109 protein-coding genes and 2 tRNA genes (2 of these 111 cut by a window edge) are annotated in these 112,838 nt (G+C 61.9%); 33 read left to right on the top strand and 78 right to left on the bottom strand.

The features are described from left to right. From ACMGFL_RS04220 to ACMGFL_RS04195, 6 genes are all read right to left on the bottom strand, one after another. Positions 1 to 257, bottom strand: the beginning of a protein-coding gene (locus tag ACMGFL_RS04220) for an NADH-quinone oxidoreductase subunit D (RefSeq protein ID WP_436934286.1). 1,423 nt of this gene lie to the left of the window's left edge; only the first 257 of its 1,680 coding nucleotides appear in the window; the start codon lies at positions 255 to 257; its stop codon lies beyond the left edge, outside the window. Beyond that, positions 254 to 949: an NADH-quinone oxidoreductase subunit B gene (locus tag ACMGFL_RS04215; protein ID WP_436934285.1), complete on the bottom strand. Its 696-nt coding sequence runs from the start codon at positions 947 to 949 to the stop codon at positions 254 to 256. Before ACMGFL_RS04215 ends, ACMGFL_RS04220 begins: the two co-directional genes overlap by 4 nt. Further along, entirely contained in the window at positions 946 to 1,356 is a 411-nt protein-coding gene (locus tag ACMGFL_RS04210) for an NADH-quinone oxidoreductase subunit A (RefSeq protein ID WP_436934284.1), read from the bottom strand. Before ACMGFL_RS04210 ends, ACMGFL_RS04215 begins: the two co-directional genes overlap by 4 nt. A gap of 238 nt (positions 1,357 to 1,594) precedes the next feature. Then, positions 1,595 to 1,665 (bottom strand) — tRNA-Gly (locus ACMGFL_RS04205). A gap of 145 nt (positions 1,666 to 1,810) precedes the next feature. Then, entirely contained in the window at positions 1,811 to 2,455 is a 645-nt protein-coding gene (locus ACMGFL_RS04200) for a class I SAM-dependent methyltransferase (protein WP_436936415.1), read from the bottom strand. Positions 2,456 to 2,527: 72 nt separating this feature from the next. Continuing rightward, on the bottom strand, positions 2,528 to 3,568 hold the full coding sequence (locus ACMGFL_RS04195; protein WP_436934283.1) for a tyrosine--tRNA ligase: 1,041 nt from the start codon (positions 3,566 to 3,568) through the stop codon (positions 2,528 to 2,530). Between the two features lie 347 nt (positions 3,569 to 3,915). Between ACMGFL_RS04195 and ACMGFL_RS04190 the strand changes: the two genes are divergently transcribed. After that, positions 3,916 to 5,124, top strand: a complete 1,209-nt coding sequence (locus tag ACMGFL_RS04190; RefSeq protein ID WP_436934282.1) for an RNA-guided endonuclease InsQ/TnpB family protein — start codon at positions 3,916 to 3,918, stop codon at positions 5,122 to 5,124. A gap of 86 nt (positions 5,125 to 5,210) precedes the next feature. On the opposite strand, the gene ACMGFL_RS04185 is transcribed toward ACMGFL_RS04190, so the two are convergent. The 10 genes from ACMGFL_RS04185 to mvaD form a co-directional block, all read right to left on the bottom strand. Continuing rightward, entirely contained in the window at positions 5,211 to 7,112 is a 1,902-nt protein-coding gene (locus ACMGFL_RS04185; RefSeq protein WP_436934281.1) for a DUF7289 family protein, read from the bottom strand. Positions 7,113 to 7,199: 87 nt separating this feature from the next. Continuing rightward, positions 7,200 to 8,132, bottom strand: a complete 933-nt coding sequence (locus ACMGFL_RS04180; protein ID WP_436936414.1) for a DUF7289 family protein — start codon at positions 8,130 to 8,132, stop codon at positions 7,200 to 7,202. Between the two features lie 30 nt (positions 8,133 to 8,162). After that, positions 8,163 to 8,828 (bottom strand): DUF7266 family protein, encoded by a 666-nt coding sequence (locus ACMGFL_RS04175; RefSeq protein ID WP_436934280.1) that lies wholly within the window; start codon positions 8,826 to 8,828, stop codon positions 8,163 to 8,165. Then, positions 8,825 to 9,880 carry a hypothetical protein gene (locus ACMGFL_RS04170; protein ID WP_436934279.1) on the bottom strand — a complete coding sequence of 352 codons (1,056 nt, stop codon included), beginning with the start codon at positions 9,878 to 9,880 and terminating at the stop codon, positions 8,825 to 8,827. The genes ACMGFL_RS04175 and ACMGFL_RS04170 overlap by 4 nt, the downstream gene beginning before the upstream one ends. After that, complete coding sequence (locus ACMGFL_RS04165) at positions 9,877 to 10,521, bottom strand: DUF7288 family protein (protein ID WP_436934278.1); 645 nt, start codon at positions 10,519 to 10,521, stop codon at positions 9,877 to 9,879. Before ACMGFL_RS04165 ends, ACMGFL_RS04170 begins: the two co-directional genes overlap by 4 nt. A gap of 1 nt (position 10,522) precedes the next feature. Then, positions 10,523 to 10,999 carry a DUF7287 family protein gene (locus ACMGFL_RS04160; protein ID WP_436934277.1) on the bottom strand — a complete coding sequence of 159 codons (477 nt, stop codon included), beginning with the start codon at positions 10,997 to 10,999 and terminating at the stop codon, positions 10,523 to 10,525. A gap of 31 nt (positions 11,000 to 11,030) precedes the next feature. Continuing rightward, the gene (locus tag ACMGFL_RS04155; RefSeq protein ID WP_436934276.1) at positions 11,031 to 13,202 is read right to left on the bottom strand and encodes a type II secretion system F family protein; all 2,172 of its coding nucleotides are present in this window, start codon (positions 13,200 to 13,202) and stop codon (positions 11,031 to 11,033) included. Then, complete coding sequence (locus ACMGFL_RS04150) at positions 13,199 to 15,709, bottom strand: type II/IV secretion system ATPase subunit (RefSeq protein ID WP_436934275.1); 2,511 nt, start codon at positions 15,707 to 15,709, stop codon at positions 13,199 to 13,201. The genes ACMGFL_RS04155 and ACMGFL_RS04150 overlap by 4 nt, the downstream gene beginning before the upstream one ends. Before the next feature lie 247 nt (positions 15,710 to 15,956). Next, on the bottom strand, positions 15,957 to 16,172 hold the full coding sequence (locus tag ACMGFL_RS04145) for a DUF6199 family natural product biosynthesis protein (protein WP_436934274.1): 216 nt from the start codon (positions 16,170 to 16,172) through the stop codon (positions 15,957 to 15,959). Positions 16,173 to 16,223: 51 nt separating this feature from the next. After that, a complete protein-coding gene (mvaD, locus tag ACMGFL_RS04140) occupies positions 16,224 to 17,204 on the bottom strand; it encodes a phosphomevalonate decarboxylase MvaD (RefSeq protein WP_436934273.1) in 981 nt (326 codons plus the stop codon). Between the two features lie 139 nt (positions 17,205 to 17,343). On the opposite strand from mvaD, the gene ACMGFL_RS04135 reads away from it, so the two are divergent. Beyond that, complete coding sequence (locus tag ACMGFL_RS04135) at positions 17,344 to 17,499, top strand: hypothetical protein (protein ID WP_436934272.1); 156 nt, start codon at positions 17,344 to 17,346, stop codon at positions 17,497 to 17,499. 57 nt (positions 17,500 to 17,556) lie between these two features. Here ACMGFL_RS04135 and ACMGFL_RS04130 read toward each other — a convergent pair whose 3' ends face one another. The 6 genes from ACMGFL_RS04130 to ACMGFL_RS04105 are packed head-to-tail and all read right to left on the bottom strand — an operon-like array spanning position 17,557 to position 23,516. Continuing rightward, positions 17,557 to 19,059 (bottom strand): NADH-quinone oxidoreductase subunit N, encoded by a 1,503-nt coding sequence (locus ACMGFL_RS04130; protein WP_436934271.1) that lies wholly within the window; start codon positions 19,057 to 19,059, stop codon positions 17,557 to 17,559. Beyond that, positions 19,056 to 20,612: a complex I subunit 4 family protein gene (locus ACMGFL_RS04125; RefSeq protein WP_436934270.1), complete on the bottom strand. Its 1,557-nt coding sequence runs from the start codon at positions 20,610 to 20,612 to the stop codon at positions 19,056 to 19,058. Before ACMGFL_RS04125 ends, ACMGFL_RS04130 begins: the two co-directional genes overlap by 4 nt. Beyond that, positions 20,613 to 22,649, bottom strand: a complete 2,037-nt coding sequence (gene nuoL / locus ACMGFL_RS04120; protein ID WP_436934269.1) for an NADH-quinone oxidoreductase subunit L — start codon at positions 22,647 to 22,649, stop codon at positions 20,613 to 20,615. A 1-nt stretch (position 22,650) separates the two neighbouring features. After that, positions 22,651 to 22,956, bottom strand: a complete 306-nt coding sequence (nuoK, locus tag ACMGFL_RS04115; RefSeq protein WP_436934268.1) for an NADH-quinone oxidoreductase subunit NuoK — start codon at positions 22,954 to 22,956, stop codon at positions 22,651 to 22,653. Beyond that, a complete protein-coding gene (locus tag ACMGFL_RS04110; protein WP_436934267.1) occupies positions 22,957 to 23,253 on the bottom strand; it encodes a proton-conducting membrane transporter in 297 nt (98 codons plus the stop codon). Further along, positions 23,250 to 23,516, bottom strand: coding sequence for an NADH-quinone oxidoreductase subunit J (locus tag ACMGFL_RS04105; RefSeq protein WP_436934266.1), 267 nt, complete (start codon positions 23,514 to 23,516; stop codon positions 23,250 to 23,252). The genes ACMGFL_RS04110 and ACMGFL_RS04105 overlap by 4 nt, the downstream gene beginning before the upstream one ends. Positions 23,517 to 23,646: 130 nt before the next feature. On the opposite strand from ACMGFL_RS04105, the gene ACMGFL_RS04100 reads away from it, so the two are divergent. Next, positions 23,647 to 24,729 (top strand): geranylgeranyl reductase family protein, encoded by a 1,083-nt coding sequence (locus ACMGFL_RS04100; protein ID WP_436934265.1) that lies wholly within the window; start codon positions 23,647 to 23,649, stop codon positions 24,727 to 24,729. Positions 24,730 to 24,806: 77 nt separating this feature from the next. Here the strand turns inward: ACMGFL_RS04100 and ACMGFL_RS04095 are convergent, their stop codons facing one another. The 10 genes from ACMGFL_RS04095 to dapA all read right to left on the bottom strand — a co-directional run bounded on the left by ACMGFL_RS04095 (position 24,807) and on the right by dapA (position 32,663). After that, a complete protein-coding gene (locus ACMGFL_RS04095) occupies positions 24,807 to 26,078 on the bottom strand; it encodes a hemolysin family protein (protein ID WP_436934264.1) in 1,272 nt (423 codons plus the stop codon). 101 nt (positions 26,079 to 26,179) lie between these two features. Next, a tRNA-Pro gene (locus tag ACMGFL_RS04090) sits at positions 26,180 to 26,252 on the bottom strand. Positions 26,253 to 26,335: 83 nt separating this feature from the next. Continuing rightward, positions 26,336 to 26,920 carry a tRNA (pseudouridine(54)-N(1))-methyltransferase TrmY gene (gene trmY, locus ACMGFL_RS04085; RefSeq protein ID WP_436934263.1) on the bottom strand — a complete coding sequence of 195 codons (585 nt, stop codon included), beginning with the start codon at positions 26,918 to 26,920 and terminating at the stop codon, positions 26,336 to 26,338. 108 nt (positions 26,921 to 27,028) lie between these two features. Continuing rightward, positions 27,029 to 28,318 (bottom strand): UDP-glucose 6-dehydrogenase AglM, encoded by a 1,290-nt coding sequence (aglM, locus tag ACMGFL_RS04080; RefSeq protein ID WP_436934262.1) that lies wholly within the window; start codon positions 28,316 to 28,318, stop codon positions 27,029 to 27,031. Between the two features lie 48 nt (positions 28,319 to 28,366). Beyond that, positions 28,367 to 29,764 carry a carotenoid oxygenase family protein gene (locus ACMGFL_RS04075; RefSeq protein ID WP_436934261.1) on the bottom strand — a complete coding sequence of 466 codons (1,398 nt, stop codon included), beginning with the start codon at positions 29,762 to 29,764 and terminating at the stop codon, positions 28,367 to 28,369. 81 nt (positions 29,765 to 29,845) lie between these two features. After that, positions 29,846 to 30,280, bottom strand: a complete 435-nt coding sequence (locus tag ACMGFL_RS04070; protein WP_436934260.1) for a DUF7346 family protein — start codon at positions 30,278 to 30,280, stop codon at positions 29,846 to 29,848. After that, on the bottom strand, positions 30,277 to 30,678 hold the full coding sequence (locus ACMGFL_RS04065) for a DUF7322 domain-containing protein (RefSeq protein ID WP_436934259.1): 402 nt from the start codon (positions 30,676 to 30,678) through the stop codon (positions 30,277 to 30,279). Before ACMGFL_RS04065 ends, ACMGFL_RS04070 begins: the two co-directional genes overlap by 4 nt. A 39-nt stretch (positions 30,679 to 30,717) precedes the next feature. After that, entirely contained in the window at positions 30,718 to 30,891 is a 174-nt protein-coding gene (locus ACMGFL_RS04060; RefSeq protein ID WP_436934258.1) for a DUF7331 family protein, read from the bottom strand. A gap of 123 nt (positions 30,892 to 31,014) precedes the next feature. After that, on the bottom strand, positions 31,015 to 31,773 hold the full coding sequence (gene dapB / locus ACMGFL_RS04055) for a 4-hydroxy-tetrahydrodipicolinate reductase (protein ID WP_436934257.1): 759 nt from the start codon (positions 31,771 to 31,773) through the stop codon (positions 31,015 to 31,017). Next, positions 31,773 to 32,663 (bottom strand): 4-hydroxy-tetrahydrodipicolinate synthase, encoded by an 891-nt coding sequence (dapA, locus tag ACMGFL_RS04050; protein ID WP_436934256.1) that lies wholly within the window; start codon positions 32,661 to 32,663, stop codon positions 31,773 to 31,775. Before dapA ends, dapB begins: the two co-directional genes overlap by 1 nt. A gap of 316 nt (positions 32,664 to 32,979) precedes the next feature. Between dapA and ACMGFL_RS04045 the strand changes: the two genes are divergently transcribed. From ACMGFL_RS04045 to ACMGFL_RS04025, 5 genes are all read left to right on the top strand, one after another. Further along, positions 32,980 to 33,834: a M48 family metallopeptidase gene (locus tag ACMGFL_RS04045; RefSeq protein WP_436934255.1), complete on the top strand. Its 855-nt coding sequence runs from the start codon at positions 32,980 to 32,982 to the stop codon at positions 33,832 to 33,834. A gap of 80 nt (positions 33,835 to 33,914) precedes the next feature. After that, positions 33,915 to 34,412 (top strand): LabA-like NYN domain-containing protein, encoded by a 498-nt coding sequence (locus tag ACMGFL_RS04040; RefSeq protein WP_436934254.1) that lies wholly within the window; start codon positions 33,915 to 33,917, stop codon positions 34,410 to 34,412. Between the two features lie 45 nt (positions 34,413 to 34,457). Beyond that, a complete protein-coding gene (locus tag ACMGFL_RS04035) occupies positions 34,458 to 34,640 on the top strand; it encodes a hypothetical protein (RefSeq protein ID WP_436934253.1) in 183 nt (60 codons plus the stop codon). Between the two features lie 91 nt (positions 34,641 to 34,731). After that, the gene (locus ACMGFL_RS04030; protein WP_436934252.1) at positions 34,732 to 36,474 is read left to right on the top strand and encodes a Rieske (2Fe-2S) protein; all 1,743 of its coding nucleotides are present in this window, start codon (positions 34,732 to 34,734) and stop codon (positions 36,472 to 36,474) included. Positions 36,475 to 36,536: 62 nt separating this feature from the next. Continuing rightward, positions 36,537 to 36,992: a PUA domain-containing protein gene (locus ACMGFL_RS04025; RefSeq protein WP_436934251.1), complete on the top strand. Its 456-nt coding sequence runs from the start codon at positions 36,537 to 36,539 to the stop codon at positions 36,990 to 36,992. 210 nt (positions 36,993 to 37,202) lie between these two features. Here ACMGFL_RS04025 and ACMGFL_RS04020 read toward each other — a convergent pair whose 3' ends face one another. From ACMGFL_RS04020 to ACMGFL_RS04005, 4 genes are all read right to left on the bottom strand, one after another. Further along, positions 37,203 to 39,251 (bottom strand): glycosyl hydrolase family 18 protein, encoded by a 2,049-nt coding sequence (locus ACMGFL_RS04020; protein WP_436934250.1) that lies wholly within the window; start codon positions 39,249 to 39,251, stop codon positions 37,203 to 37,205. Between the two features lie 109 nt (positions 39,252 to 39,360). Continuing rightward, positions 39,361 to 41,394: a glycosyl hydrolase family 18 protein gene (locus ACMGFL_RS04015; protein ID WP_436934249.1), complete on the bottom strand. Its 2,034-nt coding sequence runs from the start codon at positions 41,392 to 41,394 to the stop codon at positions 39,361 to 39,363. A gap of 248 nt (positions 41,395 to 41,642) precedes the next feature. Then, positions 41,643 to 43,652, bottom strand: a complete 2,010-nt coding sequence (locus tag ACMGFL_RS04010; protein WP_436934248.1) for a PKD domain-containing protein — start codon at positions 43,650 to 43,652, stop codon at positions 41,643 to 41,645. Positions 43,653 to 43,685: 33 nt separating this feature from the next. Beyond that, on the bottom strand, positions 43,686 to 45,563 hold the full coding sequence (locus ACMGFL_RS04005) for a S8 family serine peptidase (RefSeq protein WP_436934247.1): 1,878 nt from the start codon (positions 45,561 to 45,563) through the stop codon (positions 43,686 to 43,688). A gap of 476 nt (positions 45,564 to 46,039) precedes the next feature. Between ACMGFL_RS04005 and ACMGFL_RS04000 the strand changes: the two genes are divergently transcribed. Together ACMGFL_RS04000 and ACMGFL_RS03995 are read left to right on the top strand one after the other, a co-directional pair. After that, on the top strand, positions 46,040 to 46,834 hold the full coding sequence (locus ACMGFL_RS04000) for a class I fructose-bisphosphate aldolase (RefSeq protein ID WP_436934246.1): 795 nt from the start codon (positions 46,040 to 46,042) through the stop codon (positions 46,832 to 46,834). 3 nt (positions 46,835 to 46,837) lie between these two features. Next, positions 46,838 to 47,680, top strand: a complete 843-nt coding sequence (locus ACMGFL_RS03995; RefSeq protein ID WP_436934245.1) for a class 1 fructose-bisphosphatase — start codon at positions 46,838 to 46,840, stop codon at positions 47,678 to 47,680. A 69-nt stretch (positions 47,681 to 47,749) separates the two neighbouring features. On the opposite strand, the gene ACMGFL_RS03990 is transcribed toward ACMGFL_RS03995, so the two are convergent. The 4 genes from ACMGFL_RS03990 to ACMGFL_RS03975 all read right to left on the bottom strand — a co-directional run bounded on the left by ACMGFL_RS03990 (position 47,750) and on the right by ACMGFL_RS03975 (position 52,932). Further along, complete coding sequence (locus tag ACMGFL_RS03990; RefSeq protein ID WP_436934244.1) at positions 47,750 to 49,801, bottom strand: PKD domain-containing protein; 2,052 nt, start codon at positions 49,799 to 49,801, stop codon at positions 47,750 to 47,752. 100 nt (positions 49,802 to 49,901) lie between these two features. Beyond that, positions 49,902 to 50,684, bottom strand: a complete 783-nt coding sequence (locus ACMGFL_RS03985) for a dolichyl-phosphate hexose transferase (RefSeq protein WP_495849327.1) — start codon at positions 50,682 to 50,684, stop codon at positions 49,902 to 49,904. Between the two features lie 74 nt (positions 50,685 to 50,758). Then, on the bottom strand, positions 50,759 to 52,384 hold the full coding sequence (locus tag ACMGFL_RS03980; RefSeq protein ID WP_436934243.1) for a GMC family oxidoreductase: 1,626 nt from the start codon (positions 52,382 to 52,384) through the stop codon (positions 50,759 to 50,761). Then, entirely contained in the window at positions 52,381 to 52,932 is a 552-nt protein-coding gene (locus tag ACMGFL_RS03975; RefSeq protein ID WP_436934242.1) for a gluconate 2-dehydrogenase subunit 3 family protein, read from the bottom strand. Before ACMGFL_RS03975 ends, ACMGFL_RS03980 begins: the two co-directional genes overlap by 4 nt. Positions 52,933 to 53,015: 83 nt before the next feature. On the opposite strand from ACMGFL_RS03975, the gene ACMGFL_RS03970 reads away from it, so the two are divergent. Then, a complete protein-coding gene (locus tag ACMGFL_RS03970; RefSeq protein ID WP_436934241.1) occupies positions 53,016 to 54,632 on the top strand; it encodes an ABC transporter permease in 1,617 nt (538 codons plus the stop codon). A gap of 25 nt (positions 54,633 to 54,657) precedes the next feature. Here the strand turns inward: ACMGFL_RS03970 and ACMGFL_RS03965 are convergent, their stop codons facing one another. Next, positions 54,658 to 55,266, bottom strand: a complete 609-nt coding sequence (locus tag ACMGFL_RS03965) for an MBL fold metallo-hydrolase (RefSeq protein ID WP_436934240.1) — start codon at positions 55,264 to 55,266, stop codon at positions 54,658 to 54,660. Between the two features lie 101 nt (positions 55,267 to 55,367). On the opposite strand from ACMGFL_RS03965, the gene ACMGFL_RS03960 reads away from it, so the two are divergent. The 5 genes from ACMGFL_RS03960 (at position 55,368) to ACMGFL_RS03940 (ending at position 59,044) form a co-directional block, all read left to right on the top strand. After that, entirely contained in the window at positions 55,368 to 55,541 is a 174-nt protein-coding gene (locus tag ACMGFL_RS03960; protein WP_436934239.1) for a DUF5786 family protein, read from the top strand. Then, positions 55,538 to 56,092 carry an endonuclease dU gene (locus ACMGFL_RS03955; protein ID WP_436934238.1) on the top strand — a complete coding sequence of 185 codons (555 nt, stop codon included), beginning with the start codon at positions 55,538 to 55,540 and terminating at the stop codon, positions 56,090 to 56,092. The genes ACMGFL_RS03960 and ACMGFL_RS03955 overlap by 4 nt, the downstream gene beginning before the upstream one ends. 67 nt (positions 56,093 to 56,159) lie before the next feature. Further along, on the top strand, positions 56,160 to 56,765 hold the full coding sequence (locus ACMGFL_RS03950; RefSeq protein WP_436934237.1) for a uracil-DNA glycosylase: 606 nt from the start codon (positions 56,160 to 56,162) through the stop codon (positions 56,763 to 56,765). 445 nt (positions 56,766 to 57,210) lie between these two features. Further along, entirely contained in the window at positions 57,211 to 57,864 is a 654-nt protein-coding gene (hisH, locus tag ACMGFL_RS03945; RefSeq protein ID WP_436934236.1) for an imidazole glycerol phosphate synthase subunit HisH, read from the top strand. A 94-nt stretch (positions 57,865 to 57,958) separates the two neighbouring features. Then, a complete protein-coding gene (locus tag ACMGFL_RS03940; RefSeq protein ID WP_436934235.1) occupies positions 57,959 to 59,044 on the top strand; it encodes an alpha/beta fold hydrolase in 1,086 nt (361 codons plus the stop codon). 51 nt (positions 59,045 to 59,095) lie between these two features. On the opposite strand, the gene ACMGFL_RS03935 is transcribed toward ACMGFL_RS03940, so the two are convergent. From ACMGFL_RS03935 to hemB, 4 genes are all read right to left on the bottom strand, one after another. Next, positions 59,096 to 59,965 (bottom strand): HVO_0234 family beta-propeller protein, encoded by an 870-nt coding sequence (locus ACMGFL_RS03935; RefSeq protein WP_436934234.1) that lies wholly within the window; start codon positions 59,963 to 59,965, stop codon positions 59,096 to 59,098. Then, positions 59,962 to 61,296, bottom strand: a complete 1,335-nt coding sequence (gene hemL / locus ACMGFL_RS03930) for a glutamate-1-semialdehyde 2,1-aminomutase (RefSeq protein WP_436934233.1) — start codon at positions 61,294 to 61,296, stop codon at positions 59,962 to 59,964. Before hemL ends, ACMGFL_RS03935 begins: the two co-directional genes overlap by 4 nt. A 118-nt stretch (positions 61,297 to 61,414) precedes the next feature. After that, positions 61,415 to 63,076, bottom strand: a complete 1,662-nt coding sequence (locus tag ACMGFL_RS03925) for an ammonium transporter (protein ID WP_436934232.1) — start codon at positions 63,074 to 63,076, stop codon at positions 61,415 to 61,417. 388 nt (positions 63,077 to 63,464) lie between these two features. Beyond that, positions 63,465 to 64,445 carry a porphobilinogen synthase gene (gene hemB, locus ACMGFL_RS03920; RefSeq protein ID WP_436934231.1) on the bottom strand — a complete coding sequence of 327 codons (981 nt, stop codon included), beginning with the start codon at positions 64,443 to 64,445 and terminating at the stop codon, positions 63,465 to 63,467. A 112-nt stretch (positions 64,446 to 64,557) separates the two neighbouring features. Between hemB and ACMGFL_RS03915 the strand changes: the two genes are divergently transcribed. From ACMGFL_RS03915 to ACMGFL_RS03905, 3 genes are all read left to right on the top strand, one after another. Then, complete coding sequence (locus ACMGFL_RS03915; RefSeq protein WP_436934230.1) at positions 64,558 to 65,430, top strand: EamA family transporter; 873 nt, start codon at positions 64,558 to 64,560, stop codon at positions 65,428 to 65,430. A 75-nt stretch (positions 65,431 to 65,505) separates the two neighbouring features. Further along, positions 65,506 to 66,348 carry an aldo/keto reductase gene (locus tag ACMGFL_RS03910; protein WP_436934229.1) on the top strand — a complete coding sequence of 281 codons (843 nt, stop codon included), beginning with the start codon at positions 65,506 to 65,508 and terminating at the stop codon, positions 66,346 to 66,348. 151 nt (positions 66,349 to 66,499) lie between these two features. Continuing rightward, positions 66,500 to 67,360, top strand: a complete 861-nt coding sequence (locus tag ACMGFL_RS03905; RefSeq protein ID WP_436934228.1) for a phosphatase PAP2 family protein — start codon at positions 66,500 to 66,502, stop codon at positions 67,358 to 67,360. Between the two features lie 16 nt (positions 67,361 to 67,376). Here the strand turns inward: ACMGFL_RS03905 and ACMGFL_RS03900 are convergent, their stop codons facing one another. The 22 genes from ACMGFL_RS03900 to ACMGFL_RS03795 form a co-directional block, all read right to left on the bottom strand. Further along, on the bottom strand, positions 67,377 to 67,796 hold the full coding sequence (locus ACMGFL_RS03900) for a DUF5807 family protein (protein WP_436934227.1): 420 nt from the start codon (positions 67,794 to 67,796) through the stop codon (positions 67,377 to 67,379). Between the two features lie 64 nt (positions 67,797 to 67,860). Further along, positions 67,861 to 69,165 carry an MFS transporter gene (locus ACMGFL_RS03895; RefSeq protein ID WP_436934226.1) on the bottom strand — a complete coding sequence of 435 codons (1,305 nt, stop codon included), beginning with the start codon at positions 69,163 to 69,165 and terminating at the stop codon, positions 67,861 to 67,863. A gap of 81 nt (positions 69,166 to 69,246) precedes the next feature. Continuing rightward, complete coding sequence (gene arlJ / locus ACMGFL_RS03890) at positions 69,247 to 70,995, bottom strand: archaellar assembly protein ArlJ/FlaJ (protein ID WP_436934225.1); 1,749 nt, start codon at positions 70,993 to 70,995, stop codon at positions 69,247 to 69,249. Further along, positions 70,995 to 72,668 (bottom strand): archaellum flagellar ATPase motor FlaI, encoded by a 1,674-nt coding sequence (flaI, locus tag ACMGFL_RS03885; protein ID WP_436934224.1) that lies wholly within the window; start codon positions 72,666 to 72,668, stop codon positions 70,995 to 70,997. The genes arlJ and flaI overlap by 1 nt, the downstream gene beginning before the upstream one ends. A gap of 2 nt (positions 72,669 to 72,670) precedes the next feature. Then, the gene (gene arlH / locus ACMGFL_RS03880; RefSeq protein WP_436934223.1) at positions 72,671 to 73,438 is read right to left on the bottom strand and encodes an archaellum protein ArlH; all 768 of its coding nucleotides are present in this window, start codon (positions 73,436 to 73,438) and stop codon (positions 72,671 to 72,673) included. Continuing rightward, the gene (gene arlG / locus ACMGFL_RS03875; RefSeq protein WP_436934222.1) at positions 73,438 to 73,917 is read right to left on the bottom strand and encodes an archaellum stator protein ArlG; all 480 of its coding nucleotides are present in this window, start codon (positions 73,915 to 73,917) and stop codon (positions 73,438 to 73,440) included. Before arlG ends, arlH begins: the two co-directional genes overlap by 1 nt. Continuing rightward, positions 73,917 to 74,363 (bottom strand): archaellum stator protein ArlF, encoded by a 447-nt coding sequence (gene arlF / locus ACMGFL_RS03870; RefSeq protein WP_436934221.1) that lies wholly within the window; start codon positions 74,361 to 74,363, stop codon positions 73,917 to 73,919. Before arlF (ACMGFL_RS03870) ends, arlG begins: the two co-directional genes overlap by 1 nt. 30 nt (positions 74,364 to 74,393) lie before the next feature. Next, positions 74,394 to 74,837 (bottom strand): archaellum stator protein ArlF, encoded by a 444-nt coding sequence (gene arlF / locus ACMGFL_RS03865; protein WP_436934220.1) that lies wholly within the window; start codon positions 74,835 to 74,837, stop codon positions 74,394 to 74,396. Beyond that, entirely contained in the window at positions 74,821 to 76,419 is a 1,599-nt protein-coding gene (locus tag ACMGFL_RS03860) for a FlaD/FlaE family flagellar protein (RefSeq protein ID WP_436934219.1), read from the bottom strand. The genes arlF (ACMGFL_RS03865) and ACMGFL_RS03860 overlap by 17 nt, the downstream gene beginning before the upstream one ends. 260 nt (positions 76,420 to 76,679) lie before the next feature. Beyond that, on the bottom strand, positions 76,680 to 77,198 hold the full coding sequence (locus ACMGFL_RS03855) for a chemotaxis protein CheD (RefSeq protein ID WP_436934218.1): 519 nt from the start codon (positions 77,196 to 77,198) through the stop codon (positions 76,680 to 76,682). Between the two features lie 31 nt (positions 77,199 to 77,229). After that, positions 77,230 to 78,444: a chemotaxis protein CheC gene (locus tag ACMGFL_RS03850; protein ID WP_436934217.1), complete on the bottom strand. Its 1,215-nt coding sequence runs from the start codon at positions 78,442 to 78,444 to the stop codon at positions 77,230 to 77,232. 2 nt (positions 78,445 to 78,446) lie between these two features. Further along, positions 78,447 to 78,806 carry a chemotaxis protein CheY gene (gene cheY / locus ACMGFL_RS03845; RefSeq protein WP_436934216.1) on the bottom strand — a complete coding sequence of 120 codons (360 nt, stop codon included), beginning with the start codon at positions 78,804 to 78,806 and terminating at the stop codon, positions 78,447 to 78,449. Between the two features lie 94 nt (positions 78,807 to 78,900). After that, the gene (locus ACMGFL_RS03840) at positions 78,901 to 80,829 is read right to left on the bottom strand and encodes a glycosyltransferase family protein (RefSeq protein WP_436934215.1); all 1,929 of its coding nucleotides are present in this window, start codon (positions 80,827 to 80,829) and stop codon (positions 78,901 to 78,903) included. Further along, entirely contained in the window at positions 80,826 to 81,284 is a 459-nt protein-coding gene (locus ACMGFL_RS03835) for a hypothetical protein (protein WP_436934214.1), read from the bottom strand. Before ACMGFL_RS03835 ends, ACMGFL_RS03840 begins: the two co-directional genes overlap by 4 nt. Positions 81,285 to 81,406: 122 nt before the next feature. Next, positions 81,407 to 82,060 carry a DUF7500 family protein gene (locus ACMGFL_RS03830; RefSeq protein WP_436934213.1) on the bottom strand — a complete coding sequence of 218 codons (654 nt, stop codon included), beginning with the start codon at positions 82,058 to 82,060 and terminating at the stop codon, positions 81,407 to 81,409. 166 nt (positions 82,061 to 82,226) lie between these two features. Beyond that, complete coding sequence (locus ACMGFL_RS03825; protein WP_436934212.1) at positions 82,227 to 82,904, bottom strand: flagellin; 678 nt, start codon at positions 82,902 to 82,904, stop codon at positions 82,227 to 82,229. A 247-nt stretch (positions 82,905 to 83,151) separates the two neighbouring features. Next, on the bottom strand, positions 83,152 to 83,829 hold the full coding sequence (locus ACMGFL_RS03820) for a flagellin (RefSeq protein WP_436934211.1): 678 nt from the start codon (positions 83,827 to 83,829) through the stop codon (positions 83,152 to 83,154). 240 nt (positions 83,830 to 84,069) lie between these two features. Further along, positions 84,070 to 84,756: a flagellin gene (locus ACMGFL_RS03815; protein ID WP_436934210.1), complete on the bottom strand. Its 687-nt coding sequence runs from the start codon at positions 84,754 to 84,756 to the stop codon at positions 84,070 to 84,072. Positions 84,757 to 85,007: 251 nt separating this feature from the next. Further along, the gene (locus tag ACMGFL_RS03810) at positions 85,008 to 85,292 is read right to left on the bottom strand and encodes a DUF7521 family protein (RefSeq protein ID WP_436934209.1); all 285 of its coding nucleotides are present in this window, start codon (positions 85,290 to 85,292) and stop codon (positions 85,008 to 85,010) included. A 153-nt stretch (positions 85,293 to 85,445) separates the two neighbouring features. Continuing rightward, positions 85,446 to 85,781 carry a helix-turn-helix domain-containing protein gene (locus ACMGFL_RS03805; RefSeq protein WP_436934208.1) on the bottom strand — a complete coding sequence of 112 codons (336 nt, stop codon included), beginning with the start codon at positions 85,779 to 85,781 and terminating at the stop codon, positions 85,446 to 85,448. A gap of 166 nt (positions 85,782 to 85,947) precedes the next feature. Continuing rightward, positions 85,948 to 86,673, bottom strand: a complete 726-nt coding sequence (locus ACMGFL_RS03800; protein WP_436934207.1) for an RAD55 family ATPase — start codon at positions 86,671 to 86,673, stop codon at positions 85,948 to 85,950. A gap of 118 nt (positions 86,674 to 86,791) precedes the next feature. Further along, a complete protein-coding gene (locus ACMGFL_RS03795) occupies positions 86,792 to 87,217 on the bottom strand; it encodes a chemotaxis protein CheW (protein ID WP_436934206.1) in 426 nt (141 codons plus the stop codon). A 237-nt stretch (positions 87,218 to 87,454) separates the two neighbouring features. On the opposite strand from ACMGFL_RS03795, the gene ACMGFL_RS03790 reads away from it, so the two are divergent. The 5 genes from ACMGFL_RS03790 (at position 87,455) to ACMGFL_RS03770 (ending at position 93,050) form a co-directional block, all read left to right on the top strand. Next, complete coding sequence (locus ACMGFL_RS03790; RefSeq protein ID WP_436934205.1) at positions 87,455 to 88,525, top strand: protein-glutamate methylesterase/protein-glutamine glutaminase; 1,071 nt, start codon at positions 87,455 to 87,457, stop codon at positions 88,523 to 88,525. A gap of 15 nt (positions 88,526 to 88,540) precedes the next feature. Next, positions 88,541 to 90,484 carry a chemotaxis protein CheA gene (gene cheA / locus ACMGFL_RS03785; RefSeq protein ID WP_436934204.1) on the top strand — a complete coding sequence of 648 codons (1,944 nt, stop codon included), beginning with the start codon at positions 88,541 to 88,543 and terminating at the stop codon, positions 90,482 to 90,484. Then, the gene (locus ACMGFL_RS03780) at positions 90,481 to 91,290 is read left to right on the top strand and encodes a CheR family methyltransferase (RefSeq protein WP_436934203.1); all 810 of its coding nucleotides are present in this window, start codon (positions 90,481 to 90,483) and stop codon (positions 91,288 to 91,290) included. The genes cheA and ACMGFL_RS03780 overlap by 4 nt, the downstream gene beginning before the upstream one ends. Then, complete coding sequence (locus ACMGFL_RS03775) at positions 91,290 to 92,516, top strand: HEAT repeat domain-containing protein (RefSeq protein WP_436934202.1); 1,227 nt, start codon at positions 91,290 to 91,292, stop codon at positions 92,514 to 92,516. Before ACMGFL_RS03780 ends, ACMGFL_RS03775 begins: the two co-directional genes overlap by 1 nt. 90 nt (positions 92,517 to 92,606) lie before the next feature. Next, complete coding sequence (locus ACMGFL_RS03770; protein ID WP_436934201.1) at positions 92,607 to 93,050, top strand: hypothetical protein; 444 nt, start codon at positions 92,607 to 92,609, stop codon at positions 93,048 to 93,050. Positions 93,051 to 93,397: 347 nt separating this feature from the next. On the opposite strand, the gene ACMGFL_RS03765 is transcribed toward ACMGFL_RS03770, so the two are convergent. Next, positions 93,398 to 93,808, bottom strand: coding sequence for a hypothetical protein (locus tag ACMGFL_RS03765; RefSeq protein WP_436934200.1), 411 nt, complete (start codon positions 93,806 to 93,808; stop codon positions 93,398 to 93,400). Between the two features lie 158 nt (positions 93,809 to 93,966). Further along, entirely contained in the window at positions 93,967 to 94,512 is a 546-nt protein-coding gene (locus ACMGFL_RS03760; protein WP_436934199.1) for a helix-turn-helix transcriptional regulator, read from the bottom strand. A gap of 147 nt (positions 94,513 to 94,659) precedes the next feature. Between ACMGFL_RS03760 and ACMGFL_RS03755 the strand changes: the two genes are divergently transcribed. Continuing rightward, positions 94,660 to 95,295, top strand: coding sequence for a hypothetical protein (locus tag ACMGFL_RS03755; protein WP_436934198.1), 636 nt, complete (start codon positions 94,660 to 94,662; stop codon positions 95,293 to 95,295). Between the two features lie 509 nt (positions 95,296 to 95,804). Then, entirely contained in the window at positions 95,805 to 97,232 is a 1,428-nt protein-coding gene (locus tag ACMGFL_RS03750; protein ID WP_436934197.1) for a phosphohexomutase domain-containing protein, read from the top strand. Positions 97,233 to 97,249: 17 nt separating this feature from the next. Here ACMGFL_RS03750 and ACMGFL_RS03745 read toward each other — a convergent pair whose 3' ends face one another. The 3 genes from ACMGFL_RS03745 to ACMGFL_RS03735 form a co-directional block, all read right to left on the bottom strand. Then, entirely contained in the window at positions 97,250 to 98,101 is an 852-nt protein-coding gene (locus tag ACMGFL_RS03745) for a CPBP family intramembrane glutamic endopeptidase (protein ID WP_436934196.1), read from the bottom strand. 155 nt (positions 98,102 to 98,256) lie between these two features. Further along, positions 98,257 to 99,102: an ABC transporter permease subunit gene (locus tag ACMGFL_RS03740; protein WP_436934195.1), complete on the bottom strand. Its 846-nt coding sequence runs from the start codon at positions 99,100 to 99,102 to the stop codon at positions 98,257 to 98,259. Continuing rightward, complete coding sequence (locus tag ACMGFL_RS03735; protein ID WP_436934194.1) at positions 99,099 to 100,019, bottom strand: ABC transporter ATP-binding protein; 921 nt, start codon at positions 100,017 to 100,019, stop codon at positions 99,099 to 99,101. Before ACMGFL_RS03735 ends, ACMGFL_RS03740 begins: the two co-directional genes overlap by 4 nt. Before the next feature lie 117 nt (positions 100,020 to 100,136). On the opposite strand from ACMGFL_RS03735, the gene ACMGFL_RS03730 reads away from it, so the two are divergent. Continuing rightward, a complete protein-coding gene (locus tag ACMGFL_RS03730; protein ID WP_436934193.1) occupies positions 100,137 to 101,165 on the top strand; it encodes a saccharopine dehydrogenase family protein in 1,029 nt (342 codons plus the stop codon). A gap of 3 nt (positions 101,166 to 101,168) precedes the next feature. Here ACMGFL_RS03730 and ACMGFL_RS03725 read toward each other — a convergent pair whose 3' ends face one another. Further along, a complete protein-coding gene (locus ACMGFL_RS03725) occupies positions 101,169 to 102,863 on the bottom strand; it encodes an inositol monophosphatase family protein (protein WP_436934192.1) in 1,695 nt (564 codons plus the stop codon). A 116-nt stretch (positions 102,864 to 102,979) separates the two neighbouring features. Between ACMGFL_RS03725 and ACMGFL_RS03720 the strand changes: the two genes are divergently transcribed. Both ACMGFL_RS03720 and ACMGFL_RS03715 read left to right on the top strand, forming a co-directional pair. Further along, the gene (locus tag ACMGFL_RS03720; protein WP_436934191.1) at positions 102,980 to 103,162 is read left to right on the top strand and encodes a hypothetical protein; all 183 of its coding nucleotides are present in this window, start codon (positions 102,980 to 102,982) and stop codon (positions 103,160 to 103,162) included. Then, on the top strand, positions 103,159 to 106,053 hold the full coding sequence (locus ACMGFL_RS03715; protein WP_436934190.1) for a bacterio-opsin activator domain-containing protein: 2,895 nt from the start codon (positions 103,159 to 103,161) through the stop codon (positions 106,051 to 106,053). The genes ACMGFL_RS03720 and ACMGFL_RS03715 overlap by 4 nt, the downstream gene beginning before the upstream one ends. Before the next feature lie 5 nt (positions 106,054 to 106,058). Here the strand turns inward: ACMGFL_RS03715 and ACMGFL_RS03710 are convergent, their stop codons facing one another. After that, entirely contained in the window at positions 106,059 to 106,841 is a 783-nt protein-coding gene (locus ACMGFL_RS03710; RefSeq protein ID WP_436934189.1) for a TrmB family transcriptional regulator, read from the bottom strand. Positions 106,842 to 107,142: 301 nt separating this feature from the next. Between ACMGFL_RS03710 and ACMGFL_RS03705 the strand changes: the two genes are divergently transcribed. From ACMGFL_RS03705 to ACMGFL_RS03690, 4 genes are all read left to right on the top strand, one after another. Further along, positions 107,143 to 108,642 (top strand): globin-coupled sensor protein, encoded by a 1,500-nt coding sequence (locus tag ACMGFL_RS03705; protein WP_436934188.1) that lies wholly within the window; start codon positions 107,143 to 107,145, stop codon positions 108,640 to 108,642. Further along, positions 108,642 to 109,706: a PAS domain S-box protein gene (locus ACMGFL_RS03700; protein WP_436934187.1), complete on the top strand. Its 1,065-nt coding sequence runs from the start codon at positions 108,642 to 108,644 to the stop codon at positions 109,704 to 109,706. The genes ACMGFL_RS03705 and ACMGFL_RS03700 overlap by 1 nt, the downstream gene beginning before the upstream one ends. Positions 109,707 to 109,831: 125 nt before the next feature. Continuing rightward, on the top strand, positions 109,832 to 110,206 hold the full coding sequence (locus ACMGFL_RS03695) for a hypothetical protein (protein WP_436934186.1): 375 nt from the start codon (positions 109,832 to 109,834) through the stop codon (positions 110,204 to 110,206). Then, complete coding sequence (locus ACMGFL_RS03690) at positions 110,203 to 110,466, top strand: HalOD1 output domain-containing protein (RefSeq protein WP_436934185.1); 264 nt, start codon at positions 110,203 to 110,205, stop codon at positions 110,464 to 110,466. The genes ACMGFL_RS03695 and ACMGFL_RS03690 overlap by 4 nt, the downstream gene beginning before the upstream one ends. 63 nt (positions 110,467 to 110,529) lie before the next feature. On the opposite strand, the gene ACMGFL_RS03685 is transcribed toward ACMGFL_RS03690, so the two are convergent. The 4 genes from ACMGFL_RS03685 to gcvH all read right to left on the bottom strand — a co-directional run. Continuing rightward, a complete protein-coding gene (locus ACMGFL_RS03685; RefSeq protein ID WP_436934184.1) occupies positions 110,530 to 111,312 on the bottom strand; it encodes a hypothetical protein in 783 nt (260 codons plus the stop codon). A 274-nt stretch (positions 111,313 to 111,586) separates the two neighbouring features. Continuing rightward, positions 111,587 to 111,880, bottom strand: a complete 294-nt coding sequence (locus ACMGFL_RS03680; protein WP_436934183.1) for a hypothetical protein — start codon at positions 111,878 to 111,880, stop codon at positions 111,587 to 111,589. Positions 111,881 to 112,147: 267 nt separating this feature from the next. Further along, positions 112,148 to 112,507 carry a hypothetical protein gene (locus ACMGFL_RS03675; protein ID WP_436934182.1) on the bottom strand — a complete coding sequence of 120 codons (360 nt, stop codon included), beginning with the start codon at positions 112,505 to 112,507 and terminating at the stop codon, positions 112,148 to 112,150. A 290-nt stretch (positions 112,508 to 112,797) separates the two neighbouring features. Further along, a protein-coding gene (gcvH, locus tag ACMGFL_RS03670) for a glycine cleavage system protein GcvH (protein ID WP_436934181.1) crosses the window boundary here: on the bottom strand, positions 112,798 to 112,838 show its final stretch. Its footprint extends 343 nt past the window's final position; the window shows 41 of its 384 coding nt (coding positions 344-384); the start codon falls outside the window, past its right edge; it ends in the stop codon at positions 112,798 to 112,800.

Below are 112,838 nucleotides of genomic sequence, written 5' to 3'. Positions count from 1 at the left end.
AGATGATAGATCGACTCGTAGCGGTCCTGGTACTCCTGGCCGGTCACACAGGAGCAGTGGTCGAATCCGGCCTGCTCTTTCAGCGTCTGGAGAACGCTTTCGACTTCGTCTGGCCGGATGACGAATCCTTCGGCGTTGATATGCTGTTCCCGGTCGAGTACGGACTCGCCCAGCAGGTCCGCCAGTTCGTCGTAGTCGACGGTGCCGTCCGGTTGTTCGCCGACGTCGAGATCCGGTGTGGGTTGTTCGAGGCTCATGCTGACTCGGCCCAGTTGTACCGCATTACGAGGTCGTCCTCGTCGATTTCGCTTGCGAGTTTCTGTACCAGTTCGTCACCCTCCAGGTCACCGAACTCTTGCAGTTCGTAGGGCTTGACCGTCACCGGTGCGCTCTCGCCGTGACGGATCTGCTCTTGAAGCTTCAAGACGCCGTAGACTAGCGCCTCCGGCCGTGGTGGACAGCCCGGAACGTGGATATCGACGGGTATGATCTGCTCGACGCCCTTGATCACGTTGTACCCCTCCTGGAACGGCCCGCCGGAGATCGTACACGACCCCATCGAGACGACGAACTTGGGTTCGGGCATCTGGTCGTAGACGCGCTTCATCCGCGGCCCGAACTTCGAGACGATTGTTCCGGGGACGATGATGACGTCGGCCTGGCGCGGCGAGGCGCGAGGGACGCCCGCCCCGAAGCGGTCGAGGTCGTGTTTCGTCGCGTAGGTGTGCATCATCTCGATGCTGCAACAGGCGATCCCAAACAGGAGCATAAACATCGAGTTCCCGCGAACCCAGTTCATGAACTTGTCGAACTTGGTGAGAATGAAGGGCGTGTTCCCGAACGCCTCCCGGAGCTTCGAGTTGAGGCGCTCGTCGACGCCCTCCCCCATTCGTGCCTCCTGTGTCGACTGTGCCTGTTCGAGCGTGTCGTGTAACTGGTCGTTGCTCATGATCGGTCAACTCGGTTTGCTGTCGCCCGTGGACTCCGCACCCACTCGACTGCCCCGTTGCGCCACGCCCATCCCAGCCCGACGATCAGGATGAGAATGAATGCCAGCATGGGCGCGAGCGCCTCGAAGAGTCCGACTTCGGAGACGGCATCGCGGTAGATGACAGTCCACGGCAGGATGAGCACTGTCTCTACGTCGAACACGACGAAAAGCAGCGCAACCATGTAATACTGGATGTTGAACTTGATGTTGCGACTGCTTCCCGTCGGGATCTCACCACTCTCGTACGTGGCACGTTTCCCTTGCTCGGGCACGCTCGGCCGGATCAGCCACGATACGAACATCATGCTCAGCGGGATGAGTATCGCGACAGTGGCAAGCGCCCCGACGGCGATCCATTCGCTCATTTGGCTCGTCTGGACGGTTAGATTCGGTGGTACATAAGGATTGATTGTTGCGGCGGGTGCTCGCGCTGCGCTTTCGCAATTCTGCGGTGGCAGCAGTGGGCATCCGCGCCGCAGGCGCGGTTCACTCGGCGCGAACGACGTGAGCGCCGAGCCCGTTTTTCCCCAAGTTTTTGCGAGGAGTGGTTCCCGCAGCGAGCCGCAGGCTCGCGAGGAAACCCGACGAAGTAAAAAGTGGTAGTGCGCCGGCCGGGATTTGAACCCGGGCCATGAGCTTGGAAGGCTCAGGTCCTACCACTAGACCACCGGCGCTCACTCACTGCGTTCGTTCACGCCGAAGTTCGACGAACTGCGTTCGTCTCACCACCGGCGCACACTCGCATCCACACCGAGGCTCGCAGTTCCGTCGGAACTGCTCACCACCGGCGCGCGTACCCTCCACTAACAGCAGGGGTAATTAAGGCGTTTCCCTTTCGGGGCTGACCTCCGCATAACAGTTCCCGCTCGACTGATACGACCGCTCTATCGTGAGCGCACTCGCCGCGATATCGCGCTCGAAGTCGTCCGGCGCGTAGATGTGGTAGAACCGCGGCACCGTCTCACCGCCCGGCAGCGTCCAGTCGACGGTCGTATCGAAGCTCTCCGAGTGCCCGAAGCGGTCGTGCGTCGTACTCCACGCGCTCACCAGCGCCCGCCCGTCCGATGTGAGCACGCGAGCGAGTTCGTCAAGGCTCCCGATGCGTGATTCACGGTCCGGCAAGTGATGCAACGTGGCGACGTAGAGCGCGATATCGACGGCATCCGTTTTCACGGGAAGGGAACCGGCCTCGCCCTGAATGAGGCCTGCGTGCCAGCCGTCCTCGCGCTGGCGCTCGCGGGCAGTCTCCAGCAGTTCGTGACTCACGTCCACCCCGAGCGTCCGTTCACACTGCCGCGAGAGGACATCGGTGTGTCGGCCGTTTCCACAGCCAACGTCGAGGCCGACCGGGGCGTTGTCCGAATCGGGAGAGCGAGCGTCGTCGAGGAAGGACTCGACTTCGGGCCACGGATTCTGCCGAGTCTTCGAGAAGTGCGTGGCGATGCGGTCGTACACCGCCCGCATCCGGTTGCGGGAGCGAGCGTCCGCGAGCGTCTCGGGCGACGCGTCCGGAGAGTCAGCGCGCTCGTCAGTCACTCAGTCGTCACCGTAGGAGTCGGGATAGGCCGCGGCGAGTAACTCGGGATTGTCGTGCAATCGCTCCCGGACGGGGTCGATGACAGCCGAGATGGCGGCGGCGGCAGCGGGCTTCAGGTCGGCCGGGTGCAGTTCCTCGTCGAGGAAGTCCGCCTCCAGTTCGTCGTAGGTCTCGTAAGTCAGGTCGCCGCCGTACTCCTCGGGTCGTTCGACGACGAAGTCCTCACCGCGTTCGTCGAGGATCGGAAAGACGAGGTATTCGAGATACTCCAGCACGCCGTTGTCCTCGCGTTCGCCCATCGGACAGTACGCACCCTCTAGTTTGGTCTCGATTTCCGCGGGCGAGTCCGTGAGATTGACCTTCGAGCCAGCTTCGGATGCGCTCATCTTCCCGCCGGAAAGCCCCGACAGAAGCGGCGCAAAGACACAGACCGGCGCGTGCCAGTCGTGGTCTTCGAGAATCTCTCTGGCGAGCATGTAGATCCCGCGCTGGTCGATCCCGCCGTAGGCGATGTCGGCTTCGAGCGCGCGCACGTCGAGCGCCTGCATGAGTGGGTAGAGCAACCCGCCCAATTTCGGGCTCTCGCTTTCCCTGACGACCTCGCTTGCCGCGCGCTGGGCCCGCGAGAGCGTCGTCTCGGCGGCCATCCGGTAGAGCTCGAAGGTGTACTCCGAATCGAGTTGGAACTCCCGGCCGCGAACGAATGTGATCTCCTCGGGGTCAGCGCCAGCGGCCTCGATCATCCCCTCGATTGCGGTCTCGTAGTAGGCCGAGCGGGCATCGAGCAACTCCACCGGGCTTTTCTCGTCGTCGAGATGCGCGTGAAGATCCGCGATCAGCACCGTCACGTCGATATCCGCCGCAAGAAAGTCAGCGAGCTTTCGCATCGTCGTGAAGTGACCGATGTGCATCTCGCCGGTCGGTGCGTAGCCGATGTACGCCGTCGGCGACTCCTCGGCGAGGCACTCCCCGAGTTCCTCCTCCGTCACGACCTCCTCAGTGTATCTGCTCGCAAGACGTGTCCGCTCCGAGATATCCATACCTTGAGTCCCGCACACACCCGAATAAATCCTTCACTTCCGGTCGGTCAGACGAATCAGCGGTTCACCTAATTCGAGGTGGAGGCCCCACCCTCAAGGAGTCGTTCGAGAATCAAAGATTCTCGTGATCCCGAAAATCAGAGATTTTCGGACGACGCCGGGCTTCCGGTCCCGGCGGAAGCACAAGCGAGTAGGGTGGGGAGGACAGCGCGGAACGAAGTTCCGCGGGCCGTGCGAACGAGCCTACGACCCGTGAGCAGAAACCGACCCGGTACTAATCAGCTGCCAGACTGGTGCCTGCTAACCCCCAATCAGTAAGTAACTATAACCGGATATGTGAAAATATCGTGGAATACCGTCGAACCGCCATTATCAAGCTCGACACACCCGATGCCGCAGATGCACACCTGCGGGAGACCGTCGAGCAATTCAAATACTGTGCCAACACCGCGAGCGAATGGTGCTGGCACGGCGAGGACGGCTACCACGTCACATCCAAGGCGAAGGCCGAAGCTGCGCTGTACGACCAGCTCCGCGAGGACACGGAGTTGACCGCGAATCTCGTCCAGAAAGGGATTCGCCAAGCTGTCGAAGCCATCAAAAGCGGCGTCGAGCGGCTCACAAACGACCAAGGGACATCCCGTCCGACGTTCACGGCGGATACCGCCGTCTACGACAAGCGAAGCGCCACGTTCCATCGTGACCGCGTTTCGCTGTCAACACCGGACGGACGAATCGAGTGTGACTACGTTCTGCCCGACGACGCCGACACACCGCCGACGAAGTACGTCGCCAATGAGGACTACGAGTTTCGGCGTGCAACACTCCATCGGCGCGACGGCAACTGGTATCTCCATGCGTCGATGCTCAAAGAGGACGACGACACCGACACCACGACCGAGCACAGAACAGTCCTCGGTGTGGACCTCGGTGTGAACCAACTCGCGGTCGCGTCGACCGGGCGGTTCTGGTCGGCAGACGAGTTCACCCACTGGAAGCGAGAGTACGAGAAGCGGCGTGGCGATCTCCAACAGTGCGGAACGCGAGCGGCACACGACGCGATAGCAGGCGTCGAGCGCAAAGAGGACGGGCGCTTCGAGATGTTCCTGCATCGGATCGCCAACGAAATCGTCGCCGAAGCCGTCGAACACGACTGTTCGCATATCGTGTTCGAGGATCTGACGGACATTCGTGAGAACGTGCCACAGGCGTCGTGGCACCATCTGTGGGCGTTCCGTCGCCTCTCCGAGTACGTCGCCTACAAAGCCAGGGAACAGGGCGTCGAAGCCGTCCACGTAGACCCCCGGAACACCTCGAAGCGGTGTTCGACGTGTGGGTTTACCCACGACGACAACCGCCATGGTGAGGACTTCGAGTGTCTGGATTGTGGCTACCAGAACCATGCTGACTACAACGCGGCGAAGAACATCGGCCTGCAGTATCTCCGGCGTCGGCAAAACGCAGACGACGGAGGCGCACCCGTAGACGTGCGCTTGAATCGCGGGACGCTGAACGTGAGTGGAGAGTACGACCTTCCCGCCGCTGATGCGGCGTAGAACGGGAGTCCACGCGAAAGCCCTCCCCTCAACGAGCGAGCGGGGCTATTGCCCCCGAGCGAAGTAGGGGAGGGTAGTTTACCCAGTCAGTCGTGTATCTGCACCGTGTCGACCGACACGGAAATTGGGTTCTGGTACAGCCGCATCTCGGGGTCGGGGAGCGGTTCGGGATCGACCAGAATCGCCTGTGATTCCGTGTCGTCGTCGGTCGAGACGGTGAGTTCGGCCGTTCGTGAGACGCCACGCAGTTCGGCGTCGAGCGTTATCGACCTCGTCGGGTTCGGGCCAGCAGTCCCGGACAGCGTCACCGTTTTCAGATCGACTGTCGACCCGTCGAGTTTGAGAGCGACGGTCTGGGTATCCTGATCGCTGCCCTGGTTTTCCAGGTCGATATCCACGGAGACACTCTCTCCGTACTCTGGAACCGATGACGGGAAATCGATATCTAGCGCAAAGTCACTGTTGAGGGAGTGTGTCCTACTCGGCTTGGTGCTTGTGACTGCGTCGGTTTCGGTCTCGATCCGGATCGTGCCCAAGCCGGTAAGTTCAGAGTTCGGCGGTGCGGCTCCATCGTTCCACGAGAGACTGACCTGTTTTGTGTCACCGACATCGAGTTGGAGGGGCTGTCCTGCGGCGCTGTTGCTGTAATCGACGACGGCACCGGAGTTGACATCCACCAGAGTCACGTACTGCTCGTCGTCGATATACCCCTCGTTCGTGATATCGGCTGTCACCGTCTTTGTCGACGTATCCACGTTCACGTTGGAGATCACGAAGTCGCTGGTCGGGTCGAGCGATCCGGGATCGGACACGCCGAGCATCTGCTCGACGCAGTCCCCATCGTCGATTGCGTCCTCCATATCACCGGTGTCGCCGTTGACGACACAGATGGGCAAGTCGTCCGCGTACGTCCCGATATCGTTGTTGTTGTAATCGAAATCGGACAACTGTGAGGACTTGATATTGCCACCACCGGGCGCGGGATAGTACTTCCAGTTGTTGCCGCTCTCGTGAATCGCCCATGGCCCCTCGACACCCGGGCCACTTGGATTGTCGTACACAGCAACAGTGTCGCCGCGGTCGATCCTGAGTTTCTGGTCGCCTTCGTCGTCGATGTCGTTGTGTAGTTTGGCGTACTGGGCGTGACCCGAGTACACGACGCTGTTGAAGTTGTTGATCTCCGTGATCAAATTCGAGTTCTTCCCCACGTTATCGAACTTCATCGTGAACGTATTTTGATTCTGGTCGACACTGGTTGTGGTCGGTGAATCAGTCATGTAGTTGCTCGCGTACGCCTTCCAGCCCCGGTAGTACTCGGTCTCGAATGTCACCGTGATATCGACTGGTTCGACACCGTACTGTGTGCCGTCGCTCGTGATTTCCCAGACGGAGGCGAGATCTGTGCGGATATCCTCGCTGAGTTCCCGTGACTCCGCGGCCAGTCGCTCGGCCGTTATCTGCTCGCGCTCTCTAAGTTGATCAGTACTGTCTATCTGCATCAGCGAGAGGTCGAGTTGGCCATCGGCAAAGTCAAACGACGGCTCCGAAATCAGCCGAGCAGACCCCGGAGCGGACTGCACGAAAAGTGCTCCACCCTGGAAGATCAGCGTTCGCCCGTCGCTTGTCTCGTGTGTTATCGTGCCCAGATCGAACTGCGTCTGGGCTGTATCACCTGCGGCGTTCTCGACTTCGACTCTGACGACGCCTTCGTCGGGGTCCATCTGAACGTCATCGCCGGTGCGACCGGGAAACTCGAACGTCGTCGACGACTCGAAGGAGTGCTCCGACAGACCGGACAGCCGCTGTTGCATCTCCTCGATCGACTGCTGGCCGACACTGTCCGTCGAGTGGTCGGTCACCCCCTGGATCGTGACCGTCCCGAGCGCGATGACCGCGAGCGCACTCAGAAGCGACAGCGAAATCACGAACGTCGTTCCGAGTATCTCGGATACCCCTCTCTTGTCGCCCCGCTGAATCGCCCCCACCATTCGATCCAAAGGAATCGATCTATCCATATAAATATGTCGCGGAGACGCGAGCGAACGCAGACGGTACTGTCGGGACGTGTGCCCAAATCAGAAGCCTGGCGTCGACAGTTCGACTGTGACAACCCGAAGCAAGGCCCGGCCAGCCTCGCAGGAGAACTCGGAACTGTTCGGCCCCTGCCGGTCCCAGCCCGCAGCCACACGAAGATAGCGAATCCACTGGTCAGGATACGCCGTCTCCGCGACATCGACAGTGATCTCGCCAGTGGTAGAGAACTCCCTGACGACTCGGTCCGTATCGAGGAGTTGCGCATCGATCTGCAGCGACCGACTCAGGTCAGGGCCTGCTCCCCCCGACGAGATGTCAGTCGGATCGATAGAAATACCATCGCGGTACCCGGACGCAACGTCGATCGAGTCACCACTTGTCAGCTTCACGACCGAGACGACTGCGACAGTGTCACCACCTGCACCCGTGGTACAGCGCATCGCTGGCTCGTACCGTTCGATCCCGGCGTCCGATCGGAACGCCCCGCCTGCTTCGTAGGCGAACGTGATGGGTTCGGGATTGCGGTCGAACCGGTGTTCGAGCGAGTTGACATCGATCGGGTTCTCGAACGGCGTCCCCGTCAGAGAGATGTCAGGAGAATCGACAGAAAGCGTCGTCTGATTCAGCCAGATGCTCCCAGTTCCGAGCGGAAGCCGTACCGACCGGGCCGGGTCACTCTGCTGGTGGATCTTATCGAGCGTCGCCGCAGTGGCCTCCATCGAGCGCTCGGCTGTATTGATCGTCTCGCGGTCGTTGAGCGCGGTCAACTGGTTGACGCCAGCGACAGCGACTGTCGTGGTAGCCAGAACAATAATAGAAAACATCAGAATGAATGCAGGAACGTCAGAGACCCCTCGACGCGTCTGTGTGGCTGGCTGGGATGAACACCGCGTGGATGGGCGCTGTGCGTGTATTTCTCGTGTGGATGGGCGCTGTGCGTGTATTTCTCGTGTGGATGGGCGCTGTGCGTGCATTTCCTGCGTGGGTGGTCGCTGCGCTCGCATCTATGGACACCTCCCGAGTGTGATCTCCTGTGGGTTCGTGCAGAGACGGAGAACTGGCTGTGCGCCCCGGACGGTTGACCCGATGTTCAGGTCCGTCTGTGTCGTCACTGGATACGCCCGAGGGCCGTCGGTAAACCGCGAATCGATCGTGACGACGACATCCACGTTCGGGGCGTTCCTGTATCTCGACGTGCTGTCGGCATCCGCGAGACCAATCGTGTAGGGCGCTTCGTCGAACACCAGCTCGGGGTAGTTCGGCTCGATGGTCGCCTGCACCTGTTCGCCGGTCCTGTTGAGTTGGTCGAGCGCGTGAATCTGTGCGACCATGTCGTTGCCAACCTCGTCGAGCTGTGTCAACGCGGCGCGGTCTTCCTGTGTGTCCAGATACTGCCCGGCCGAAAAGAGCAACCCAATAATCAACACCGCCGTGATCCCGAGCGTCAGCGCGTGCGTGAGTGCAACTGAAACGCCCCTTGTGTCAGTCGCCAGCCCTGAACTGCGTCGGAACCTCGGCTGTGGCCGCGAGCGACTCGAACTCCCCTCTCCGGGCCGTGAGTCATCTTCGGCGTTCCTGGACGACACCCTCGATGCAGTGTCGCGTCCACGGGCACTCTCGGTCGCTGGGTCTCTGCGATCACAGCCATCTGGGGGTTGGTTCACACTCATCGTCCTGTCCTGTTGTAGAGTCCGTAGGCGCTCTGATAGGTGAGATCAGGGTCGTCGTAGGTCACCACGAAGGTGGGGTTGACGACGATATCGTCCCCGTTCGACGAAGCGTCAGCCGGGCCGCGGTAGTTCGGCTCGTCCGACGTCGGCCAGTCGACGTTCGGGTCGTAGCTGTTCACGTCGGCAGCGTCGTCGAACGTGGCATCGCCGCTCCCCGAGATAACGTACGTTCCCTCTGCGTTGTGTCCATTCTCGAATTCGATGGAATAACCCGACGAGAGCCCTCGTCCGAGAGTGAACTGCTCACAGCCGTCAGTTGCCCCTCGCACCTCGCCGGACCCGCGATGGAAGTCGACGACGATCGGCGGTTCGAGGCCAGAACACGTCCGCGCGACAGTTCCGCCGTCCAGCCGGGTGACGGTGTATCCCGAGCCGGTGTTTTCGACCCGGAGTTGAGCAGAGATACCGCTGACGGAGATATTGAACGAAGACGACGGGGAGACGCGTTCGATATCTGCAGACAGCGTCGGGACCGAGTTGACGTCCGTGAGAACTCTCCAGGTGTCGTCGCCGTCGGCTGCCTCGAACGTTCCGCGTTCAGTCTGAAAGACGATGCCGCCGGTGACCGTGTCCTGCTCGTCGTACGAGATGGTCGTCATCCCGGCGGTGTTCGCGCTTTTGATGCCCAGATACCGGTCGTGAAACGCCTCGACGTCCGATTCGAGGTCGAGACTGTACGGGAGCTTTGCGTCTGCCTCCGCGAGGGACGTGCTCGTCTCGAAAAGCGTTTCGAGCCCGTGCTGGATCTCCTGGTTCGTCTGTGCTGCGTCGGTGACACTCTGTGACTGCTGGTTCGTTCGAAGCTCTGTCGCAGATTGTGCCGTGTTGAGCAGCAAGACGGAGCTAACGACCAACACCGCGAGCAAGATTGCCGCAATAAGGATGAGCTGTCCCCGGTCAGATCGTCCGCGCGGGTCTGCCGAGTTTGCCGCAGTCACTGGGCTGTCACTCTCGTCAGTTGTCTCTCCCAGAACCGCTCGTGGATCGCTCACCATGCGACCACCCGAACCCGAACGAGTGCGTAGATATCGTCGTTCGATCCGACCTGTTCGTCGATGTAGAAGTTCAGGTCACTCCGATCGGTCGCAGCCAGCGTGTTCGGCGTTCGCTGGGCAACCTGACACGTCTCATCAGTTCCAGCTGGCTGTCGTGTGTAGAGCCGGTCGCCTTCACTCAACAGAATTGTCCGAGTGCTACTGACGGCTCCGTCCCCTGGAGTCTGCGGGTCGTCTGGATACACCTGCTCAGTAGTGATCTGGTCCCCCGAGGCATCGAGCCACTCGAAAACGAGGGTGTACTCGTACCCGGGCTGGACGAGTGAGCGGTTCAATATCCTGTTGAATTCCGTGGCGTTGCTCGACGGGGCCCCAACAGCCGGATCGCGGTCACCCTCGACGCTGTTTGTCACACAGGTTATCGCCGTTCGAAGCCCGTCTTCGCCCGCGGCGTCGAGTACGTCCTCGACCTGAGTGCGCAGGTCTTCTGCCTGCTGCTCGGCCCCGTTGGTTGCCCACGGAGACGGCTCAGCGGCCTGCAACCCGATCACGAGCGCGCTCACGATGATGATTGCGCCGATGATCCCTTCCAATGAATACGCCTGCCCCCGGTCGCGTGCGGTTGCATTAACACGCATCTTACCACACCCTCACGATAAGTCGACAGGTTGGCGTACAGACAGTCGTCTCGTGTGTCTTGACGACCCGAACGGTCGTCGCCGCAGGGTCGTCTCTGAACGTACTGCCGCCGGATGCCTGTATCTCCCCACCCGATTCCAGCGTAACGTTCACGAACTTGTTCGACGGGATGCCGACGCGTTCAGTGAGCGTGGCGAAAGACGACCCCGACTGGAGTGTATCAGCCAGTCCGTCGTAATGAACCGTCTGTGCGCCCGCAGTTGAACTGTTCCACGCGACCGTCGCGTCTGCAAGTCTATCCGCTATCTGTCGCTCTCCGACATCGACTGGGTCGTCGAACGGGGCGGTCAATCCCGGGAGTGTCGCGAACGTCCCGACGACGACAAGCAGCAAAACAGTCATCCCGATGAGATAATCCAGAAGCGTCTGTGCGCGCGGTCCCCCCTGTCTCTCACTCGCCCCCCGAGTTCGTGCCATCGTTCAGTGTTTACCCCCCTTGTTTCCCTGTTTATCCCCCTCGATCGATGCCGTCCGCTCCGCGTTCGAGTCGGGTCCCGAACCGGCGCAGTCTTCGTCGAACACCGCGGCCGATAGTTCGGCCCGAAATCCCAGCGCTGCCGACGAGCAGGAGAAGCGCCTCGCCCTCCGCACTGCTTGGGCTGGATATCTGCTCGACGACGATCCACGTGATCAGCGCCACCGTCACCAGGACGACGGCGTACTTCACCCCCGAGATCAGGTCGACGTTTCTGATATAGCCTGCGATGAACGACGAGATGATCGCCTGCAACGTCACCGCGTGGAAAAACAGCATCGACATCATTTCCGTGTCTATCGAGCCAGCAAACTGGTCGGCCTCCTCGACGTTTTGCCCGCCCAGCCCGGACATGGTATCCAGAAACTGGATCTTCAGGAGTGCCATCACACCCAGCAGCGTCAGATACGTCATGATGATGATCGCGACCTGCATCAGCGTCCGCGACCGGCGCTCGCGGTTGATGTCGTCCTGATTCTCCGAGGACTGCGCGGCCGTCGAGAGGACGTCCTCGATCTGACTCGACGCTTCCTGTGCCTCGCTGATGAGTTTGACCGTCCGGGAGAGCCGCGGAATGTGATACTCGTTGTTGAACTCCCGGAGCGCGTCCTTGAGGCTCGTCCCGTAGTTGACCTTCGCGTGGATTGTCTCGAACTCATCGGAGAGCCGTCCCGAGGAGGTTTCGGAGACGGTCTTCAGCGACTCGAGCAGCGTCAGCCCGGTGTCGTTGGCACTGGAGAGTTTGCGGAGGTTCTCCGAGAGGTCGTTCAGGACGGATTTGCGCGAACGGACGTTCCACTCGTAAAACACCGCGAGCGGCAGGAAGTTGAGATACACCGGGACGTAGATCCACATGAAGGTGCCGTAGATCGGTTCGTCGATCATCCCCTGCTCGGACATGGGGACGCTCCCGGTCGCAACCGCAAGGATCAGGATGAGCAACGTCAGCGGCACCGTCACGATCAACACGAGCGGCGGGTGGTCCCGGAAGAACAGATGCGGAGCTTTGAGGATGTTCAGCAGTTCGGTCGTCCCCTCGCGGCGCTTGATCTTGTCGAAGACGGCGAACTCGCCACGGTACCGCTCGACGAGACCGGGGTTGAACACGCCGATCCCTTCGTCGACGGTGAAGTCCTCACCCGAATCCGGCCGGAGATAGCCGTCACCGATCTCGTCCTGTGTGACTGTCGAGACGAGCACCAGAAAGCCCATCCCGATCAGCGGAATCAGCCCGTAGACGGCCCCATAGAGCAGAGTGTCCTGCGAGCCGCCCGTGAGACTCATGATGACGAGAATGATGATCAAAAGCAGCGGGAACAGAGAGAGTGTCATGTACATCTCGCCGAACAGCTCGAGCGTGTCGAGCATCTTCTTTTGCTCCTGCTTTGCCGTCCGGATGTGCTTGTTCTTCTGGTCTTCCAGAAATGCAGTCATGTCACCGCCTGAGTTGATAATCGAGAGCATGTCCGTCAGAAACTGCGCGAGTTCGCCGCTCGGTGTCTCGATCGACTGATTGCGAATCGCAGTCCGGTAGTCGGTATCGAAGTACTCGGTTTCGAGCACGATCGACTGAAACTCCTTTGCGAACTCGCCGTAGGTATCGTCGGCTTTCGCCATCGCACGGAGGATTTCGAGCTGGTTCATCCCCCCGACAGAAAGCGCGTACATAAACGAGATGGCGTCCGGAAGCAGGACGTTGATCTCGCGCTTTCGCCCCCCGGCGCGGAAATACGGGATCGACACGAGCGACCCGAAGCCGACGACGAAGCCGATGGTTCCGAAGATGAGTCCAGCAGTGAGGACGATAAGCGGCGTCTTGAGTACGTCAACGACAGGAGCGATGGAGTTGGGGATGCGGATCCCGATCAGCGACGACTCGGGGCCGACGAACAACTGGACGAACAGATAGCCAGTGAAGATGCCGAGCATCGCGAGTCCAAGCCCGGCAAGCAGTCCGACAGCCAGCGCACGAGCGAGAAACATCTCGACGTTGTCGGCCATCCGGGCCTGCGCGAGTTTCTCCTCGACGCTTTTGACGAACTGGCTGTCCTCGTCGAAGATCCAGTTATAGAGGAAGTAAAACCGGCCACCGAGCGAGTCGTCGCCCTCCCTGACCGCGGGTTGGTCACGGCGTTCGAGGCTCATTCCTCGCTTGCCTCCGTGCCCGCCTTGGGGACGAACTGACCGAAGTCGATGTCCTCGTCGTCCGGTTCGACGTTTTCCTCCTCCCCGAGTCCCTCGAGCGCGGAGATGACATCAACCGTGTCCATCTCGCTGTAGCGCTCGAACAGTGGGTCGGCCTCGGAGAGGATCTCGTCGGTCTCATCGAGCAGTTCCTCGTTCGGGTCCGGGCGGGGCACGAGCGCCTCCTTTTCGGGATCGACTTCGATCTGGACGGACTCCATCTCCCGTAAGTCTTCGAGTGACCGTTCGAGTTCGTCCTGTGCGATGATCGCCAGTATCGTATCCGGGTCGTTAATAAACGCCTGCACCGTCGCGGCCACCTCAGTGTAGGTGTTGAGGCCGTTCTGGATGAGATAAGCGAGCACCACCTTGCGCTTGAACAGTTCCCGCTCGAGTCGGTCCTGTTGCCAGCCCCGGTCGAACTTGATCTCTTCGAGCGTGCTCGAAGACCCCATCTGCATGAACGTGTCCGTCTCCGCGCGCCACTCGTAGACGTCTCGCACGTTGATCTCGTCGTTTTCCGGCGTGTACTCGTTGATCTCCGTCAGCACCTTGTTCCGGCGCACCTTCCGGTCGTTGACCCGCGTTTCGGTCTGGATCGAGACGAGATCCAGCGCCGTAAACAGCGTCTTCGAGACGTTGATCGGGTCGGTCGTGAACCGCTTTATCACTTCACCGACCGAGTCCGCGTGGAATGTGGTGTAGGTGGTGTGGCCCGTCGACATGACCTGAAACAGCGTTCGACCCTCCTCGCCGCGGATCTCACCCATCACGATGTAATCCGGCCGTTGGCGGAGTGCGGCTTCGAGCAGGTCGAACTCGTCGACGTCGCCGGTGTCGTCCTGCCCGAAAGATGGGCGGGTGACACTCGCAACCCAGTTTCGCTGGGGCAACTCCACCTCGCGGGTGTCCTCGATGGAGACGATTTTGGCACTGGATGGGATGAACAGCGACGTCGCGTTCAGACTCGTCGTCTTCCCCGATGCGGTGCCGCCCGCAAAGATGAGCGACTTGTGGTTCTCGATACAGAGCCACAGAAACGCCATCTCGTCTAAGTTGAACGTGTTCCAGTTGATCAGGTCGACAGGCGTGAACGGGACGTCCTTGAACTGTCGGATAGTGTAGTTTGTTCCGTGGTCCGAGACTTCCGCACCGAGGGTCAACTGCGCGCGCGAGCCATCTGGCAGCGTCGCGTCGACCTGTGGCTGGCGCTTCGAGATACCTTTCCCCGAGCGCTGGGCGAGTTTCACCACGAAGTCGTTGAGTTCCTCCTTCCCGTGTTCGATGTTCGAGATAATCTGCTCGTAGTCGGTGTGATAGACGAACACGCGGCTGTTGTAGCCGTCACAGGAGATGTCTTCGACGTTGATGTCGTGTTTGATGGGGTCGATCTGGCTGTACCCGATGAAGTTTCGCTTGAGGTAGTACAGCAACTTCTCGACCTGGTATTCCGAGAGCGTATCCGGGTCCTCCTCGATGATGATCGGTTCGGGGCGCACCGACAGACCCTGCAGTTCGGTGGCTGTCTCCGCTGTCGTCTCGTCGGCGTCGCTTCCAAAAATGCCCTTGATCGAGTCGACCAGCCCACCCTCGGTCATCCCGCCCTCGCCCGGCAGGGGGTCGCTGTACAGGTCATAGCGCGAGAGGAGACTCTCGGTTTCGCGCTGGATGACCTCGGCCCGGTCGGCTTCCGACCCCTGTACGATAACGTCGTCCTCCGAGTACTTGATCGCGGTTTTGAGCTTTCGTGCGAGGAAGTCCTGCACGTCGTCTTCGATTGCGTTGAGGTAGGGTTCGATGGCGTAGTACTTGCGCTCGTTTTCCTTCCGGGAGTGGAAAATGATGACGAAGGCGTAGGGCTTGTTCACCCAGTAGCGGTTCCGCTCGACGAAGTGAGTCTTCTTGTCCATCGGAACGCCCTTTTCCAGGTCGTACCGGGAGACGACAGTCTGGTTCCCGTGGACATCCGAGAAGAATTCGTCCTCGTCGAGGTCCTCCGCGACGTTGACCGTTCGCTCGTCGACGAGGTCTGCGAGTTCGCTCGCGACCGACTCACCGTGGCTGAGCCGTGATTCAGTCTGGTCCGGTTCGAATCCGAGATACTCCGCGGGTTCGAAGGGGATCTTTTCCCCGTCGTCGGTCCGCGGTCGGTTTCCGTCCTCGTCGTAGTAGTACTCCCACTTGAAATGTTCCCACGTGTACGAGCCCTTGACGATATCACGAGCGGAAATATCGAGATAGTCCTCCCACACGACCTGCACAGTCTTGGCGGCGCTGGCGGCGGCCTCAAGTCGCCGCGGCGTGTCACGCGGCTCGAACCCCAGATAGAGGCTCCGATCGAACTGCCCCCCGTCGTGTTCCTCCCGTCTGAAATCACTCCAGGAGTACTCGCCGACGGCTGTCGGCGATCCGAGCGCCGTTCCAGACCCCGACTCATCCTCAGCCCCCTCTGTCCGGTCTATTGCCATTGTTCATCATCTATAGCGATAGCATCAAAAAGCTTTTCGCCGACGTGACACAAAATATCGGTTTTGATAATGATATCAGACGGTCTGTGATAAAGAAACAGAGACTGTCGAAGATAGGTTTCACTGTGAGAAGTGGATTTTTCACGGATTGAAATGACAGCAGGTGAACGACACGACAGATCAGATCGGTATCCGTCGTGTGAATACGCGGGGATTCTTGATTCGAGAGAACCCCCGAAGCACAGTTTCAGAGACTTCGGAGTATAAACACGATCCCGAAGAGCACGAACAGAATCCCCACAACCCGAACGACGACGTGATATGTCTCAGTCAGTTCGACATCAGCCGGACTGCGAGTCGTCCCCGCCGCCTTCTGACGGCGGTCAATTGCTGCGATCCACTCGGGTCTGAAAACGGCGATGCACCCAAACACGAACAGCAGGACGGGAACCACATCGACCATGGTCGTCGTTCTCGGTCCGCCTGCAAAGATGCTTCGCAGATCTGTTTTATGCTAAAACAGCGCCGCAGTCTCGTCGAGCACCTGTGCGGGGCCGCCCAGTTCCCAGACGCGGGTGTCGACACCGCAGTCAGCAACGGCGGATTCGACCCGGTCGACGTGTTCGTCCGTCGTGTTCACGTAGACGCTCGCGCCGGTGTCTACCGAGAAGTAGACCGGCACGCCCTCGCTCTCGCGCAGCTCGCGGACGGTGTTGAATATCTCGATGGTTCGGGGTTGCCAGTACACCCAGCCAGCGGGGCCGGTCATCGTCGTCGCCGCGAGCGATAGCGTGTCGTGTTCGGCCCGCTCGAAGACCGCATCGAAGTCCCCCGCGCGCAGTTCCGAGCGCGCGTTGGTAATCTGCTCGTGGATGTGTGCCAGTCGCCCCTCGAACATGTGACTCTCCGCCGCCTCTTCGTGGGCCGCCTCGGTCTCCTTGTAGGAGGGGACCATCCCCGCGACGACGCGAAGGCGGTCTTCCAGATTATCGGGGACGTCGATCCGCTCCGAACGGCAGTCCTCGTCGTCCATCCCCGCCCGGAGATGCGAGAACCCGCCGGTGACCGCCCGCGCCGCAGACGCCGACCCGCGTCGGGCAATCGTCGAAATTTCCGGGTGTGAAAGGTCGAGTCCCGTCGCCTCGGCAAGCGCCGTCGCCGCGGCCGCGAACCCGGACGCCGAGGAACCAAAGCCGATGTTCGTCGGGAAAGAGTTCTCGGACTCGAAGCGCACCCGGTCGTCGATCCCTGCTCGCTCGCGAACGTGGTCGACGACGGACTCGATTCGCTCTGCTCCGCGACCCTCGACCACGTCGCCGTCGACGACGTATCGGTCCTCGTTCCGGTCGGACTCGAACTGGACCGTCGTCTTCGTGTGACTCGGCGCGGTGCAGAGGCTGATCGAATCGTGATACGGCAGGCGCAACTGGTCGTCGACCATACCGTGATATTTGACGACCCCCTCGATCGGGTGGGCCTTCGCTGTTGCCTTCATACCACACCGGAATCGGCGTCACTACTTTGCAGTTTTGAACACGCCGTCGACGAGAACGAGGACTCTCGCCCGTGTCGTCAGGCTAAAGCGCTCTCACACCCGTCGTGTGGTTTAATCTGTTCGAGCAACTGTCACCACTATGTCGACCCAGACAACACTCGGCTGGTCGCTGCTCTCGTCAGGTGTCGTGACAATTGTCCTCACACTCCTGCCTGGGAACGACCTCTGGTGGGGGATCGGACTCTGTGTCCTCGGCCTCGCGGCCTTCTACACGCGCCGTAATCGAGGCTTCTGATAGTGTCGTGATGGAACAGCCGAAGAGACATCAAGTCCGGTACGGTGCCAGCCCGGTCTACGGCAGAATTCCCTCGGCAGCAATCTGTGCGAGTTCGACGACCGGGCCGAAAGCTGGAAGCAGGAGAACAGTCACGAGCGCAGCGAGGGCGAGCGAGACGTACAGTCCCGTCGGGTAGCTCTCGATCTCGCGGTCCGTGGCTGGCTCTTCGATCCACATCGCCTTCACCACCCGCGAGTAGTAATACAGCGAGACGACGCTGTTGAGTACCAACGCGACCGCAAGCAGCGCCACGCCGCCGTTGACCGCCGCGAGCAGGAGATAGAACTTCGAGAGGAAACCCGCGCCCATCGGCAGTCCTGCGAGCGAGAACAGGAAGATGGTCATCGCCGCGCAGGCGAACGGGGCGCTGCGTGCCAGCCCGTTGAAGTCCTCGAAGGTTCGGCCCACGTCCCAGTGTTCGGTCAGCGCGATGAAGAGGAAGGCCCCCGTGTTCATGAAGCCATAGACCAGCAGGTGTGCCAGTCCGGCCCCGAGCACGAGTCCTTGGTCGGCCCCACCAGTTAGCGCGCCGAGCGCGATGAGGACGTAGCCCGCGTGGGCAATCGAGGAGTACGCGAGCATCCGCTTGACCTTCTCCTGTTTGAGCGCCGCGAGGTTGGCGACGGTCATCGTCACCACTGCGAGCACCTGGAAGGCGACCACCCAGTCGAACGTGTCGACGACCTGTGCGTGCGGGAACACCTCGACGAAGATGCGAAAGCCAAGTACAAATCCGGCCGCCTTCGACGCCGAGGAGATGAATGCCGAAACCGGTGCGGGCGCGCCCTCGTAGGCGTCGGGTGCCCAGAAGTGGAAGGGCACGCTCGCCGTCTTGAACGCGATGCCACCGAGGATGAAGAGCATCCCAAGTCCGACGATGGGACTCGCCCCGTCAGCGACGATAGCGTCGGTGATGGCGTCGAACTGGAGGACGCCCGTGTCGGCATAGACCAGCGAGACGCCGTAGACGAACACCGCCGAGGACAGCGCGCCGATGAGGAAGTACTTCAGTCCGCCCTCGGCGCTTCCCTTGTTCGTCTTCAGCGAGGCGACCAGCGCGTAGGAGGGCAAGGAGGCAAGTTCCAGCGCGATGAAGGCGGTGACGAAGCTGTTCGCCGCGCCCATCGTCGCCATTCCCGTCGCCGCGAGCAGCATCAGCGAGTAATATTCTGCCTGATACGGGTGGTCGGAGAGATACTCGTAGCTCCCGACGACGACCAGTAGCGTGACACTCGTAACGATAGCCGCCACGAACAGCGCCATCCCGTCGACGACGAGCGCCCCGTCGAACAACTGGATCGGCCCGCCGGTTCGCTCCTGCCCGGTTCCGGCCGCGAGGAACCAGCCCGCGACGCTGAGCGAGGCGAGCGCGGTGACGGCGGCCGTCCCCGACAGCAGGAGACTGTTCCTGCTGTCCGGGTCGATCATATCGAGGACGAACAGGAGAAGTACCCCACCCAGCAGCACCAGCACCGGGGACACCGCCATCCAGTCCGGAAGCTGTGCGATGTCGCTCATGCCAGTTCACCTCCCGTGACGCTGGTCGTGGCATATTCCACGAGCGGGTTGACTCCGTCCTGTATCAACTCGTAGATCAGGTCGGGGTTGACGCCGAGGAGGATGACCAGTCCGAGCAACACCGCAAGCGGGGCCACGTCGTGAAGCGGTGCGCGTCCGACCTCGTACTCGGTTTCGAGTTCGAAGGGGCCAAAGAGGGTGCGCTGCATCGCCCAGAGCAGATAGCCCGCGACGATGACGATACCGAACATCGCCACTCCGGTCACGAGCGGCGAGGCCGTGACGATGCCGTCGAACGACCCGATGAAGATCAGCACTTCGGCGGCAAATCCACTCATCAGCGGCAGTCCCATGTATCCGAACGCACCAGCGACGAAGATGCCGACCGCCCACGGCATCCGGTCTGCGAGTCCAGACATGTCCCCGACCATCCGCGTGTGAGTCGCGTTGTACAGCACGCCGACGGCCATGAACATCAGCCCGGAGATGAGACCGTGGCTGACCATCTGGAAGGTCGCGCCACCCATTCCGTGTGGGGTAAAGGCCACCAGGCCGATGAGCACGTAGCCCATCGACGAAATCGACGAGTAGGCGACGATGCGTTTCAGATCCTGCTGTGCCAGCGCGAGCATCGCCCCGTAGATGACGCTGAGCACGCCGACAGCGGCGATAATCTCCGGGACGGGGCTGGTCATCGCAACCTCTGGCAGCATCGTGAAGTTGAACCGAAGGAGCGCATAGGTACCCATCTTCAGGAGGACGCCAGCCAGAATGACCGACACCGGCGTCGGTGCCTCGACGTGTGCATCCGGCAGCCACGTGTGGAAGGGGACGACCGGCACCTTCACCGCGAAGCCGACGAACAGCAGGAGGAAGGCCAGTTCCTGGATCATGGCAGCGCTCAGTCCGGCGAAGGAGTCCAGTTCGCCCGCGTGAAGCGCCTGCGTGATCTCTGGCATCGAGAGCGTCCCGATAGAGTCACCGAGGCCGAACACGAGCAAGGCGAAACCAGCAAAGAGAACGAGCGAGGCGATATTCGTGTACAGCAGGAACTTGATGGCGGCGTACTTGCGCCGCGGGCCGCCCCAGATTCCGATAAGCAGATACATCGGAATGAGAACCGCCTCCCAGAAGATGAACCAGAGGAAGAAGTCGAGGCCGGTGAACACGCCGATGAGCGCGGTTTCGAGCAGGAGCATCAGCCCGTAGAACTGCGACTGGCGCTCGTCGATGGGCGTCCACGAGGAGACCAGCGCGAGCGTCGTCAGGATCGTCGTCAACACCAAAAGCGGGAGACTGATCCCGTCGACGCCGACGTTCCACTGGAGGGTGTACTGGCCGATTTCGACCCAGTCGACCCTCGTCTGGAAGGCGATGTCCCCACCGGCGAAGAAGGCGTTGCCCTCGCCGGAGTAGGTGGAGAACATCCACAGACTGCCTGCGAGCGGAACAAGGCTGAGCGCCGTCGCCAACTTTCCGGCGAGTCGGTCGGGGACGACGAAGACGAAAAGCGCCGCGGCGAGCGTGAATCCGAGCAGCCCTTCGATGATCATTCAGAACCACCCCCCGACGAGGCCAAAGACCACGACAAGGAAGAGCAGTCCCAGCGCGAGCAGGGCCGCGTAGTTCGTGACGACGCCCGTCTGGAGCCGCTGGAACCGTTTCCCGAGCGCGACGCTCACGCTCCCGATACCGTTGATCACGCCGTCGATGATGCTCCGGTCGAAGGTGTCTGCAGCGCGTGCGAGTGGCAGTGTGACGCCCGATGCCAGCCAGACCTGATATTCGTCCTGATAGTAGTTGTTCATGAGTAGCGTGCGAAGACTGCCGAGCCGTTCCATGTGCGGGTCGGGGTCCGGCCCGTGGTAGAGCGACCACGCGAGCGCGAGGCCCGCGAGAGCGAGAGCGAAGGCGACTACGCCCGGCACGATAGGCGAGAGATCAGCCGACTCGTAGGGCAACTGGTCGGCGTAGTGATGCACCGAGAGCGCGCCCAGGTCGCCATCGAGCGTCGCCCCGTCGAGCCACTCGTGGAGGTACAGGTTCTCCTCACCGATGTACTCCTTGAGTACGCCCATGTTGAGCACGCCAGCGACGGTGGCGAGGACGCCGAGTGTCGCGAGCGGGAACTTCACGTTCCAGCGCACGGGTTCCGGGTCACGCGCCTGCTCGGTGCGGGCGTCGCCGTGGAAGGTCAGATACACCATCCGGAAGGTGTAGAACGCGGTCAGCACCACGGCGAGCAGTCCGAAGGCGTAGGCGACGAGCAGGAGCGGTTCACCTTCGAGCGCGTGGATGAGCGTCTCGTACAGCGCCTCGTCTTTCGACCAGAAGCCAGCGAAGGGGAAGATGCCCGCGAGCGCGAGCGACCCCGCGAGGAAGGTGTAGTAGGTGACCGGCATCCGGTCTTTCAGGCCGCCCATATCCCACATGTTCTCGTTGTGATGCATCGCGATGATGACCGACCCCGCGCCGAGAAAGAGCAGCGCCTTGAACACGGCGTGAGTCGTCAGGTGAAAGACCGCGGCCGTGTAGCCGCCGCCGCCGAGCGCGAGCATCATGTAGCCGTACTGCGAGATGGTCGAGTACGCGAGCACCTGCTTGAGTTCCTGCTTGACGAGCGCCATCGTCGCCGCAAACAGCGCCGTAAAGCCGCCGATCAGTGCGATGATAGTCAGTGCTGTCGGCGAGAGGAGATAGAAGCCGTACATCCGTGCGACCAGATACACACCGGCAGCGACCATCGTCGCCGCGTGGATGAGTGCCGAGACGGGCGTCGGACCTTCCATCGCGTCCGGCAGCCAGGTGTGCAAGGGGAACTGCGCCGACTTGCCGACGACGCCGCCGAGGACGAGCAAGCCGAGGACGGTGACCCACTGCTGCTCGGAGAAGCCGAGGAACGTGTTCATCATCCCCTCGCCAGCGAGCGCGTCACTCGCTGCGGTCACGAACGACTCAGACCCGGCAAACGCCGTCGTGCCGAACGTGGCGAGAATCCCAACGACGCCGATGAGGAAGAAGTAATCGCCAAACCGAGTCACGAGAAAGGCCTTCTTGGCCGCGCTCGCCGGGGCCTCGTCGCGGAACCAGAAGCCGATGAGCAGATACGAACACAGGCCGACGAGTTCGAAGAACATGAACGCCATCAGCAAGTTGTCGCTGTAGACGAAGGCGAGCATAGAGAACGTAAAGAGGCCGAGTCCGGCGTAGTACCGGGGCAGTCCAGTCTCGCCCTCGTCGTTCATGTAACCAAGCGAGAAGACGTGGACGAGAAAAGAAATCAGCGAGACGATGACGAGCATCAGCGCCGCGAGCGGGTCGATGAGCAACCCGAAGGTCAACTCGACACCCTCGACCGCGACGTCGCCAGTACCCGCCCCGACGAAGGTGTACAGCGTCTCCTGATAAGGGCCAGATCCGCTCGCAATTTCGACGACGATCCACAGCGAAAACACGAGCGAGGCGGCGGTTGCGGCGATGCCCGCCAGCGCACCCCGTTTGGGCATGTACGAGCCGAAAAACAGCGCGATCACAAACGAGGCAAGCGGGAACAGTGCGATTGCTGGTGCGAAGTCGAATGCTCCTGTCATGTTACCACCTCATCGTCGCCGCGTCGGTCACGTCGATGTCGTCGAAGTTGCGGTTCACCACGAGGATGACGCCGATACCGACCGCGACTTCTGCGGCCGCCAGCCCGATCACAAAGAGGGCAAACACCTGCCCGGTGAGCGTCCCGTGGAAGTAGGCGAACGCGACGAGATTGATGTTGGCCGCGTTGAGCATCAACTCGACGGACATCAGAAAGGACAGCGCGTTCTGTCGGACGAGAATCCCGAACAGGCCGATACAGAACACCGCTGCAGAGAGGAACAGATACCACTCCATGGGGACGGCCATCTACTCCTCACCCCCCTCGCGCTTTGCGAGCATCAGGGCACCGTCGAGTGCCGCATCCAGCGCGACCGCGAGCAGAATGAGCGCGGCCAGAAAGCTCTCCGTCTCGACGCCAGCCTCCTCGATTGCGCCGATGAGCGAGTAGCCGATAGCGCCGACGACGCTAATGTCCCCGAATGCGGCGGGCGTTCCGAAGTTGGCGCCGACGAAAACCGCCGCCATCACGACAAACAGACCAACGGCGATGAGGCCCGGCACGACCCCGCGGTCGATGTCGATGAGTTCGGGGCGGGTCGTCATGCGGTGACCTCCTCGGGGTTGCTGTCTCGGGTGGTGAGCATCGCCGCAAAGGCGATCAGGATGAGTACACCCCCGATGTACACGAGTACCTGCATCGCGGCGATGAACTCGGCCTCCAGCATGATGTAGTGGGCCGCCACGCTCGAAAGTGCGAGTCCGAGCAACAGCGCGGCGTGCCACACGTCACGGACCAGAACGACGCCCAGGCTACTCCCGAGCGTGACCAGCGCGAACAGCCCAAAGGCGAGTTGCTCCAGTACCATCGTTATTGGGTGATCCAACTGGCGTGCTTTTCAAGATTCCCCTTTTGCTCTCCGAGTACTCCCCATTTGACTTCGATATCCCCTTTCGAGAACCGTGACCACTTTGCTACTCGACACGTCAGTACCCCCTATGTACGATTTCGTCGTCGTCGGTGCGGGGCCAGCGGGGTCGCGCTTCGCCCGTGGTGCCGCAGAGCGCGGCCACAACGTCCTCGCCTTCGAGCAGGGGACCGTCGGCGAACCGCTCGCGTGTTCCGGTCACGTTAGCACCGATATCTGGGCGTTCGTGCCCGACGGCGCGCGCGAGCGACTCGAACAGAACGCCATCTACGGCGCGCGATTTCACACCGGCGGCCCGGACAGTAACCCCTATCGCTTCTTCAGAGACGAGGTGGTCTCGAACGTCATCGACCGCGTCGAACTCGACCGAACGCTCGCCGAGGCCGCCCGCAACGCAGGCGCGGAGGTTCGCGAACACCACACCGTCGTCGGTCTCTCCGAGTACCGCGATCACGTCGCCGTTCGCGTCCGTGGTCCCGACGGCGTCGAGACGTACCGCGCCCGGATGGTCGCTGGCTGTGACGGGCCGAACTCCCGCGTCCGCGAGTCAATTGGCTTGCCCGACCCCGACGAACTGCTCCACGGCGTGCTCGGGTTCGACGACGAAGTCGACCACGACGACTTCGTCGACGTACACCTCACCATCCCCTCGTTTTTCGCGTGGCGCATCCCCCGCGGCGAGGCTGGCGTCGAGTACGGACTGGCGACCCCGCCGGACGCCGACGTCAGCGCCCGATTCGAGGCTTTCACCGACGGCTACGGCGTCTCGACGGACCGACGCTGTTCGGGGCTGATCCCGATTGGCCCCCCCGACACGGTGACCTCGGGACGGGTCTTCCTGATCGGTGACGCGGCCGGACAGAACAAACCGTTCACCGGCGGTGGCATCCTCTATGGCATGACAGCGGCCGACTGCGCCGCCCGAGAGATCGACCCCAGCGACCCCGAGACGCTCGCCGCCTACGAGCGCGCCTGGCGCGACGAACTCGCGACCGACATCAGACTCGGCCACGCGATTCGGCGCTGTTACTCCCTTCCAGAGGCTGTCCAGCAGTTCGGAATGGGCCTGTTCGAGGGGGGAATCGGCGTCCACATGGACCGGCCGACGTCGCTGTTTTCGACCGAGCAGTTGCGTGCGATGCTTTCGCGGTGAGGTGTCTGTGGACGACTGCGAGGTTCTCGAATCCCGAACGGTCTGGAAACGGTCCTCACCGACTGGTGAGCACGACTCTACTCCACAGGGACATCATCGGGTTCGTCCGGCGTCCAGTCGATTCGAACCCGCCGGACACGCCGGGCCGTCGCGTCGACGACGGTGATCACGACGGTGCCAAGCTCTACTCGGTCGCCCTCCTCGGCGAGTTGCCCGGTGTGGTGGTTGACCAGCCCCGCGACCGTCTCGAATGGACCGTCGGTCTGTATGTCGAGACCGAGTTGTTCGTTGACGTAATCGACAGTCGCCCAGCCGTTCACGAGGGCCGTATCTTTGTCGACGACGCGGACGGGGTCGGTCTCGTCTCGGTCAAATATCTCACCGACGACTTCCTCGACGAGGTCCTCGATTGTGATCAGGCCGACGACCGTCCCGTACTCGTCGACCACGATTGCCATGCGATGCCCGTCGAGTTGCATCTCGGTCAGCAGTTCGTCGACGGGCTTGCTGGCAGGGACGAACGGCATCTCGGTCAGCACATCAGTGATAGACTCACCCTCTGACCGCGCTCGTAGCACGTCTCGGAGGTCGACGAACCCGCGGATGTCATCGCGGTTCTCGCCGTAGAGCGGAACGCGGGTCACGCGTTCGCGCCAGCAGGTCTCGATAACCTCCTCGGGCGTCGTGTCCACGCTCGCGGTCACCATCGCCGAGCGCGGCACCATGACCGTCTGCACTGACGTGGCTTCGAGATCAAGCACGCTCCGGATCATCGCGCTCTCGCCTGTATCGAGCACCCCACTCACTTCGCCGCTCGTGACGATTGTCGCGATCTCCTCGCGTGTGACGTAGGTCTCGATGTTCGACGACCCGCCGGTCAGACGGTTGATCGCCCCGGTGGCAACCTCGAAGACTAAAAGCACCGGACGGAGCAGTCTCTGGATGACACGGATCGGCCGAGAGACGCGCAGCGCGTGTTTCTCCGCGTTCGTGACGGCGTAGGACTTCGGCGCGATTTCACCGAAGACGATGACGAAAAAGCTGGTTCCGGCTGTCGAAATTGTTGCGGCACTCCCCGCCGGAAGAAACTGCACCAGAATCGCCGTGGCGACGCTCGCGGCCGCAATATTCGCAACGTTGTTGCTGACCAGTGCGGTGACCAGAAACCGATGCGGGTCGTCGCGGAGGGCGGCCAGCGCGGCCGCACCAGGGACGTTAGCAGCCTCGAGCGTGTCGATGCGGTGACCCGGTACCGAAAACACCGCGAGTTCGCTACTCGAAAAAAAGCCACTGATTGCGGTCAGGATGACGATAGCGACGAGACCAAGAAGCGTGAGGGTCAGAACCATATCAGAACGTCGGACACACAGCGGAAAATAGTACGGGATAGGTCTCATTAGAACGCTATCGCTGAACCGTTGGAACTGCGGGAAAACGGGTGGATACCCAGTGGGCCAGCTGAGATTTGAACTCAGGTTACGGCCACCCGAAGGCCGAAGGATACCAAGCTACCCTACCGGCCCACACGTAGAGGATGACCCCTGATTCGTTTAACCGTTGCGAAAAGCCGGGCGGTCTCGATGCGCGAAGTCGCTCAAAGCGCTCGTCAGTACTCGGTGAACCCCTCAGTGTCGAGCCAGTTGTGCGCGACTGTGATCGCGTGGTCTGCGTGCAACCGTTCCGGGCCGAGGCTGTATCGCTGGTCTGCGATTGCGTCTATCGTCTCGCGCTCCTCGTCGGTGAAATCGTGATGATCCGAGAGTACGAACACGGGCGAATCGGGCGGTGAGCGCGCTCCGACACCATCGCCGTCCTCATGCAGACAGACGACTGTTCCCTCCAGGTCAGCGAGCGTCTCTGCGAGCCCTTTCCGAACCAGCGAGATTCCGGGCGCAATCTCGACGGGGATGTGACCGATAGCGTCCTCGTGGCTGGCGAGTGCGTCCCGGATGCGGGCCGCTGTCGACCGCTCGTCGGGGTTGAGGCCCTGAAGCGTGGCCCCCTCGAACTGAACGGTGTACTCGCCGACGACGAGGTGTGTACGCACGTTAGACCGGATCCCGTGTGAGCGCAAAAGCGACGCGTTGACCGCGCGGGCAAGCAGATCCATCCTACCCGCGCCAGGCAGGTCGTCGAGGGAAAATTCGCCCGCAGCGGGGGCCTCGTGGCTCACGATGACGAACTGGCGCATACGCTGCACTGACACGCTCAGTCTTTAGTTCCGTCGATGGGCCACGCGTCAGCAAGACCGGACGGCGCGAGCAGTCACCACGTCAGCGAGGGCAGGCGGCGCGAGCAGTCACCACGTCAGCCCCTCGTAGGTGATCCCGTCGCGCCGCGAAACGGTTCGGCGGCCGTCAACGACGACTGGCTCGGCCATCTCGTCGAACGCCGAGTCGAGCGTCTCGAACTCGTCCCAGCCCGTGACGACGACGGCGCCCGCCGCGCCCGCGAGCGCCTCGCTGGCGCTGTCAGCGTACGTAATGTCGGGGAAGCGCTCGGACATGGCCTCGCTCGCGACTGGGTCGTAGGCGACGATTTCGGCACCCCGTTCCTGCAACCCCTCGATGATCGGGGTCGCCTGTGAGTTTCTGATGTCGTCGGTCCCGGGCTTGAATGCGAGACCGAGTACCGCGACCGGTCGTCCCTCCACGTCGACGTGCTCGTCGAGCAGCGCGAGCAGCCGTTCGGGCTGTTGCTCGTTGACCGCGACGGCGGCGTCGAGCAGTTTCGGTTCGTATCCCGCCTCGCGGGCGGCGGCCATAATCGCGGCGGTGTCTTTCGGGAAACAGCTCCCGCCCCAGCCGACGCCGCTGCGGAGAAAGCGCGCGCCGATCCGGTCGTCCATGCCGAGCGCCTCGGCCACCTCGTAGCTGTCGACGTCGAACTCCTTCGCGATGTTGCCGAGTTCGTTGATCAGACTCACCTTCGCGGCGAGGAAAGCGTTGTTCGCGTACTTGATGAGTTCGGCCTCGCGTCGGCCAGTCTCGAAGGCGGGCACGTCCCCGAGCAGCGGTTCGTACAGGTCATAGAGCACGTCGAGCGCGCGCTCGTCGCCGTCGGTGCCAAACACGACACGGTCCGGGTTCTGGAAGTCTGTCACCGCCGACCCCTCGCGCTGGAACTCGGGGTTCACCGCGACGCCCAAGGAGTCGCCCTCCTGCCTGCCCGATGCAGATTCGATGGTCGGAATGAGCGTCTCGTCGGTCGTTCCCGGAACGACGGTGCTTTTCACCACGACCAGATGGTATCCGTCGGCGTCTGCGAGTGCCTCCCCGACGGCACGCGCGCCCGCCTCCATCACGCTCAGGTCGATGCTGCCGTCGGCGTCGCTCGGCGTCGGCAGCGCGAGCATCGTGAGGTCAGTGTCTGGAACGACACCGTAGTCAGTCGTCGCTCTGAGAGTGTCGCCGCCGTAGGTTTCGAGCAGTTCCGCCAGCCCGGGTTCGTGTATCGGCGTCTCACCGGCGTTGATCTGTTCGACGATGTCCTCGTCGACATCGATTGCCCACACGTCGTGACCGGCGTCGGCCAGACAGGCCGCAACCGTCGTCCCAACGTAGCCGCTGCCGACGATGCTGACGTTCATTACTCACTTGTACTCGACTCGTAGTCTTGACCTTTTGGCTCTGCGGGCTCACAGTCGGAAAAAGCGACCGTGGAAGCCAAAGGGCTCGACGTGCGGGAGTCGTGCGCGAGCGAGTTCGGTTACGGTCTCGGCGTCGAACACGAGCAGCCAGGAGTGTTCGGCGGCGACGTCGAGTGCGGGTGCAAGTATCACCCCGTCGTCCTCGTCCGTTCCGTCGGGGCGCGGAACGAATCGAGGTTCCTCGACGTACAGGTCAGTCTCCCACCACTCCATGGCCCGACCTCGTTCGGTGTCGACTTTCACGAGTCCGTTCGCGCCGCGACGGTCGGTGGCCTGTGCGTAGGCGTATCGGTAGAGGTGAGTCTCATGGTCGGATGGAACCGTCGGGAGTTCGATCCCCCCATCATAGAGCTGTCTGCTCGTGAGTTGCCCATCGGGACCGATCCGATAGCGAACGAACCGGCCCGGCGGCGCGGCGTCGAAACCCTCGCGTTCGAGCGAGTCGAACGACAGCGCCGAGACGATAGTGTCGTCCTCGAAGGTGACCAGGTCGACGACGATCTCCTCGCCGTCGTCGAAGGCGTTGACAGTGTGCAGGGTAAAGAACGGTGCTGTGGTCGAGTGCTCGGTGACCGCTCCCGTTTCGCGGTCGATCACGTGAAAGCGGGTGCCCCGGTCCGGTTGCCAGTCGAGCAACTCGAAAAAGCCCTCGGAGAAGGGCGAGAGCGCCTTCCGGATGTCGATCCGCAGCGGCGTCTCGACGAGCACGGCGTGGTCGCGGGTCACGGGGAGGCTGTGAACGTAGGCGGGCGAATCTGTCTCGATGGAGGCAACTACCTCCCGACGGCGTGTGCCGTCCGGGATTCGAAAGACGTGATAACGGTGTGTGCGGCCAAACGAGAGAGCGTGACCGACCAGTTCGCCGCGCGGATCCGCGACGAGATGGGCCGAGATCATGTCGGGGTCGAACGTGTCCCGAAAGGTGAACTCGCCGGTTCGTTCGAGCGTCTCCGGGTCGAATGTCTGCCAGCGAGGCACTTCGGTCTGAGCGACGTACTCGCCGTCGATACGGGTGACGTGGACGTTCGCGTTGTCGGTCGGTTCCGGCGGGCCGAGTGCGCGTGCCCAGCGGCTGAGCTTTCCGAGGCCGCTCTCGTCGGTCGCGAATTGGCCACTCAGGCGGCCGTCGGCGGCCTCCCTGTACGCGTCGGTTCGGAGGAACCGATTGCTGTAGGTGACCCCATCGTCGAACGTGTAGGAGCGAACCATCGCGAGGCCGTCGAACCAGTGTCGAAATCGTCGCCCGTCGACCTCGAATTTCCCCGGGCCGTTGCGGACCAGACGCCCTGAGAGCCAGTCGGGTATCGTCCCTTCGACGGGAAGGTCGTACTCGCTATACTCGGTCTCGACCGACCGAAAACCAACGGTGAACGCGGGAGCGGGCACGGCGACAGGTAGGGCAGTCAGGCGTAAAATGCTATGGCCGAGACCAGCTACTCACCAGCCGATGTCAGGACATCGAGCGCTTCACTCCCCGGCCGAGGTGATTCCGTCGAGCGCCTCACTCGCCAGTTTGGTCGTCTCGTAGCCGCGCTCGCCCGCGACGGTCGTTTCCGCGATCAGTCCAGCGGCGCGCAGTTCCGCGAGCAGTCCGTGCAGGTCGCTCTCACAGAAATCGGAGAAATCGAGCAGAGTTCGGACCGCGAGTGGTCCGGTCGCGTCGAGTTCCAACAACAGACCAAGCGTCCGCGTCTCGTGAACGGCAGTCACGAGCGTCCGCACCGACTCGGGAACCGACTCGGCGGCGGTCGACAGCGCTGATTCCTCCGGACGAATCGCTAACTGGTCGTTTGGAAGGTGCTGTCGTTCGCCAGTTTCTGGGTCGCGAACGAGACTGGAGTCGGACGAGCGTTTGAGCAACAGATACCGGTTCCCGTCCTCGTCTTCGACTGTCTGTCTCACGATTTGTCCTCCATTTCTGTATCAGTCGTCGAATCCGACCCGTCGTGGTCGAACTCCTCGTCGTCGAGGCGTTGCTTCGACCGATAGGTTCGATACACGGCGTACGCTAACACGACCACTCCGAGCGCGAACGCACGCAGACCGAGGGTCGAACTGCGAAACACGAACAGCAGGCCACCCAGACTCGTCGCGAGTAGCCCGACCTTGTAGAGTACAACGAGTTTCCAGAACAGCGTTCGCAGCCCCGGATCGACGTCCTCGTAGTTCGCGACCGAATCAGGGAGGTCAGCGTTCGGGTCGGGGGGCGACGGAGCCTCCGGTGGTGAATATTGGCTGTCGGGGATCGATCCCTCAGCCGAGTTCGAGTCCGGGTCGAGCAACTCGTCCGGGTCGGTCACAGGACAGAATAGTCGGGGGATGGGCAAAACCCGTTCGCTTCACCGTGCCTCTGAGAGCGCAATCGCGTGGTCGGCCTGGATCCACGCGAGCGGTTCCTCCGTATCGTAGAGTACTGTCCCACCCTCGGCGTCGTAGACCCCCGTCGCTTCGATAGCGTCGTCCTGGCTCGCATCGTCGGTACGCCGCGTCGTCGTCGGTAGGTCGTCTTCCATATCCATGTGATACCATACCACAGTAGAATAAATAGTTTCGGGATGCGGTGAGGATAGCGCCAACCGAAGGTAAGGGGAGACTACTCGACAGCAGTCGACGACACGAGAGCGACTGGTGAACGGCTACGATGCGTCGATGGCGTCCCCGAAGTCATAACGGCCCGGGTCCTGACCGGCGACCCAGACGGCCGCATCGAGCGCACCGGCCGCGAACACGCCTCGGTCCTCGGCGCGGTGTGTGAGTGTTAGCACTTCGTCGTTTCCGGCGAGCAACAGCTCGTGTTCGCCACGGATGTCGCCCGCTCGCCGGACGAGCATCCCGATTTCGTCGTCCTCGCGGGGCTGGATCCCCTCGCGCCCGGCCACTGTGTCGAACTCGCGGTGTGTTTCGATGTCCGAGAGCAGCGTCTTTGCGGTGCCGCTCGGTGCGTCCCGTTTCGCGTTGTGATGGGTTTCGAGCAGTTCGACGTCGTAGTCGGGAAGCGCCTCGAGCGCGGGACCGAGCGCGCGGCGAAGCGCCTGAATCCCCCGGGAGAAGTTCGTCGCTTTCAGTACCGGTACCGCGGCGCTCACGCTGTCGAGCACCGCGAGCTGGTCGTCCTCGAACCCGGTCGTTCCGACGACGAGCGCAACTCCGGCGTCGGCACAGGCCTGCGCAACATCGACGGTTGCGTCCGGAACGGTGAAATCGATGAGTACGTCGGGGTCGTGCTCGGACAGCGCCTGAGCGGTCTCCGCTGGGTCGTACACCGCCACGGACAGGTCTGCGTCCGTATCGACGTCGATGCCACAGCGGACGGTCACGTCCTCGCGCTCGGCCGCGCGGTCGACGAGCGTCCGGCCCATCCGCCCGGCGATGCCGTTGATCGCGAGATCGACCATCATTCGCCCTCCGGGTACAGTTCGAGTACGTCTCTGAGTCGCTCGCGGTTTTCGGGCGTGATCTCCGTGAGCGGCGAGCGCAGGGTTCCGTTGCCGTAGCCGCGTATCTCCATGGCCGCCTTGATCGGGATCGGGTTCGTCTCACAGAAGATGACACGAAAGAGCGGGCCGAGGTCGTGATGGAACTCCCGTGCACGCACGTAATCGCCGTCGAGGGCAGCCCAGACGAGATCCGAGACTCGTCGAGGTTCGACGTTCGCAGCGACGCTGATCGTGCCGGTGCCACCGACCGAGAGGATTGGAAGGGTCTCGCCGTCGTTGCCCGAGAGCACGTCGAAGGTTTCGTCACGGGTGCGCTCGATTATCTCGCTGACCTGATTGAGGTCGCCGCTCGCGGCCTTGTAGCCCTGGATGTTCTCGTGGCTCGCGAGTTCGACCGCGGTGTCGGCCTCGATGTTTCGTCCCGTCCGCGAGGGGACGTTGTAGACGATCTGTGGGACGTCTACCGCGTCTGCAATCGCCAGATAGTGGTCGATCAGCCCCTGCTGTTCGGGCTTGTTGTAGTACGGTGAGATGAGTAAGAGGCCGTCAGCGCCAGCGTCAGCCGCTCGCTGTGAGAGCGAGAGCGCCTCTGCGGTGTTGTTCGAGCCAGTGCCGCCGATGACGGGAACGTCGACTGCGTCGACGACCGCCTCGATGACCTCGACGTGTTCGTCGTGGCTCACCGTCGCAGACTCGCCGGTCGAACCCATCGGGACGAGGCCGTCGACGCCCGCCGATTCGAGGCGGCTGGCGTCTGCTCTGAGTGTCTCGAAATCGATGCTTCCGTCGTCGTGAAATGGCGTGCACATCGCGGGGTACACGCCGCCGAACGTGTCGAATTCTGTCATGGGTGAGTGTGGGAGTTGTCTGTCTGACTATTTGCTGTCACTCGCTTGTGTCCATCGGTTTCGACAGACGCAGAAAAGCTGACCCGAGACGGCGTCGCCACCGCCGCCACGAGTCTACGCCGCACGCTTGCGTTTGGTGAACAGACCGAACGCTGACCGGGACGCGTTCGCGTCGGTCAGGCCGGTCTGTCGCATATTCAGAGTGTGACAGCGAGGAAACTTAGCTGTTGTGTCTTCGTAGCCGATCGTCTCGTGACGTATCGGATTCCTTATCGAAACGCACCCTTTTTGAGGGGCGGCGACGTATGTGTGTCTGATGGTAGGACACAACGGCCTCAAACTCCGTATGATGCTCGCGGGGAGCATTCTGTTCGTCTTCTACGCGGCCCTTGCCGGGTTCGTCTTCCTGACGTTCGGGACGGGAACCGCCGTCCTCGCGGCAGTATTGCTCGGGAGCGTCGGGTTCGTCGGCTTTCAGTACAAGTTCGGCAAGTGGGCCGCCCTCCGCAGCGTCGGCGCGGAGGACATGCCCGAACAGGCCGAAGGGAGATACGACTACGCCCGGATTCACCAGAGCACCGAGCAACTCTGTTCGGAGATGGGTATCGACACGAAGCCACGGCTGATGGTCGCTGAAATGGGCGTCCCGAACGCCTTCGCTGTCGGACGAAAGGGTGCAGGGACGGTCGTCATCTCGAAGGAGATTATGGATCTGCTGGAATATGAAGAACTCGAAGGCGTCCTCGCACACGAACTCGCCCACATCAACAATCGGGATGTTGTCATCATGGTGCTCGGGCAGTCGATCGCCTCGATGGTCGGCATCGTCGTCCAGTGGGCGTTCATCCTCGGCGGCGAGCGCAACATCGCGAGTTACTTCCTCGGGATGATACTCGGAACGATTGCGCAGATGATCGTCATGCTGTTCGTGATGGCAATCTCCCGATACCGGGAGTACGTCGCAGACAGCGACGCCGCGGAGTACACCCGCAATCCCGAGGCGATGGCCCGTGCGCTCGAAAAGATCAGCAGCGGGAACCAGAACAAAGAGATGAAAGGCGGCGAGACGGTGAACGCGCTGTGTATCTTCGGCGGTAACGGCGGCACTATCCAGCAACTCTTCTCGACGCACCCACCGACGGAGAAGCGCATCGAGGCGCTTCGCTCCTGAGCGTCAGGGGTCGTTTTCGACGGGCGCTCTGACGCCCACAGAGGCCAACGCATTTCAGACTGGACGGCGAACCCGAGCGTATGGCAAAGCGCCACCCGGACCAGCGCGTCGCAGTTCTCGTCGATTCGCAGAATCTCTATCACTCCGCACAGAGTCTCTTCACACAGAACATCGACTACGCGTCGCTTTTGGAACACGCTGTCGACGGCCGACAACTCACCCGCGCCATCGCCTACGTCATCCGTGCTGAGGCTCCCGAGGAGGAGAGCTTCTTCGATGCGCTCGTCGATATCGGCTTCGAGACACGGATCAAAGACATCAAGACGTTCCCCGACGGGAGCAAGAAGGCTGACTGGGACGTGGGGATGAGTCTCGACGCGGTCACGCTCGCGAATCACGTCGACAGCATCGTCCTCTGTACGGGTGACGGTGACTTCGCCCGCCTCTGTAGCCACCTGAAACACGAGGGAGTCAAGGTCGAAACCATCTCCTTCGGGGAGTCGACCGCCGACGAACTCGTCGACGCAGCCGACGAGTTTACCGACATGAGCGGCGACACTGACACGTTCCTGCTCTGAACAGAAAGCGAAACGCTTTGGCCGTCTGTGGACTGGCGTTCGGATATGAACGAGGGCGTACTCAAATCCAAACGGAACCGCTCGCTGCTGGGGCTGGTTGGGGCGATACCGGTCGCGATTGTTGGAGTCGTTCTCTTCGACGGACCGATGCTGTGGCTCCTGCTCGGAGTCGCCGCTCTCGACGCCGTGCTCTTTCCGTATCTGCTCGGGCGAGCAGTGGATGAGTGAACCGGATGAGATGACGGATAGCGGGTGAGTGAACCGTTCGAGGGGGAGAAAGACACTTTGCTGGTGCTCGCGTTTTCGAATGCATCCGCTCATGTCATCAGACGACAACTACGTGCACGCAACCCCCACCGAGACGGCGAAAGCGGAGAGTCCACAGACCCTGCGTATCGACGGCAAGACGATCGGTCTGTTTTACCACGACGGCGAGTTCTACGCGACCGACAACCGATGCCCGCACATGGGCTTTCCCCTCACAGACGGGTCGGTCGACGACGGGATACTGACGTGTCCGTGGCATCACGCCCGATTCGAGATTTCCTGTGGGGACACCTTCGACCCCTTCGCGGACGACGTTCGAACCTATCCTGTCGAGATCAGAGACGGTGAGGTCTACGTCGACCCGGCCCCGGAGGGGGACAGATCCCCCACGGAACACTGGAAAGACCGGCTCGAACACGGCCTCGAAGCAGACATCGATCTCGTCGTCGCCAAGTCCGTGATCGGGCTGGAAGACGAGGGCGTTCCCGAGGCGGTTCCAGTCCGCATCGGGACGGCCTTTGGCACCCACTACCGCCGTGACGGCTGGGGACGGGGACTGACCACGCTGGGAGTGATGACCAATCTCCTCGACGACCTGCGAGCCGAGGACCGCCGCCGGGCGCTCTACGTCGGCCTCACCGAAGTCGCCGACGACTGTGCTGGCGAACCGCCGTTTTTCGTACAGGAACCGCTCTCGGCCGATGACGTCCCTGCTGATCGACTCACGACGTGGTTCCGCGACAATATCGAGGTGCGGGATTCCGACGGCGCCGAGCGCGTGTTGCGGGCCGCGATCACTGCCGATCTCGACCAGTCGGACATCGCAGCGATGCTCGTCGCCGCCGGAACCGACCACCGCTATCTCGACACCGGCCACCGACTGGATTTCATCAACAAGGCCTTCGAGACGCTGGACCACATCGGGTGGGAACACGCAGACGACGTGCTTCCGAGTCTCGTTCCGGGACTGGCGTCGGCGAGCCGTGCCGAGGAGAACGCCTCGTGGCGACAGCCAATCGACATCGCCGAACTGTGTTCCGACGCCGCGGAGGAACTCCCGGAGCGAGTCGAGACGGGCACAGGGCGGACGTGGGACGAACCCGACACCTTGCTGGAAACGCTACTGGGTGAGGACCCACACGAGATCATCGACGCGCTGAAGACAGCCATCTCTCGGGGAGCGAGCGCCGAAGAACTCGCAGGAGTCGTGACATTCGCGGCCGCCCGACGGGTCGCACACTTCGGGACGAGCAACGAGTTCGGCGACTGGAACACCGTCCACCACACCTACACCTACGCGAACGCAGTCCACGGACTCAGCCGACGAACTGGCGCGTGGGAGGTGTATCGTGGCGTCTTCGACGCGGCCATGAACGTCTACCTCGACCGGTTTCTCAACACTCCGCCGACGCCACTTCCCGACCCCGACGGGGACGGAACCCCGGAGGTCATCCTCGATGACCTGCTCGAGTGTTTCGAGGTCGAATCCGACGAGGAGGTGAACCGCGCCGGGCGGCTGACGGCGGAGTATCTCGCGTCCGGCGGTGACAGCGCACGCCTGAAGCGTGCCCTCGGGAGGGTACTGCTTAGAGAGGACGTCGGCTTCCACACTCGGCAGAACGTCGAAGCGGCGTTCACGCAGTACGACGCCGCCGAGTCTGAAGGGCGCGGCAGCGTCCATCTCGTCGCCGCGGCACGCTATCTCGCCGCGCACACCCCGACGCGACGGTCAGGCGAGCAGACGTTCCGGATCGCAGAGCGACTCAACCGCGGCGAGAAGATACACGAAGCCTGACTGGTGACCACCGGGAACGCGAATCGGGACGCTCTTTACGCACACAGCGCCTACGACGGGCTATGAACGACGACTGGCAGGCGATGCAGACGGTTGCCGACTATCAGTTCGGCTCCGGCGCAGGAGAACGCCTGTTTTCCTCCGAGGAATCGCTGTCGATGACCCGAACCAGCTCCGGTCGACCGCGCCAGCTCAAAGCGAACGAAGAGCGCGTCGCGACCTACGAGACTGACGGCCGGTTTAGACTCGGCATGGCCGGTGGCCGCCTGCTGCAGGACGCCGGCGTTGGCTACCGCGTCGTCGTTGGCGACGAAAGCAGACCCTACGTGAGCGAGGGCCGCAACGCATTCGCGAAGTTCGTCGTCGACGCCGACGAGGCTATCCGACCGCGCGACGATGTCGTCGTCGAGCATACTGATGGGACTGTGCTGGCGGTGGGTCGCGCAGAACTGTCGGGTGATGGAATGGCCTCCTTCGAGACAGGGATGGCGGTCAAAGTTCGGGACAGTGTGAAATAAAACGAAGCGCCGGAACCGGTTCAGTTAGTTAGCTGTAGTACGGGTCGTTTTTTGCGTCGTTTCGGAGCGTGTTGAGGGTGCTGAGGCTGACGCTCATCTCCGATCCGTCCTCGAACCGCGTGAACGTCGCGTCGGTGGTCGCCGTGTCGTAGTTCGCCTCGAAAACGAGACAGAAAAAGAGCGTGTGTTAGTCGATGAGTTGCCAGGGAATCAGATGTTCTCTAGAATGGTGTCAAGCAGCATCTCGTCGTCCTGGGAGAGCTCCCAGAACATCACGCCGCCCATCCCGCGGTCCTTCGCAAAGTTGACCTTCTCTGCGATGGACTGCTCGTCGTCGTAGCTGATGTAGATGCCTTCCTCGTCATTTGTCAGCATCGGCACCTCACCGGGGTCGTGATATTCGACTTCCCAGCCGTCTTCTCCGATGTAGTTCTCCTTGAGGTCCCAGAAGTCGAAGGCTCCAGTTGGGTCTGACCCATCTTCGAGCAGGTCGTGCCATGTTCCTTCAGGCAGTCCGTTGTAGGGTTGCCCATAGCCTGGGTCTGCATAGCTCACGCCTTCAAACCCACGACCGTAGAAGGGCAGTCCCAGCACAAGTTCATCGTAGTCTGCAGGTTCAGAGTAGCCGGGTTGTCCTGGAACGTATGGTTCATACTGACCATGGTCGCCAGCATAAAGCAGGTCAACGGAATACTCAAGATAGTACTGAGCGTCGCCCCCTGAGTGGCTTGGATAAGCGTCTCTATCGTCCTGTGGATTTTTGTCAGTAGGACCATAGATCGGCGCGTTCAGCCCCATACCAACGTGCTGTGGCATCCACGAACCAGTGAAGTCGTATGCCATAATCATGACCGCATCACAGGCTTCACCAAGTCGGTCGTGTTTGAGGCCAGCAGCGTTCCAGTCTGAACCACCGTTGGCGATTGAGAGGTGGTAGTACTGGCCGTCTTCTTCGCCCGCTTTGTCGAGACGTTCACGCAGGTCTTCCATCAACAGGGCGTGATTCTCGTAGTCTGCATCTGACCCTTCGGTTCCTTCCTGTCCCTGATCTGGTCCCGGGTGTTCCCAGTCGATATCGATACCATGGAAGTTGTACTCCCGCATCAACTCGACGCAGTTGTCGGCGAATGCCTGTCGGGTACTCTCGTCCGCTGCCATGGGCGAGAAGTTGTCCGACATCGTCCAGCCACCGATCGAGAGGATCAATTTACACCCGTTCTCCTCTGCTTTGTCCGCCATGTCGGCGAACTGCTGGAGGTTCTTCTCGTCTGACTGTCCCTCAGAGTCAAACTCGGTCTCGGTTGTCATCCGGAGCGAGCCATCTGCCTCGACACCCAGGAACGCGTACAGCATGTGCGTGAGTTTCTCGAAGGGCACATCCTCGGGGTAGTAGTCCTGGTCCGGATTTGCCTTCCAGCCAGGGTAGTAGCCGATGACCTTGAAGTCTTCATCCGGCGGGTCTGGCTCGCTTGCTTCAGAAACCATCGCACTGGCGGAGTCGAACGCGTCACCGGCGACCGGTGTCGCATCGTCACCGATGGCGACACCTTCGACTGCGCTGTCGGCAAACACCCAGGCGGTGTGCTCGCCGGGGAAGCCGCCAGCATCCTCGATTGTCACCGAAACAGCCATTCCGGAGGCACTGTCTGCCGCCGCCACGCCTGCGACGATGTTCATATCGCCGTCGGCGTAGGTCACGACGACCGTCGCAGCGCCGTCCGTGCTCACATCAGAGACCGTGACGGCACCGTCGCTGCTCAGTGCCTGATCGTTGAACGACAGCGAGCCCATCGTCGCGTCGCCATCGCCACTGCTACACTCTTCGACCATGTCCCACGGACCCCACTCGGACGAACCGGGCTCGTCGCCCTGCGTCCACCACGAGGCCTCGTAGAGTGCGCCGTCATATACTGCCTGGTCGCCGCCAGTATAGGTCGCCGACGAATCCCACGCGGAGACGCCCGAACAGGCGCCCATTCCGCCGTCGTCATCGTCGTCATCGTCGCCGCCGCCGTCACAGGGGCCGACCTCTTCCCACGGACCCCACTGACTGGACCCCGGCTCGTCGCCACGGGTCCACCACGAGGCCTCGTAAAGTGTGTTATTGTAGACGGCCGTATCGCCGCCCTGATAGGTCTCCGAGGAATCCCAGTCGGATTCACTCGAACAGTCCGCTGCTGATGCTGTCGCACTCGCGCCGACCGCGAGCGCAGACAGAGCTGATGCTTGCTTCAGTATGTTTCGTCGAGTGTGTTTCATTATTGCAGTAGAGTTGTTGTAGTAACTCGCTCTCCGCTCTCAGCGTACCACGCCAGTAACTGTTACCCCCAAATGGCGTGACACGCCGGGGAACAAGCGTATGGATCCGTTACTCGTTCAGCGTGTCCCAGAGCGTGCTGAGGAGCGTGAAGTCTTTCGTGTCGCCGCTGATCGCCCACAGCATCGTCCCGCCGTATGGCGAGTCACGCAGCCATTCGGCTTTCATCTGCATCGACTCCTCCGTGTCGTGGGAAATCATCAGCCCTTCGCCGCGCGCAGCAGACTCGGAGTAGCTCCAGGCTGTGACCGCCTCTTCGTCGATAGTGGTCTCCCAGTCGCCAGAGTCGAGGTCCAGCGTGTTGCTGCCGCCCCGACCGCTTCCGAGCAGGTCGAAGCCCTCCCAGATGCCACCAAGTTCGGTGTCTGGTGGGTAGGAACCTTCGCCACTTGCGTCCTTGTCCTCGCCTTTGTACTTCTGGAACAGCCCGTCGTCCATGCCGTTGCCACTTCCGTCAGGGTCCTTGATTCCGGTCCAGCTACGACCGTAGAACGGCACGGCCATGTGGAGCTGTTCCGGATCCCAGCCCTGCTGCTCGAACCAGCTGAGAGCGTAGGACGCGTTCCACTTGTCCGAGTCCTCGAAGGGATCGTCCGGGTTCTCCTTGAGCGGCGCGTGATGCCGCGTGTGCTCACTCCAGATCCCCGCGGTGTCGAAGGTCATGACGAGGATGAAATCGAGCGCCTCCGAGAGTCGTTCGTGGTCGTACGGCTCCATTTTGCTCGGAGCCGTGTTGACTGCTGCGGTGAGTTCGTACGGCTCGTCACGGTCTGGGTCGTTGGCAGCAGCTTCGTCGAGTCGCTCTCGAACGGTCTCGCACAGCTTCGTGAACCGCTCGATGTCGCCGTCGCGGCTGATGTTGTCCATGTCACAGACGTTCGACTCGGACGTACAGCCGCCACCGTGTGGGTACTCCCAGTCGAGGTCGATACCATCGAGGTTGCCCCGGTTGATCCACTTGACACACTCTTCGGCGAACTTCTCGCGGTTCTCCTGGTTGAGCGCCGCATTCGAGAAGTACTCGGAGTCACCCCAGCCACCGATCGAGAGGACGAAGTTCGTGTCATCCTGTTGCTCGGCCAGGTCGGCGAACGTGCCGCCTTCGATACCGCCCCAGTCATTATTCTTGTCCCAGAACGCGTACTGGCCGTGGCTGTCGTTGCCGACCAGCGTGATCGACGCGTCCTTCTCCGGCCGCGCGAACGCGTACTGGATGTGCGTGAGGTACTCGAAGGGAATGTCCGACGGCGTGAAGTTCCGACCGTACTGTGCCCACTGGCGGTAGTAGCCGACAACGCGTTTCTCGCCAGGTTCGGTTCCACCATCCTTCCCGACGAAGATCGATTTCGTCGTGGAGTCGGAATTGCCGTTCCCGTCCATGACGGTGAGTTTGATGTCGTAGGTGCCCTTCTCCGAGAAGCTGTAGCTCGGAGTTGCGCCCCAGTCCATCATCTCGCCGTCCATGTACCATTCGTAGGACTCCCAGTTCTTGGAGCCGGTCATGTCGAGTTCGACCGACTCGCCAACGTCTACGCGAACGTCACTGGAGTCGATAACGGCTTCGAGGTTGCTGTCGCCACCGTCGTCGTTGCCGTCGTCGCCACCGTCGTCGTTGCCGTCGTCACCGCCACCGCCGCTACATTCTTCGACCATCTCCCACGGACCCCACTCGGACGAACCCGGCTCGTCACCGCTCGTCCACCATGACGCCTCGTAGATCGCGTCGTTGTAGACGACCTGCTCGCCGCCAGTGTAGGTCGCACCTGAGTCCCAGGCACTGATACCTGAACAGTTGCCGGTGTCGCCACCGCCCCCGTCGTTATCGTCGTCACCGCCACCGCCGCTGTCGTCACACGCCCCGACTTCCTCCCACGGACCCCATTCAGAAGATCCGGGTTCGTCGCCACGTGTCCACCACGACGCCTCCCACAGGGAACCGTCGTACACGGCCATGTCGCCGCCCTGATAGGTCTGTGAGGAATCCCAGTCGGATTCACTCGAACAGTCTGCTGCACTTGATAGTCCCGATGCTCCTGCAATACCTGCTGCTCCTGCTATGGATTTGAGTACGTTTCTGCGTTGCATTATTTCCCCGGCACCCTCACGCCCCCACCGGAGCGCCCCAACGCTCCGGTAGCGTGTGCGATGCCTATTCCCACAATACGAGCGTACCTTAATAATCGTTGGGGTTCGTTCACGAATATGTGTGTGGGTTTTATAATACAACTGTGAACGTGTGAGTTACAAATCGGGATCAGTCGGCGGAGATCCGCAAAGATGCAGTCCACAACCACGTCGGTCGTGGCACAGCGACTGACACGACGTCAGCCGGGTCAGTTGACTTCGGTCCAGTAGGCGGAGTTCGGGCCGGGTTCGGCGTTGAGTGAAGCGAGTGTCGCCTCCCAAGTCGAACCGTCGTAGGTCACGCGGTCGCCAACCTGGTAGAGACTCATCGGGTCCCACTTCAGAGACTCATCAGACCCATCGTCACCGCCGTCGTCACCGCCGTTGTCTCCGCCATCGTCGCCGCCGTCGCTTCCATCATCGTTGTCACCGCCATCGTTTCCGCCGTCGTCGCCGCTATTATCGCCACCATCCTCCTCGACCTGTTCCCACGGACCCCACTGACTGGAGCCGGGTTCGTCGCCCCGTGTCCACCACGACGCCTCCCAGACGGATCCCTCGTAGGTCACGCGGTCGCCGCCCGTGTAGGTCGTGCCCGAGTCCCACGCAGGATACTCTGGTTGGGAACCGCCATCATCGCCGTCGTCGCCATCGCCGTCGTCTGCCGATTCGACAGTAATCGTCTGAATCGTCTCGCCCTGGTTGCCGTTGTCGTCGGTGACGACCAGCCGAACGTCGTAGGTGTCCGCCGACTCGTAGATGTGGGTGAAGGTTTCACCCATCGGTTCGAGTCCCGGCTGGAGGTCGTAATCCCAGCCGTACTCGACGATGTCGCCAGCCGGGGCGGTCGAAGCGCTCGCGTCGAAGGTTACCTCCTCGCCGACTGTCGGCGTCTCCGGCATCACCTCGAAGGATGCGACTGGTGCTTCCTGATCGGGTTCCTCCACCGTGACGCTCTGCTCCACCGTGTCAGTATTGTCGTTATAATCAGTCACGGTAAGTGAGACAGTGTACGTCCCAGTCTCGCTGTAGGAGTGGGTCACTGACTCGCCGCTCGTCGTCGTTCCGTCATCGAGGTCCCACTGGTAGTCGGTGATCGTACCGGGTGACGTCGACGCGCTCGCATCGAACTCAACGGTCGTATCGGGCTCGACAATATCAGGTCCCGAGACCACCGCAGTCGGATTGTCAGGTTCTGGGTCAGGCTCAGGAATCGAGTCGGCGTACGGGTCGGTCTGGTACTCGCGGCTCGGCTCGCCGATGTTCGTCTCGCCGCCGACCTCTGGAGCGTCGATCAAGCCCCAGAAGGAGTGCATCGCGAGACCGATGTACTTCTCACCAGTCTCGTCGTCGATATACTGATAGCTCGTATCCGGATCGTCCGTGACCCAGTTCTCCTCGACCCAGCTGTACATCGAATCTGCGTCGCTCCAGTTTCGGTTGGGGTGGCCGTGCTCGTTGATCCCCTGCCCGAGGACAAATGGGGTGTCGAACGGCTGCGTGACACGGCCCAGGTTGGGCCAGAAGATAGGGAAGTTCAGGTCGTAGACCATCGTACAGTAGTAATCGAGGTTGCGATGCTCCATGACCTCCCGGACGCGCGCGTTGTCGGTATTGCGAGTCCACATCGGGTCCTGCGCCATAGAAATATGGAGGTCGTCGGACACCTGGTCGAGATTGTCGAGGATCTCTGGTTTCACCTCGTAGCGGTCGCCGTTCTCGACGTTGATGTGAATCCCGTCGAAGGACTCCTCTGGTGGGTGCTCCGCGTTCCAGTCGAGGATCGACTGTGCCTGTGGCCACGCCTTCGACGCCACCCATCCAGCGACGCCGCCGCCGATTAACGGTTCGATGTTGATGTCGTTCGCATGACACTCGCGGAGGAATGCCTCGACGTCCGCGTCGGGTGCAGCCCGAACTGGTTCCTCCAAGTTCTCACCGCTTGTCGGATCCGAATAGTGTGGGTAGAAGGTCCCGATCCCGTGGGCGTCTGCCTTGTCGAAAAACAGCTGGTAGCGCCCGTCGTAGCCGTCCATCACCGTCTCGCCGTCCATGATGATGGTGTAGGGAACCCAGTCCCAGAGCCCGCGGTCGTTGAACACCGAGGGATCGACGTCGACTGCTGTCTCCTCGGCGGCCGTCGACGCACCTGCGCCCGCGGCCAGCCCGACCGTTGCAACTGTTGCGTTCCGAAGTAGTTCCCTGCGTGTCTGTTTCATAAATTGTGGTCTCGAATGAATAGTTGAGAGTTGTTACACCTGTTCCCAGGGACCCCACTGGTTGGACCCGGGTTCGTCGCCCCGTGTCCACCACTGGGCCTCCCAGACCGACCCGTTGTACCTGACCTGGTCGCCCTGCGTGTAGGTGGTTCCAGAGTCCCACTCGGGAACGTCCGGCTGGTCACCGTCGTCGTCGCCGCCATCGTCGCCGCCGTCATCGTCGCCGCCATCATCGATATCCTCAACTTTCTCCCAGGGACCCCACTGGCTGGACCCGGGCTCGTCGCCCTGTGTCCACCACTTGGCCTCCCAGACTGCGCCGTCGTAGATGACCTGGTCGCCGCCTCTGTAGGTCGCGTCAGGGTTCCACTCCGGCAGGTCGGGCATTCCGCCGCCACCGCCGCGCTCGGTAACTTCGAGTTCACCCGTCGTAGTTGCGGAGTTTCCGCCGCTGCCGGTGACCGTCAGCATGACCTCGTAGGTTCCCGGTCCGGAGAGCACCTCGCCAGTATCGATCGTATTTACTGCGCCCATGACTGGGCCGACATCGCCAATCATCCACTCGTAGGAAGCGATGTCACCCGTGGAGTTCGACGCGTCGAGTGTCACCTCCGCACCGTACTCGACGCTTGCCGCGCTCGCCTCGATAACCGGTTCGAGCGGGGCCGGATCGCTGCCGCCGCCGCCGTCGCTCACTGCCTCGACAAGTGCTGCCGCGTCGACCTGCCCGTCTCCTTGACGGGAGTCGCGAACACCCGACAGGGGCGATGCGGTCTCTTTCATCTGTTGTTTGAGTTCGCTCGGCGAGATGGATGGGTTGACTGCGAGCGCCAGCGCGGCGACGCCCGCCGCGCATGGACACGCCATCGACGTCCCACTGATCGAATTGTACGATCCCTGAGACGTTGGGTACGTCGAGAGAATGTTCACACCCGGAGCGACTACATCGAGTTTTGGGCTGGAGTTCGAGAAATCTGCAATCTGTCCATTCGAGTTCGACGCGCCGACTGCGAGCACGTCCGGATGGCGGGACGGGAACGAGATCTGTCTTCGCTGGCTACTGTTCCCCGTTGCAGCAACACAGAGCGTTCCCTGATCGGTTGCGTACTCGAGCGCTCGGGAGATACTCCGACGCTCCCCGAGTTCGAAGGACATGCTGATCACGTCTGCGCCTTGGTCAGCCGAGTCAGTGATCGCGGTCGCGATGGGTGTTCGACCACTTCCGCTCTGAATGATCGACCGGAAACCCTTCAGCGAGCTATTGCTGATGCCAGCGACACCGGTGCCATTTCCGGTCGTCGCCGTCGCGATACCGGCACAGTGTGTGCCGTGACTGCCCGAATCGCCACGAGTGATGTACTCACCACCGGGATTCGAGGAGACCCGGTCTTCGAGATCCGGATGCTCGATGTCGACCCCTGTGTCGATAATCGAGACCGTCACGTCGTCGGAACCGTAGGTCTGCTCCCAGACCTCGTCGGCGTTGACTGCCTGCGGACCGTACTGCTGGTCCCAGCCCGGATCGTCGGGAGTGACCGCGGCTGGTTGGGACTCCACGACACAAAGTTCTGGGTCTGGTTTCGACTCACTGTACTCGATAGCTGACGGCTCGGAGAGCAGTTCGACGGCTCCCCCATCGGTAGAGAGAACGCTCGGCTCTTTTGGCACTTCGACGATTGCAAAGTCGATCGCGTCGTTGTAGTGAACGATCTCCGCTCCGTCAGGGATCGACGGGGTATCGGCGATCTCTGCGGCTGCTTCCTCGCGTGTCGCGTCGCCTTTGATCCCGATATGGACCTCTTCGGTATCTGGCCCATCCGCAGCGCCATGCCCCGCGAACCCAGTGAGCGCAATTGTTCCCCCGATACCCCTCAGTACTGACCGCCGTTCGAACGTTGTTTCGTCTGTCATGTTTCGTTCTGCAAACCGCGATAGTCGAATCTCGATACCTCTCGGTCACGGGGAACGGTCAGCGACATATCGAAGTGATGAGCGATACAAGGCACTCACCTCCCCCAGATGTGCTCCTCGTGTTCCCCTGAACCCCGAGAATGTACCAGTCGCGACAGACCACGTCTGCCACGGCCCCCCATCCTCAGCGGGTTCTGTCTCTAATTTTAGATTCGTCGGTGAAAAAACTACTGCTATCTGACCAAAAATCGTTGTCAATTTGTTCTCGCGGAGGTGCGGTCATCCTCTCGAAGAATGGAAAGCCTAACTTTTGCATCCGGACTCGCACGGATTGATATGCAACAGCGACAGCTGTCGGGCGGGCAAAGACGCCCTTCTGTTGGACGAGAATCGCTCGAGAGACAGGACTCGTCAGAGAGTATCCACGGCGGGCGCGGGTCAAAAGAATTTAGTCCGCACTCCGCGGACGAGAGTACATGAGACCGTTCGATGACACCCCCCTCAGTCGCGACGGAAAGGTTCTGATCCTCGCCTACGACCACGGACTCGAACACGGCCCCGTCGACTTCGAGGACGTCCCCGAAAGTGCGGACCCGAGACACGTCTTCGATATCGCCCAGCACGACGCCGTGACCAGCCTCGCGGTCCAGAAGGGAATCGCGGAAGCGTACTACCCTTCCTACGAGGACGACGTGACCCTGCTCGCGAAGCTCAACGGCACCTCCAACCTCTGGATGGGCGAACCGGACTCGTCGGTCAACTGTTCGGTCGAGTACGCCGACGAACTCGGCGCTGATGCGGTCGGATTTACGCTCTACGGCGGGTCGAACCACGAAATAGAGATGGCCGAGGAGTTCCGCACGGCCCACGAGGAAGCGCGCAAGCGGGACCTCCCGGTCGTGATGTGGTCGTACCCCCGCGGACAGGGCGTCAAAAACGACACGAAGCCCGGCACCATCTCCTACGCCGCGCGTCTCGCACACGAACTCGGTGCCGACGTGGCGAAGGTGAAATACCCCGGCAGCACCGAGGGGATGCGCGAAGCCGTCGAGATGGCTGGCAAGACCGAGGTCATCATGTCCGGCGGATCCAAGACCGGCGACAGGGACTTCCTCGAAAACGTCAAGGGCGCAATCGACGCCGGTGCGGCCGGACTCGCTGTCGGCCGAAACGTCTTCCAGCGCGAGAACCCCGAGCAACTGCTCGACGGCCTCGAACAGGTCATCTACGAGGAGGCGACCGTCGACGAGGCGCTCGCCGCGATGGAGTGACCGATGGACGATACGATAGCCACGATATTCGAGGCCGTCGCCGCGAGCGCGAGCGACATCCGCGATGGGTTCGATGAGCGCCGGTCGTACATGGACGGCGAGAACCCGACCGGTGACCGGCAACTGGCGGCCGACGTCTACGCCGACGAGGTACTCGAAGAGCAACTGCTCGCGGTCGACGGCGTCGGGTCGTACGCGAGCGAAGAGCGCGACAGCGTCGTCACCGACACCGGGGCCTATCACGTCGCCTGCGACCCGCTCGATGGCTCCTCGAACCTGAAGCCCAACAACGGGATGGGGACGATCTTCGGTGTGTACGACGAGAAACCGCCCGCCAGCGGAGCAGATATGCTCGCGGCTGGGTTCGTCCTCTACGGCCCGATCACGACGATGGTCGAAGCCGTCGACGACAGCGTCACCGAGTACCTCATCGAAGACGGTGACCGGACAGTGCTCGACGAGAACGTGACGGTCCCGGCGGATCCGACCGTGTACGGCTTCGGCGGCCGCGTCCCGGACTGGACCGAGCAGTTTCGCTCGTACGTCGACGAAATCGAGCAGGACCGGCTCAAACTCCGATACGGCGGCGCGATGGTTGCGGACGTCAATCAGGTACTCACTCACGGCGGCATCTTCGGCTATCCGATGCTCGAAGACACCCCATCGGGCAAACTCCGACTCCAGTTCGAAGGGCATCCGATGGCCTACATCCTCGAAGCCGCAGGCGGCGCATCCTCGGACGGGAACCAGTCGCTGCTGGCGCGCACGCCCGACACTCTCCACGAGCGCTCGCCGCTCTTTGTCGGAAACGAAGCGCTCATCGAGCGCCTCGAAACGACGCTGTGAGCGGTCGCGAGGTGGCTATTGTACCCGTCCAGCGGTTGGTGGATCAAACAGATTCGCGCACAGCGCCGGTCAGTACCCCCGGTACGTGGCAAATCCCTTGAGCGCGAGGAAGATGAGAGCTACTGGAAGACCGACAAACAGGAGGACGGTTCGGATGAGTCCCCCGGGCAGGAATCCGAGCGGAAGGATGCCGAGAAGCGTTCCCGGAATCCCGAGTACCGTGCTGACGATTCCGCCACCACCGTTCGATTCAACCGCGACAGTTCCCGCACTGGTCCCGTTGATTCGGATCGAGTAGGTTCCCGGTTCGTCGAACTGGCGGGTGAACTCGACGCCGAGGTCCGTCCCCGGATCCACCGGTCCGACGAACTGCGTCGCGAGGAGTTCGCCGTCGACGAACAGACCGGCGAGAAATGCCTCCGACTCGTTGCCGGTGTTTGCGACGGTGCCCTCAACGGTGACGAGTTCGCCTGTTCCAGTCGCGTTGGGCGAAACGGTCGCATTCTGCACGAGAAAGTCGGCCGCTGATTGGGTCTGATCGTCTGTACCGCCAGCGTCGGTTCCCGAGCCATCGTCGCTGGACTGAGAGCCGTTCTCGTCGGAATCGGTACCGTCGGCGTCGTCAGTCGAAAGGTCGACGTTCTCCTGCGTGGTGACGACGGCAAAGCGCGAGAAGTCCGTCGCCGTCGCCTCGAAGCGGTAAGTGTCGTCGTCCTTGCGCCCCGTCGTCCGGAGTAGCTCCCAGCCGTCTTCGCCCTCGCGGTGGAGTTGCACCTGCGCCGGGTCGACGTTCGCCGTCGAGACGAGTTCCTCCGGGATAGCTATCGAGAGTGTCGCCTGGTCCACTGCGCCGGGCGGGAGGTCGTGCGCGAGCGAGAATCCGGAGATGACGGTCACGGTGTCTCGCTCGAAACTGGCCGGGTCGACAGTCGAGGCGACGATTCCGAAGTCCGTCGGGCGGGAAAGCGTCAGTTCGATTCGGTCGAGCGTGACGCGCTCGTCTGCGAGCAGCGGACGGCCGTCGTCGGGGTCGATGCGGATGTCCGTGCCCGCGGGGACTGCACCGACTCTGACGAGCGTCGTCGCCGTCGAGTTTTCCTTCGGACGCTCGACGGTGACGGCAGGGACCGGATCGGTTTCGTTCCCCGGTCCCGAACTGTTCCCCGAGGGTATCGAGACTGTCACGGTGTCGGTGTCGTTGTTGCCGTACTCGTCGGTCGCGGTCAACTCGACTGTGTAGACGCCGGGCGCGAACTCGTGAGTGATCCGCTCGCCCGTAGCGGTCGTTCCGTCTCCGAGACTCCAGGTGAAATTGACTGCCGACTCGCTGGAGTAGGTGGCGTCGAACGTCACGTCCGGTCCCTGCGAGGCATCGACATCGACCATCGCAACCGCGTCTGGATCGGTCAGCCGAACGTCGATAGCGACGGCCTCGCCCGGGCGCGCCTCGTTTCTGGACTCGTCAGCGAGAGAGACGAGCGTCGCCTCGTACACGCCGTCCACCGACGGCTGGACGGTCGCCTCGTACCGCGTCGGCCCAACGCGCTCGAAATCCGACCGGGTCAGCGTCGCATTCCCCGGGCCAGTGATATCGACGGTGACGGTTTCGAGTCGCTCGTCGGCCGTGAGAGTGAGTTCGGCGGGACGTGCGTGCGCGTTCGACGCCGTGAACGCCTCGACGGTCGGTGGAACCCCGTCCATCCCCTCGACGGTGATGCTGTGTTCGGCCGGATTCTCGATTCGATTGCCGTCGACGTCTGCGATGGTGCTGTTTGCGGCCAGTGCAACGGTGAGGTCGTCGCTCTGAATGGGCGTGTCGAGCACCAGTTCGACGACTGCCTCGGTCCCGTTCTCGGTGACTGAAATCCCGGTGAGTTGCCCGTCGCTGAGGAGGAAATCCTCAGCAGTTATCGTGTCGGTGTCGACGCCGACGTCGTCTGCAATCCGCACTTCGACGGCGGTGTCGCTGAGCCGTTCGCCACCGACGAGTTCCGGCGAACTTCCCGAGTCCTGAGCCGTGACGCCACCGGCGAGGAGCGCGAAAACGAGAGTCAGGAGGGCAGCGGTGACGGCCACGCGGCGGGGTGACCGTCCCGCGAGCAGACCGGCGACGTCGTTCATCGAGCGAGAGTAGCGGCTGACTCGTTATAAGTACAGCCCGCCCGTTCGCAGAGATGAAAACTGGAGGGCGAGACGTCGGAGGCGGAGGAGAACTGAGCGCCTATCGGAACTGCTCTTCGAGCGCAACTTTCACGATCGATTTCGCGATGGCCGCGCCGCCTTCGATCGGATCTAGCTTCGTCTCGCCTTTGCGCTCGCGGTAGTCGATGGGGTGTTCCCGAACCTCGTATCCGCGCATCTTCGGTCGGATGAGCAGTTCTGCGGAGAGGCCAGTGTTTTCGGTCCACTCGATTGACTCGACCACCTCGCGGCGGTACGCGCGCATCCCCGTCGTCGTGTCGTGGACGCGCGTCCCCATGAGCGCACTCGCAGTCGCCGCAAACAGATGGTTGCCGAGTCGGTTGAACGCGGGCATCGCGGATGCACCGTGATAGAGTCGGTCGCCGCTGACCACGTCGTACCCCTCGTTTATGAACTCCAGAAACTCCGGGAGTTGCTCCATCGGATAGGTGTCGTCACAGTCTGTCGTGACGACGATTGGCCGGTCCGGGGCGAGCACCGCCTCCCGCACCGCGACGCCGTAGCCCTGTGGCTCCTGTTCGATAACTTCTGCGCCGTGATCGCGAGCGATTTCGGGCGTCCGGTCCGACGACCCATCCACGCAGACGACCTCCGCCTGTCCGTCGGTCACATCGTCGATATCGGACAGCACCGTCCCGATGGCCTCCTCCTCGTTGTAGGTACCCATCACGACGCTCACGTCCGCGAACGTGAACTCGTCGTCCGGAGCGTCTGAATCCGTCTCGGCTGTGTTCTCGTCGATACCTCCGCTGACCGCTGGCTCTGGATTCGCATCGCCCGTTCCGTCTCTCGTCTGACTCATTACACACCCGTTCTGGACGCGCACGGTTAAGCTTTTAGGTCTACCTAAAATAATATTGCTGAACCGTCAACATCTCACCCTACGAGTTCGGCTTCGACGAAATCAGCGGCACGAAGCGCGAGCGCACCGATCGTCAGCGTGGGATTGAGAGCGCCGCCGGTCGGAAAGACGCTGCTCGATGCGATCCAGCAGTTGTCGAGGTCGTGTGTCTGCAGCGTCGGGTCGACGACGCTCTCGTCCGGGTCGGTCCCCATCCGGGTGGTTCCCATGTGGTGATAGGCGGGGCCGGTGCTCTCCGGACCGGCGGTCCACGTAATCTCGGCACCAAGTTCGTCGAGGATGTCGTGCTGGATCTCGTTTGCGCGTTCGATGGTTCGGAGCGCCCTGTCACCGACATTCCAGTGGACATCCGGGACCGGGTTGCCGTGGTCGTCGGTACGCTCGGGGTCGAGTCCGACGTAACTGTCCTCACGGGGAAGCTGTTCGACCAGTCCGCCGAGGGCGATATGGTTGCCGTACGACGAGCGCAGATCCGCGAGCAGTTCGTCGCCCCACTCGTCGCCCGACAGCGCGAGTTCGACCGGCGACGGCCCAGCGTAGTTGAAGAATTCGAGTTTGAACGGGCCGACGTCTTCGTCTGCCTCGTCGTAGAACTGGTGGGACTCGCTGGTGAGAAAGCCGACGTGATTCTGCCTGGTCCGTTCGTCGAGAATCCCACCGGCTCCGGCGAAGAGGTGATCCATGAAGTACTGCCCGACGGCCCCGCTCGAATTCGCGAGGCCGTCCGGGTACACCTCCGAATCGGAGAGCAAGAGCAACCGCGGGATTTCGACGCCGCCGCAGGCGAGCACGAAGGCGTCGGCTGGCTGGCGGTGTTCGGTTCCGTCCGGCGTCACGTACACCGCCGCCTCGATTGATTCCGGGCCGTGTTCCAGATGCTGGACCTGTGCGCGGTCGATGACCGTCGCCCCGCGCCGTTCGGCCCGGTCGACGTGGACGGTGGCGTCGTACTTCGCACCCGACGGGCAGACTGGCTGGCAGGTGCCGTAGCCGACACACGCGCTTCGGCCGTCGTAGCTCTCCGAATTCCGGGCGTTCGGAACCGAGTGCATCGTGATCCCGAGGCGCTCGCAGGCGTCGGCAAACAGCGAATCGCTGTAGGAAGGACGGAAGGCAGGCATTGGAAACGGCTCCTCACGGGGCGGCCCGAACGGGTTGTCGTCGGCCCCGGCGACACCGAACGCTCGCTCGGCCTCGGCGTAGTGGGGTCTGAGGTCCTCGTACGCGATGGGCCAGTCCGGACCGACGTCGCGGGCGCTCCCCGACCGGAAGTCGTCCTCGTGGAGTCGCATCACCATCCCCTGCCAGTGGAGCGTCGACCCGCCGACCCCCTTGACGCGGGCGTGATTGAGCGGGTAGAACCACTCACCGCTGGCCGAGTATGCGTCCCGCTCACCGCCGACGTCCCAGACGTCCGGTCGGTCGTAGGCCGGACGGATCGCCCGCTCCTGTCGTTCGAGACGCTGGTCGGGGTCGAACCGCGGCCCTGCATCGAGCACGACCACGTCGAGGCTGTCGGCCAGTCGATTGGCGATCAGACCGCCAGCGGGGCCCGCGCCGACGATACAGACGTCCGCGCCGGACACAGGTGAGCGGTCTGCGTTCGTCCGTGTTCGTCGCGATAGTCGGTCCGCGCTCATCGTGGCCCTCGCTGGTAGCTTTCGGTTCCGCCGGGGTGGCCCTGTGGGTTTTCGAGTCCGACGAGTTTCCCGCCTTTGGGCGACGCGTACAGCGCGAGCAACAGTTCGTTCACGACGTAATAGCGGATGCGCTCCGCAGGCGTCCCCCCGGGGTTCTCCTCGACAGTGTCGCTCCCGGACTCGCGGAGCAACTGGTCTCTGGTCTCCGCGTCGAGTTCGGTCACGCGCCCGTCGTACCAGGACTGGCCCCGCTCGTCGAGCGCCGCGACAGCCGACCGGACGCCACTCGCGTGCGCATCGTCTTCGAGCCGTGAGTCCACGAAGGTCTCGACGAACGCCTCGACGCCGGACACCTCGCTCGGATAGACGACGTCCGCGACGGCGACGAGCGTCTCCCGCACTCGCTGGTCGGAGGGGAGCGTCTCGTCGGCCCCGGACGCGTCGGGGTCATCGCCGTCGGATCGAAGTTGCGTGTATCCGACGCCCGCAGCGCCAGCACCGCCGATAGCAGCGAGCGCTGCAATCGCGTCACGTCTCGTCAGCTTCACGCTCGTTTTAGGGAAACCTAATTCTTATATTCGTCGGAATATCATCCTACGCTACTGAGCGACTGCTGGCATCTGCTTCACTCATGAGATCGATATCGGCGCTGGTCCGGCGGCTGAGAGACGCGGAAGAGAGCGACGACCGCCCAGTCGGATTAACACTGCTCGCGGGGGCGATTGCCGCCGCGATGGTGTTTCCGCTGACGTGGCTGTTCATCCGGGCCTCGACTGTCGACCCGGGTCGGGCGCGCGAACTCATGTTCAGCATGGAGACGTTCGACATCCTCCTCAACAGCCTCCTCCTGACGGGGCTTGTGACGGCGTTTTCGATACTGCTCGGGGTGCCGCTCGCGTACCTGACCGTTCGGACGAACCTCCCCTTCCGTCGCTTCTGGACGATTGCCGCTGCCTTGCCGCTCGTGGTGCCCAGTTACGTGGGCGCGTTCGCGTTCGTCTCGGCGTTCGGGCCGAACGGGGAGTTTCAGTCGCTGTTTGCGCCCCTCGGCGTCGACCAGGTGCCACAGATCTACGGCCTCCCCGGCGCAACGCTCGTCATCACACTCTACACCTATCCGTACGTCTACCTGACGACCCGTGCTGCGCTCATCTCCTTCGATGAAGGGCTGATCGACGCCGCGCGAACGCTCAATCAGGGCCGCCTCAAAGCGTTCCGGCGGGTCACGCTTCCGCAGGTTCGCCCAGCGGTCGCCGCTGGCGCGTTGCTTGCTGCGCTGTACGCGATTTCGGATTTTGGAACGCCAGCGATCATGCGCCTGCCGGTGTTCACCCGTCAGATCTACGTCGAGAATCGGTCGTTCGGGAGCGATTACGCGGCGCTGCTCTCGCTGCAACTGCTCGCGGTGGTGCTCGTCATCCTCGCGCTGGAGTGGCGGATCCGCTCGAATCGGACCGTCTCCGGCAGCGGATCCGAGGGGGCCGAAACCCGCGTCGACCTGGGGTGGCTGCGCTGGCCAGCGATGGCGCTCCCGGCAGCGGTAACGACGCTCGCGCTTGCTGTTCCGGTCTGGATTCTCATGCTCTGGCTGCAACGCGCTGGCGATGGATACCGCCAGGATCTCGCCTTCGAGTTCGTCCAGGTCGCCAATTCAGTCAGCGTCTCCGCCGCCGCCGCGGTGGTCGCAGCCCTGCTCGCGATCCCCGTCGCGTACTTCGCAGCGAATCACGACAGCGTGCTGGCGCTCGTCTTCGAGCGACTGACCTACGTCGGCTTCGCGGTCCCCGGCATCGTACTCGGCCTCGCACTGGTGTATTTCGGGTCCAGCTTGACGCCGTGGATCTACCAGACGATTCCGCTGCTCGTGTTCGCGTACGTGATTCGCTTTCTCCCGCAGGCGGTCGGGTCGACACGCACGTCGATCCTGCAGGTCGACCCGAAACTGGTTGAGGCCGGTCGCGTTCTCGGTGAGTCCTCGTTCGGTTCGTTCCGACGAATTACGTTCCCGCTGATCCGGTCGGGGATCGTCGCGGGCGCTGCGCTCGTCTTTCTCACCACGATGAAGGAACTTCCGGTGACACTGATTCTCCGGCCGAGCGGCTACGAGAACATCGTCACGCAGATCTGGGCCGCACAGCGCAACGCGCTCTATCAGTACGCCGCGATCCCCGCGCTCCTGTTGATGGTGATCTCCGGGCTCTCGATGGTCGTGTTGCTCACACAGGAGACCGACGAACCCGGGCTGTAGACTCCAGAGAACGCGCCGGTGCTTTTCACTCGTCGTATTTTGGCTCGCGCCGTCGAGCGCGTTCGAGCGCGCGTTCGAGCACCGCGCACACGTCACCCTGAAATACATCCCCGTGACCGGCGTACAGATACTCCGTCGTGTCGGGGAGGCGGTCGAGTAGCGTCTCGATGCTCTCGATGAGGCGCTCGCGGGACATCCCCGGATAGTCCGTCCGGCCGAAACTCCCGTCGTCGAACGCGCCGTCGTTGTAGACGACCACGTCGCCGGAAAAGAGCGCTGCGGACCCGAGCAGGGAGATGTGATCGTCCGCGTGACCGGGCGTATAGACCACTTCGTACTCGTCGTCACCAATCTGGAGGGAGTCCCCGTCGTCGAGAGCGTGGGTCTGCCACGGGTGGGTGCCGTAGGCATAGCAGTCCGGGTCGAACGCGTCGAGAACGGCGTCGAGTCGGTCGATGTGGTCGGAGTGGCTGTGGGTGACCACGACCTGATCGATGTGGTCTACGTGCTCGCGGATGACATCGACGACGCCCTCCATCGCACCCGCGTCCACGAGCGTCACCACCTCGCCGTCGACCAGATACGCATTTGCGGTGAATACGTCTGCGTCATCCGTGACGTTTCTGACGTCCATGGTGGCCGCTACAGTCGGAATCGGCTTGAAGCTGGCTCTGTGTGTTATCACACCGCACGGTGCGAGAAATTTTTTACTGTGAACTGCTAACGTGACTCTGTATGGGATTCGGGAGCTACGACGAATCGGAACAGGAAAACCAGGAGTACGACGCTGATATCGAGGACGACAGTGTATCGACAGAGGAGAGCACACACGACGGCGACGTCGAATTCGAGTTCACCGCCTCGAACGACGAACTCCTCGACCGACTCGAAGACATCAAGAACACGTGAAATCCGGGGCGCGCGCCCTCGGAATCGCAGAGTCGTACACCACCGATAGCAGCACCGTCGCCGCCGTCGTCGTCCGCGCCGACCGGGTCGTCGAGGCGTTTGCCTTTGACACGTGGGCGGTCGGCGGAACGGACGCGACAGACACCATTCTCACACTCGTCGACCGACTCGGACGCGAAGACATCCCCTTGCTCTTCGTCTCTGGAATCGCCCCCGCCTGGTACAACATCGTCGACCTCGAGCGGATTTACACAGAAACGGAGATGGGCGTGCTCTCGGTGTCCTTCGAGGAAAGCGAGGGACTGGAATCGGCGATAACGACGGAATTTACGGGCGAGAAGCGAGCGCGACGGCTCGAACTGTATCGCGCCCAGCCGGAGCGAAATCGGGTCGACATCGACGAGGAGACCGTCTTCGTTCGAAGCCTCGGCGTCGAGGACCCCGAACGTGTCGTCCGCGCGTTCACGCCCGAGGGCGGGCGTCCGGAACCGCTTCGCGTGGCGCGCGCGGCGGCCCGCGGTGCCGACGCCGCCCGCAACGAGTGTCGGTGATCGTCACAGTCCACAACGGCGAGTCAGAGAACCGGGGCTTCTTTGTCCCCTGTGTGCTGGATGAGATATGGACGAAGACGCGCGGGAGTGCTGGAGCGAGGAGCGGATTGCGGTCGAGGGCTGTGAGCGGTGTCCGGATCTGGTCGACTCGCGGAGTCAGATCGTCAATGGGGCCGGACCGACCGACGCTGATCTCCTCTTTGTCGGCGAGGCACCCGGCGAAACGGAGGACAAGCAGGGCGAACCCTTCGTCGGACGGAGCGGTGACGTGCTCGACGACGGCCTCCGCGACGTGGGCCTCTCACGGCGAGACGTCCGGATCACCAACTGTGTGCGCTGTCGCCCGCCCGACAACCGCGACCCGACGGCGACCGAGCGAACGAACTGTCGGGGCTATCTCGACCGGGAAATCGCAGCCGTCGATCCGGAACTCGTCGTCACGCTCGGGAAGGTGCCAGCAGAGACGCTGCTCGAACAGTCGGTTGCAGTCACGAACAGGGCCGGTGACGTGTTCGAACTGGCAGTCGGTGACTCCCGCTGGAAGCTGCTCGTCTGTGTCCACCCCGCGGCGACGCTGTACGACCCCAGTCAGCGCGATGCCTTCGAGACTGCGCTGCAGGCCGCCGCCGAGTACGCCGGTGACGGCGGCCAATCGACGCTTGGCGACTGGTGACGCGGAGTTCCGTTTGTGGTTGGTTTTACAGTTTTGAACGTCACTCACGGTGTTTTGACCACCAAGAAAGCCCCAGCCTTCTGAACGAACCTCGGCGAAGTAAGCACCGCAACGAAGTGAGGAGCGCAACGAGCCGCGGGAGTTCAGAAGGCTGCCCCTTTCAGTCCCACCCAGTCCGGCTGGCCGACCAGTCTTTGAGGGTGGGACTGAAAGGGGCGAGCGGTTGAACGAAGGCCGGCGTCCGCGGCTTCGCCGCGGGCTCGGGAGAGCTTGCTCTCCCGGTGACGCAAGCACGCGACCAACGGGAGCGCGCACAGCGAGTCGCCCGAGTTCAACCGCTCGGGGCTTTCTTGGTGTCTCGAACACCATCATCGTCAATACCCCACACCAAATCGCCACACTTTCACGAAGGCCAACGCACTTATCGGGGCCGCTCCTACGTCCGATGATGACTGCAAGCGAGGGGACGCGCGTCGCCGTGGTCGATTACGGACTCGGGAACCTCCGGAGCGTGACCCGCGGTCTGGAACGCGCCGGTGCGACCGTCGACGTGACAGACGACCCCGAATCGATCAGGGCGGCCGACGGAATCGTGCTCCCGGGCGTCGGCGCGTTCAGCGAGGGGATGGAAAACGCCGGACCCTTTCGGGACCTCCTGAAAGCGCAGGCCGACGCCGGGACACCGCTCTTTGGCATCTGTCTCGGGATGCAGATGCTGCTCACGACCAGCGAGGAGGCCGAACACGCTGGCGAGGGGAGCGCGGAGGGGCTCGACCTTATCCCCGGCCGGAACGTGCGCTTTCCCGAGACGGTGAAGGTGCCACAGATGGGCTGGAATCAGCTTTCCGTCGAGCGCGAGCACCCGCTCGTCGATGGCGTCGACGGGGAGTACGCCTACTTCGTCCACTCCTACTACGCCGACCCCGACGACGAGTCGGCCGTCGTCGCGACGACTGACTACGGACTCGACTTTGCGAGCGTCATCGCAAACGAGGCAGGAAACGTCTTCGGCACGCAGTTCCACCCGGAAAAGTCCGGCGAGACCGGCCTCCGGATTCTGCGAAACTTCGTCGACCTGTGTGCGAATCCCCACGACTAATGTCTACGCCCCGCGAGAACTGACACATGCGGCCCCAGTCACAGAATCGGCTCGTACATCCACTCTCTGGGCTGGGGCGGGTCCGGTGATCCCAGTGGAGGAACGCCCGTTTGGCTGGTCCAGCGGCCACCGATACTCCCTCTCGATTGCCCTCTCCGTGCTCTCGAACGCGAACGCTCCGCCCGAATCGCTCCGCAATCTGCTGACCGCCGACGTGGGCCAGACCGAGAGTTCGGTCGTCCACGAGCGCTCGACCCACGAGGTCCGTCACTACGAACCCGACGAGACGGCTCACGGGACGCCGGTGCTTATCGTGTACGCGCTGGTCAATCGCCCCTACATTCTCGACTTACAGCCAGACCGGAGCGTGATTCGCCGCCTCCTCGAAGCGGGATTTGAAGTGTACCTCGTCGACTGGGGGCGGCCGTCGGTTCTCGACCAGTCACTCGGCGTGGCCGATTACGTCACGCGCTATCTGGACGCCTGCGTCGACGCCGTCTGTGACCACGCCGCGGTCGAAGACGTTCATCTGCTTGGCTACTGCATGGGTGGGACGCTCGCAGTCATGTACACCGCGCTCCGGCAACGTCGCGTGCGGACGCTCGGACTCATGGCCGCGCCGTCCCGAATCGACGACACTGGGGGCCTGCTCGAACGGTGGGCGGCCCACTGCGACCCGGGGACGATAGCCGAGACGTTCGGCAACGTCCCCGGGGAGTCGCTCGCGCTCACGTTCGCGATGATGGAACCGGTCGACCAGTTGGTCGGCAAGTACGTCCACCTGGCCGAGCGAGTCGACGACCCCGATTTCGTGGCGAACTTCGCTCGAATGGAGCGGTGGGTCTGGGACAGCGTCGACGTGCCCGGCGAAGCCTACCGGGAGTTCATCGAGGAGATTTACCGACAGGACCGCCTGCTCTCGGGCGAGTACCACCTCGACGGCGAGCGCGTCGACCCGTCGACCATCGAGGTGCCGCTCCTGCAAGTCGTCGGCGAGTACGATCATCTCGTTCCGCCGGAAGCCTCGACGCCGCTCAACGACGCGGTGGCGAGCGAGGACACGCGCCTCATCGAGTTTCCCGCCGGACACGTGGGCGTCTCGGTTTCCTCCAGCGCACACGAGCGACTCTGGCCGACCGTCGCCGAGTGGTACGGCGAGCGAAGCGAGTCAGTAGAATAGAGCGTAACAGGAGCGCAAAATGACCAATTCGAGTAGGTCAGCCCAGACCGACTATCGGATTGCGATTTCGGTCACACCGGCGACGCCGAGCGCGTGTGACCGCCAACCACCGCGTCCGTCGACGACCAGTTCGGGGTCGGTGTAGACGAGTACGGTTCCGTCCTCCGTGACAGCATAGAGGCTCTCTCCGTACGCCAGTGCGACCGTACCCGTCGCGGATACCTCGTCTGTCGGCGGATTCATCCGCCGCCACTCGTCGTTGTAGGCCAGTATTCCCTCGTCATCGAGCGCCGCCAGCCGCGTCCCGGAGCTGGCGACGGCAGTCGCAGCGCCCCTGAAGGTTCGATTCCACTCGCCGTCAGTGTGGTGGTAGATGCCATCGGCAGTCGCGGCGACCGGTCCCGTCGCGGCCGTCGTCACGTCCATCACGTCTGTCAGCCCCAGCGGTTCCAGCGTCTCACCGACTCGGTAGACACCATCACCGGCCGCGAGCAGCGACCCCTCGAACCGCCGGGGGTCGGTCACCGTGCCGACCGTCTCCCAGCCGTCGTCGAACCGGGCGACCCGGCCGTCCGAACCTGCCGCGAGCAACGTTCCCTCCGCAAGCCCGACCGCAACCGCGGGGCCAAAGCCCATCGACTCCACGGCGTCGTCTTCGACGATTAGCACGTCCTCGTCAGTGCCGACGAGCAACGTCTCCTCGTCTGCGGCGACCGACCGGGGCGAACACCGGTGGACGAGCGAGAACTGGCCGACGCGGTCTGCGGTGATCGACACGCGAACGACGCCGAGATCCGTGGCGAGATACGCGTCCGTCTCCTCGCGCTGCGTTCCGATCAGCCGTCGTTCGTCCGTGGCGTCGTCGCCCTCGAAGTCATCGTCGCCATCGGTTTCTCGACCGTTCTCGGTCTCTGCCGTCATAGCGCCGTCTTGTACGCTTCGAGCGTCTCCTCGATGTCCGACTCGGTGTGTGCATAGCAGACGAACTGCGACTCGAACTGGTTGGGTGTCAGGAAGATGCCTTCGTCTTTCATCGCAGGCCAGAACAGTCGTTCCCAGCGCTCGGTGTCGGCGTCGTCGACGTCCGCACCAGTTTTCGGACACTGGTCGAAGTGCGAACAGCCCTCGTTCTGGCGACAGCCCGCCTCGCATCGCTCACCCTCGCCGGGTCGGCCGCGGGTGAATATGACCTTGAACATGCTATCTGTGCCGACGACGGTGTACTCGGGGGCCTGGTCTTCGACGATATCAGTCAGCCCCGCTCGGAGCTGTTCGGCCAGCCCGTTCACGTGGTCGTACACGTCCTCCTTGGCCGCGTAGCGAAGCGTCTCGAGCCCGGCGGCCATCGTCACCGGATGCCCGGAGAACGTCCCCGACTGGAACACGTCGCCCGACGGCGTGAACTCCTCGATGATCTCCGTCCGGCCGCCGATAGCGCCCACCGGGAAGCCGCCGCCGACGATCTTTCCGAACGTCGTCACGTCGGGCGTGACGCCGAACTTTCCCTGGGCGCACTGGAGACCGCCGACCCGAAAGCCCGTGATGACCTCGTCGAAGACGAGCAGCGACCCGTACTCGTCGGTCACTTCCCGGAGCGTCTCCAGATACCCCTCGACGGGGTGGACGATACCGTGATTGCCCAGGATTGGCTCGGTGAGCACTGCGGCGATGTCCTCGCCGTGGGCCTCGAACACCTCCTGCACCGCCGCTTCGTCGTTGAACGGGACGGTGATCGTGTGGTCGGCAAACGACGCCGGGATGCCGGGGCTCGACGGGGCGGTGTCGGTTCCGGACCCCTCCACGAGGGTCGACTCCTGTGCGCCGTGGTAGCTCCCCTCCATGATGACGATCTTGTCACGGCCAGTGTAGCCCCGGGCAAGTCGAACCGCGGAGACGGTGGCCTCGGTGCCGCTGTTGACAAAGCGTACCATCTCGACGCTCGGGACGTGTCGGGCGAGAAACTCGGCGAGTTCGACCTCGACTTCGGTCGGCGCGCCGTACATCGGTCCCTCGCTCGCACGTTGCTGGACCGCGGCCTCAACCGACTCCGGCAGGTCGTGACCGAACAGGAGCGGGCCATATCCCATGACGAAATCCAGATAGCGGTTCCCGTCCGCGTCGATGACGTGCCCGCCGTCACCGCGCTCGACGAAGAAGGGGTACGGTCTGACCGCACGAACCGAGGAGTTGACGCCACCGGGCAACACCGAGAGCGCCCGGTCGTACAGCGACCGCGACTGGTCGTGGTTCATGCTTGGGTCTTCGACCGCACGGGGAAAGAAGCTAACGCGTTATGTTCGCGCGAAAAAGGAGTGCTATGTCAGAATCGAAACGAGCGGATTGTGTCGGAACCGAGCGCTCGTGTCGTCGTCAGACCGCGCCCATGCCGCGTTCGCCGGTGCGGATCTGGACTGCGTCCTCGATCGGCATGACGAATATCTTGCCGTCACCGGGTTCGCCGGTGTTTGCCGCATCGCGGATCGCGTCGACCACGTCCTCGGTCGGCGTGTCGGCGACGACACACTCGATTTTGACCTTCTGGTGGAGGTCGACGACGTACTCCTCGCCGCGCCACTGGCCGGTCTTCGACGGCTGTGAGCCGCGACCGGAGACGTTCGTGACCGTCAGCGACGGCGCTTCGGCCTCGGCGAGTGCCTGCTTGACTTCGCTGAGTCGGTCCGGTCGGATGATGGCCGTCACCATCTCGATGCCGCTGCCCGTGCCGCCGTCAGCGCGCAGGTCGTGGGTCTCGACGCCGCCGTCGGTGGCGACGTTCGGGTCGCCGAACTCGGGGTAGGTCTCGACGCCGTGTTCGGAGATGTCCAGTCCGTCGCGCTCGTGGTCGGAGTCGACGCGTGCCTGTCCGACTGCTTTAAAGACACCCCAGATGAGTGCCGTCGCCGTGATAGTCCATGCGGCGATGAAGGCGACGCCGACGACCTGTGCGATGAACGCATCGGCCACCGACGGCCCGAGGTCAGCCGCGACGAAGGGGAACGCGAGCGTTCCCAGCACGCCTGCGCTACCGTGAACCGGGAAGACCGCACACACGTCGTCGATCTTGAGTCGCTTCTCGACGAACTCGAAGACGATCGGAAGCTGTGCGCCCGCAAGAAGTCCGACTGCAAGTGCGCCCCACCACGTCGTCGTGTCTGGGATCGCGGTGATGCCGACCAGTCCGGCCAGCAGGCCGTTCGCGACATACAACGTATCGACCTTGCTGTTTTTCAGCAGCGAGACTGCGCCTGCGCCGACTGCGCCCATTGCCATCGCGAGCGTCGTCGTCATTGCGGTCTGGCCGAGAGCACCACCGCCACCGACTGGCGCAGCGACAGTACCCACGTTGAACCCGTACCAGCCAAAAGCAAGCATCAGCGTTCCGAGGACTGCGAAGGTCATCGAGTGACCTGGAATGACGTTGACGCTCCCGTCACTGTCGTACTTGTCCATCCGTGGCCCGAGTACCCAGGCGGCGGTCAACCCGGCGATACCGCCCATCGCGTGGACGATGGTTCCGCCTGCGAAATCTTTGAATGCAGTTCCGGTCAGGTCCTTGACCAGACCACTGCCCGAGACAGATGCACCAGTCCAGGTCATCGCGATGACGACTGGGTAGATGACCGCCGCCAGCAGGAACGTGTAGCCGACGTATGCACGGAGACGCGCACGGCCAGCCACCGCTCCAGAGACGATCGTCGCGGCCGTCATCGCAAACACTGCTCCGTAGAGCCAGCCGATGTACTGGGAGAACTCACCACCAGTATTCATGAACGGAGCGCCGTCAGCGAAACTTCCGCCGGCAGCGACATATGAAAGGCCTGCTCCGACCAGGAAAAACAGCACGACGCCGACACTCCACGTCAGGAGGTTCTTGGTCAGCTGGTTGGCGACGTTCTTCGAGCGAACCTGCCCCGCCTCAAGCATCGCAAAGCCTGCGTGCATGAAGAAAATCAGGAACGTAACGGTCAGTATCCACGTGTTAGTGACCGCGTCCGCGACCTCGCCGACGCTCTGAAGTACAATTGGGTCCATCTACTGGTCACCTCCAGTTCCAAACGTCTGTTTTACTGCCTGTTCGTTCACCAAACCGCGCGATTTGTGCGTTATCGTCATGCGTTCCACGTCGAATGGGTGTGACACTCACATGTATAAGGGTTTGGTTAAATGTGTGTTCTATTCCGCGAAAAATCTGAACGAATGAACAATATAAGGAAGAGTATAACGGATATAAGGTTGTATTCTGTCCAGAATGTGGACGTTCAGACATCGAATTTCTGTAGATCGTAAACCGGGATCGGTGGCGGCTTTCGAGGAGGGGTCGGGCCGCTCCCGGGAACGTGGCTGGATCGCTCCCGGGCCCGTAGTCGTCAGAGCGGTCGCTGGCGGACGAGAAAACGGCCATGAAGAGACGGTCAGCGGACTATAGCCGGTTGGCGATGTCCTCTGCGAAGTACGTGAGTATCAGATCAGCGCCAGCGCGTTTGATCGAGAGCAGCGACTCGTAGGCCGTGGCTTCGAGCTCCAGCCAGCCCTTCTCGGCGGCGGCGTGGACCATCGCGTACTCGCCGGAGACGTTGTAGGCGGCGACAGGGTGGTCGAACTCCCGGCGCACCTGCGAGACGATATCCAGATAGGGGAGCGCGGGCTTGACCATCAGCACGTCCGCGCCCTGCCGCACGTCGAGTTCGACCTCGCGGCTCGCTTCCCGAACGTTCGCCGGGTCCATCTGGTAGTGTCTCCGGTCGCTGAAGGCGGGCGCACCGTCTGCGGCGTCTCTGAAGGGGCCGTAGAACGCGGACTCGTACTTGGCCGCGTAGCTCATAATCGACACGTGCTCGAAGCCCTCCCCGTCGAGGCCGGTTCGGATCGCCGCGACCATCCCGTCCATCATCCCCGAGGGCGCAACCATGTCCGCACCCGCGCGGGCGTGTGAGACGGCGATGTCCGCCAGTCTATCCAGCGTCTCGTCGTTGTCGACGGTGACTCGGGGATTCGACCGCGCCTCGTCTTCGAGCACCCCGCAGTGACCGTGTTCAGTGTACTCACAGAGACAGACGTCGGTGATGACGTAGGCGTCGGTTTCGGCCGTGATCTTCCTGGTCGCCCGCTGTACGACTCCGTCCTCGGCCCACGCTCGCGTCCCGCGGTCGTCCTTCGAGTCGGGGATCCCAAAGAGGATGACCGCCTCGACGCCGGTCTCACGGATCTCCTCGACGCGCTCGACAGCGTCCGAGACGGGAACTCGCTCGTGTCCCGGCATCGACTCGATCGGCTGGCGACGCTCGGCAGTCGCGTCGACGAACACGGGAGCGATGAGATCCGACGCCGTCAGGTCCGTCTCGCGCACGAGCGACCGGACCCCGTCGGTTCGCAGTCGTCGCGGCCGTCGGTTCATGTCCATGCATCCGATTCGAGTCCGAGAGCCATTATGGATGCGGTTTTGCTCCCCGGTCGACACGGAACGAGACACCGATCGAACCCCTCTTGAGGGCGAGTGCCGTCGAGTCTGCTAGATGGAACCGGCTATCGGCGTCGCGGTTCTCGCGGCGTTCGTGTGGGGTGGGTATATCTACCTCCTGAAGCGGTCGTTCGCCCGGTATCCACACGCGTGGTTGCTCGTCGTCTTCTACATGTTCGCGGTGCTCTGGTATCTCCCAGCCGTCGCGGTCGAAGCCGACCGAGTGACCGAATCGGCCGCAGCGTTTGGCCTGCCGGAGCTGGGCATTCTCGTCTGGACTGCGTTCACCACAGTGGCGGCGCTGTTGCTCTTTCTCAAAGCGCTCGCGGCGGGTGAGGTGTCCTACGTCACGCCGATCAACAAGATCGTGCCCGTGTTCGTGCTCCCCATCGAGATTCTCTTGCTCGGGCAGGTGTTGACGCCGCTTCAGGTGCTTGGCGTCGTGGTTGCGACGTTCGCGGTGTACGTCGCCAACTACGACTCGGCAGGACTGTTTCGCCCGATTGCGAAAGCCGCCAACTCGCGCCCGGCGCAACTCGCGCTGTTGAGTGCCGTCTGCTTTGCCGTCGGGGATGTCGGAAGACGCGTCGCGCTACAGGATCTAGCCATCGCAGAGCGGCTCTGGGTTCCGCTGTTCTTCGGGACGATGACGGTCATGTTGCTCCCGATGGCAGTGGCCCGGCGGCCGTCGCTCTCGCGTCAGGAGATTCCGAAGTTCGTCGCGGTCGGTGCCCTCGTTGCGTTCGGCGAACACCTGACGACGGTCTCGTTCGGGGCACTTCCCGCGAGCATCGCCTCACCGATCATCAACACGCAGGCCATCGTCGCAGTCGTGCTCGGGGGAATCCTGCTCGGTGAGCGCCACTTCCGACTGCGCCTGCTCGCTGCGGTGCTGGCCGTCGTCGGCGTGGCGCTGCTGTCGCTGTGATTCGTTGGACGAGCGCGTTCACAACACGAACCACGTATCGGTAGATTCAACCGCGATCCGGCCTGTGACCAGTCTATGAGTACATTCCCAACAAAGACACTTCCGAGCGGCGACGAACTGCCCGTCGTCGGCTACGGCACGTGGGACATCGGCGACGAACAACTCGAAGAGGGGCTTCGGACAGCACTCGATGCGGGCTACACGCACGTCGACACCGCCGAGGGCTATCACAACGAGAACGTCATCGGCGACGTGCTCGCAGAGTACGACCGCGATGAGGTCTTTCTCACCTCGAAGGTGCTCCCGAAACACCTCAACTACGAGTCGCTCATCGCCGCCTGCGAGGACTCGCTTGCCCGACTCGGGACGGACTATCTGGACCTGTATCTCATCCACTGGCCGAACCCGGCCATCTCGCTTCGGGAGTCGCTCGACGCGATGGCGACACTGCACGACCGGGGGCTGATTAAAAACATCGGCGTCTCGAACTTCAGCCGCTATCAACTCAGCACCGCACACCACATCTCTGACGTTCCGATCGCGGTCAATCAGATCGAGTTCCACCCGTGGCTCCAGCGACCCGAACTGGTTGAATTCTGTCGCGAAACCGACACCGTCGTCGAGGCCGCCGCGCCGCTCGCCCGCACGGAGATATTCGAAGACGACGTCGTTTCCGATCTGGCCGAGAAGTACGACAGGTCCGTCGCACAGATTGTCCTCAAGTGGGCGCTCGAACAGGGCGTCGTCGCGCTCCCGAAATCGTCCTCGCCAGCACACGTCCAGGAGAACATCGATCTCTTCGACTGGGACCTCGACGACGCTGACCTCGACGCGCTCACCGACCGCGACCGCGGACACGCAGTCTACGACACCAGAGAACGCGACTGGACAGGCGATGTGTACGGTATCGAACGCTGAAACGAGGGCGCGGAAACGGACGCACTGGCCACGCGGTGCTGGGAACGGGCGCCCTGACCACGCGGCGCCGAGAACGGACGCCGAACCCGTGTCTCCGACACTGCGCTGACTTCGATGTGTTTTACCGGTCGCTCCGAGTACTCCCTTCCACATGCGTCTGAAAGACTGGAGCGTCGCGCTCTGGGAAGCGTTCCCACCGGAGTTTACCGATCTTGCAGTCTTCGTGACGACCTTCGGCGGGGCCGAGTTACTTATTCTCGTCGTCGCCGTCTGCTACTGGCTCGCGGACAGACAGCGCGGCGCGACGGTGGCCGCGTACGCGACTGTCGGGGTGGTGAGCATCGTGCTGGTCAAATCCGCGTTCGCGCTGCCGCGACCGCCCGCTGACGGGGCGGTGGAGGTGGCCGCGCTCGTGGAACTGACCGACAGCGAGTACGGCTTTCCGAGCGGGCACGCGTTCATGGCGACGCTCGTCTACGGCGGCCTGCTCGTCGCGTTCGACCGACTCCGCGACCCGCTCGCCATCGGCGGCGTCGTGACTGCCGTCCTCGCCATCTCGCTGTCGCGGGTCGTTCTCCGCGTCCACTATCTGGGCGATATCGTCGTCGGCGCTGCACTCGGTGTGGGCGTGCTCGCTGCGGTACCCCGCGTCGTCGACGGGACACCGCAGCGAGGGTTCGCACTCGCGACCGTCATCGCCGTCCCCGCGGTTCTCGTAAGCGGGTTCGCAGAACTCGCGCTCGTCGGCCTCGGCGCGAGTCTCGGCGGCGTCGTCGCGACGACACAGCTCGACAGTATGCCCGCGCTTCGGACACGACTCGAAGGAGGGGCAGTCTGTCTCTGCGGGATCGGCTATCTGCTTGCCTTCGTCCTCGTGGAGGAGGCACTGGTGACCGGGTCGCTCGAACACCTGCGAACGGTGCTTTTCAACGTCGCGCTCTTTGCTGGGATTTTGCTGTTGCCACTCGCCGTTCATCTGGTCGAACAGAGACGACGGCGCGCAGTGCAGTAGCCGCGAAAATTGGTCGCTACTCAGCGACCCACTTATCCGAGTACGACTCCCCGCACTCGCAGGAGACGTAGGCGTGGATCACGTCGCCCTCGGCGTAGAGCCCGCCGACATCGTCGTTTTGTGCCTCGGCAAACGCAAAGACGAAGCGAGCACCGTCGTCGGCACCGCAGGCCGGACAGGTGCCGCCGGTGCAGTCGTCGTCGACATCGCCGTCGGTGTCCATCGCGTCCTGTGCGAACGCCATCGGGTCGATTCCAGTCGCGCGCTGGAAGATGCTCCGGGCCTGGTCGCCGTCGAGAACGAGCACGATACCCGCTTCGACGCGTTCGCCGTGTGATTCGAGCGCGTCGACGTTCGAGACGGCGTCCTCGTGGAGATAGATGTGCACGTCGTCGGGGCGATCGCCGGCGAGAAACGCCTCGCGGTCAGTGGTCATACGCCACGCTCGGGCAGTCACGTGGATAAAGACACCGACACTCGGTCGGAGACCAATAATGGAGTCAATCGCTGACTGCTGGCTCTGTCACCTCGTCGGGGAGCGTCTCCTCTACCTGCGTGAGAACGCCGACAAGTGCAATTGCGGCGAGCACGCTGCCAGCGACAAACGGGACCAGAAAGCCAAAGGAGACGAGAATCCCTGACGCGAGCGGGCCGACGGCGACGCCGAACCCAAAGCCCATGGTGAGTATCGACAGCGTCGACCCCGAGGCACCCTTCTTCGCGAGGTCACCGGCGAGCGCGAGCGACGGGGCAAAGACGAGCGCCACGGCGATGCCCTGACCGAACCGAACGGCCGTCATCACCACGGGGTCTGTGACGATACCCTGCAACACTGTGGAGGGGATCAAGATCACAAAGCCCGCGAGCAAGAATGGGCGGCGGCCGTACCGGTCAGCGGCAGTGCCGACCGGAACCTGCAGCATGACGTTCGCGATGGTGACCGCGCCGAACTGGAGACCGAACCAAACTGGCTGCTGGTCGAGTCGGAGGTTGATCTCGGTCTGAAGCGTCGCAAACAGCGAGATACAGATGCCCATCGCGATGGTCGCGAGTCCGAGGGTAAAGACCGGATCGAGCAAGCGGTCAGTCCCCCGCATCTGAATCGAGAGGTCGGTGTCAGCGTCTGCGCTCGGTTCCTCCGTATCAGTGACAAACAGCGCGACGAGGACAAAGGAGAGATACGCACCAGCGCAGGCGATAGCGAAGGCGGCCTCGAATCCCGAAAGCGTGACCGAACCGACGGTGTAGGGACCAGCTTCGACGACGAGTCCAGCAACCGCTGGTCCGACTCCAAACCCGATGAGGCGGAACGTATTGTACACGCCGAAGTTGCCGCCACGGTCAGCCGCTTCGCCCGCGTACTCGTTTATCAGTGCCACCGTGGAAGGAACGATCAACGCAGCACCGAACCCCTGAACCGCGCGAAGAGTCACGAGCATCCAGTATTCGGTCGCGACGATGTACAGCCCCGACCCCGTTCCGAGCGTCACGATCCCGGCGAGAATGAACGGCTTGCGGGCACTCGCGCGGTCAGAGATCCGACCAGTAAACGGTTGCGAAAGACTGTTCAGAAAGCCAAACAGCGACAGCACGAGTCCGATGAGCAGCGGTTCCGTGACCGTGATCGTCGCCGCTCCGACACCGACTGACCGCCCGACGAGGCCGTCGATATCGACGATGCCACTCCCGATGTACAGCGGCAACACGACGATCAGAAAGGAGTTGCCCGCTGCGCCGACCATCCGGGCCAGCGCCAGCACCAGCACCCGCCTGTCTGTCCCGACCAGCCACCGGAACCCTCTCATCGTCCCCGTTTTGAGTTCGATTCGGAAATATCCATCAGATTCGTTATGTGACGTGTATCGGCGTTGTCACTCGCGGAGCCTTCAGATCGAGAGGAAGACGTTGACGAGCCACTTGGTGGCGACTGCGATAAGCGCCGAGATCCAGGTGAGCAACACGAAGTGCATGTAGGTGTTGAGCTTGTGACCGCCGTCGACAGTGCGGATCATCAGCGAGGCGAGCATCGCGGAGAACATGATCACGACGACGAGGAGGGACTCGATGAGCGGGATGTTGAACGCCTCAGTCTGGATGAGGGCGGCCGCATCGAAGCCAGCACTCTCGTCGAGTTCGAGGCTCATATCGGAGAGGATGTTGACGACCTGCAGACCGATGAAGAAGGCGAAGGTCGCGGCGGCGGTGATCCCATACAGCAGGCCGACGAGCGTCGTCGTCGCCTGTCGGCGCTGTTCGCGCAACTGCAACACCTCGTTCATGTTCTCGGCGATGAGTTCGCCGAGCAGCTCGGGCGTCCCGCCGAGTTCTCGGCCCATCAAGTACATCTCGCTGAACGTCTGGATGAGATAGGACCGACAGTCAGCGGTGAAATACCGCCACGCCTCGACCGGTTCGATCCGCATGTTCAGCCGCCGGTACAGGTCGTCGATGTTCGGGGACAGCGGCCCGAAGTCCTTCTCCCGGAGGGTTTCGAGTACCTGCGAGCTCGTCGACTGCTTGACTGTCTCGGTCGTCCCGAGCGCCCGAATGAAGCTTGGAAACTCCCGGTCACGAGCGTTGATACGCTTTTCTGCACTCCGGAGGACCAGCCCCGGGATGAGCAGCGGCGTCACGGGGATCGCGGCATATATCGGGAGCGGGAGCGGATCACCCAGAACCGGGATCAGAATGGAAACCGAGACCGGACTCAATCCAAACACGTCGGCGAGGACGAAACCGAGCAACAGCACGCTCAGCGAGACGCCGATATAGAAGCTTTTCGTGATCCGCGGTTCGACGGCAGAGGGCTTCTCGGGCGGGTGATACCAGACAGGGTCGTACGGCGACAGCGACCGGATCGCGAGGTAAAACCCCGTCTGAACGAAGATATACATCACGATGACCGCGCTCACCGTCAGCGTCGGGTCGGTCCCGGTCAGCACCGGCAGGACGACGGCAAACACCAGCGCGAACGTCATCGAGAGAATCATCGACAGGTAGAGATCCTTCATCACCTCCAGATTGTCGAGCGAGGACTCGTAGACGGTGACGTACTCCTGAATGATCTGGTCTTGCTCGGAGAGCAGATACTCCCGGAGTGACTGGCCCGCACCGAGCGTGTAGGCGAGTCGCTCGAAGAAGTCCGCAACCGTCTCGCTCGGCACTTCCTTCGCACGGCGGCGACAGGCGTCGTCGAGGCTCTGGTTCCAGGTGTCGACCAGTTGCACGATACGGTTCATCTCCGTCGCCAGTTCGCCGTACTCGTCTTCCTGGGCGAGCGTCCGGAACACCTCCATCCGGTCGATTTTCGTCGTCGCCAGCACCGTCATGTGGGTGATCATCAGGTGAAACCGGTTGTTGAGCTGTCGGCGCCGCTGGTTGAGCAGAATCTTCGGATAGAACACCGCCGACCCGAACGCGAGCATGCCCAAAAGCGGTATCGGGAGTCGGATGCTCAGCGGCAGACTCAAAAAGAGCGCGAGCGCGAGCGAGACCAAGAAGAACCCCAGCGACGGGATGAGGATGAAGGTGACGTACTGCCCCATCGGCATCCCCATGCGTCGATAGGAATCGAGCAGCGACTGGAGGTTCTCGGAGAGCGTCAGATCGATCGTGGCCTCGCTGTCCGTGGACATTACTCTCGTCTGTGGATATCGAAGGGGAGCCCCTCGACGCCGTCGCGCTGGAAGTCAGCGATGAGTTCGTTGACCTCGTGGTAGCCGGTGATCCCCTCCTGAATCGCGCGCTCGATGACCCGTGCCCGGAAGTCCAGATCCCCGTAGATGTCACGCGTGTCCTCGTAGCCCAGCAGGGTCGCGATCTGCTCTTCGAGCACGTAGGAGTTGTTCCGCCCCTGGAAGACGATTTCGTCCTCGACGGGGTCCCAGTAGAACGCCTGTCGGGTGACGACACCGTCCATCTCCTTGGAGTAGCCCTCGATTTCCTGGACGCTGGTCACCCGACGGAGCACGTCGTCACCCTGCTTGACACGGTTCTGGAACAGCGCCACGTCGGCGTTGTCCATGAACGTCTCGGGGATGTTGATCGGATCACCAGTAAAGCGCTGGATCATCGAGACGATGTCGCTCGCGTGGAAGGTCAGCATCACGGGGTGACCGGTCTGTGCGGCCTGGAAAGCCATCCGACCCTCCTCGCCACGAACCTCGCCCACGATGATGTAGTCCGGCCGGGAGCGGAGCGCCGCCGCGACCAGGTCGAACATGTCCACCGACGTGTCCTCGGAATCGCCCTCTCGGGTCAGCAGTTTCTGCCACGTGTCGTGTGGCGGCATGACCTCGGCGGTGTCCTCCGCGGTGTATATCTTCGAGTCCCGCGGGATGAAGGCCATAATCGAGTTCAGCGTCGTCGTCTTCCCTGACGCCGTCTCCCCGACGACGAACACCGTCTGTTCGTTCTCCAGACAGAGCCAGAGGTACGCCGCCAGTTCGGGGCTGAGCGTGTTCCAGGCGGTGATCTGAAACACCGAGAGTGGCACCTCGTCGCCCTGACGGATCGTCAGCGAAGGACCCTTGAGGCTGACGTCGTCTGAGTAGATGAGGTTCAGACGCGACCCATCTGGGAGCGTCGAGTCGACGATGGGGTCCGAGTCGCTGACCGGGTCGCCGATCCGCTCGCCCATGTTCTTGAGCCACTGATCGAAGTGCTCGTCGCTCTCCCACTCGACGGTCGTCTGGAGCATGCTGTACACCGAGTGGTCGACGAAACACTCGTTTGGTCCAATGACGTGGATGTCCTCGTTCGCCGGGTCGCGCATCACCGGTTCCAGCGGCCCGAGACCGACGATGTCGCGGTTGAGTCGATAGCGGATGTTCTCGTAGGTCTGCTCGGTCAGCTCGACCTTGCCGACGTTCGTGAGATCCGAGATCCGGGTCAGAACGCTCCGGTTGCTGTCCTCACTCTTGATCGACGTGGTCTCCTGCATCAACTCCTCGATGCGGTCGTCGTACTCTGCTTCGTCCTGCGGGGCCGGTTTGGTCACACTCCGTTCGAGCAACCGGTCCCGCACCGTGTTGAACACCGACCACTCGTTTTCGGACAGGTCCGGTTCGATAGCATAATACTTCATGTCCTGCCCGATGTCGCCGTAGATATGGCAGTAGATCGGGCCGCCGACGGGATAGAGCACGTTCGGCCGGTCGGTTTCGTACTCGTCGTCGGCCTCCTCGATGAACATGGGGAACTCCCCGGTGATCTGCTTGAACTTCTGGAGGTGGTCCCGGAGATGGGGGCGTCTGGCCGCGTGCTGTCGCAGTTCGTCCGACGGGTTGGGTCGTCCGTGCTCTGTCATGGTTATGCCACACTCCTGCTCTCGATGACGATTCCTGTGCCCGAGCGAACCGAGTACCCGATCGTGTCACCGACCTGCTCGCCCATGCCAGCAAACCGGAGGACGCTGATCTGTCGGCGCACGTCGTTACCGACCTCGACCATCTCCAACTCCAGAAAGACGTCGGCGATAGACCGGAACGGCCCTATCGCCTCCTCGTCCAGCGTCGTCGGGTCCACCGTCAGAACGATCACCTTCCCGCGCGAGATGATGTCGCGGAAAAAAGAGATGATCTCCAGTGCGGCCTGGCGCTCCTCGTTTTCCCGCACCAGCGCCTCGAACTTGGGGTCGTTGCGCAGGATTGCGTCGAACGTGTCGATGATGATCACGTCCGACTCCCACATCACCTCGGCCTCCATCAACCGTTTGAGGAGATCCATCCGGTCCTCGTCGTCACCGCCGGTGTCCGAGAAGGTGTTCTTCGAGTCACCGATGTCGGCGTGCAAGAAGAGGACGTTCTCGTCGAGCATGTGATCGACCATGTCGTAGTCGAGCGAGTGCATCTGCTCCAGAAAGCTCCCAACGGTCAACTCCGTCGACAGGAGGGTGACGCTGTGGCCCTCCTCACAGAGGCCGTAGGTGAACCGCTGGCTGATGGCCGATTTCCCGGCACCGTAGTCGCCCTCCATCAGGACGATGCTCCCAGGCGGGATACCGCCGCCGAGTTCCTTGTCGAGTCTATCCCGCTCTTTGAGTCCGATCGAGAACAGTTCGTTTCGTGCAATACTCATTACGTGCCACCTCCGAGTCTGAAGGGGAAGACCTCCTCGTCGTCGTTGACGATGACCATCGCCCGGTGGTCGCCGTCGCCGAGCGCGACGTCGACGGTGACCCGGATGACCTCGTTTTGACTCCACATGTCACCCGCACCGAGCAACTGGATGGTGAGGTCACTGGCGGGCTGGAACTGCCCGTTGACCAGCACGTCGATCTGGTTTGCGTCGACGGGCAGCCGTGTGGTCCCGGTGTTTTTGACGAGCAGAGTGAGTTCGCCGTCATCACCGGCGTTGGCGTCGTAGAGCTGGTCGCTCGCGCCGCTGTCGCTGATGATGTCGATGCTTGTGCGGACGTTGTCGCTGACCTGCAGGCCCTGGTCGTCGATTGCGCCCGCGAGTTCGTCCACGCTCGTGGTGAACACGCCTGCGACGCTCGCGGCGATGATCATACTCGCGATAAAGAGGATCATGTGAGACACCGAGACGCTCGCCATCAGGTCGTCACCTCCCGAACGTCGCTTGCGGCCGCGATTCCAACACCCGTCACGACCTTCACCCGCTCGACCGTCGGTTCGCCGTCGGCTTCGAGCCTGAGCGTGGTTTCCGGGGGCCACACGTCAGTGTCCGCCCCGTCAACGGTCACCGCGTCGAACGTGGCGAGTGATCGAAACTCGCCGTCGAGCAGGACCGAAAGCTCCGAGACGGACAGATCCCGCGACCCGTTGTTCGTCACGACAATTGTGAGATTCCCGTCGGCGTTCTGTGTCGCATCGGTGATGTTGATCGCGGTCTCGGTGACCGCCGCCTGTCGCTGCAGATCGTCGGTGTAGGCCGCTTCGACTCGGTCGGTCGTGTTCGACGTCGTGGTGTAGATCGATCCCATCGCGATAAACAGCCCGATGAAGATGACCAGTAGACTGCCGCTCGTGCTAAATCCCATCCAGCCCACCTCCAGCGGTTAGCGTCCCTCTCATAGCTGAGTCACCGTCGTGCTGTCTGCCACGCTCGACGGCGTGACGAGTTTCACGCGGCTCGGCCCGGCAGTTCGGGTGAGTTCGATCGAAAGCGTTTCTCCGGGCAGCCACAGGTCCGTTGCGCCGTTGCCCTCGACCGTGGCAGTTGCCTCCCAGCCCGAGACGAAGGCACCGTCTTCGAGGAGATCCGTCGCCGCGAGCGAGAGTTCCGTGGTACCGGTATTGGAGGCCGTGATCGTCAGCACGTCCGTGCTCTGATTGTACCGGGCACTGTCGATCTCGATCGCGGTATTGCTCGCTTCCAGCGTGGTCTCGGTCTGTGCGTCCTGTGCGTCCGTGATCCGGTCGAACCCGTTCGACGCCGCCGTGAACCACATCCCGAAGGCGATGAACATGCTGACGAAGATGATCGCTGCGGCGCCGCTAACGCTGAAGCCCATCCAGACCACCTCCGTGCAGCTGGCCGAAGCTTGCCCCGCCGTCGCCGTCGAGTTGGCTGATGTACTGCAGGCTCGTCGTGTGGTGGTCGATCGTCAGCGTTCCGTTCGCTCCGCCGTCGAATCCCCGGAGATACTCGTGTAAGTCGTCGGCGACACTCTCGTCGATCCAGTCGATGGTCTCGTAGTAGTCTATCGCACGTGCAGTCTCCCGAACGCCGACCTCGGAGACGAGATATTCGAGCCACTCGACCACGACCAGATCCGCCGCGAACCCCTCCGGAAGCGTCGAGAGATATGGCTTGCCATCGTCGTCTGCCGTGTCCTCGCTCTGTCTGTCCGCGTTTGCGGCCGCCGTCTCCGTCGGCTCGGTCGTCGAGTCTTCCGTCTCGGTCGCGTCGGGCTCTGGTTCCGGCGTCGATTCTTCCATCCCAGTCACGTCGGGTTCTGGCTCCGGCTCCGAAAGTGGCTCCTGCTCGGGTTCCGGTTCGGCCGCCGACTGGTCAATCTCCGCTGCAGTCTCCATCGGCTCTGTCTCCTCGTCCTCGATGACCTCGTCGAACAGTTCGTCGTCAGCGAGGTCGTCGTCGTCGTCCATCCCGAAGTCGCCGTCATCGGGATCAGCCACATCGCTGTCCTCGATTACGTCACCCCCGTCGTCGAGAGTGTCCATCTCGTCACCGTCGTCCTCCTCCGCCCACTCTGCGTCGCCAGATTCGTACTCGTCTTTCAGGTCCTCGAAGGAGGTTCCGCCGCCGCTGTCGTCAGTCTCCTCGCTTTCGTCTGCCTGACTCATGTCGTCCATGCCTCCGAACTCATCGTCGTCGAAATCCTCGTCAAAACTGTCCTGAAACTCGTCGCCGGTGTCCTCGTCGTCTGTGCCGCCGAGCACGTCGTCGATATCGGCGTCTGTCTCCATCGACTCTTCCTCCTCGACGAGGTCGTCGTCGAAAAAGCCCTCGGCGTCTGCCTCAGCGATGTCCTCGTCGATGTCCTCTTCGCTGTCGTCGCCCTCGTCCGCAAAGAGACCGAACGAGCCGTCGTCACCGGGACCGCCCATCCCGGCCTCGATATCGTCGGCAAAGGGATTGACACCCCGCGTGACCATCTCGTAAATATCGAGTAACTTCCGGACGTTCTCCTCGACTTCTCCGACGGTCTCCGAGATCTGCTCGTTCTCGTTGCGGACCGTATTGACCGTCGAGGAGAGGCTGCCGACCTCGTTTTCGAGTTCGTCGAGGCGGTGTTCGAGTTCGTCGACGTTGCCACCACCGCCGCCACCGCCGTCCATGTCGTCGAATTCGCCGCCGTCGTCGAACCCACCCAGGTCGTCGCCGTCGTCGAGACCACCCAACCCGCCAAGATCATCATCGCCGCCTCCGGTGTCTTCCTCTTCACCCATGAGGCCACCGCCAAGGTCGTCGCCGCCGTCGTCGTCACCGTCGCTGTCGCCGTCCTCGGACATGATCGAATCGAACATGTTCCGAATGCTCATCCCCACCAGCCCCCCAGTGAGTAGCACGAAAACGACCGTCATCGCCGTCGCTTCCGGGACAGCAACCTGTAGCGACGTGATACCGCTCATTATCCGTATAAACAGGGTCGTCTACCCTTGAATGTACCGTCTCAGATATCATATCTGAAAATATACGGATAGAATCAAAACCTGGTTCGTAAATACAAGGAGATACTTCGCAAATTATGGTCCGACGTTTGTTTTTGCCTGCGTTTATCTGAGAACAGCGTCATAGCTATCAGAAGCTGAAACAGAGTCTGCCGGTCGTCAGACGGGCCCGCGGTCAGTCCGGGGTGTGTGATGGTCACGGAACCTCACAGACAGGATGGTCACAGATGGAGTTTCTCTCTGTTTGCGCTCGTGACGACCAGGTCGCCGTTCGTGCCGTTCAGTCGGAGCGACCGGCCGTAGTCGCCGCCGACATCCTCCCCGACGACCGGAATATTGTACTGTGCGAGGGTCTCCTGGACCTGCGCTGCGTTTCGGTCGCCGATGCCGGATCCGCCCTCCGAGAAGTCGAGCATGTCGCTGCCGCCAGCAATCTTCGCCTCCAGCCGTGTCCTGTCTGCTCCGGCGACTTCCATCTCCTCGATGAGCAGTTCCGTCCCCGAATCGGCGAACTTCGCGGGTGAGCCGTCCTCCATCTCGTCGGCCGCAGGCAACATCACGTGAACGAGTCCGGCCACGCTCGCCTTCGTGTCGTAGAGTGCAACGCCGATACAGGAACCGAGACCGCTCGTCGTCAGTTCTGCGCCGTTTGTCACGATGTCGTACTCGGCGATGCCGACCTTCCGCTGTTCGCCGGTTCCGGCGTCCCCGTCAGTCTCGCTTCCGTCGTAGACTTTCATTCCGTCTCAGTCCCCTCAGTGCCGTGCATGATCAGAAGATCTCTTCGACGTCGGCCTCGGTCTGGTCTGCTCGCTCGACGGCCAACGCGTCGAGCGCCTCCCGGAGTTCGGCTTCATTCGGGAGCGCGTAGATCTCGCTCTCGAAATCGACCTCGTCCGTTCGCATCCGCGAGTCGATGATAAAGGCGTGGCGCTGATGCTGGCCGAGCTGAGCCGCGAGCGGGTCGATGACCGCCTTCCCCATGTCGTGGACCAGCCGCGGCGGCGTGTGCTCGATGGACTGCTGCAAGACGTTCGCCCAGCCGTCGACGAACCCGCTCGTGATGATGTTACCGAGTTCCTCGATGGCCGACTTGTGCTGGTCTGTCAGCCCGTCGGCATCCATCTCGACCGGCATCAGCGCCTCGGCGACGTTTTTGCCAGACCGCTCGTCGAACAGCACCAGCAGATAGCCACTCGGCGCACCGGTGAACTCCACGACGGTCCCGACGACGGTTTCCTCCCCGAGCGCCTTCGGTACGTCCTCTATCGGGGCAAAGGAGATCTGTGAGACCTCCGCTTCGGTCTCGATACCGGACATCATCTCGACGTTCGACGCGGCGTTTTTCGTCCCCTCCCGGGTCATTCGGTTGAACGCTTCGAGCTTTTCGATCGGGATGGCGTCGTCCTCGGACCCGGCCTGGTCGGCCATCAGTTCTGCCATCGGGTCGTAGGCCGGAAGCATGTAGATGTAAAAGCCGATGTCCGCGCCCGCCCAGCGAATCTCGCTCCGGAACACGAACACCTGGTCGTTGTCGGCTGCGTCCGGACCCTCCGGCAAGACGTTCGCGCCGTCACGCTCGATATAGGTCGGTGGCGTGTGGTCGATGCCCGCGCCGAGATAGTCGGCCCAGCCGTCGATGAAGCCGCTCATCATGATGTTCCCGATCTCCTCAACGCTGGACCGGGCCATCGACTCGTCTGCCGACCCACCCGGCATCAGCGCCTCGACGATCTGGTCGGTGCTTCCCTCCTCGAACACAAGCACCGTCTCACCGCTGAGTGCGCCCTCGAAGTCGAACTGAACGCCGGTGAACGTGCCCGTCCCGAGTTCGCCGCCAACGTCGGCGCGGTCGATCAGAGTGATGTGCGTCACCTCGACGGTCGCCTCGATCCCGGTCATCTGCGCGAGGGCGGCGGTCGCCTCCTGTGCGCCGCTGTGAGCGAGCTGGTTGAACGTGTCGAGCGACTGGACGTCCACCTGCATCGTTAGGAGGGAACGACGTCCTGAATGGCCTCCATGACGCTCGGCTTCTGGAAGGGTTTGGTGATGTACCCGTCCGCCCCCGCCTTGACGGCCTCTTTCATCTTCTCCTCCTGTCCCACACTCGTACACATGATGACGTTCGCGCTCGGCGCTGCGTTTTTGATCTCGTCTGTGGCCTCGATCCCGTCGCGGATCGGCATCACGATATCCATCATCACGAGATCCGGCTGCTCTTCTTTGAACACCTCGACGGCTTCGACACCGTTTTCGACTTCCCCGATTATCGTGTGGTCCTCCTCCAGGATTTCCCGCAGCAGGTTCCGCATGAACTCGGAGTCGTCAGCGATCAGTACTTCTGCCATTTCTCACCCGGAATGTACCGGAAACGTGTAAATAAATGCTTCCCGGAGATTATCGACGTTGATACTCCGGGCCGGGAGAGGGACGACATGCCAGCTACACGGTGGGAAGCCAGTCGGTCGCGACGCGGACGACATCGAGTGCGAACGGGCCATACTGGAAGTAGACGAGCCCGCTGAAACAGACGAGTAGCGTCGCGGCTGCCGCCGGTACGCCAAGTCCGATAGCGACGACATCCCGGCGTTCGTGGAGTGGCTCCGAGAGCACGGCGAGCGCACCGACCGCACCCGCGGCGATTCCGAGCAGTGCATGCAGTTGCATCGCCTCGCCCGATGCGAGTCCGAGCGTAAACAGCGCGGTCAGAAGCGCAATTCCACCCACGAGGAGCGTCACGAGATAGCTCCCAGCGAGGGCACGCCAGTGTCGGGCTATCGCCTCGTTGACCACGCCGAACCGAACGACACCGTAGAGAATCAGCGGGACGACCGGCAGGATGTACCGAACGGTGATCTGAGAGATAAGCGGCAGTCGCGGCAGGTAGACGACGGTAAACACGACGGCGTAACCAGCAGCCAGCAGATCGGTCTGACCGGCGGCTGTCGTTGGCAACACGCCCCGAAACCGCATGATTTCGGTTGCACGAAGCCGCTGGACGGCGGCGACGGGAAGCCACAGCAGGGCGGCAAACAACGGGAACGATTCGAGCATGGTCAACTCGACCGTCTCGAAGTCGTTGACCTCGTAGCGAAGGTCCGGAATCCACCCACTTCTGACGAACGTGTGATAGAGCCGTTCGGGGTCACGGAGCGCATCCAGCCCGCTCGTGACGGCATCGAGCATGAAACCGACGACAGTTGTAGTGTAGCCAAGCCCTCGTCCGATCGGACCGGGAAGGAAGCCGTCGTCCTCGACAGATCCGTTGGCTGGCCCACCACTTCCAGTCGCGGATCCGTTGCCAGTCTGTCCGCCCGGATCGGCTGCTTCCCCGGGTGCTCGTCCGGTGAAGTCGTCGGGAATTGCCGAGAGCAACCGTGGCACCTTGAGTGGATTGCCCGATATGAGCGTGTTGACGACGAACAGCGGGAGTACCGACAGGAAGAAGACGCCGCCGATGACCGCCGTGCTGTACCGGTCGTTCGTGGGTGCGGTCAGGAAATCGAGCGGCGCGAACACTGCCAGCAGAAAGACCGCCTCGAATGGATGAAGCAGCGCGAACAGACCGAAGGCTCCGTAGGCACCGGCGCGCGCGCCGAGGTGGCTGGAATCGCGGCTCACCGCGAACCAGTACAGCGTCAGAACGACCAGCCCGACCGTGAGAACGTGACGTTTCGGAATCGTCGCCCAGAAGCTGACTGGCGTGGCGACGACGAACGCGAGCCCCGCGACTGCGCCCACCCGTCGCCCGTGAAACCGGGCGAGGAGTCGATACAGCGTCGTCGCCGCGAGCGCGCCCACGAGCATCGTACTCAGTTGCAAGGCGAGTACCGGATGCTGGTCGTCCGGAATCGCCGTCCCGACTGCGACAGCCCCGAGAAAGAGCCCCGTCGCGAGAACGGCACCTACCGTCCCAAGCCAGTTGCGGTCGGCGTAGCGCCCACAGCGCCGAAACAGCGCCAGCACGACGAGACTCCAGACGCCCGCGAGCGCGAGTCGGAGGTCGGTCAGAACGTCGACCAGTTCGATGACGGCGAGTACCGGCACGGCGAGAAAGACGTGCCCGTAGTTGCGGCCATACAGTGTCCCGTCGACCTCCACCATCCCCGGTTGTATCCCGGGAGCCAGCCCGTAGCGGCTCTCGGTGACCGCGAGTCGACCCTCTGCGACGTTTGCGAGCGCGTTTGCGACCGTCACAGAATCTGCGATAAAAAAGCCGACACGCCAGTACAGCGTGTAAAATGCGATTGCTCCGAGAAACAGCATCACACCGATGCCGTCGCCAAACAGGACTGTTCTGATCCGGTCCCGAAACCCGCGTTCTGCTCGGCTCGTCGCGTCCGCCGCGTCGCTCGTGGTCTCTGCGCTCATGGAACAGTCACCTCCAGCGGCCGGTCACGGACTGTCCAGTCCCCGTCGGTGCTCTGGATACGAACGACGAGTCGCGCGTCGTAGGCCCCTGCAGAAAGCCGTTCGAACGCGCGGTCCTCCATCCGCACCCGGACCGTTCCGGTCGAATCGACGACGCGCGTTTCCCTGAGTTCGACACCCAGTTCAGGAACCGTTATCTCGTAGATGATCCGTGGCTGTCCGGAGACTGCTTCGACTGTCGCGACCAGATCCGGAACCCGGAGATAGACTGCGCGCGTCCCAAACCGACCCGCAGTCACGGACAACCGGTCTGTGGTCGGTTGCTCCACGGTGATGGTGGCAGTGCCGTCCTGAAAGTTGTCAGATCCGGACTCTGTCAGCGACAGTCCGACGAGCGGGCTGGCGAGGGCGAGAACGAACACGACGACTGCTAGAACGGCAACGAAACGGTCCACCGTCAGATCGCTCAGTGTGCGGTTCCAATCCATGCCATCATAGCGTCAGCGTGTTCTCGGTCTGTCGCTCTCGTCATTATGCAGTCGGCCTCGTCATCGCGTGGTCTGCATCGTCAGCGCGATTATAGCTGGAGTCCGTCGTCCTCCCTGATAGCTGCCAGCAACTCGGCAATCGAGTCGTCGGGGTCGAGCCCGCTCGACTTGATGAGCGCGTGTATGCTTTTGGGTGGATACCGGACGGGAACGTTCGACTCCATCAGCAGGATGCCGAGCACCTCCTCGACGGGCGTGTTCTCGTCGACCTGCTGAGCGTACCAGAGCAGGAGGCTCTCGAAGACGGTGACCACGTCGTTTGACTGCATCCGGCGCTGGCTCACCGTCCCCTCGAAGGAGGCGGTCACGTCGAACGCATACCGGGAGTCGCTCGACTCGAAATCGTCCCGCAACCACGCGTGAACGGCATCGAGCGAGAGTTCCGCGTCGTCTGTCTTCGGTTGAGTGCCGAGACTGGTTCGGCCAGTCTCGGGCGGTTCCGGCTCCGGTTCGGGTTCTGATTCCTCCGCCGAGGGATCCTCACTCTCGTCTGAAGGTTGCCGTGCTGGTTCGGGCGGTTGCGGTGGCCCGCTCTGGGCGTCCGGCGAGACGACGAAGCGGCCCTCGTCGAGTTGCGTGACGTGTTCGCTGTCGCTGATGTCAAGTTCCTCGGGCGAGAGTACCCGCCCCTCTTCAGGCCCAGCATTCTCCTCCGGGTCGAGGTCGTCGGGCCCATCGACCATATCTATGCTCTGTGACGAACGCGTATAAGCGTATCTCCGCGTCTGACTCGTGGCTGACGGTCTCCGCATGACGTCTGTGGTCGAAGAGAGAGACTGACAGACGGCATGTTGCTAGTTGCGGGGCTGTCGAGGGCGATAGCAAAAAAGAAAGAAAACGGCTGATGCGTTACAGCGAGACGGAACTGTCAGACCGGAGCGAGGCAGGCGTCTGGAATCGCAGTTCTGTGACGCCACCCGACTGGGTCGTCAACTCGATCAGCACCTCTTCGTTCTCACCTAGTGGAGAAATATCGAGCGAGCCGGCGTCACTGTTTGTGATCCTGTTGTCATCTACGTTAGTGTCATCATGTTTCAGTGTGAAGGTCATGATGAATCGGTCGTCCGAACTCGTCAGGACTTCGGATTTACCGCGTTCATACGAGTCACTGGCGTCTTTGAACTGGTCTGTCGTGAACCCCTTCACGTCGTTGGCGGGTAGTTGGATTCCTTCGATCGCCTGATTGTTGAGGAGGTCATAGGATCCGGATGGACCAGTCCACTGCGCCGTGACGTTCAACAAGTTGATATCACCCGCACCCGGCGCTTTCGACACCGTCACGTTCACTTCGTGTATCTCCCCGTCCGTCGAGTCGACTACACCAGAGGTGGAGACAACCTGTAGTCGGTCGGTCACCTGTTCTGTACTCTGTTGGCCGGTCTGTTCGCTCTGACTCTGCAGGAAGCCAGCCGTGTTGATCAGAACGCCCGCCGCGATTGCCGCCACCAGCACCATCGCGATGAACACGATCAGCGTTCCGATACCCACCTGGCCTCTCTCGTCGTCGTCGATTGTCAGTGGTCTCATGTGTATCCTCGCCTGGAGTCTCCAGACTTACCACAACCTATCGAGAGTTTCCATATAAGCATATTCCCGCAATTATCGACGCTGAAACTGAGGTCGAGATATAGAAAGAAGCAGAGTAAACTGCTGATAATTATAGAGTAGCGGTAGTGAAATTGCGGTTTTCATCCGTATCAGCGAAAGAAGGTGTCTAAGCGGAAGAGCTGTGGCTACTCATTTAGACTAAAAGGAAAAAATGAACTGAGATCCCTTACAGCGAGACAGAACTTTCAGAGCGCAGCGAGGCAGGCGTCTTGAATCGCACTTCCGTCACACCACCCGACTGGGTCGTCAACTCGATCAGCACCTCTTCGTTCTCGCCGAGGGCCTCCATTCCTTGGATGCTGTCGTCATTAGTTAGCCGCACGGGTGAAGTGTCGTCAGGTGAATTTAGATCAGTAGTGTCAAGGGTAAAGGTGATGATAAACCGGTCGTCCGAACTCGTCAGCACCTCAGAATCACTACGATCGTACGAGTCACTTGCGTCCTTAAAGTCGTCAGTCGTGAATCCAGCTAAGGCATTTGACGGGTCGTTCGGAGCAGCGTTGTTATTGAGGATGTCGTAGGAACCAGAGGGGCCGGTCCACTGCGCCGTCACGTTCAACAGGTTGATATCACCCGCACCCGGCGCTTTCGACACCGTCAAATTAATTTCGTGAATTTCACCGTCGTCAGCATAAACTTCACCGGAAACAGAAGTAACCTGCAACCGGTCGGTGACCTGTTCCGTACTTTGCTGTCCCGTCTGTTCGCTTTGACTCTGCAGGAAGCCAGCCGTGTTGATCAGAACGCCCGCGGCGATCGCCGCCACCAGCACCATCGCGATGAACACGATCAGCGTTCCGATACCCACCTGGCCTCTCTCGTCGTCGATTGTTAGTGATCTCATGTGTATCCTCGCCTGGAGTCTCCAGACTTACCACAAGCTATCGAGAGTTTCCATATAAGGGTACCCCCGCAATTATCGACACTGAAAAAGCCGTAATTAGAAATATTGCTAGTGATAATCCATCGTAGAGCAAGCAGAGTAGCAGTTTTTGGGAGAATGGGAGAAGCACCAAGTCAGTGCTGAAACCGGTCGTTGCCGCTGACCGGTAGAGACAAAAACAGAAAGTAATAACCGAGGACGTTACAGTGAGACGGAACTTTCAGACCGGAGTGAGGCAGGCGTCTTGAATCGTACTTCCGTCACGCCACCCGATTGGGTCGTCAACTCGATCAGCACCTCTTCGTTCTCGCCAATCGGCTCCGGACCATCTGTGATTCGTTCACCGTTAGTCGCGTCAGGGGCGGTGAGCGAACCACTACCCAAAGAGTAACTACTGGTGCCCAACGTAAAGGTCATGATGAACCGGTCGTCAGAACTCGTCAGCACCTCAGAATCACCACGATCGTACGAGTCACTTGCGTCCTTAAAGTCGTCAGTCGTGAATCCCTCCACAGTCGAACCATCCTCATCTCCACCAGCCACGAGACTATTGAGGATGTCGTAGGAACCAGAGGGGCCGGTCCACTGCGCCGTCACATTCAGCAGATTGATATCACCCGCACCTGGCGCTTTCGACACCGTCACGTTTACCTCGTAGATCAAACCTTCGCTTGTATCGACTTCACCAGAAGTAGAAACGGCTTGCAGCCGATCGGTGACTTGTTCGGTACTCTGTTGGCCGGTCTGTTCGCTCTGACTCTGCAGGAAGCCAGCCGTGTTGATCAGAACGCCCGCGGCGATCGCTGCCACCAGCACCATCGCGATGAACACGATCAGCGTTCCGATACCCACCTGGCCTCTGTCGTCGTCGATTGTCAGTGGTCTCATTTGTGTATCCTCGCCTGGAGTCTCCAGACTTACTACAAGCTATCGAGAGTTTCTACATAAGGGTACCCCCGCAATTATCGACACTGAAAACCCGGTAGACCGAGCGTACAGGCCGCTTTTTTGAGTGATAATACAGGTGTTATCCCGCACAGACGGCAATTCTCTGCATCAGGATATACTGCCGCGAATCGGTCGATGCTGAGGAGGTTCGCTAGTCTTGCGGGTCAGTTCATACTTCTCACGCCGTTGTTTCATTCGTAGATGACGAGGCTGTACATCACAAACAGGAATCCAAGCGTCGTCAGACCAGTGTTGACCAGAAGCAGGGATTGAGTGTCCTGGAAATTATTCTGAAACGCACTGATCATCGTCGCTGCTGCACCTGCGACTGCGAGCGTGAACCCGATCGACAGGTGCAACATCGCAGTGCGCGATGTCTGCACGTAGGCTCGGATGCCCATTCCGACCATCGTCAGCCCTGCCACTACGAAGATCAGTGTCGTCACCGCATACAGGAGTTCGACTGTGGTAGGCACCAGATGAGGATACCGGATCACTATTGTTAAAGCTACGCCCGAAAATATCCCAAGTGATAATCGCAGCGTTGCCGTCCGATATCGTGCGTGTGTGCGAGAATAATACGAAAGAGATGGTACCGACAGGCATCCCAGTCTTGGCGCAATCGGGGCTTACCCTTCCGAAAGTGTCCGCCAGGCCTCGTCGAGCGTGTTCGTCACCTCAGAGCGTTCCTCGATTGTCACAGAGAGGTCGTCGTCGAACTCCACCCGAACCGCTTCGACGTTCCGCCGATAGACCTTGATCCGCCGTCTGTCATCCGAGAGAATGTTATCGTGCAGTTCCAGCAAGTTGTGTTCGGTCAACTCGTCGATCCGTCGATAGCAGGTCGCGATCGGTATCTCGAGTTCGTCACTTAGCTCCTGGGCCGACCGCGGTTCGTCGGTCGCATCCAGAATCTCAGCGCTGTATTTGTTCCCCAACGTCCTGAGCAACTCCTCTGATGCCATCCGTTATCAAATTATAAATTACGAGAAGCATAAAAGTATTGGGATAGCTGGCATCGTCGTCTGCAGTCCCTGATGAGAGACGGATCTGCCGAAAATGACGCAGATAGCCAGGGAAACTGCTGTTTTCTCTGGTAATAATGAGAGTAACCGCGAAGTAACGGCGCGACTACAGCGGCGATTCCTCGTCGCTCATCATCGAGAACGCGCTCGCATTTTTGTGTACCGTGAGACCACCCGTGTCGATCTCCATCGGGAAGATATCGGTGTCGATGTTTTGCTTTCGCATCTTCGCCACCCAGAGGTATCGATTGACACCGGAGTCTGTCGGGGTCTGGAGCAAGAAGATGTTTCCGTCCGTGAGGAAGTTTTCGAGTCCGATGTCGGTCTCGGGAAACACTGTCCCCTGTTCGTTTGTCATCAGCGTCGTGAGATTGTTCTCCGCGAGGATATCGGTGAACTTCAGCAGATACTCTCGCTTTTCGCGCTCGGTCTCGAAAAACAGCTGAAACATCGTCAGCGAGTCGAGCACCAGTCGGGAGTACTCGTCGTTGTCCAGGTCGCCGAGCAGCAGACTCAGCGAGGACTCGAAGTCGTTTTCCTTCAGGAGGACTCGCTTGTCGTACACCTTGATGTCCCCACTCTCGACGTACTCCTGCCAGTTCTCGAACCCAATCGATTCAGCCGCCTCCTGCAGGTCCTGTTCGTTTTCCTCGAAGGAGAGGAAGATGCCTTTCTCACCGAACTGCTCGACGCCGTTGTAGATGTACTGCAGCCCGAGAATACTCTTTCCAGCCCCCGGATTCCCGCTGACGAGCGTCGTCGAGTTGCGCACGATTCCACCGCCCAGTATCTCATCGAGTCCGTCGATGCCTGTTTTCGTTAGTTCCACCATCGTCACGTGAGTGATCGACACATACTCGACCCCCGGTAAAAAGTCTTGTTTGCTCTCGGTGTCAAGTTCGACCCGGATTCGACACCTGTCGAGCCATCTCCGGATGCGTTGAGACCGATCAGCTGTGAACTGACTGGGGGTCGACCCAGATGACGAAGTCGTTTCCGCCCTGTTTGATCACGCCGTGGATCGCCTCGTCGTCTGCGGCGGGCGACCGATCGACGTCGGCCGTATCGACCTGAACGACCTGATTGACCTCCTCGACGAGCCAGCCTGCAGCGCTCTGGTCCTCGACGATGTCCGGGTCGAAGACGATGATCCGCTGTGGGTCATCGCCGTTTTCGATGCCGAACACGACTTTGGGGTCGATGATCGAAGTTGTTCGACCCCGAAGGTCCATCACCCCCACGACGTGCGGCGGGGAGTTTGGCACCGACGTCACGTCGTCGATGTCGACGATTTCGGTGACGTAGTCGATACTCACACAGTATGTCTCCTCGCCGAGGTCGAATTCGAGTACTTGGTCCGTTGTCGTTGTAGCCATCTGAGTTGCCTCCCAGTTGCGGATCGATTCGGGTTCGCTTCGCAGTTCGTATCGGGTTCCGTCTCGCGGTTCGTATCCACACGATGCGCCAGGTACGGACTTAAATTTGCCCCCCGTGCTATCACAATTGATTACGGGGTCGGTGTCTTTATTTGGGCACTAATCACAGTAGGACATGAGAATGCAGCCGAGCACTGACCGACGGGAGAGACCGTTTCCACAGTCGGTGGTCTGACGATGGCACAGACTGGGCCGCGTGCTGTCGTCGCAGACGACTCCCATTTCATGCGGAGTGTCATCTCGGATATTCTGACGGAGGGCGGCATCGACGTCGTCGCACAGGCCCGGAACGGGCAGGAAGCGGTCACAGCCGTCGAGGAACACGGTCCGGACGTGGTGACGATGGACGTGGAGATGCCCGAGATGGACGGCCTCGAAGCAGTCGACCAGATCATGGCGACTGCGCCGACGCCGATCCTGATGCTGTCGGCTCACACCGACGAGGACGCCGAGGTGACCTTCGAGGCGCTGGATAAGGGCGCAGTCGACGTGTTCACGAAGCCAGGCGGCGAGGTGTCGATGGAGATGCCACGCCTCGAAGACCAACTCGTCGAGATGGTACTGTCGGTTGCCGAGGCCGATGTCGGTCAGGAGACGGAGTCAGTCGACGAGCGCGACACGGGCGTCGAAACGTCACGCCCGGAGGCGTGCACCTACGTCGACAACCCGACAGTACTCATCGGATCTTCGACCGGCGGCCCGAAGATGGTCGAACAGCTCCTCTCAGAACTGCCGCTTGCCGCCGACCTGCGGGTGCTGGTCGTCCAGCACATGCCCGAGGGGTTCACCGGCCGCTTTGCCGAGCGCATCGACGACCGAACGGAGTACAGCGTCCGCGAGGCTGGAAACGGCGATCGCATCGGGGGCGGTGACGTGCTGGTCGCACCGGGAGGCAAGCACATGATCGTCTCGAACTACCGCGACGGTCGACTTCGGGTCAAGCTAACGGAGGATCCGCCAGTCAACAGCGTCCGCCCCGCTGTCGACATGACGATGTCGAGCGCGGCAGAGGTCGTCGACGACCCGCTCGTCGGCGTGATCCTGACCGGGATGGGCGAGGACGGCACTGCGGGGATCAAATCGATCAAGGCGGTCGGGGGACACACGATTGCACAGGACGAGCAGACGTCTGCGGTGTTCGGGATGCCAAAGCGCGCGATCGAGTCGGGATACGTCGACGACGTGTTGCCGATAGGCGAAATTGCGGCGGGGATCCTCGACAGCTGCAAACTGGAGACAACACAATGACACAGGTGATCTGACATGGACGACCAGTATCTCGACGCGTTCATCCGCGAGAGCGAAGAGGAGATAACCAAGCTGAACAACTCGCTGCTCGCACTCGAATCGGACCCGACCGACCAGGAAGCGATGGACCAGATATTCCGGACAGCCCACACGCTGAAGGGAAATTTCGGCGCGATGGGCTTCGAGGACGCCTCGAATCTGGCCCACGCGATCGAGGATCTGCTCGACGAGATGCGCGAAGGGAACATGGCGGTCACACCGGAGATAATGGATCTCGTCTTCGCAGGCGTCGACCAGATCGAGGTGATCGTCGAGGAGATCGAACAGGAAGGCGAGTCCTCGACGGACACGAGCGCGATGGTCTCACAGCTTCGAGGAGCGCTCGACGGCGACGGTGGAGAAACACCCACCCAGACAGCGGCCGGTGAGACCCCCGACACTGGTGACACATCGTCCATCGACACCGACAGCATCGACGTCGACACAGCGGAGATAGACGGGACAGTCGCACATATCGAGGTCGACATCGGTGAGAGCAGCATGCCGGGTGTGGACGCAATGCTCGCGATCGAACGCGTCGAGGAACTGTTCACAGTCCACGACGGGATCCCCGACCGGACAGCTATCGAGGATGGCAACTACGAGGAGACCTTTGGTCTCGTCATCGAGACAGACGACCTCGCTCGCGTCGATGCCGAACTCGATACGATCGGCGCAATCGACACGGCGACTGTCACCGAGATCACCGACGAGCTGACCGAGGAGAGCGGCGGGGCAGAGCCGTCCGGGACTGACGAACACTCCGTCGACGAGATCAAGTCCGTCAGAGTCGACGTCGACCAGCTTGACGACCTGCACGGTCTCGTCGAGCAACTCGTCACGAGTCGGATCAAACTCCGCAGGGCCGTCGAGCAGGAGAACATGGACTCGGCCAGCGAGACGCTGGGCGAACTCGACAAGATCACGGCCAACCTCCAGAACACCGTGATGGACATGCGGCTCATCCCGCTGAAGAAAGTCGTCGGCAAGTTCCCGCGGATGGTGCGGGACCTCTCGCGCGAACTCGACAAGGACGTGAACTTCGAGATAGAGGGCGAGGACATCGAACTCGACCGGACGATCCTCACCGAGATCAGCGACCCGCTGATGCACATCATTCGGAACTCCCTCGACCACGGTATCGAAGCGCCCGACGAGCGCGAGCGACTCGGCAAGCCCCGCGAGGGACAGGTCACGCTTCGCGCCTCCCGCGAGCGCGACCACGTCATCATCCAGGTCGAAGACGACGGCGGCGGCCTCGACGTCGAGGAGATCAAACGCACCGCCATCGAAAACGACGTGCGCTCCCCGGAGGAGATCGAAACGATGGACGACTCCGCAATCTACGATCTCGTCTTCCATCCCGGCTTCTCGACGGCCGACGAGGTCACCGACACGAGCGGGCGCGGCGTCGGGATGGACGTCGTCCACGACACCGTCACGCAACTCGACGGGTCGGTCAACGTCGAGAGCACGCCCGGCGAGGGGACGACCGTTTCCTTGCGCCTGCCGGTGACGATGGCCATCGTGAAGGTGCTGTTCGTCCAGGTCGGCGAGGAGGAGTACGGCGTGCCGATCAAAAACGTCGACGAGATCACCCGAACCGACGAGATCAAGCAGGTCAACGGCCAGGAGGTCATCAAGCACAACGACGAAATCTACCCCGTCGTCGACCTGGGAGAGACCTTCGACGTGCCCGGACGGGGCGCGGCGACCGACGGCGGCACCGCAGGCGGAATGCTGGTTCGCATCCGCGAGTCCGAGCGACAGATCGCCTTGCGCTGTGACTCGGTCAACGCACAGGAGGAAGTCGTCGTCAAACCCCTCGAAGGCATTCTGAGCGGCACGCCGGGGCTGTCCGGGACGGCGGTGCTCGGGGACGGCAACATCGTCCACATCCTCGATGTGGTGACGGTATGAACCGGAGTGAGGAGCGCTCGTTCACCGAACTGCTCGGGTTCATCGAGTCGGAGCTGGATTTCGAGTCCGACTTCTACAACGACGCGTATCTCGACCGACGGATCACCGCCCGGATGCGTCGGACGGACATCGACGACTATCGGACCTACAAGCGCCTGCTCGAACGCGACGAGAGCGAGCGCGAGAAGCTCCTCAACTCGCTTTCGATCAACGTCACCGGCTTCTTTCGCAACCCGGAAGCGTGGGAGAAGCTCCGACTGGTCCTCCGGGAGTTGACCGCGAACAACCGGTCGGTTCGGATCTGGAGCGCACCCTGTGCGGACGGGCGTGAGCCGTACTCACTCTCGATGCTCGCACTCGACGACCCGGAGATCACCGACCGCCGGGTCGATATTACGGCCACAGACATCAACCCTGACATCCTGGAGAAAGCACGCGCGGGCGTCTACGAGACGTCACAGACGACCGACATCGCTGACGAGCTCGAAGTGCTCGGAGAGTACGACCAGTACATCGACGAGCAGGACGGCCAGTTCTCGGTCCGGGACCGGGTCAAGAAGCCGGTCTCCTTCGAGCAACACGACCTCATCCGTGGTGACCCGAAGCGGGATTTCGATCTGGTGCTCTGTCGGAACCTACTCATCTACATCGACGCCTCCTACAAGGTGCCAATCTTCGAGACGATCCGAGGATCGCTCCGTGATGAGGGGTATCTCATGATCGGGATGACCGAAACGCTGCCCGCGGAGTGTCGCGATAGTTTCGAGCCAGTTCACAAACAACACCGCATCTACCGACGCGTCTGATGTCTCTGTACGAATACGAACGCGACGGCGACGCACAGGAACTCATCAGGGTGCTCCGGGAGTCACAGAACGAGACCGTCCGGAGTCGGGCCGCCGAGTTGCTCGGTCAACTCGACGAACACGACGACCGGGGTGACATCGTCAACGCGCTCGTGCGGGCCGTCGACACCGACGAGTCAGACACCGTCGTCGCAGCCGCTATCGACGCGCTCGACCAACTGGGACAGGACGCACTCGAAGCACTGCTCACCAGCATGGCCGACGTGGACCTCGAAGACGGGGCGGATTGGATGAAGGCGAAGGCCTTTATTCGCGCGCTCGACGCGGGTGTTCCGGAACTGCGGATGGCCGCAGCCAACGCGCTCGGTGAGATTGGTGACGCCGACGCCGTCGGACCGCTGACCGAACGGTTCGATGACAGCGATCCGCGAGTTCGCGCTCGGGCAGCACGGGCCTGCGGTGAGATCGGTGACGCGCGTGCGACCGACGCACTCACGGGCCTGCTCGGGGATCCGAAGGCGGCGGTCCGTCTCGACGCCGCGCAGGCGCTCGGTCGGATCGGGAACAGACAGGCGCTGCAGGCGCTGTTGCAACTCTACGACGACGACAGCGAGCGCGTCCGACGGATCGCGGTGAACGGATTCGGGAAGTTCGAGAACGACCGCCCCGTCGAGCACCTCGTCGACGCGCTCGCCGACCCCTCTGATGTCGTGCAACGGACTGCAGTGTTTTCGCTCATCGAACTGCTCTCGAACGTCCCAACCGACAAGAGCCACGAGATCCGCGAGACAGTCGTCGGTCAGCTTTCGGAGACAGAAGACGAAACGGTCGTCGCGCCGCTCGTCGAAATCCTCGACGAGAGCACTCAGCCAGCACAGCGACGCAACACGGCGTGGCTTCTGGGCCGGGTGCTCGATGACGAGGAGAACCGTGACGCGGTGGACGCGCTCATCACGGCGCTCGAAGACGGCGGCCAGATGACCCAGCAGTTCGCCGCGACGAGCCTCGCAGAAATCGGCGGCACCTACGTCGAGCGGGAACTGCTCGACGTGGTCGAAAACCCCGACATGGACGGGCAAGCCCGCGGACAGGCGGCGTTCGTGCTGGGCAAGATCGGTGACGAGGAAACCGCGGAACGCCTCGACAAACTGCTGGACGCCACCGAGGATGAACAGGTTCGCCAGCAGGTGTTCTCCGCGCTCTCGAAACTCGGCGGACGGCGGTGAGTCGGCAGTCGGCAGAAGTCCCGGTGTCACGCCACGAGACGGCAACACTCGAACGGAACGCTCTTTTCGCTCAGCGCGTAACCTCTGATAATGCGGCTTGAACTCCGGGTCTGCCAGCACTGTTACGAGGGCGAACACGAGAACGAACACAAGACGGCGGTCACGCGCGACCTGGTCGCCTGCGCGGAAGTCATCAAGGAGTACAAAGACGAACTCGGCTTCGACGACGTCCACATCCGGATGGTCACCGAGGAAGACGACGACGGCCGCCCGGCGGCGCTCCCGGCCGTCGCAGCGACCATCCAGAACGAGCAGGTCGCCGTCTCCGACACCCAACTCATCACGATGGGCGAACACGGCTACATGATGGTCTACCCGAACCCGCAGGACGCGCTGTACGTGCTCTCGGGGAACATCGACGAGATAACGAAGGTCACGAACGCCGACGTCGTCCCCGAACTCTCCGAACAGGGCGCAGAGATCCTCGCCGAGAAGGCAGGCGGCGCGGACGACGAGGCGGGCGAGGAAGCCTGACGATCGGTCCGATCAAGATTCGTTCGGTTCTTCTCTACACTGGTGAAACAACTATCGCAGAGGCGAGATTGGTACTGGCTGGCGTCAAGAGACAGAGAGAAGATACAGCAGACGCTGATAAATTCTTTCCCACGATTACTGGATCGACTGCTTACACTGCTGGCTGTCCCATTTTGAGCGAATTCGCCATCCCGGGGTGGCGAATATCTGTACGAACGGACAGCCAGCAGTATAGGGCCACCTAAGCTAAAGCACCTTTGTGCTAGTCGGATTCCGAACAACGGAGAGAAAAACGGGAGAGAACCCGTTTGGGAGAGCAACGAATCGGAGCGCGAGGCCCTCAGCAGTTACTGGGCTACCAGACTCACACCGGCGTCAGTACCGATGGAGAATCCGGCCAGAGTCCCAGTAAATGCCTGATCGGCGGTAAGCTTCTGGTCGTAATCGTGATCTTCCTCGGGCGGCTCAACGGGTTCGTCGAAACTCGCGGGGAAGCCGGAGAAGTCGCCCTCCAGCGAGACCACAATTACACCGTCACCGTTACTCCGCATCTGCTTCTCCTCGAGGTCCATGCTGAACGAGTCGTCGGCTGTCAACTTCGTTGCCTCGTCGTCCTCAGCGTCTTCGGTCTGCTCTGCAGACTGATCGTCGATCTGTACCGTGTCGGGACTCGCGCCGTCGGCGGCGGCCACGCCGCCAACGCCGACTGCCATGACTGCAGCCGCGGCGAGCGCGAGTGCGAATAGTTTCGATTTCATTCTGTGTGGCGAGCGCCTGCAGGCGAGCGGACCACCGCTTCGCTGGCCTGTCGCCCGCGGCACTCACCCCACCGTTATATGAAAACCCCCTTAGAGACCCGTTGTTAACGTGTTCCGAAACTAGTTCGCAACGCCTTTACAGACTGTTTGCAGCCGTTTCAGAGCAACAGGACGACATTACCCATACCGCGACGTTTCCGCTCAACGAGGTTCTTGGTTTCAAGACTATCCAGCGACCGACTGACTGTCGCCTTCGAGAGATCGGTTCGCTCAACGATGTCCGACTGTGCCAGCACACCGTCGGCTTCTAAGACCGCTTGATAGATTTCAGCCTCGTTGTCTGCCAACCGGTCGGCAGTCTCTTCCCACTCCTCTCGACGTGCTTCGAGGAGTTCCTCTGATGGGTCAGATGCGTCGTTCGCATCTGTTTCAGTCACTGGGGCGGACGCATCGTTTCCCGTGGACGCCTGGCCAGCTATGAGAAGATACGTTCCACTTGCACCAACTGCACAGGCAGACACAGCTGCGACAGCAACGTCACGATAGCCGAAGTAGCCGCCGAGTTCGGCAACGTTTGTGTTGTTCTCTCCGACAGAAACGACGACCGGGGTAGGGCTCAAAAGTTGGACCGCGAGTACGAGCGTTCCCGCGAGAAAGACGACGGCCGCAACGAGATGCCCGCTGTGGAGGGACTTCGCCTTCATGTTCCACCCTGTCTGTGGCTTCCCCTAATCACCGTCGATTTTCTTTGGGCTGAATTGGGCGGAGTAGCCCTGAAACAGCCGTGAAACGGGTTTGAAACGCGTTTCAACACAACGCTCATGTGGCCTTTCACCCAACAACATAACGAGATGGCTAGCGACATTCACCTCCGTGTCACTGCTCTACTTGCGCTCTGCCTCGTCGGGGTCAGTCTCGGATCCTCTGGCGTCGCACTCGGCGTTGGCAACACCATCAGTGGAGACAATGCAGGACCAACGGTGAGCGTCACCGGTGATGGGATTAGTGTCTCAGACGGAGAGGAAAATCAAACAGTCGTCAAGAACATGTCGAATGTCGATAGCGTCGAAATTGTCGATCAGAACGGAGCGGTCTCTGTCAACACCCAGCGGACATCGCCGCTATCCGAGTCCGAACAAGAACGTGCGGCCGAAATAGCACGCAACAACGAGACCGTACAGCAGTATCTCGATAGTGTTACTTCCTACAACCTCGTCGTCAGTCCGGTTCGGAAACTCACCGCTGACCATTCTATAACGATAGCGGATTTCGAACTGACGAATGCAACCGGAGAAACCATCACCGGTAGTTTCGACACTTCGAACATAACGTTCGACAAGAAAAAGGACAGTGTCATCCTCCGGAGACAACCGGATTACGTGAAGGGTGTTGCGCAGGTTGAGGTGTCAGTTTCCGATGGGGAACGTGATCCCCTCAGGGCCATCGTAGATCTCCAGAACAGGACCGTCTCAGACGTGGGTAGCTAACCGCTCGTCCGATTCCACATCACGGTGCTTGAGCAACTGACTACAAAACAGCGGTCTAGCGGATCTAGTCGCCCCCTGCATAGCCATCACTACTCCAAGCAGTGAGTCCTACCCTATGTAAATCACAGTGCTGGAGACCATCAGTCAACAGGAGAGAACCCCCAATACAACGTTGATTATCCATGACGGCACGTCTTTCCCGGAAGGCCCAGTCCACACGGTTTAGTAATAGTTCCAACATCTTTATCTCACGGCAGAATGTTTGTATGGCTGATAAGAGATGGCCGCCCACAAGAATGGGAGCCACTCGTTCGACTAGCGAGTGAATCATCACTCACGAATTTAACTCTCTGTATTGACCGAACCACGACTCCATTTTTAGGTCTGCTTCGGCTGAGTGATATGCACCCTGTATTCACCCCTGGCGGTTGTGAACCAGAGCAGTCAATAATGGTTCATCGCGTTCGGTAAGCGCCATTCTTTATTATGACACGCCGTCACGCTCGCGTATGGGCGCTGGTGACTACCCCTACGAGATGATGGAGTTCGGGACCGACGGCTGGCGCGCGGCGGGCGAGGCGTTCACCCTCGACCGCGTCGGCGCTATCGGACGCGCAGTCGCGACGCTGCTCGACGAGCGGAACGCGACGGGGCCAGTCGCGGTCGGCTACGACGCCCGCGAACACTCCCGGGACGCAGCCGACCAACTCGCCGCGGCCGTCGCCAGCAGTGGCCGAGACGTGACCGTAAGCGACAGGGACTGTCCGACGCCAGCGCTCGCCTGGACCGTCCGGGAGGGGGACTACGCTGGCGGGCTGATGGTGACCGCCTCGCACAACCCGCCGGAGTACAACGGCGTCAAGTTCCTCACCGAGACCGGTTCGCCAGCCCTTCCGGCGACGACGGACGCACTCGAAGACATCCTCGCAACGCTAGAGACACCAGTCGAGACGGTCGAACTCTCGGCAATCGACCGGGAGTGGCAGGCACTCATCACGGAAGTGGACCTGCGTGACCCGTACTGTGCTCACGCCGAGTCGTTCGTCGACGCTGACCTCGACGGGGTCGAGATTGGCTACGACGCGATGCACGGGAGCGGTCGCGGGGTCACAAATGCGTTGCTCGAAGACTGCGGGGCGACGGTCACCAGCTATCGCTGTACGCGGGACCCAACCTTCGGCGGCACGCCGCCGGAACCGCTCCCGGAACACGCAGAGCAGTTGCTCGCGGCGGTGAACGCTGGCGACGTCGATCTGGGATTTATCAACGACGGCGACGCGGACCGACTGGGTGTCGTCACGCCTGCGCGTGGCTTTCTCGACCCGAACGTGTTGCTTGCAGTCCTGTACGAGTATCTACTCGACCGGTACGAACCCGGCGACGCGGTTCGAACCGTCTCGACGAGCAGTCTCGTCGACCGCGTTGCTCGCGAGGCAGGACAGGACGTTCACGAAACCGCGGTCGGGTTCAAGTGGGTCGCGGCGGCGATGGACGAACACGACGCCATCGCTGGCGGCGAGGAGAGCGGCGGCTACGGAATCGGGGCGCATCTACACAACAAGGACGGCGTGTTGCTCGCGCTCTTGCTCGCAGCAGCACACACCGAACGACCACTCGATGACCGGATCGACGCGCTGGTCGACGCCCACGGACAGATCGTACAGAGCCGACGGAGCATCGACTGTCCGGACGACCGGAAGGCCGCCGTCATCGACGCGCTCGATGGGGCAGTCCCCGACCGAGTCGCGGGAACGGAGGTCGCTGGCGTGCAGACCGTCGACGGGTTCAAGATCCGGCTCGTCGACGACAGTTGGCTGCTGGTACGCCCCTCGGGGACGGAGCCGAAACTCCGGGTCTACGCGGAAGCGCCGAGCGAGGAGCGAGTCACTGCCTTACTCGACGCTGGCGAACAGTTGCTACGGGCTGAACTCGACTGATCCCGAGCGGCGTCTCGTCACTGTCGGTGTCCCGCCGGATGCCGAGGAATGTTCCGCCAGTGGACGACGAGGACGACCGACAGTACCGCGACGCCGAGGAGGTTGAACGGTTGCATTTCGGGAGCGAGTCCGATGACGAGACCGGTAAAGTTCATCATGCCGTGAAACAGCAGCACCGCCAGAATACTCCGGCGTGTGTTGTTGTACACCCAGACGATGAGCAGCGTCTGGAGGACAATCGAGGGGAGCCACCACCAGATTTCCGGGGAGAACGTCAAGTCGTCGTAGTAGCCGGGAAACCAGACGAACGGCGCGTGCCAGACTGCCCACGTTCCGCCGTTGAGGAGTCCGGCGGCCGTCGGCCCGAAGCGGTGCTGTAACTGGTCGAGATAGTAGCCGCGAAGTCCGACCTCCTCGACCAGCGGAAAGACAAACGACAGCAGTATCGCGAACCCCATCGCTCCGGGGTCGGTCAGTAGTTCCGGATCGATAGTGATCGGCTGGTCGCTCGCGCCGACGAGAACGGCCCCACCGGCCATCACGAGGTCGAACGCCAGCCAGAACCCAAGCACGATGACCCACCACTTCGGCGCGATTCGGCCGACATCGACTATCCGATCCCAGAGGTCGCGGACCCGCGCTTTCCCGCCGGTGGCGTACGCCATGACGAGGCCAGCGAGGAGGGGACTCGACCCGCCGACGAGGAAGAACAACACGTTGGGGAACGACCAGACGGACGTACTGGAGCCAAAGAGCGGGAGCCAGAAGAGATAGGCCCAGCCGAGATAGATGAGGGGGAACCCAAACGGCGTGACTCGCCGTCTGAAGCGATGCAACCGCCGCGTGTCCGATGTCGGTCTGTCACTCATGGAGATGCCTGTTTGGGATATGTGAGCCGTGTCGTACTATCGGGGGCGAGTACCGCCCCGGTGGTTTCGACTCGGGTGTGACGTCGTCGGTTGCCGCGAGGCGTGCAAGCGTGCCGCCGGTCGCGACAGTCGATGCCAACGAGACGCGATCCGGGCTACAGGTCGGCGCTGCGAAACCGACGATAGCCGATGAGAGCCGGGACGACAAGCCAAAACAGGAGAATGACAAAGCCAAGCTCCGGGGTACCGTAGAAGACGTCGACCTCTTCGGACCCGGTGCCAGCACCGACGCTGTCGGCGATGTCGGGCAACAGCGCGATAAGCGACAGGAGATACGACGACGACGGCGGGATTTGCGTGATTAGATACACCCAGTCGGGTGTCGTCTCCGGAAGCGAGAGGCCGTTAACAACGTAGACGACCAGCAGCGGAACCGCGTCCCAGAGGAGTTCGAACAGGAGGAAGAATCCGATTGCGAACGTGGTTGCGCGCGTCGTCGAGCCGGTGCTTGCCGAGATCGAGACGATGATCCCGACGTAGGCCACGCTAAAGACGAGCGTCATCAGCAAAAACAGCAGTACTGGGGTGATCTCGACGGTGCCAAGCAGCGCGAATCCGACGCCGTAGCCGATGAGAAGCCCGACAGCCAGCGCGCTCACGAGCACGGCCGACCGGCCGATCAGTTTACCGAGGAAGACGTCACCGCGGGTGTGAGGCAGCGAGAGCATCAGTTTGATGCTGCCGATTTCACGCTCGCCAGCGAGGGACTTGTAACAGATGACGATAGCCGTCAGCGAGACGAACAGACCGACGATGCTCGTCATGAAAAAGACGAGACCGCCGACGGTCGCCTCCTCGGTCTCAGCGATAGTCGCTGGGAACTCCGTGTAGGCATACGAGATCAGCGACGCCAGGACGACGAACACGGCGACGAGCGACCAGAGCGCCCGCGACTGAATCGCGTCCCGGAAGTCCTTCTTCGCGACGGCCAGCCAGCTCATGCTTCGACCTCCTGGTCGGTGGTCGTGTACTGGACGAACAGGTCCTCCAGGGAGTACTCGTCGACAGAAAAGTCACCGACCGCGACGCCAGCGTCGTCGAGCGCGTTCAACACGTCGAACTTCGACCCGCCGCTCATCGTGACTCGCAGGTTCGCGCCATCCAGCGATGCGCTCTGGACACCCGCCAGCGACCGAACCATCGCGAGGTTGTCCTCGCCAGCGTTCGAGACGGTAATGTCGAGTGTCGTCGTCGTCTCGGTCGCCCCCCGAAGCCCGTCGATGGAGTCGACGGCCACCAGTTGTCCCTTGTTGATGATCCCGACGCGGTCGCAGATGGCTTCGACCTGTTCCATGATGTGGCTCGAAAAGAAGACCGTCGCGCCGCGGTCGTTTTCAGCCTTGATGATCTCCCGCATCTGCCGAGCGCCGTTCGGGTCGAGTCCGGTCGACGGCTCGTCGAGAATCAGAAGATCCGGCTCACCGACGAGCGCCATCGACAGGATGAGTCGCTGGCGCATCCCCTTCGAGTAGCCGCCCGCCTTCCGGTCTGCGGCTTCCAGAATCTCGACTCTGTCCATGATCGCGTCGATGTCCGCATCGACCCCTTTCGATTCGACCACGAAGTCCATGTGCTGGCGACCCGTCAGCCGGTCGTAGACGTGGTAAGCGTCGGGAAGTACCCCGATCCGCTCTCGAACCTTGACGCTCTCGCGCTGTGCGTCGTAGCCGAGCACCGTCGCAGTGCCCGACGTCGGCCGGACGAAATCCAGCAGGATATCGATCGTCGTCGACTTGCCAGCACCGTTCGGCCCGAGGAATCCGAAGATTTCGCCGTCCTCGATTGTGAGGTCTACATCGTCGACCGCGACGACGTCACCGAAGTGTTTTGTCAGTCCATCGAGTTGTATCGCTGCCATGTGAACTCTTGCCTCTGATGAGAAACATGTACCTCATAATTATGATGGGCTTACCGTCTCCTTCTGCGTCAGTCGGCGCTGATACATCTTTTTGGCCCGCCGACTCGAAGCAGTCGTATGACTGCTCTCGTCTACGGAGCCTACGGCTACACCGGGAAGCGGATCGCCCGCGAACTGACCGCTCGGGACGTCGATATCGTCGTCGCGGGACGAAACGGGACCAAAACGCGGGGACTCGGCTTTCAACTCGGCGTCGAGTCGTGCGTGTTCGACCTCGGCGAAGTTGCCGAACGTCTCGACGGCGTCGACATCCTTCTGAACTGCGCTGGCCCCGTCAGCAGGACCTACGAACCGCTCGTCGCGGCCTGTCTCGACACCGGGACACACTATCTCGACATCACGGGCGAACTCCCGGTGTTCGAGGCTATCGCCGCCCGCGACCGCGAGGCCGAACGAGCGGGGGTCTGTCTGCTTCCGGGTGTCGGATTCGACGTCGTGCCGACAGACTGTCTCGCGGCACATCTCCACGACCGACTGTCGGGCGCGACGGATCTCCGCCTCGGCTTCGAGGCGCCAGCGGAACTGTCAGGGGGGACGCTCGCGACGCTCATCGAACACGCAGACCAGGGCGGTGCGGTCCGCCGGGACGGGAAAATCGTCGACACGAGACCCGGGGACGAGCCGCGTCGGATCGATTTCGGCGCTGGCGAACGCAGTGCCGTTCGCGTGCCGTGGGGCGACGTTTCGACCGCCTACTACACGACAGGGATCCCGAACGTCGAAGTCTACACCGCCGCCCCCGAGTACGCCGAATACGGCGCTCGCGTTCTGGACGCGCTCGGGCCGGTACTCGCGCTCGGTCCAGTGAAATCGACGCTCCAGCGACTCGTCCGCTGGCTGGTCTCCGGACCACCGGAGGACGCTCGGTCGCGGGTGTACGTCTGGGGCGAGGCGACCGACGGCGACCAGACAGTCACGTCGCGACTCGTCACACCCGAAACCTACGCGTTGACCGTCGACGCCGCCGCGACCGCTGTCGAGCGAATCATCGAGCGGCCGCGTACCGGATTCCAGACGCCAGCGAGCGCCTTCGGCCCCGACTTCGTTCGCTCGCTCGACGGTGTCGAGGGCTTTTTCGACGAGTGAGTGTCACAGGTTCTCGTCCGCGAGGTGGTCGAGCAGCGCGTCGTGGAGCGGGCCGTTCGATGCGAGAAGGGGCATCCGCGGCCGCTCCCGTTCGTCCGCAAGCGAGAGCGCGTACTCCACACCGTCCGCGTCGGTCGCTCGGCCGCCAGCCTCCCGGAGGATACAGATCCCGGCCGCGACGTCCCACGGGTTGGTGTCGTACTCCCAGAGTGCGTCGGCGCTCCCGGCCGCGACGAAACACAGATGCAGGGCAGCGCTGCCGAGTCGTCGGACGCCGCGGGTCTCTTGGTAGAACGCCTGCAGAAACTCGCCGTCGGGGTCGTAGCCGCTCAAGAGCATGCTCTCGTCGAGTCTGTCGCGTGTGGTCGGCGCAATTGGTGTCCCGTTCCGATAGGCCCCGTCGTCGCGGATGGCGTAGAACATCTCCTCGGTCTCGGGGGCGTACACGACGCCGACGACTGGAGTGTTCTCCCCGTCGAGCAACGCGATGGCGATGGAGTAGTTCGGGTTGCCGTGTGCGAAGTTTCCGGTGCCGTCGATGGGGTCGACGACCCACGTGTAGGGGCTATCCCCGCCGCGTCGCCCGCTCTCTTCCGAGCGGATCCCGTGGGTGGGAAACTCGTTTTCGATCGCAGTTGCGATGATCCGGTCGCTCTGGTGGTCGGCCTCGGTCACGATGTCCGCCTTCGAGCTTTTCGCCTCGACCTGCTCGACCTGCCCGTGGAGTTCTCGAACTGGCTCACCCGCAGAGATGGCCGCCTCGCGGGCGACCCGGCAGGCGTTGGCCAGAAAGTCCTCGGGTGGTTCGCGCTCCGGCAGATACCCCTCGGGCGGTTCGCTATCGACGGTGCGAAGCCCCCAGCCGAGTTTGGCCGCGAGCGCGCCCATGAAGGAGTCGTCGTAGGACGTTCGGACGACGTGTGCCCGATAGTCAGACCCGGTAACCTGAACGGGTTCGTCCCGGTCGACGACCGTCTGATAGCGGCCGCCGTCGACCGACAGTCGGACCTCGCTGTCGGGCACGACGGTTATCTCCGTGCTCTCGCTGACGACCATCGGGCGCACACCCATGCGGTGGGTGTGCAGTGGAGTGATCTGGAGCGTGAAGTTGTCGTTGGGATAGTGGATCGGGCCGCCCGCCGAAAGTGCGATGCCAGTCGACCCCGTCGGCGTGTTGATCGCGAGGCCGCTCCCGTCGTACTGGCCGACGTACTCCTCGTCGACGAAGACGTGGAGCCGACAGATCTTCCGGTCGACCGGGCGCTCTGGCGGCTGGGGTTCGATGGTCACGTCGTTGATGCCGACCGCATCCAACCCGGCGGTGGTGACGCTGAACTGCTGACGGTCGTACACCGTCGCCCGCCCACGGAGTGTCTCGGTCAGCGCGGAGTCGATGTCCCGCGGGTCGATGCGCGCGAGAAAGGCGAGCGTGCCGGTGTTGATCCCGAGCAGGGGCACGCGACGGGGTGCAAACGCCTGAATCCCTTCGAGGAAGGTTCCGTCCCCGCCGACAGAGATGCCGAGCGTCTCCCGCCCGCCCTCGAAATCCGCCTCGCGAACGTCTTCGCCGACTTCACGGACCGTCAGTCCGATCCCGTGGGTCGTGGTCCACGACTCCAGATGGTCGAGCGCCCCAGCGTGTGGCTGTGCCGTCAGACACACGATGTTGTCCGTCATCGCAAGCCGCCGACCGTGCATACCACCCCGTTGGCAACGCCACGCAAAGTCGGTTGTGGGTCGACCTCCCCCGAGGTGCTGGAGTTCGGGCAGTGTGCCGGGACGGGTTTAAGCCCTGTCGCACCTAACCAGTTACCATGATGCGGAAGGATAGGGTCGGGTCTGTCAGGCCCTTCGTTCACTCGAAACGGACGCCCGGCCAGTCGAAGCAGTCAGAACCGATACTCGCCCCGTCGAAGCACTCGGAACAGATGCCCAGTCAGTCGCGTCACTGGGGGCGGACACCCGACCGGTCGAGTAGCTGGGAGTGGGACGCATGACAGATTCCAGCCTCTCGTCCGACGACCGGGCACTCGACCGACCGATCGACCAGGTCAGGGAGAGCTTTCTCGCGGTCGATGCGAACTGGACCGTCACCGATCTGAACGAGGCGGCCGCCGACCTGTTCGAACGATCACGAACGGACCTGCTCGACGAACCGCTCTGGACGGCACTCCCCGGACTGGCTGACTCGGCGTTCGAAAGGGAGTGCAAAACGGCACTCGAATCCGGAGTCTCACGCCGCCTCGAGGCGGAGTATCGCCCGACAGAGCGATGGCTCGAAGCCGAGGTTCGCCCGACCGAGGACGGTCTCTCGATGTCCATTCGCGACGTCACAGAACGGGTAGAGATGCGGCAGCGACTCCGCGAAAACGAGGAGGCGCTCGAACGGCTTCACCAGATTGCCTCGGACCGGGAGCGTTCCTACGGGGAGAAAATCGACAGCATGCTCGCCGTCGGCCGCGACCGCTTCGGAACGACGACGGGGTTTCTGACCCGCATCGACGCGACCACACAGGAGATCGTCCGGTCGGTCGGCGACCACCCGAAACTCCAGCCCGGATCGACCGCACCGCTGTCGGAGGCGTACTGTCGGCATACGATCGACGCCGACGCACCGCTCGCGGTCGCGGACACCGAGGCCGCAGGCTACGGTGACGACCCCGCCTACGAGCGGTTCGGACTGGGCTGTTATCTCGGTGCGACCATCACCGTCGAGGGCGAGCAGTTCGGAACGGTCTGCTTTGCCGACGAGCATCCCAGAGAGCGGCCATTTACCGAGCGGGAGGCCACCTTTCTCGAACTGCTGACTGACTGGATCGGCGCACTGCTCGAACAGCGCCGCTACGAACGGCGGCTCAGCCGCCAGCAGGCCTTCACCGAGAGCATCATGAACAGCCTCCCGGACCCCCTGTACGTCGTCGACGAGGATGGGCAGTTGCTTGAGTACAACGACCGACTGGAGACAGTCACCGGCTACGACTCGGACCAACTCGACCGGATGGAGGCGCTGGAACTGGTCGCAGACGACGACCGCGAGGCGGTCGGGGCCGCGATGGACCGGGCGTGGAACGGCGAGCAGACCGCGACGGAGGCGAATATCGAGACAGCAGCGGGCGGACACATCCCCTACGAACTGTCGGCCGCGCCGCTGTTCGACCGCTCGGGCACCGTGACCGGCGTGACTGGCGTCGGTCGGGACGTCACCGAGCGGCGGACACACGAGCGGCGTCTCTCCGGCCTGCTCGAACTGACCCGGTCGCTGATGCAGGCCCGCGACCGCGAGCACGTCGCGGAGATTACGACCAACGCGGCCGAGGAGATTCTGGGCTTCGACCACGCCGTCTTCCGGCTGTACGACAGCGAGACCGAGACGCTGAAGCCCGCTGCACTGTCTGATTCGGTGGTCGAGTCGATGGGCGAACGGCCGGTCTACAGCGTCGGCGAGGGCAATCCCGGGGAAGTGTTCGCGTCCGGTGAGTCCCGTCGTATCGACGACGTGGACGACCCACATGATGAACTCGGCGCGGTGCAGTCTGTCATGTACTACCCGGTCGGCGTCCACGGGACGATCAGCATCGGTGCGACCGAACGCGACGCATTCGACGAGACCGACGAGCAACTCCTCGCGTTGCTTGGCACGAGCGCTGCGGCAGCGTGTATCCGTGCCCGGCGAGAGCGCGAGGTCCGCGAGGCACGAGAACACACCGAGCGCGTCCTCGAACGAGTTAACGGACTCATCGAGAACACCATCGCGGTGCTGGTTCAGGCTACGGGGCGCGAAGAACTCGAACAGGGCGTCGTCGAGGAACTCGCCGCGACCGACCCGTACTCGTTTGCGTGCATATTCCAGCCCGAGATCGCGACCGACACCCTCGTTCCGAGCGCGCACGCAGGCGACGCCGACGTCGAAATCGAAACGGCGACGGTCGATTTTTCGGCTGCCGGTGACCCCATCGGGGATGCGTACCGCGAACGCGAACCGAAGTTGTGTGCCGACGTCGCCGAGTGTGCCTCCTGGGCCGACCTGACGGTCGACAGCGGTGCGGAGGCGTTTCTCGCGGTCCCACTGGTCTACAAGGAGGCGACCTACGGCGTGTTGGTCGTCTTTGCGGCCGACGTCAGCATGGTCGACGAGCGCGAACAGGTCGTTCTCGACGCCCTCGGAGCCGCAATCGCGAACGCGATCAACGCTGTCGAGCGAGGGCGGATCCTCGATTCGACCGAGAGTATCGAACTGGAGGTGGCACTCGACGACGAGACGGTCGTGTTCAGCCGTCTCTCGGCGGGAACGGACTGTACCGTCGAGTCGGTCGGCAGCGAGTTCCGCTCGGACGGTCGGACCAGACTGTATCTCGAGGTGAGGGGTGACGATACCCAGACTGTCCTCGAACGCGCACGGGAGGACGACCTGTTCACCGAACTCACCTGCATCGTCGAGCGCGACGAGGAGTGCCTGCTGGATGTGGTGCTCGATGATTCCCTGCTCGCAACGCTGACCGAGTACGGTGCCCTCCCCCAGCGTGCGGTTGGCGAGAACGGACGGACGCGGATCACCGTCGAGGTGCCGACACAGGCACAGGCCCGCGAACTGTTCGACCTGATCGAGGACGCGTACACCGGCGTCGACCTGCTGGGGTATCACGAGCGCGAGCGGCCGGTCGAGACCAGACAGGAGTTCCGTGCGTCGCTGTTCGATCGGTTCACCGACCGACAGGAGACAGCGCTCAGAACCGCCTTCCTCGGCGGCTTCTTCGACTGGCCCCGCGACGTCGACGGAAACGAACTCGCCGAGGCGATGGGCATCTCCCGACCCACCTACCACCAGCATCTCCGGGCAGCCCAGCGCAAGGCCTTCGAGGAACTGTTCGAGTCACCGACACGAGACTGAAGCCATCAGTCGTCGAGCGCGTCTCTGAGAAGCGTTCGGAGCGTGATGATGAAGCCACACTCCACGTCCTGAATGAGCGTGCCGTGATACTGGGGTGGGTCAGCAGGCGTCGGCTGCGTCTTGCTCACCATCATCGCCGAGGACCAGTCGATGAACGCAAGATGCACGACCGTTGCTTCACCCGGACGACTTGCCCAGATATCGGGGCCGTCAGTGACCTGCGCCGACGGGAACTGAGATTCGAGCCACGAGCGCATCTGTTCGGACTGGCTGAGAACGGTGAGACTGATCCCGCTCTCTACCATCTCTGCCAGCGTCTCGATATAGTCGTCGGTGAACAGGTCGTCCGCGGCAAAGATGACGAGTTCCTCGTTGGTTTCGGTGACGAACGCAGTCAGTCTCGACTGGAGTGGCTGTTTTCCCCCAAGTTGCCACACGCCGGAGGTGCTGTCGTCGTTTGTCTCTGATTCGAGGTCGACGAGTTGCTCCGAGAGCGCCGTGATTCTCTCGTGAAACGTCGCTTCGAGTTGGTCGACGATAGCCGCCGCGGAGAGCGCCCGATACCGCCGTGGCTCCCCGTCAGACACCTCGATCAGGTTCCGGTCCGCGAGCGCATCCGCAACGTCGTAGACCCGCGACCGGGGGACGTTGGCGGCGGCGCTGATGCTGGCCGCCGTTTCCTCGCCCCCCTCGAGCAACGCAAGCAGACAGCGCGCCTCGTACTCCCTGAACCCGAGGGATTCGAGGAGAGAGATGACCTGTATCTCCGCCGTGGAATGATCAGTCACAGATACGCCTCCTGACGTAAGATATGTCCAAGATCCAGATAAAGCGCCGTCTATTTCCCATAGCCCAATAATTACGACCCTCATTTTTCACGAGGGTTATACTATCTATTGTTTCATTATCCGTGAACACAAGATATTTCCTGTTGTTATTTTGGTACAACAACAACTATATGGGATTCGATGACACTTGTCAGGACACAGGTTAGTGCGACGATGACTGGTCTGGGCTCTCACTGGCACGATTACATCCGAGCAGGACCTATCACAGCATCCAAACGCCCCGCGCAAACGGAAAACAATAATGGCTGAAAGCACCAAAATCACAGACGAAGAACGGGGACAGGTTGATGGCACACAACTGACCAGCGAGATCGGAATCAACCGTCAGGAGATAGCGTGGCGAAAGAGCTTTACGAACTTCGAGGAGTCGGACGAACAGCGACTCGGAGCCCTCGAGGACGTCGTCGAACCGGCTTTCGACGGCGCAGTGGAAGGGTTTTACGACCATCTGCAGGCGTACGACGAGACGCTCGAAATCTTCGGCCGGTCGAGCAAGGGAATCGACCAGCTCAAACAGACACAGCGGCAGTACCTCGAGGAACTGTTCGACGGACAGTACGACAGGGCACACTTCGAGCGTCGTGCCCGCATCGGCAAGATACACGACATGCTCGATCTGGGGCCGAAGATCTATCTCGGCGCGTACACCGTCTTCTACGAGCATCTCATCGACGCGGTCGTACGCGATCTGAAGGCCGACCTCGCACGGGCAGACGACGATACGTCAGTCGAGCACGAGGACACGCTCGCGCCCGAAGCGGCGCTCGACGAACTGGCCACACGAATCCAGTCGATGCTGAAGGTGATGAACCTCGACCAGCAGGTGGCGATGGACACCTACATCAACTCCTACAACAGACGACTGGAAGGGGAACTCGAACGGCAGCAGGAGGTCATCGAGGAGGTCGATCACGGGGTGACCGAGGCGACACAGACGGCCGAAGATATCGCGAGCAGCACGGAGACGATAAGCGAGAACGCCAGCAGTCAAGCCGAGGCGATGGAAGAAGTATCAGGCGAGGTGTCTGATATGTCGGCGACCGTCGAAGAGATCGCTTCGACCGCAGAGGAGGTGGCAGCGACGAGCGAGACTGCCGAGCAACTCGCCGAGGAGGGGCGTGAGGCAGCGACTGAGGCGATTACCGTCATGGAACGCGTCGACGACTCCGCACAGACGGTCGCCAGTGACGTGAACACACTGCAGGAACGCATCGACGAGATCGACGAGATCGTCGACGTGATCAACGACATCGCCGAGCAGACGAACATGCTGGCGCTGAACGCCTCAATCGAGGCGGCCCGTGCTGGGGAGGCTGGCGAAGGGTTCGCGGTCGTCGCGAGCGAGGTGAAATCGCTCGCCGAGGAGTCACAGGAACACGCAAGCGAGATCGAAGAGATGGTCACCGACATCAAAGCAGACACCGAGGAGACCGTCGAGAGTCTGGAGACGGCGACTGAGGAGGTCGGCCGGGGGATCGACCAAGTCACCGACGCGATGGACACGCTACAGGACATCGCTCAGTCCGTCCAGGAAGCGTCACAGGGGATTCGCGAAGTCTCCAGCGCGACGGACGACCAGGCCGCAAGCACCGAAGAGGTCGCGAGCATGGTCGACGAACTCGTCGAGCAGGCAAACACCGTCGCCGACGAGATCGAGGATGTCGCTGCCGCAAATCAGGAACAGGCGGCGAACGTCGAGCAGATAAACGAGACAGTCAAGCAACTGACCGACGACCGATAATGAGAGAGTCGGAAGCGCCAAAATCGATACAGGGTGAACTCCTCTACGAAGCAATCGAGCAGACGACCGACGCAGTCTACGTGACCGACCCCGAGGGAGTCATCGAGTACGTCAACCCCGCGTTCGAGGAGATCACCGGGTACGAGAGAACGGACGTGGTCGGGAAGACACCGCGCGTGCTCAAGTCGGGCGAACAAGACGAGTCGTACTACAAGGAGCTCTGGGAGACGATTCGGTCAGAGGAGCGCTGGGAAATGGAGATCGTCGACGAGACCAAAGAGGGAGAACGGATCGTGCTCGATCAGACGATTTCACCGATTACGACAGCGGACGGTGAGATAGCGAAGTTCGTCGCAGTCGCCCGTGACATCACGGAACGCAAGTCCCGGGAGCGTGAACTCGAACTGTTCAAGCAACTGCAGTCGCGCGTGCTACGGCACAATCTTCGGAATTATCTAACTATCGTCATGCTACACGCCGAGACGATGTCGCAACGTCTCGATGCGGAGCACGCCGAACTGGCGGAATCAGTGCTCTCGGCAGCGAACGAACTCGAAACGCTGACCGAGAAAACCCGGACGATCGAACGGCTCCTCGACCAGCAACTCACGCGAACGACACTCACACTCGAAGCGGAACTCCGGTCGCTAGTCGATCGATATCGTGAACAGTTCCCGACGGTGTCGTTCACGGTCGGTTGCCCTGAAGGCTGTCAGGTCTGGACGGTTCCGGAGGTCTCACTCGTGTTCGAGAACCTGCTAGATAATGCCGCCAGATACAACACCAGCAGGGACCCGACCGTGGACGTGACGGTGGCAACCGACGACAGCGCCGTAGCGGTGTCTATCAGCGATAACGGCCCGGGCATCGCCGAACAGGAATTGCGTGCCCTCACAGAGAACGATGCGACGGCGCTCAACCACGAGACAGGAATCGGACTCTGGGTCGTGACATGGGTTATCGATCGAACGGCTGCATCGCTGTCGTACGAGACTGGCGACACCGGAACGACAATTACAATCGACTTCCCACGACAGAGTGGACCCGAGGACAGCACGTGCTGACTCGTGTTTCGAGAGAAACAGCACGGTGCTAAAATATCAATATAAAATACAGACGGCGTCAGGACGAACGAGAGCCGTACATATCAACCCAAAGAGATTAGCTGGTTGCCGTAGACGCACCTGTAATGGACTCCGTCGAGGAACTCGGCGAACGCTGGTATCGGATCTTCAAAACGCTCTCTGCTGGCCCGCGACGGCAGATAATCGGGTCGTTACTGGAATCGGAGCCTGACCAACAGCTACTGCTTCCGGAAAGCGCGAACATGCCGGAGTACCGCCTCGATCCGGAGGTGCTGCACACCAACCTCGTCCACGAACACCTGCCGATGATGGCACACGCGGAGTTTATCGAGTGGGAACACGAACCGTTTTCGGTGAAACGCGGCCCCCGATTCGAGGAGGTGGCCGCAGTGCTGCTGGCAATCGATGCCTACGACGACTTCCCGGAGCATCTAATCGAAGGATGTCACTTTCACGAGCAGAATAGCGTGAAACCATGAGTTCCCGTTACACCATACTCCCTCGCCTCGTCGAGATACTCGCTGAGACGGAGGGGTGTGCGCCCCACGAACTCGACTACTCGCTGCAGGAGTACATCGAGACAGACGCGCTCGTGACGCTTGCCGCCGCAGACCACACCGACTGGCAACTCACGTTTCAGGTTCCGGACCACACTGTCGAGATTCGCGGGTCCGGCGAGATACTCGTCGACGACACGCGATACGAGCAGCCAGAGGAAGTTAAAAATCAGACTTCGTAACCGTCAGACTCATCTTCGAGACACGGTCCCAGGTTCTGCCCAGAAGCACAGTCCAGCGGTCTCCTATCCCTGTTGACCAGTTACTCGGCTGTTGTAGATTCGCCACTCCCCCTGGTAGGTTCGCAGCTCGTGGGTGAGCTGTCTGCGATTGCTTTGTGTCCCGGACGATTCGCTGCTCAGTTCGGTCGTCTGAGCGACCTGTGCCTCGGCCGTCTCACCATCGACAGTGATGGATTCGATTGTCATCTCGACGTTGATATCGTACTGCTGGAAGAGCTGTCTCGTCCGGTCCTCGGTGCTGTCGTACAGCGGTGATTCGGGATGGATCGTATCCATGTAGCCGCCGAGGTTTTCCTGTTCGATCGTTCGTGCGTTCTCCTGCAACACGGAACGGATCGCCGCTCTGTCGGTGTTGCCGCTGTTGGACGAGCCACCGTCGTCGTTCAACTGGAGGAACGCGATGATGCCGACGGCGACCACACCGCCGCCGACGAGCAACGCGCGACGACTGATGCCGTCGTCACCGCCACCCTGTGGTCCCTGACCGCCCGGCCCCTGTCCGCCTGGTCCCTGCGGCGGCTGACCACTCTGTGGCTGTTGTTGCTGTCCCTGTTGTCCACCGCGTGGCTGTCGCTGTTGTCCTGGTTGCTGACCGCCTTCTGGTTGTCCCGGTTGTTGGCCGCCCCGTGGCTGCTGTCCCGACTGACTGCCCCGTCGCTGCTGTCCACGCGAGCGTGACGAATCGTCGCTTCGACACAGATAGCCGAGCAAATCGTGCTGTGTCGACGGAACAGCGGCACCGACCGTCCCGCGCTCTGTCGCGTCTGGGTACGAGTGCTCGGACATGATGAGACATGTGTTCGATCTGCTTCGAACTATTTCAACGTATGGTTCAGTTTACGTCTCGTGGAGAGAGACAGGCCCGCGAAGCGGGGACATCTCAGTCGATAGTGAGTGTCGCTGTCGTTTCCACTGTGTCCCCGTAGGTGTTCGTTGCCGTGACCACGACCTGATAGTCCCCGCCGACGTATCGGTCCGGGGGCGAAACGGTAATCGATGGCGACGGGGCATCTGAACGCGGTCAAAGTCGAGGGCGTACTCTCCGGCCTCTGTGACCCGGTCATCGCTGCTTGCATCCGCCACGTCGCTCGTCACCTCCCAGTCCGTCCAGAGTTGACCGACCGTGATCTGGCTGGTGTTCTGCGCCGAGATGAGCAGTCACTGACAGGTCGCCACACCTGGTCTCTGTGAACTCCCACCGCGACTCGTCGTCTCGCACGATAACTGACCCGCGCATCCCGTCGTCGTGGTGGGCGTAACACGCGTAGTAGAAGCCGATGTGGTCGAGCGTCTTCGACTCCAAGCACGGGCCCGTCTTGAGGTCGGGGACGTATTTTGGGCATGGTCTGTCCACACTTCCTCGCGGTACTCCCCAGAGGCCAGTTCGACAGTGTCACCGGGTTGGGCCTCTCCGAGCGCGTACTGGATAGTCCCCCGCGGATCGCTCTCGCCTCCCGTATTACTATTGTCGCCGTCCGGGGAGACGTACAGCGTGGCCATGCACTAGAAATTGACTGATTCCGCAAAAAGTTTGAGCTGTGCCGGGATCCGTCTGCGAATAGTCACACACAGAGAAATCTGAAACTAGTTATAATTAATGAGTTCCGCGCCGGTCACAGCGTCAGGGGGCAAGCAGGAAGAAGACGACGAGCAACACGACCACAGCGAGTACCATCGAGAGTTGGACCCACGTGTGAAACTCGGCGTCGGCAAACAGTCGAAGCCAGTCGTCGAACACGTCGTACAGGAAGGTCAGACCAAAGAGCAAGAAGGCAAAGACGGCAATCGAGAGCGTGGTCTCGACCGATCCAGTCTCTGCGAGGCCCTCGACAACGAACAGCAGCAAGGAGATGATGACCAGATAGGAGATCCCGAGCGTCGTCAACGCCACGAACTTCCGGTAGCCGTCCACCATTCGGTCGGTCCGGGGAACGAGCGAAACCAGGAAGTATGCGATCAACACGACTGTGATCAGTACCATCGTGAACGGGGTCTCCGATGTGGCCATATTGGTTTCTCTCAGGCCGTCGGTTTGATACTGTCGACTGTTTTCCGTACGACTGTCAGTTCGAGACTGTTGGGGGTAGCTCACAACAACTCCTTCTCGCATCTGTGCGACAACCCCAGTCCCAGCACACCAAGAGCAGTTCGATATCCCGACATAGGGTTTATCGGCGATGCGCGTACCCGGCCAGAGACAGAGAGACAAGGCTCCGCCTGTCGGACGAAGACCGCCGCTGTTTGTCGATTGTTCGGAGAAGTCGTATCGAGCTATTCGATCTGCTCGCGGTACTGGTCGGGCGAGAGCAGGT

The sequence above is a fragment of the Halovenus marina genome (assembly GCF_051414115.1).
Lineage (GTDB): Archaea > Halobacteriota > Halobacteria > Halobacteriales > Haloarculaceae > Halovenus > Halovenus marina.
This window is presented reverse-complemented; position numbering and strand designations above follow the sequence as displayed.

What these genes read in the sequence shown, in the direction of transcription:
- ACMGFL_RS03690 (WP_436934185.1), top strand. Translation starts at nt 110,203, where the DNA reads ATGAGTTCCCGTTACACCATACTCCCTCGCCTCGTCGAGATACTCGCT.
- ACMGFL_RS04000 (WP_436934246.1), top strand. Translation starts at nt 46,040, where the DNA reads ATGAGACCGTTCGATGACACCCCCCTCAGTCGCGACGGAAAGGTTCTG.
- ACMGFL_RS03700 (WP_436934187.1), top strand. Translation starts at nt 108,642, where the DNA reads ATGAGAGAGTCGGAAGCGCCAAAATCGATACAGGGTGAACTCCTCTAC.
- ACMGFL_RS04165 (WP_436934278.1), bottom strand. Translation starts at nt 10,521, where the DNA reads ATGCGTGTTAATGCAACCGCACGCGACCGGGGGCAGGCGTATTCATTG.
- ACMGFL_RS03950 (WP_436934237.1), top strand. Translation starts at nt 56,160, where the DNA reads ATGGACGAAGACGCGCGGGAGTGCTGGAGCGAGGAGCGGATTGCGGTC.
- ACMGFL_RS04210 (WP_436934284.1), bottom strand. Translation starts at nt 1,356, where the DNA reads ATGAGCGAATGGATCGCCGTCGGGGCGCTTGCCACTGTCGCGATACTC.
- ACMGFL_RS03685 (WP_436934184.1), bottom strand. Translation starts at nt 111,312, where the DNA reads ATGTCCGAGCACTCGTACCCAGACGCGACAGAGCGCGGGACGGTCGGT.
- ACMGFL_RS04045 (WP_436934255.1), top strand. Translation starts at nt 32,980, where the DNA reads ATGGTAGGACACAACGGCCTCAAACTCCGTATGATGCTCGCGGGGAGC.
- dapB (WP_436934257.1), bottom strand. Translation starts at nt 31,773, where the DNA reads ATGGTCGATCTCGCGATCAACGGCATCGCCGGGCGGATGGGCCGGACG.
- ACMGFL_RS04015 (WP_436934249.1), bottom strand. Translation starts at nt 41,394, where the DNA reads ATGCAACGCAGAAACGTACTCAAATCCATAGCAGGAGCAGCAGGTATT.
- mvaD (WP_436934273.1), bottom strand. Translation starts at nt 17,204, where the DNA reads ATGAAGGCAACAGCGAAGGCCCACCCGATCGAGGGGGTCGTCAAATAT.
- ACMGFL_RS03925 (WP_436934232.1), bottom strand. Translation starts at nt 63,076, where the DNA reads ATGGACCCAATTGTACTTCAGAGCGTCGGCGAGGTCGCGGACGCGGTC.
- ACMGFL_RS03760 (WP_436934199.1), bottom strand. Translation starts at nt 94,512, where the DNA reads ATGAAGGCGAAGTCCCTCCACAGCGGGCATCTCGTTGCGGCCGTCGTC.
- ACMGFL_RS04130 (WP_436934271.1), bottom strand. Translation starts at nt 19,059, where the DNA reads ATGAGCGACATCGCACAGCTTCCGGACTGGATGGCGGTGTCCCCGGTG.
- ACMGFL_RS03815 (WP_436934210.1), bottom strand. Translation starts at nt 84,756, where the DNA reads ATGAGACCACTGACAATCGACGACGACAGAGGCCAGGTGGGTATCGGA.
- ACMGFL_RS03795 (WP_436934206.1), bottom strand. Translation starts at nt 87,217, where the DNA reads ATGGCTACAACGACAACGGACCAAGTACTCGAATTCGACCTCGGCGAG.
- ACMGFL_RS03965 (WP_436934240.1), bottom strand. Translation starts at nt 55,266, where the DNA reads ATGGACGTCAGAAACGTCACGGATGACGCAGACGTATTCACCGCAAAT.
- flaI (WP_436934224.1), bottom strand. Translation starts at nt 72,668, where the DNA reads ATGACAGAGCACGGACGACCCAACCCGTCGGACGAACTGCGACAGCAC.
- ACMGFL_RS03900 (WP_436934227.1), bottom strand. Translation starts at nt 67,796, where the DNA reads ATGACCACTGACCGCGAGGCGTTTCTCGCCGGCGATCGCCCCGACGAC.
- arlF (WP_436934221.1), bottom strand. Translation starts at nt 74,363, where the DNA reads ATGGGATTTAGCACGAGCGGCAGTCTACTGGTCATCTTCATCGGGCTG.
- ACMGFL_RS03860 (WP_436934219.1), bottom strand. Translation starts at nt 76,419, where the DNA reads ATGAGCGGTATCACGTCGCTACAGGTTGCTGTCCCGGAAGCGACGGCG.
- ACMGFL_RS03895 (WP_436934226.1), bottom strand. Translation starts at nt 69,165, where the DNA reads ATGAGAGGGTTCCGGTGGCTGGTCGGGACAGACAGGCGGGTGCTGGTG.
- ACMGFL_RS03825 (WP_436934212.1), bottom strand. Translation starts at nt 82,904, where the DNA reads ATGAGACCACTGACAATCGACGACGACGAGAGAGGCCAGGTGGGTATC.
- ACMGFL_RS03805 (WP_436934208.1), bottom strand. Translation starts at nt 85,781, where the DNA reads ATGGCATCAGAGGAGTTGCTCAGGACGTTGGGGAACAAATACAGCGCT.
- ACMGFL_RS03905 (WP_436934228.1), top strand. Translation starts at nt 66,500, where the DNA reads ATGCGTCTGAAAGACTGGAGCGTCGCGCTCTGGGAAGCGTTCCCACCG.
- ACMGFL_RS03750 (WP_436934197.1), top strand. Translation starts at nt 95,805, where the DNA reads ATGGGCGCTGGTGACTACCCCTACGAGATGATGGAGTTCGGGACCGAC.
- arlF (WP_436934220.1), bottom strand. Translation starts at nt 74,837, where the DNA reads ATGGGCTTCAGCGTTAGCGGCGCCGCAGCGATCATCTTCGTCAGCATG.
- cheY (WP_436934216.1), bottom strand. Translation starts at nt 78,806, where the DNA reads ATGGCAGAAGTACTGATCGCTGACGACTCCGAGTTCATGCGGAACCTG.
- ACMGFL_RS03820 (WP_436934211.1), bottom strand. Translation starts at nt 83,829, where the DNA reads ATGAGATCACTAACAATCGACGACGAGAGAGGCCAGGTGGGTATCGGA.
- ACMGFL_RS03740 (WP_436934195.1), bottom strand. Translation starts at nt 99,102, where the DNA reads ATGAGCTGGCTGGCCGTCGCGAAGAAGGACTTCCGGGACGCGATTCAG.
- ACMGFL_RS03730 (WP_436934193.1), top strand. Translation starts at nt 100,137, where the DNA reads ATGACTGCTCTCGTCTACGGAGCCTACGGCTACACCGGGAAGCGGATC.
- ACMGFL_RS04025 (WP_436934251.1), top strand. Translation starts at nt 36,537, where the DNA reads ATGAACGACGACTGGCAGGCGATGCAGACGGTTGCCGACTATCAGTTC.
- ACMGFL_RS03840 (WP_436934215.1), bottom strand. Translation starts at nt 80,829, where the DNA reads ATGAGCGCAGAGACCACGAGCGACGCGGCGGACGCGACGAGCCGAGCA.
- ACMGFL_RS03715 (WP_436934190.1), top strand. Translation starts at nt 103,159, where the DNA reads ATGACAGATTCCAGCCTCTCGTCCGACGACCGGGCACTCGACCGACCG.
- hisH (WP_436934236.1), top strand. Translation starts at nt 57,211, where the DNA reads ATGATGACTGCAAGCGAGGGGACGCGCGTCGCCGTGGTCGATTACGGA.
- hemL (WP_436934233.1), bottom strand. Translation starts at nt 61,296, where the DNA reads ATGAACCACGACCAGTCGCGGTCGCTGTACGACCGGGCGCTCTCGGTG.
- cheA (WP_436934204.1), top strand. Translation starts at nt 88,541, where the DNA reads ATGGACGACCAGTATCTCGACGCGTTCATCCGCGAGAGCGAAGAGGAG.
- ACMGFL_RS04185 (WP_436934281.1), bottom strand. Translation starts at nt 7,112, where the DNA reads ATGGTGGGGGCGATTCAGCGGGGCGACAAGAGAGGGGTATCCGAGATA.
- ACMGFL_RS04110 (WP_436934267.1), bottom strand. Translation starts at nt 23,253, where the DNA reads ATGACGACCCGCCCCGAACTCATCGACATCGACCGCGGGGTCGTGCCG.
- arlH (WP_436934223.1), bottom strand. Translation starts at nt 73,438, where the DNA reads ATGAGTATTGCACGAAACGAACTGTTCTCGATCGGACTCAAAGAGCGG.
- ACMGFL_RS03790 (WP_436934205.1), top strand. Translation starts at nt 87,455, where the DNA reads ATGGCACAGACTGGGCCGCGTGCTGTCGTCGCAGACGACTCCCATTTC.
- arlJ (WP_436934225.1), bottom strand. Translation starts at nt 70,995, where the DNA reads ATGTCCACGGACAGCGAGGCCACGATCGATCTGACGCTCTCCGAGAAC.
- ACMGFL_RS04060 (WP_436934258.1), bottom strand. Translation starts at nt 30,891, where the DNA reads ATGGAAGACGACCTACCGACGACGACGCGGCGTACCGACGATGCGAGC.
- ACMGFL_RS03850 (WP_436934217.1), bottom strand. Translation starts at nt 78,444, where the DNA reads ATGCAGGTGGACGTCCAGTCGCTCGACACGTTCAACCAGCTCGCTCAC.
- ACMGFL_RS04175 (WP_436934280.1), bottom strand. Translation starts at nt 8,828, where the DNA reads ATGAGTGTGAACCAACCCCCAGATGGCTGTGATCGCAGAGACCCAGCG.
- ACMGFL_RS03675 (WP_436934182.1), bottom strand. Translation starts at nt 112,507, where the DNA reads ATGGTACTGATCACAGTCGTGTTGATCGCATACTTCCTGGTTTCGCTC.
- ACMGFL_RS03935 (WP_436934234.1), bottom strand. Translation starts at nt 59,965, where the DNA reads ATGACGGCAGAGACCGAGAACGGTCGAGAAACCGATGGCGACGATGAC.
- ACMGFL_RS04010 (WP_436934248.1), bottom strand. Translation starts at nt 43,652, where the DNA reads ATGAAACAGACACGCAGGGAACTACTTCGGAACGCAACAGTTGCAACG.
- ACMGFL_RS03910 (WP_436934229.1), top strand. Translation starts at nt 65,506, where the DNA reads ATGAGTACATTCCCAACAAAGACACTTCCGAGCGGCGACGAACTGCCC.
- ACMGFL_RS03705 (WP_436934188.1), top strand. Translation starts at nt 107,143, where the DNA reads ATGGCTGAAAGCACCAAAATCACAGACGAAGAACGGGGACAGGTTGAT.
- ACMGFL_RS04095 (WP_436934264.1), bottom strand. Translation starts at nt 26,078, where the DNA reads ATGGTTCTGACCCTCACGCTTCTTGGTCTCGTCGCTATCGTCATCCTG.
- ACMGFL_RS03755 (WP_436934198.1), top strand. Translation starts at nt 94,660, where the DNA reads ATGGCTAGCGACATTCACCTCCGTGTCACTGCTCTACTTGCGCTCTGC.
- trmY (WP_436934263.1), bottom strand. Translation starts at nt 26,920, where the DNA reads ATGCGCCAGTTCGTCATCGTGAGCCACGAGGCCCCCGCTGCGGGCGAA.
- ACMGFL_RS03720 (WP_436934191.1), top strand. Translation starts at nt 102,980, where the DNA reads ATGATGCGGAAGGATAGGGTCGGGTCTGTCAGGCCCTTCGTTCACTCG.
- ACMGFL_RS03970 (WP_436934241.1), top strand. Translation starts at nt 53,016, where the DNA reads ATGAGATCGATATCGGCGCTGGTCCGGCGGCTGAGAGACGCGGAAGAG.
- ACMGFL_RS03780 (WP_436934203.1), top strand. Translation starts at nt 90,481, where the DNA reads ATGAACCGGAGTGAGGAGCGCTCGTTCACCGAACTGCTCGGGTTCATC.
- ACMGFL_RS04200 (WP_436936415.1), bottom strand. Translation starts at nt 2,455, where the DNA reads ATGCGGGCGGTGTACGACCGCATCGCCACGCACTTCTCGAAGACTCGG.
- ACMGFL_RS04155 (WP_436934276.1), bottom strand. Translation starts at nt 13,202, where the DNA reads ATGAGCCTCGAACGCCGTGACCAACCCGCGGTCAGGGAGGGCGACGAC.
- ACMGFL_RS04125 (WP_436934270.1), bottom strand. Translation starts at nt 20,612, where the DNA reads ATGATCATCGAAGGGCTGCTCGGATTCACGCTCGCCGCGGCGCTTTTC.
- ACMGFL_RS04160 (WP_436934277.1), bottom strand. Translation starts at nt 10,999, where the DNA reads ATGGCACGAACTCGGGGGGCGAGTGAGAGACAGGGGGGACCGCGCGCA.
- ACMGFL_RS04145 (WP_436934274.1), bottom strand. Translation starts at nt 16,172, where the DNA reads ATGGTCGATGTGGTTCCCGTCCTGCTGTTCGTGTTTGGGTGCATCGCC.
- nuoK (WP_436934268.1), bottom strand. Translation starts at nt 22,956, where the DNA reads ATGGCCGTCCCCATGGAGTGGTATCTGTTCCTCTCTGCAGCGGTGTTC.
- ACMGFL_RS03745 (WP_436934196.1), bottom strand. Translation starts at nt 98,101, where the DNA reads ATGAGTGACAGACCGACATCGGACACGCGGCGGTTGCATCGCTTCAGA.
- ACMGFL_RS04150 (WP_436934275.1), bottom strand. Translation starts at nt 15,709, where the DNA reads ATGGCAATAGACCGGACAGAGGGGGCTGAGGATGAGTCGGGGTCTGGA.
- ACMGFL_RS03765 (WP_436934200.1), bottom strand. Translation starts at nt 93,808, where the DNA reads ATGAAATCGAAACTATTCGCACTCGCGCTCGCCGCGGCTGCAGTCATG.
- ACMGFL_RS03735 (WP_436934194.1), bottom strand. Translation starts at nt 100,019, where the DNA reads ATGGCAGCGATACAACTCGATGGACTGACAAAACACTTCGGTGACGTC.
- ACMGFL_RS04135 (WP_436934272.1), top strand. Translation starts at nt 17,344, where the DNA reads ATGTCGACCCAGACAACACTCGGCTGGTCGCTGCTCTCGTCAGGTGTC.
- ACMGFL_RS03985 (WP_495849327.1), bottom strand. Translation starts at nt 50,684, where the DNA reads ATGAGTCAGACGAGAGACGGAACGGGCGATGCGAATCCAGAGCCAGCG.
- ACMGFL_RS03980 (WP_436934243.1), bottom strand. Translation starts at nt 52,384, where the DNA reads ATGAGCGCGGACCGACTATCGCGACGAACACGGACGAACGCAGACCGC.
- aglM (WP_436934262.1), bottom strand. Translation starts at nt 28,318, where the DNA reads ATGAACGTCAGCATCGTCGGCAGCGGCTACGTTGGGACGACGGTTGCG.
- arlG (WP_436934222.1), bottom strand. Translation starts at nt 73,917, where the DNA reads ATGGCGAGCGTCTCGGTGTCTCACATGATCCTCTTTATCGCGAGTATG.
- ACMGFL_RS03995 (WP_436934245.1), top strand. Translation starts at nt 46,838, where the DNA reads ATGGACGATACGATAGCCACGATATTCGAGGCCGTCGCCGCGAGCGCG.
- ACMGFL_RS03770 (WP_436934201.1), top strand. Translation starts at nt 92,607, where the DNA reads ATGCGGCTTGAACTCCGGGTCTGCCAGCACTGTTACGAGGGCGAACAC.
- ACMGFL_RS04215 (WP_436934285.1), bottom strand. Translation starts at nt 949, where the DNA reads ATGAGCAACGACCAGTTACACGACACGCTCGAACAGGCACAGTCGACA.
- ACMGFL_RS03960 (WP_436934239.1), top strand. Translation starts at nt 55,368, where the DNA reads ATGGGATTCGGGAGCTACGACGAATCGGAACAGGAAAACCAGGAGTAC.
- ACMGFL_RS03855 (WP_436934218.1), bottom strand. Translation starts at nt 77,198, where the DNA reads ATGAAAGTCTACGACGGAAGCGAGACTGACGGGGACGCCGGAACCGGC.
- ACMGFL_RS03800 (WP_436934207.1), bottom strand. Translation starts at nt 86,673, where the DNA reads ATGGTGGAACTAACGAAAACAGGCATCGACGGACTCGATGAGATACTG.
- ACMGFL_RS03695 (WP_436934186.1), top strand. Translation starts at nt 109,832, where the DNA reads ATGGACTCCGTCGAGGAACTCGGCGAACGCTGGTATCGGATCTTCAAA.
- dapA (WP_436934256.1), bottom strand. Translation starts at nt 32,663, where the DNA reads ATGACAGAATTCGACACGTTCGGCGGCGTGTACCCCGCGATGTGCACG.
- ACMGFL_RS03725 (WP_436934192.1), bottom strand. Translation starts at nt 102,863, where the DNA reads ATGCACGGTCGGCGGCTTGCGATGACGGACAACATCGTGTGTCTGACG.
- ACMGFL_RS04105 (WP_436934266.1), bottom strand. Translation starts at nt 23,516, where the DNA reads ATGGTACTGGAGCAACTCGCCTTTGGGCTGTTCGCGCTGGTCACGCTC.
- ACMGFL_RS03990 (WP_436934244.1), bottom strand. Translation starts at nt 49,801, where the DNA reads ATGAACGACGTCGCCGGTCTGCTCGCGGGACGGTCACCCCGCCGCGTG.
- ACMGFL_RS03915 (WP_436934230.1), top strand. Translation starts at nt 64,558, where the DNA reads ATGGAACCGGCTATCGGCGTCGCGGTTCTCGCGGCGTTCGTGTGGGGT.
- ACMGFL_RS04035 (WP_436934253.1), top strand. Translation starts at nt 34,458, where the DNA reads ATGAACGAGGGCGTACTCAAATCCAAACGGAACCGCTCGCTGCTGGGG.
- ACMGFL_RS04030 (WP_436934252.1), top strand. Translation starts at nt 34,732, where the DNA reads ATGTCATCAGACGACAACTACGTGCACGCAACCCCCACCGAGACGGCG.
- nuoL (WP_436934269.1), bottom strand. Translation starts at nt 22,649, where the DNA reads ATGACAGGAGCATTCGACTTCGCACCAGCAATCGCACTGTTCCCGCTT.
- ACMGFL_RS04040 (WP_436934254.1), top strand. Translation starts at nt 33,915, where the DNA reads ATGGCAAAGCGCCACCCGGACCAGCGCGTCGCAGTTCTCGTCGATTCG.
- ACMGFL_RS04020 (WP_436934250.1), bottom strand. Translation starts at nt 39,251, where the DNA reads ATGAAACACACTCGACGAAACATACTGAAGCAAGCATCAGCTCTGTCT.
- ACMGFL_RS04195 (WP_436934283.1), bottom strand. Translation starts at nt 3,568, where the DNA reads ATGGATATCTCGGAGCGGACACGTCTTGCGAGCAGATACACTGAGGAG.
- ACMGFL_RS04100 (WP_436934265.1), top strand. Translation starts at nt 23,647, where the DNA reads ATGTACGATTTCGTCGTCGTCGGTGCGGGGCCAGCGGGGTCGCGCTTC.
- ACMGFL_RS03775 (WP_436934202.1), top strand. Translation starts at nt 91,290, where the DNA reads ATGTCTCTGTACGAATACGAACGCGACGGCGACGCACAGGAACTCATC.
- ACMGFL_RS04005 (WP_436934247.1), bottom strand. Translation starts at nt 45,563, where the DNA reads ATGACAGACGAAACAACGTTCGAACGGCGGTCAGTACTGAGGGGTATC.
- ACMGFL_RS03830 (WP_436934213.1), bottom strand. Translation starts at nt 82,060, where the DNA reads ATGGTCGATGGGCCCGACGACCTCGACCCGGAGGAGAATGCTGGGCCT.
- hemB (WP_436934231.1), bottom strand. Translation starts at nt 64,445, where the DNA reads ATGGACATGAACCGACGGCCGCGACGACTGCGAACCGACGGGGTCCGG.
- ACMGFL_RS04180 (WP_436936414.1), bottom strand. Translation starts at nt 8,132, where the DNA reads ATGCACGCACAGCGCCCATCCACACGAGAAATACACGCACAGCGCCCA.